The 115038-nt window shown below is 51.9% G+C and carries 113 protein-coding genes, 5 tRNA genes and 3 rRNA genes (2 of these 121 cut by a window edge); 75 read left to right on the top strand and 46 right to left on the bottom strand.

Annotation, left to right across the window (positions count from 1 at the left end):
- The 3 genes in view from G163CM_RS13710 to mtnN are tightly spaced (at most 16 nt apart) and all read right to left on the bottom strand, a layout consistent with a single transcriptional unit that may run on beyond the window.
- Positions 1-519 carry the 5' portion of a TRIC cation channel family protein gene (locus tag G163CM_RS13710; RefSeq protein ID WP_231825339.1) on the bottom strand. The gene continues 105 nt to the left of window position 1, outside the view, so 519 of the gene's 624 nt are visible here — the first part of the coding sequence; its start codon is at positions 517-519; its stop codon lies beyond the left edge, outside the window.
- 16 nt (positions 520-535) lie between these two features.
- Positions 536-1336 carry a vitamin B12 ABC transporter substrate-binding protein BtuF gene (btuF, locus tag G163CM_RS13705; RefSeq protein WP_231825338.1) on the bottom strand — a complete coding sequence of 267 codons (801 nt, stop codon included), beginning with the start codon at positions 1334-1336 and terminating at the stop codon, positions 536-538.
- Complete coding sequence (gene mtnN, locus G163CM_RS13700; protein WP_231825337.1) at positions 1329-2027, bottom strand: 5'-methylthioadenosine/S-adenosylhomocysteine nucleosidase; 699 nt, start codon at positions 2025-2027, stop codon at positions 1329-1331. The genes btuF and mtnN overlap by 8 nt, the downstream gene beginning before the upstream one ends.
- 83 nt (positions 2028-2110) lie before the next feature.
- Here mtnN and dgt point away from each other — a divergent pair, with 83 nt between their 5' ends.
- The 3 genes from dgt to cdaR all read left to right on the top strand — a co-directional run bounded on the left by dgt (position 2111) and on the right by cdaR (position 6511).
- Positions 2111-3625, top strand: a complete 1515-nt coding sequence (gene dgt, locus G163CM_RS13695; protein WP_015965854.1) for a dGTPase — start codon at positions 2111-2113, stop codon at positions 3623-3625.
- Between the two features lie 135 nt (positions 3626-3760).
- Positions 3761-5194 (top strand): serine endoprotease DegP, encoded by a 1434-nt coding sequence (degP, locus tag G163CM_RS13690; protein WP_231825336.1) that lies wholly within the window; start codon positions 3761-3763, stop codon positions 5192-5194.
- Positions 5195-5353: 159 nt separating this feature from the next.
- Positions 5354-6511, top strand: coding sequence for a DNA-binding transcriptional regulator CdaR (cdaR, locus tag G163CM_RS13685; RefSeq protein WP_015965852.1), 1158 nt, complete (start codon positions 5354-5356; stop codon positions 6509-6511).
- 146 nt (positions 6512-6657) lie between these two features.
- On the opposite strand, the gene G163CM_RS13680 is transcribed toward cdaR, so the two are convergent.
- From G163CM_RS13680 to map, 4 genes are all read right to left on the bottom strand, one after another.
- Complete coding sequence (locus G163CM_RS13680; RefSeq protein ID WP_015965851.1) at positions 6658-7047, bottom strand: DUF3461 family protein; 390 nt, start codon at positions 7045-7047, stop codon at positions 6658-6660.
- Between the two features lie 108 nt (positions 7048-7155).
- Positions 7156-7980 carry a 2,3,4,5-tetrahydropyridine-2,6-dicarboxylate N-succinyltransferase gene (gene dapD, locus G163CM_RS13675; RefSeq protein ID WP_231825335.1) on the bottom strand — a complete coding sequence of 275 codons (825 nt, stop codon included), beginning with the start codon at positions 7978-7980 and terminating at the stop codon, positions 7156-7158.
- Positions 7981-8012: 32 nt separating this feature from the next.
- Complete coding sequence (gene glnD / locus G163CM_RS13670; RefSeq protein ID WP_231825334.1) at positions 8013-10685, bottom strand: bifunctional uridylyltransferase/uridylyl-removing protein GlnD; 2673 nt, start codon at positions 10683-10685, stop codon at positions 8013-8015.
- A 120-nt stretch (positions 10686-10805) separates the two neighbouring features.
- Entirely contained in the window at positions 10806-11600 is a 795-nt protein-coding gene (gene map, locus G163CM_RS13665; protein ID WP_015965848.1) for a type I methionyl aminopeptidase, read from the bottom strand.
- Between the two features lie 321 nt (positions 11601-11921).
- Between map and rpsB the strand changes: the two genes are divergently transcribed.
- From rpsB to tilS, 20 genes are all read left to right on the top strand, one after another.
- Positions 11922-12647, top strand: coding sequence for a 30S ribosomal protein S2 (rpsB, locus tag G163CM_RS13660; protein ID WP_015965847.1), 726 nt, complete (start codon positions 11922-11924; stop codon positions 12645-12647).
- Between the two features lie 138 nt (positions 12648-12785).
- Positions 12786-13637: a translation elongation factor Ts gene (tsf, locus tag G163CM_RS13655; protein WP_015965846.1), complete on the top strand. Its 852-nt coding sequence runs from the start codon at positions 12786-12788 to the stop codon at positions 13635-13637.
- A 146-nt stretch (positions 13638-13783) separates the two neighbouring features.
- Positions 13784-14509: a UMP kinase gene (gene pyrH / locus G163CM_RS13650; protein WP_015965845.1), complete on the top strand. Its 726-nt coding sequence runs from the start codon at positions 13784-13786 to the stop codon at positions 14507-14509.
- A gap of 143 nt (positions 14510-14652) precedes the next feature.
- Entirely contained in the window at positions 14653-15210 is a 558-nt protein-coding gene (gene frr, locus G163CM_RS13645) for a ribosome recycling factor (protein ID WP_231825333.1), read from the top strand.
- Positions 15211-15316: 106 nt separating this feature from the next.
- On the top strand, positions 15317-16513 hold the full coding sequence (gene ispC, locus G163CM_RS13640; protein WP_231825332.1) for a 1-deoxy-D-xylulose-5-phosphate reductoisomerase: 1197 nt from the start codon (positions 15317-15319) through the stop codon (positions 16511-16513).
- Positions 16514-16702: 189 nt separating this feature from the next.
- A complete protein-coding gene (ispU, locus tag G163CM_RS13635) occupies positions 16703-17461 on the top strand; it encodes a (2E,6E)-farnesyl-diphosphate-specific ditrans,polycis-undecaprenyl-diphosphate synthase (protein ID WP_231825331.1) in 759 nt (252 codons plus the stop codon).
- Between the two features lie 12 nt (positions 17462-17473).
- A complete protein-coding gene (gene cdsA, locus G163CM_RS13630; RefSeq protein ID WP_231825330.1) occupies positions 17474-18331 on the top strand; it encodes a phosphatidate cytidylyltransferase in 858 nt (285 codons plus the stop codon).
- A gap of 11 nt (positions 18332-18342) precedes the next feature.
- The gene (gene rseP, locus G163CM_RS13625; RefSeq protein WP_015965840.1) at positions 18343-19695 is read left to right on the top strand and encodes a sigma E protease regulator RseP; all 1353 of its coding nucleotides are present in this window, start codon (positions 18343-18345) and stop codon (positions 19693-19695) included.
- 29 nt (positions 19696-19724) lie between these two features.
- A complete protein-coding gene (gene bamA / locus G163CM_RS13620) occupies positions 19725-22145 on the top strand; it encodes an outer membrane protein assembly factor BamA (protein WP_231825329.1) in 2421 nt (806 codons plus the stop codon).
- Positions 22146-22269: 124 nt separating this feature from the next.
- Positions 22270-22755, top strand: a complete 486-nt coding sequence (gene skp, locus G163CM_RS13615) for a molecular chaperone Skp (protein WP_041686314.1) — start codon at positions 22270-22272, stop codon at positions 22753-22755.
- Positions 22756-22758: 3 nt separating this feature from the next.
- Entirely contained in the window at positions 22759-23784 is a 1026-nt protein-coding gene (gene lpxD, locus G163CM_RS13610; protein WP_231825328.1) for a UDP-3-O-(3-hydroxymyristoyl)glucosamine N-acyltransferase, read from the top strand.
- Positions 23785-23929: 145 nt separating this feature from the next.
- A complete protein-coding gene (fabZ, locus tag G163CM_RS13605; protein ID WP_015965836.1) occupies positions 23930-24385 on the top strand; it encodes a 3-hydroxyacyl-ACP dehydratase FabZ in 456 nt (151 codons plus the stop codon).
- A gap of 3 nt (positions 24386-24388) precedes the next feature.
- A complete protein-coding gene (lpxA, locus tag G163CM_RS13600) occupies positions 24389-25177 on the top strand; it encodes an acyl-ACP--UDP-N-acetylglucosamine O-acyltransferase (protein WP_231825327.1) in 789 nt (262 codons plus the stop codon).
- On the top strand, positions 25177-26325 hold the full coding sequence (lpxB, locus tag G163CM_RS13595; protein ID WP_015965834.1) for a lipid-A-disaccharide synthase: 1149 nt from the start codon (positions 25177-25179) through the stop codon (positions 26323-26325). Before lpxA ends, lpxB begins: the two co-directional genes overlap by 1 nt.
- Positions 26322-26918, top strand: a complete 597-nt coding sequence (gene rnhB / locus G163CM_RS13590; RefSeq protein ID WP_108476959.1) for a ribonuclease HII — start codon at positions 26322-26324, stop codon at positions 26916-26918. The genes lpxB and rnhB overlap by 4 nt, the downstream gene beginning before the upstream one ends.
- 39 nt (positions 26919-26957) lie before the next feature.
- The gene (dnaE, locus tag G163CM_RS13585) at positions 26958-30440 is read left to right on the top strand and encodes a DNA polymerase III subunit alpha (protein ID WP_231825326.1); all 3483 of its coding nucleotides are present in this window, start codon (positions 26958-26960) and stop codon (positions 30438-30440) included.
- 12 nt (positions 30441-30452) lie between these two features.
- Entirely contained in the window at positions 30453-31412 is a 960-nt protein-coding gene (gene accA, locus G163CM_RS13580; protein WP_015965831.1) for an acetyl-CoA carboxylase carboxyl transferase subunit alpha, read from the top strand.
- Between the two features lie 103 nt (positions 31413-31515).
- Positions 31516-33669, top strand: a complete 2154-nt coding sequence (gene ldcC / locus G163CM_RS13575; RefSeq protein ID WP_231825325.1) for a lysine decarboxylase LdcC — start codon at positions 31516-31518, stop codon at positions 33667-33669.
- Between the two features lie 45 nt (positions 33670-33714).
- Positions 33715-34104 carry a VOC family protein gene (locus G163CM_RS13570; protein ID WP_231825324.1) on the top strand — a complete coding sequence of 130 codons (390 nt, stop codon included), beginning with the start codon at positions 33715-33717 and terminating at the stop codon, positions 34102-34104.
- A gap of 61 nt (positions 34105-34165) precedes the next feature.
- Complete coding sequence (gene tilS / locus G163CM_RS13565) at positions 34166-35461, top strand: tRNA lysidine(34) synthetase TilS (protein ID WP_231825323.1); 1296 nt, start codon at positions 34166-34168, stop codon at positions 35459-35461.
- A 16-nt stretch (positions 35462-35477) separates the two neighbouring features.
- On the opposite strand, the gene rof is transcribed toward tilS, so the two are convergent.
- Positions 35478-35738, bottom strand: a complete 261-nt coding sequence (gene rof / locus G163CM_RS13560) for a Rho-binding antiterminator (RefSeq protein ID WP_015965827.1) — start codon at positions 35736-35738, stop codon at positions 35478-35480.
- On the bottom strand, positions 35725-35925 hold the full coding sequence (locus G163CM_RS13555; protein WP_015965826.1) for a YaeP family protein: 201 nt from the start codon (positions 35923-35925) through the stop codon (positions 35725-35727). Before G163CM_RS13555 ends, rof begins: the two co-directional genes overlap by 14 nt.
- A 194-nt stretch (positions 35926-36119) precedes the next feature.
- Between G163CM_RS13555 and G163CM_RS13550 the strand changes: the two genes are divergently transcribed.
- Genes G163CM_RS13550 through nlpE form a run of 3 tightly spaced genes read left to right on the top strand, consistent with a single transcriptional unit; the run spans position 36120 to position 37811 of the window.
- Positions 36120-36665 (top strand): YaeQ family protein, encoded by a 546-nt coding sequence (locus G163CM_RS13550; protein WP_231825322.1) that lies wholly within the window; start codon positions 36120-36122, stop codon positions 36663-36665.
- Positions 36662-37075 carry an alternative ribosome rescue aminoacyl-tRNA hydrolase ArfB gene (gene arfB, locus G163CM_RS13545; protein WP_231825321.1) on the top strand — a complete coding sequence of 138 codons (414 nt, stop codon included), beginning with the start codon at positions 36662-36664 and terminating at the stop codon, positions 37073-37075. The genes G163CM_RS13550 and arfB overlap by 4 nt, the downstream gene beginning before the upstream one ends.
- Before the next feature lie 40 nt (positions 37076-37115).
- Complete coding sequence (gene nlpE, locus G163CM_RS13540) at positions 37116-37811, top strand: envelope stress response activation lipoprotein NlpE (protein WP_231825320.1); 696 nt, start codon at positions 37116-37118, stop codon at positions 37809-37811.
- An 86-nt stretch (positions 37812-37897) separates the two neighbouring features.
- Here the strand turns inward: nlpE and proS are convergent, their stop codons facing one another.
- The 6 genes from proS to metN form a co-directional block, all read right to left on the bottom strand.
- On the bottom strand, positions 37898-39616 hold the full coding sequence (gene proS, locus G163CM_RS13535) for a proline--tRNA ligase (RefSeq protein WP_015965822.1): 1719 nt from the start codon (positions 39614-39616) through the stop codon (positions 37898-37900).
- Positions 39617-39726: 110 nt separating this feature from the next.
- Positions 39727-40434, bottom strand: a complete 708-nt coding sequence (tsaA, locus tag G163CM_RS13530) for a tRNA (N6-threonylcarbamoyladenosine(37)-N6)-methyltransferase TrmO (RefSeq protein WP_015965821.1) — start codon at positions 40432-40434, stop codon at positions 39727-39729.
- Complete coding sequence (gene rcsF / locus G163CM_RS13525; RefSeq protein WP_015965820.1) at positions 40431-40835, bottom strand: Rcs stress response system protein RcsF; 405 nt, start codon at positions 40833-40835, stop codon at positions 40431-40433. The genes tsaA and rcsF overlap by 4 nt, the downstream gene beginning before the upstream one ends.
- A gap of 108 nt (positions 40836-40943) precedes the next feature.
- Positions 40944-41759, bottom strand: coding sequence for a methionine ABC transporter substrate-binding lipoprotein MetQ (metQ, locus tag G163CM_RS13520; RefSeq protein ID WP_015965819.1), 816 nt, complete (start codon positions 41757-41759; stop codon positions 40944-40946).
- A 39-nt stretch (positions 41760-41798) separates the two neighbouring features.
- A complete protein-coding gene (locus tag G163CM_RS13515; protein WP_015965818.1) occupies positions 41799-42452 on the bottom strand; it encodes a methionine ABC transporter permease MetI in 654 nt (217 codons plus the stop codon).
- Positions 42445-43476 (bottom strand): methionine ABC transporter ATP-binding protein MetN, encoded by a 1032-nt coding sequence (gene metN / locus G163CM_RS13510; RefSeq protein WP_231825319.1) that lies wholly within the window; start codon positions 43474-43476, stop codon positions 42445-42447. The genes G163CM_RS13515 and metN overlap by 8 nt, the downstream gene beginning before the upstream one ends.
- 189 nt (positions 43477-43665) lie before the next feature.
- On the opposite strand from metN, the gene gmhB reads away from it, so the two are divergent.
- The 8 genes from gmhB to dkgB all read left to right on the top strand — a co-directional run bounded on the left by gmhB (position 43666) and on the right by dkgB (position 51052).
- Entirely contained in the window at positions 43666-44229 is a 564-nt protein-coding gene (gene gmhB / locus G163CM_RS13505) for a D-glycero-beta-D-manno-heptose 1,7-bisphosphate 7-phosphatase (protein WP_231825318.1), read from the top strand.
- A gap of 422 nt (positions 44230-44651) precedes the next feature.
- A 16S ribosomal RNA gene (locus G163CM_RS13500) occupies positions 44652-46193 on the top strand.
- A gap of 70 nt (positions 46194-46263) precedes the next feature.
- A tRNA-Ile gene (locus G163CM_RS13495) sits at positions 46264-46340 on the top strand.
- A gap of 103 nt (positions 46341-46443) precedes the next feature.
- Positions 46444-46519 (top strand) — tRNA-Ala (locus G163CM_RS13490).
- A gap of 178 nt (positions 46520-46697) precedes the next feature.
- A 23S ribosomal RNA gene (locus G163CM_RS13485) occupies positions 46698-49604 on the top strand.
- 96 nt (positions 49605-49700) lie between these two features.
- Positions 49701-49816, top strand: a 5S ribosomal RNA gene (gene rrf, locus G163CM_RS13480).
- The 16S, 23S and 5S rRNA genes sit together here with 3 tRNA genes alongside, the layout of an rRNA operon.
- A 193-nt stretch (positions 49817-50009) precedes the next feature.
- Positions 50010-50086: transfer RNA gene (locus G163CM_RS13475), tRNA-Asp, on the top strand.
- A gap of 162 nt (positions 50087-50248) precedes the next feature.
- Positions 50249-51052, top strand: coding sequence for a 2,5-didehydrogluconate reductase DkgB (gene dkgB, locus G163CM_RS13470; protein WP_231825317.1), 804 nt, complete (start codon positions 50249-50251; stop codon positions 51050-51052).
- Here the strand turns inward: dkgB and yafC are convergent.
- Positions 51049-51960, bottom strand: coding sequence for a DNA-binding transcriptional regulator YafC (yafC, locus tag G163CM_RS13465; protein WP_231825316.1), 912 nt, complete (start codon positions 51958-51960; stop codon positions 51049-51051). The genes dkgB and yafC overlap by 4 nt on opposite strands.
- 105 nt (positions 51961-52065) lie before the next feature.
- On the opposite strand from yafC, the gene G163CM_RS13460 reads away from it, so the two are divergent.
- The 3 genes from G163CM_RS13460 to G163CM_RS13450 all read left to right on the top strand — a co-directional run bounded on the left by G163CM_RS13460 (position 52066) and on the right by G163CM_RS13450 (position 55037).
- Positions 52066-53241, top strand: a complete 1176-nt coding sequence (locus tag G163CM_RS13460; protein ID WP_231825315.1) for an MFS transporter — start codon at positions 52066-52068, stop codon at positions 53239-53241.
- Positions 53242-53384: 143 nt separating this feature from the next.
- Positions 53385-54188, top strand: a complete 804-nt coding sequence (locus G163CM_RS13455; protein WP_041686313.1) for an endonuclease/exonuclease/phosphatase family protein — start codon at positions 53385-53387, stop codon at positions 54186-54188.
- A gap of 78 nt (positions 54189-54266) precedes the next feature.
- Complete coding sequence (locus G163CM_RS13450) at positions 54267-55037, top strand: class I SAM-dependent methyltransferase (RefSeq protein ID WP_231825314.1); 771 nt, start codon at positions 54267-54269, stop codon at positions 55035-55037.
- Between the two features lie 47 nt (positions 55038-55084).
- Here G163CM_RS13450 and mltD read toward each other — a convergent pair whose 3' ends face one another.
- Complete coding sequence (gene mltD / locus G163CM_RS13445; protein ID WP_231825313.1) at positions 55085-56452, bottom strand: murein transglycosylase D; 1368 nt, start codon at positions 56450-56452, stop codon at positions 55085-55087.
- 71 nt (positions 56453-56523) lie between these two features.
- A complete protein-coding gene (gene gloB / locus G163CM_RS13440; RefSeq protein WP_231825312.1) occupies positions 56524-57279 on the bottom strand; it encodes a hydroxyacylglutathione hydrolase in 756 nt (251 codons plus the stop codon).
- Positions 57280-57311: 32 nt separating this feature from the next.
- Here gloB and G163CM_RS13435 point away from each other — a divergent pair, with 32 nt between their 5' ends.
- Positions 57312-58034 (top strand): class I SAM-dependent methyltransferase, encoded by a 723-nt coding sequence (locus tag G163CM_RS13435; RefSeq protein ID WP_015965808.1) that lies wholly within the window; start codon positions 57312-57314, stop codon positions 58032-58034.
- On the opposite strand, the gene rnhA is transcribed toward G163CM_RS13435, so the two are convergent.
- Complete coding sequence (gene rnhA / locus G163CM_RS13430) at positions 58031-58498, bottom strand: ribonuclease HI (protein ID WP_231825311.1); 468 nt, start codon at positions 58496-58498, stop codon at positions 58031-58033. The genes G163CM_RS13435 and rnhA overlap by 4 nt on opposite strands.
- A gap of 63 nt (positions 58499-58561) precedes the next feature.
- Here rnhA and dnaQ point away from each other — a divergent pair, with 63 nt between their 5' ends.
- Positions 58562-59293 (top strand): DNA polymerase III subunit epsilon, encoded by a 732-nt coding sequence (gene dnaQ, locus G163CM_RS13425; RefSeq protein WP_231825310.1) that lies wholly within the window; start codon positions 58562-58564, stop codon positions 59291-59293.
- Between the two features lie 130 nt (positions 59294-59423).
- Positions 59424-59500 (top strand) — tRNA-Asp (locus G163CM_RS13420).
- 69 nt (positions 59501-59569) lie between these two features.
- Here the strand turns inward: G163CM_RS13420 and G163CM_RS13415 are convergent.
- Positions 59570-60340, bottom strand: coding sequence for an amidohydrolase (locus G163CM_RS13415; protein ID WP_231825309.1), 771 nt, complete (start codon positions 60338-60340; stop codon positions 59570-59572).
- 183 nt (positions 60341-60523) lie between these two features.
- On the opposite strand from G163CM_RS13415, the gene ivy reads away from it, so the two are divergent.
- Positions 60524-60970, top strand: a complete 447-nt coding sequence (ivy, locus tag G163CM_RS13410; RefSeq protein ID WP_015965780.1) for an Ivy family C-type lysozyme inhibitor — start codon at positions 60524-60526, stop codon at positions 60968-60970.
- Positions 60971-61070: 100 nt separating this feature from the next.
- Here ivy and fadE read toward each other — a convergent pair whose 3' ends face one another.
- On the bottom strand, positions 61071-63515 hold the full coding sequence (gene fadE, locus G163CM_RS13405; protein ID WP_231825308.1) for an acyl-CoA dehydrogenase FadE: 2445 nt from the start codon (positions 63513-63515) through the stop codon (positions 61071-61073).
- A gap of 240 nt (positions 63516-63755) precedes the next feature.
- Between fadE and lpcA the strand changes: the two genes are divergently transcribed.
- Both lpcA and G163CM_RS13395 read left to right on the top strand, forming a co-directional pair.
- Positions 63756-64337, top strand: a complete 582-nt coding sequence (gene lpcA / locus G163CM_RS13400; protein ID WP_015965778.1) for a D-sedoheptulose 7-phosphate isomerase — start codon at positions 63756-63758, stop codon at positions 64335-64337.
- Positions 64338-64379: 42 nt separating this feature from the next.
- Positions 64380-65147 carry a class II glutamine amidotransferase gene (locus tag G163CM_RS13395; protein ID WP_231825307.1) on the top strand — a complete coding sequence of 256 codons (768 nt, stop codon included), beginning with the start codon at positions 64380-64382 and terminating at the stop codon, positions 65145-65147.
- On the opposite strand, the gene dpaA is transcribed toward G163CM_RS13395, so the two are convergent.
- Positions 65118-65858, bottom strand: coding sequence for a peptidoglycan meso-diaminopimelic acid protein amidase (dpaA, locus tag G163CM_RS13390; protein ID WP_231825306.1), 741 nt, complete (start codon positions 65856-65858; stop codon positions 65118-65120). The two genes, G163CM_RS13395 and dpaA, sit on opposite strands and share 30 nt — an antisense overlap.
- 547 nt (positions 65859-66405) lie before the next feature.
- Between dpaA and G163CM_RS13385 the strand changes: the two genes are divergently transcribed.
- The 11 genes from G163CM_RS13385 to G163CM_RS13335 all read left to right on the top strand — a co-directional run bounded on the left by G163CM_RS13385 (position 66406) and on the right by G163CM_RS13335 (position 74902).
- The gene (locus G163CM_RS13385) at positions 66406-67749 is read left to right on the top strand and encodes a Na(+)-translocating NADH-quinone reductase subunit A (protein ID WP_231825305.1); all 1344 of its coding nucleotides are present in this window, start codon (positions 66406-66408) and stop codon (positions 67747-67749) included.
- 3 nt (positions 67750-67752) lie between these two features.
- Positions 67753-68991: an NADH:ubiquinone reductase (Na(+)-transporting) subunit B gene (locus G163CM_RS13380; RefSeq protein ID WP_231825304.1), complete on the top strand. Its 1239-nt coding sequence runs from the start codon at positions 67753-67755 to the stop codon at positions 68989-68991.
- On the top strand, positions 68984-69778 hold the full coding sequence (locus tag G163CM_RS13375; protein ID WP_231825303.1) for a Na(+)-translocating NADH-quinone reductase subunit C: 795 nt from the start codon (positions 68984-68986) through the stop codon (positions 69776-69778). The genes G163CM_RS13380 and G163CM_RS13375 overlap by 8 nt, the downstream gene beginning before the upstream one ends.
- Positions 69771-70409 carry an NADH:ubiquinone reductase (Na(+)-transporting) subunit D gene (locus G163CM_RS13370; RefSeq protein WP_015965772.1) on the top strand — a complete coding sequence of 213 codons (639 nt, stop codon included), beginning with the start codon at positions 69771-69773 and terminating at the stop codon, positions 70407-70409. Before G163CM_RS13375 ends, G163CM_RS13370 begins: the two co-directional genes overlap by 8 nt.
- Positions 70410-70412: 3 nt before the next feature.
- Positions 70413-71009 (top strand): NADH:ubiquinone reductase (Na(+)-transporting) subunit E, encoded by a 597-nt coding sequence (nqrE, locus tag G163CM_RS13365; protein ID WP_015965771.1) that lies wholly within the window; start codon positions 70413-70415, stop codon positions 71007-71009.
- 12 nt (positions 71010-71021) lie between these two features.
- A complete protein-coding gene (gene nqrF / locus G163CM_RS13360; protein ID WP_015965770.1) occupies positions 71022-72245 on the top strand; it encodes an NADH:ubiquinone reductase (Na(+)-transporting) subunit F in 1224 nt (407 codons plus the stop codon).
- Positions 72246-72247: 2 nt separating this feature from the next.
- Positions 72248-72463: a (Na+)-NQR maturation NqrM gene (nqrM, locus tag G163CM_RS13355; protein WP_188016906.1), complete on the top strand. Its 216-nt coding sequence runs from the start codon at positions 72248-72250 to the stop codon at positions 72461-72463.
- Positions 72464-72640: 177 nt separating this feature from the next.
- Positions 72641-73696 carry a DNA polymerase IV gene (dinB, locus tag G163CM_RS13350; protein WP_231825302.1) on the top strand — a complete coding sequence of 352 codons (1056 nt, stop codon included), beginning with the start codon at positions 72641-72643 and terminating at the stop codon, positions 73694-73696.
- 52 nt (positions 73697-73748) lie between these two features.
- Positions 73749-74042 (top strand): type I toxin-antitoxin system antitoxin YafN, encoded by a 294-nt coding sequence (yafN, locus tag G163CM_RS13345; RefSeq protein WP_015965767.1) that lies wholly within the window; start codon positions 73749-73751, stop codon positions 74040-74042.
- Positions 74043-74044: 2 nt separating this feature from the next.
- Positions 74045-74443 carry a type II toxin-antitoxin system YafO family toxin gene (locus G163CM_RS13340; RefSeq protein WP_231825301.1) on the top strand — a complete coding sequence of 133 codons (399 nt, stop codon included), beginning with the start codon at positions 74045-74047 and terminating at the stop codon, positions 74441-74443.
- Positions 74444-74458: 15 nt separating this feature from the next.
- A complete protein-coding gene (locus G163CM_RS13335; RefSeq protein WP_231825300.1) occupies positions 74459-74902 on the top strand; it encodes a GNAT family N-acetyltransferase in 444 nt (147 codons plus the stop codon).
- A 38-nt stretch (positions 74903-74940) separates the two neighbouring features.
- On the opposite strand, the gene pepD is transcribed toward G163CM_RS13335, so the two are convergent.
- On the bottom strand, positions 74941-76398 hold the full coding sequence (gene pepD, locus G163CM_RS13330; RefSeq protein WP_231825299.1) for a cytosol nonspecific dipeptidase: 1458 nt from the start codon (positions 76396-76398) through the stop codon (positions 74941-74943).
- Between the two features lie 253 nt (positions 76399-76651).
- Here pepD and gpt point away from each other — a divergent pair, with 253 nt between their 5' ends.
- The 3 genes from gpt to crl all read left to right on the top strand — a co-directional run bounded on the left by gpt (position 76652) and on the right by crl (position 78920).
- Positions 76652-77110 carry a xanthine phosphoribosyltransferase gene (gpt, locus tag G163CM_RS13325; protein WP_015965764.1) on the top strand — a complete coding sequence of 153 codons (459 nt, stop codon included), beginning with the start codon at positions 76652-76654 and terminating at the stop codon, positions 77108-77110.
- Between the two features lie 106 nt (positions 77111-77216).
- On the top strand, positions 77217-78461 hold the full coding sequence (gene frsA / locus G163CM_RS13320; RefSeq protein WP_231825298.1) for an esterase FrsA: 1245 nt from the start codon (positions 77217-77219) through the stop codon (positions 78459-78461).
- A 57-nt stretch (positions 78462-78518) separates the two neighbouring features.
- Positions 78519-78920 (top strand): sigma factor-binding protein Crl, encoded by a 402-nt coding sequence (gene crl / locus G163CM_RS13315; protein ID WP_231825297.1) that lies wholly within the window; start codon positions 78519-78521, stop codon positions 78918-78920.
- A 102-nt stretch (positions 78921-79022) separates the two neighbouring features.
- Here crl and phoE read toward each other — a convergent pair whose 3' ends face one another.
- Positions 79023-80087 (bottom strand): phosphoporin PhoE, encoded by a 1065-nt coding sequence (gene phoE / locus G163CM_RS13310; protein WP_015965761.1) that lies wholly within the window; start codon positions 80085-80087, stop codon positions 79023-79025.
- Positions 80088-80385: 298 nt separating this feature from the next.
- Between phoE and proB the strand changes: the two genes are divergently transcribed.
- The 4 genes from proB (at position 80386) to G163CM_RS13290 (ending at position 84348) form a co-directional block, all read left to right on the top strand.
- Entirely contained in the window at positions 80386-81489 is a 1104-nt protein-coding gene (gene proB / locus G163CM_RS13305; RefSeq protein ID WP_107193098.1) for a glutamate 5-kinase, read from the top strand.
- A 10-nt stretch (positions 81490-81499) separates the two neighbouring features.
- Complete coding sequence (proA, locus tag G163CM_RS13300) at positions 81500-82753, top strand: glutamate-5-semialdehyde dehydrogenase (protein ID WP_231825296.1); 1254 nt, start codon at positions 81500-81502, stop codon at positions 82751-82753.
- A 116-nt stretch (positions 82754-82869) separates the two neighbouring features.
- A tRNA-Thr gene (locus G163CM_RS13295) sits at positions 82870-82942 on the top strand.
- Between the two features lie 722 nt (positions 82943-83664).
- Positions 83665-84348, top strand: a complete 684-nt coding sequence (locus G163CM_RS13290; protein ID WP_040078591.1) for a hypothetical protein — start codon at positions 83665-83667, stop codon at positions 84346-84348.
- Positions 84349-84387: 39 nt separating this feature from the next.
- On the opposite strand, the gene G163CM_RS13285 is transcribed toward G163CM_RS13290, so the two are convergent.
- The gene (locus tag G163CM_RS13285; RefSeq protein ID WP_040077018.1) at positions 84388-84597 is read right to left on the bottom strand and encodes a hypothetical protein; all 210 of its coding nucleotides are present in this window, start codon (positions 84595-84597) and stop codon (positions 84388-84390) included.
- Positions 84598-84652: 55 nt separating this feature from the next.
- A complete protein-coding gene (locus G163CM_RS13280; RefSeq protein WP_040077016.1) occupies positions 84653-85213 on the bottom strand; it encodes a tyrosine-type recombinase/integrase in 561 nt (186 codons plus the stop codon).
- A 1942-nt stretch (positions 85214-87155) separates the two neighbouring features.
- Here G163CM_RS13280 and G163CM_RS13275 point away from each other — a divergent pair.
- From G163CM_RS13275 to G163CM_RS13255, 5 genes are all read left to right on the top strand, one after another.
- Entirely contained in the window at positions 87156-87602 is a 447-nt protein-coding gene (locus G163CM_RS13275) for a hypothetical protein (RefSeq protein WP_209417910.1), read from the top strand.
- Positions 87603-87689: 87 nt separating this feature from the next.
- Complete coding sequence (locus G163CM_RS13270) at positions 87690-87893, top strand: hypothetical protein (protein ID WP_209417911.1); 204 nt, start codon at positions 87690-87692, stop codon at positions 87891-87893.
- The gene (locus G163CM_RS13265; RefSeq protein ID WP_231825295.1) at positions 87868-88557 is read left to right on the top strand and encodes a hypothetical protein; all 690 of its coding nucleotides are present in this window, start codon (positions 87868-87870) and stop codon (positions 88555-88557) included. Before G163CM_RS13270 ends, G163CM_RS13265 begins: the two co-directional genes overlap by 26 nt.
- 15 nt (positions 88558-88572) lie before the next feature.
- Complete coding sequence (locus G163CM_RS13260; protein ID WP_231825294.1) at positions 88573-89055, top strand: hypothetical protein; 483 nt, start codon at positions 88573-88575, stop codon at positions 89053-89055.
- Positions 89056-89222: 167 nt separating this feature from the next.
- Positions 89223-89558 (top strand): hypothetical protein, encoded by a 336-nt coding sequence (locus G163CM_RS13255; protein ID WP_231825293.1) that lies wholly within the window; start codon positions 89223-89225, stop codon positions 89556-89558.
- Between the two features lie 62 nt (positions 89559-89620).
- On the opposite strand, the gene G163CM_RS13250 is transcribed toward G163CM_RS13255, so the two are convergent.
- Together G163CM_RS13250 and G163CM_RS13245 are read right to left on the bottom strand one after the other, a co-directional pair.
- Positions 89621-90733, bottom strand: a complete 1113-nt coding sequence (locus G163CM_RS13250) for a helix-turn-helix domain-containing protein (protein WP_209417914.1) — start codon at positions 90731-90733, stop codon at positions 89621-89623.
- Positions 90734-90742: 9 nt separating this feature from the next.
- Entirely contained in the window at positions 90743-91462 is a 720-nt protein-coding gene (locus tag G163CM_RS13245; RefSeq protein ID WP_231825292.1) for a hypothetical protein, read from the bottom strand.
- Positions 91463-92221: 759 nt separating this feature from the next.
- Between G163CM_RS13245 and G163CM_RS13240 the strand changes: the two genes are divergently transcribed.
- From G163CM_RS13240 to G163CM_RS13230, 3 genes are all read left to right on the top strand, one after another.
- A complete protein-coding gene (locus tag G163CM_RS13240) occupies positions 92222-92572 on the top strand; it encodes a hypothetical protein (RefSeq protein ID WP_040077009.1) in 351 nt (116 codons plus the stop codon).
- A 23-nt stretch (positions 92573-92595) separates the two neighbouring features.
- Positions 92596-93636 (top strand): major capsid protein, encoded by a 1041-nt coding sequence (locus G163CM_RS13235; RefSeq protein WP_231825291.1) that lies wholly within the window; start codon positions 92596-92598, stop codon positions 93634-93636.
- A 64-nt stretch (positions 93637-93700) separates the two neighbouring features.
- Complete coding sequence (locus tag G163CM_RS13230) at positions 93701-93907, top strand: hypothetical protein (RefSeq protein ID WP_032102841.1); 207 nt, start codon at positions 93701-93703, stop codon at positions 93905-93907.
- A gap of 20 nt (positions 93908-93927) precedes the next feature.
- On the opposite strand, the gene G163CM_RS13225 is transcribed toward G163CM_RS13230, so the two are convergent.
- From G163CM_RS13225 to G163CM_RS13215, 3 genes are all read right to left on the bottom strand, one after another.
- Entirely contained in the window at positions 93928-94692 is a 765-nt protein-coding gene (locus tag G163CM_RS13225) for a DarT1-associated NADAR antitoxin family protein (RefSeq protein ID WP_223866203.1), read from the bottom strand.
- Positions 94640-95281 (bottom strand): DarT ssDNA thymidine ADP-ribosyltransferase family protein, encoded by a 642-nt coding sequence (locus G163CM_RS13220; protein WP_032102845.1) that lies wholly within the window; start codon positions 95279-95281, stop codon positions 94640-94642. Before G163CM_RS13220 ends, G163CM_RS13225 begins: the two co-directional genes overlap by 53 nt.
- Before the next feature lie 146 nt (positions 95282-95427).
- The gene (locus G163CM_RS13215) at positions 95428-96630 is read right to left on the bottom strand and encodes a site-specific integrase (RefSeq protein WP_231825290.1); all 1203 of its coding nucleotides are present in this window, start codon (positions 96628-96630) and stop codon (positions 95428-95430) included.
- Positions 96631-96944: 314 nt separating this feature from the next.
- On the opposite strand from G163CM_RS13215, the gene G163CM_RS13210 reads away from it, so the two are divergent.
- The 4 genes from G163CM_RS13210 (at position 96945) to G163CM_RS13195 (ending at position 101234) form a co-directional block, all read left to right on the top strand.
- On the top strand, positions 96945-98129 hold the full coding sequence (locus tag G163CM_RS13210; protein ID WP_231825289.1) for a tyrosine-type recombinase/integrase: 1185 nt from the start codon (positions 96945-96947) through the stop codon (positions 98127-98129).
- 224 nt (positions 98130-98353) lie between these two features.
- Positions 98354-98911 (top strand): dsDNA nuclease domain-containing protein, encoded by a 558-nt coding sequence (locus tag G163CM_RS13205; protein ID WP_231825288.1) that lies wholly within the window; start codon positions 98354-98356, stop codon positions 98909-98911.
- Between the two features lie 62 nt (positions 98912-98973).
- Positions 98974-99462 (top strand): hypothetical protein, encoded by a 489-nt coding sequence (locus tag G163CM_RS13200; protein ID WP_231825287.1) that lies wholly within the window; start codon positions 98974-98976, stop codon positions 99460-99462.
- Between the two features lie 8 nt (positions 99463-99470).
- Positions 99471-101234 carry a hypothetical protein gene (locus G163CM_RS13195; protein WP_231825286.1) on the top strand — a complete coding sequence of 588 codons (1764 nt, stop codon included), beginning with the start codon at positions 99471-99473 and terminating at the stop codon, positions 101232-101234.
- 119 nt (positions 101235-101353) lie between these two features.
- On the opposite strand, the gene G163CM_RS13190 is transcribed toward G163CM_RS13195, so the two are convergent.
- The 3 genes from G163CM_RS13190 to G163CM_RS13180 all read right to left on the bottom strand — a co-directional run bounded on the left by G163CM_RS13190 (position 101354) and on the right by G163CM_RS13180 (position 102912).
- Positions 101354-101689 carry a helix-turn-helix domain-containing protein gene (locus G163CM_RS13190; protein WP_231825285.1) on the bottom strand — a complete coding sequence of 112 codons (336 nt, stop codon included), beginning with the start codon at positions 101687-101689 and terminating at the stop codon, positions 101354-101356.
- Positions 101690-101745: 56 nt separating this feature from the next.
- Positions 101746-101997, bottom strand: coding sequence for a YdgH/BhsA/McbA family protein (locus tag G163CM_RS13185; RefSeq protein WP_231825284.1), 252 nt, complete (start codon positions 101995-101997; stop codon positions 101746-101748).
- 141 nt (positions 101998-102138) lie between these two features.
- Positions 102139-102912 (bottom strand): SDR family oxidoreductase, encoded by a 774-nt coding sequence (locus tag G163CM_RS13180; RefSeq protein WP_231825283.1) that lies wholly within the window; start codon positions 102910-102912, stop codon positions 102139-102141.
- A 148-nt stretch (positions 102913-103060) separates the two neighbouring features.
- On the opposite strand from G163CM_RS13180, the gene G163CM_RS13175 reads away from it, so the two are divergent.
- Positions 103061-103954: a LysR family transcriptional regulator gene (locus G163CM_RS13175; protein ID WP_231825282.1), complete on the top strand. Its 894-nt coding sequence runs from the start codon at positions 103061-103063 to the stop codon at positions 103952-103954.
- 34 nt (positions 103955-103988) lie between these two features.
- Here G163CM_RS13175 and G163CM_RS13170 read toward each other — a convergent pair whose 3' ends face one another.
- The 5 genes from G163CM_RS13170 to G163CM_RS13150 all read right to left on the bottom strand — a co-directional run bounded on the left by G163CM_RS13170 (position 103989) and on the right by G163CM_RS13150 (position 107997).
- Complete coding sequence (locus G163CM_RS13170) at positions 103989-104978, bottom strand: aldo/keto reductase (protein WP_231825281.1); 990 nt, start codon at positions 104976-104978, stop codon at positions 103989-103991.
- Positions 104979-105004: 26 nt separating this feature from the next.
- Positions 105005-105856: an aldo/keto reductase gene (locus G163CM_RS13165; RefSeq protein WP_231825280.1), complete on the bottom strand. Its 852-nt coding sequence runs from the start codon at positions 105854-105856 to the stop codon at positions 105005-105007.
- A gap of 223 nt (positions 105857-106079) precedes the next feature.
- Entirely contained in the window at positions 106080-106481 is a 402-nt protein-coding gene (locus G163CM_RS13160; protein WP_231825279.1) for an Imm63 family immunity protein, read from the bottom strand.
- Between the two features lie 145 nt (positions 106482-106626).
- A complete protein-coding gene (locus G163CM_RS13155) occupies positions 106627-107337 on the bottom strand; it encodes an alpha/beta fold hydrolase (RefSeq protein ID WP_231825278.1) in 711 nt (236 codons plus the stop codon).
- Between the two features lie 153 nt (positions 107338-107490).
- Entirely contained in the window at positions 107491-107997 is a 507-nt protein-coding gene (locus G163CM_RS13150; protein ID WP_231825277.1) for an Lrp/AsnC family transcriptional regulator, read from the bottom strand.
- 84 nt (positions 107998-108081) lie between these two features.
- Between G163CM_RS13150 and G163CM_RS13145 the strand changes: the two genes are divergently transcribed.
- Complete coding sequence (locus tag G163CM_RS13145; protein ID WP_231825276.1) at positions 108082-109254, top strand: MFS transporter; 1173 nt, start codon at positions 108082-108084, stop codon at positions 109252-109254.
- A gap of 72 nt (positions 109255-109326) precedes the next feature.
- Here the strand turns inward: G163CM_RS13145 and G163CM_RS13140 are convergent, their stop codons facing one another.
- The 7 genes from G163CM_RS13140 to G163CM_RS13110 all read right to left on the bottom strand — a co-directional run.
- Positions 109327-110391: an alpha/beta hydrolase gene (locus G163CM_RS13140; RefSeq protein WP_231825275.1), complete on the bottom strand. Its 1065-nt coding sequence runs from the start codon at positions 110389-110391 to the stop codon at positions 109327-109329.
- Positions 110392-110499: 108 nt separating this feature from the next.
- Positions 110500-111084 (bottom strand): flavodoxin, encoded by a 585-nt coding sequence (locus G163CM_RS13135; protein WP_231825274.1) that lies wholly within the window; start codon positions 111082-111084, stop codon positions 110500-110502.
- A 9-nt stretch (positions 111085-111093) separates the two neighbouring features.
- Positions 111094-111855, bottom strand: a complete 762-nt coding sequence (locus tag G163CM_RS13130) for a carboxymuconolactone decarboxylase family protein (protein ID WP_231825273.1) — start codon at positions 111853-111855, stop codon at positions 111094-111096.
- A complete protein-coding gene (locus tag G163CM_RS13125; protein WP_231825272.1) occupies positions 111833-112312 on the bottom strand; it encodes a (R)-mandelonitrile lyase in 480 nt (159 codons plus the stop codon). Before G163CM_RS13125 ends, G163CM_RS13130 begins: the two co-directional genes overlap by 23 nt.
- A 104-nt stretch (positions 112313-112416) precedes the next feature.
- Positions 112417-113067 (bottom strand): DUF4405 domain-containing protein, encoded by a 651-nt coding sequence (locus tag G163CM_RS13120; protein WP_231825271.1) that lies wholly within the window; start codon positions 113065-113067, stop codon positions 112417-112419.
- Positions 113068-113118: 51 nt separating this feature from the next.
- The gene (locus tag G163CM_RS13115; RefSeq protein WP_420851084.1) at positions 113119-113775 is read right to left on the bottom strand and encodes a flavodoxin; all 657 of its coding nucleotides are present in this window, start codon (positions 113773-113775) and stop codon (positions 113119-113121) included.
- A 64-nt stretch (positions 113776-113839) separates the two neighbouring features.
- A protein-coding gene (locus tag G163CM_RS13110; RefSeq protein ID WP_231825270.1) for a heavy metal sensor histidine kinase crosses the window boundary here: on the bottom strand, positions 113840-115038 show its 3' portion. 259 nt of this gene lie beyond the right edge of the window; 1199 of the gene's 1458 nt are visible here — the last part of the coding sequence; the start codon falls outside the window, past its right edge — the gene reads right to left on this strand; its stop codon occupies positions 113840-113842.

The following is a 115038-nucleotide window of genomic DNA, read 5'->3' as shown; positions in this document are numbered from 1 at the left end:
CTCCAGTGGAACGTTGAAGGTATAAAACGCCGTGGCGTGGACGATGCCGCCGATGATACAGGCGGTGGCGTATATTTCCGTTCGCAGGATCATCGGCACTTCGCGCGCCAGCACATCCCGGATAATCCCGCCCCCGACGCCCGTAATCACCCCCATGCAAACGGCGACCAGCGGCCCGGTTTCGGCAAGAAACGCTTTATTCACACCGATACCGACAAACACCGCGAGGCCGACGGCATCCAGCACCGGTAATACCCACTTTGGCAGGCGGCGCGGTTGACGCACCAGCACGATAGTGAGCATACAGGTGACCATCGCCACCACCAGGTCTGTAGGATCTTTTACCCAAAAGACCGGGCCGTGATCGAGCGCCATGTCGCGGATTGTTCCGCCGCCGACGGCGGTGACCACGCCCAGCACCAGTACGCCAAACGGGTCCATACGCAGCTTTCCGGCGAGTAGAACGCCGGAAACGGCAAATACCATTGTGCCAAGAATATCCAGCCAGTAGACGAGCATATCCTGAGTTAACCTATCAATTAACCTGCGCCAGGGCAGTACAGAGTTGTTTCGCGGCGAGGATAATACGTGGGCTTGCACGTTCAAACCAGTCGCTATTGAGAGGAATCACCGGGATTGTGAGCTGACTGCCCCAATACTGCTCGATTTTCGGAATTTGACTCGCGCCACCGGCCACCACAATCGCCTGTGGCTGGCGGGTGAGTACCTGTTCGCGGCTCACCTGTGGCCAGGGAACGCGGCTGTCGGCGAAGATATTTTCACCGCCGCAAATCTCCAGCACCTGGTTCTGAATGGCTGCTTTGTTGCTGGTAAAGATAGGATTGAAACCGAACTGCAGGAATACCCGTTTTTTGGGCTGATTTGCATAGCGGGCTTTCAGTTCAGCGTAGTCGCGCAGCAGCTGGCTGGCGGCCTGTTCGGCTTTTTCGGGGTGTGGGCTCCACCGGGCGATTTTGCGCAGCGTAGCGGCAATGCTTTCCACCGTATGGTTGTCTATCCATACGACTTTAATGCCCAATGAACTCAACTGGTTAACCTGTCGCTCGGCGTTACCTTCTCGCCAGGCAAGCACCACGTCGGGCTTTAGCGCCACGATGCGTTCGAGGTTAATTCCCTGCCACGAGGCGACCTGTTCAATACTTTTCGCCGCGTCCGGGTAGTCGGAATAGCTGCTGACGCCAATTGGGGTGATCCCGGCAGCAAAGGCCAGTTCGGTATTAGCAGGAGAGAGAGTAATCACCCGCGGCGCGGCGCAAAGCCACGCCGGGGCAACAAGTGCGAGGGCGAGAAGCCCTTTAAGCAGCGACTTAACCACGCGCCAGCTTCTGCACCAGGGTTTCCACCATCAGGGTGGATTGTTTTGCTGCAACCGCCAGGAACTCGTCAAAGCTCAGGTGAGACTGCTGGTCAGCGACGTCAGAGATCGCGCGAACCACCACGAACGGGACGTTAAAGTTGTGGCAGACGTGCGCGATGGCAGTCGCTTCCATCTCAACGGCCACTGCCTGCGGGAAGTTGTGACGGATCTTCGCCAGGCCTACGGAGCCGTTGATGAAGGCGTCGCCGCTGACGATCAGGCCACGTACCGCATTCAGATTTAATGCTTTAATGCACTCTTGCGCCGCAGAGATCAGTTTTTCGTCAGCCTTAAAACCTGCCGGGCAGCCCGGAAGCTGACCAAATTCGTAGCCAAACGCCGTGACGTCTGCATCGTGATAGCGCGCTTCATCAGAAACCACGATATCGCCCACTTTCAGTGTCGGCGCCAGGCCACCCGCAGAACCGGTATTGATAATCACGTCCGGCTGGCAACGTTCCAGCAGCAGGGTTGCACCCATCGCGGCAGCGACTTTACCGATACCGGATTTCAGTAACGCGACATCCACCCCGTTAAGCTGACCAGTATAAATTTCACTTCCGCCGATGGAGAGAGTTTCACGTTTTTCGATTTTGTCACGCAGCAGCGTAACTTCTTCTTCCATTGCGCCAATGATGCCGATTTTCATAGATTTACTCGCGATATGCCCTATTTGGATGCATAGTCTACCATGGGGTTCAGGGGAAGCGCATTTCTCGCGATGGAGAGGCTATGGCTAAGATTGATTTTCGCAACAAGATTAACTGGGGCCGGCGTTATCGCTCGCCAGAAGGCGTCAGCTCTGAGCATGAAATTCTGCAAATATTCGAAAGCGATCGCGGGCGCATTATTAACTCCCCGGCGATTCGTCGTTTGCAGCAGAAAACCCAGGTTTTCCCGCTGGAGCGTAACGCGGCCGTGCGCACGCGTCTGACCCACTCGCTGGAAGTGCAGCAGGTGGGGCGTTACATCGCAAAAGAAGTACTCAGCCGTCTGAAAGAGAAAAAGCTGTTAGCCGCTTATGGGCTGGATGAGCTGACCGGGCCGTTCGAAAGCATCGTGGAGATGGCATGCCTGATGCACGACATTGGTAACCCGCCGTTTGGTCATTTTGGCGAAGCGGCAATCAACGACTGGTTCCGCCAACGACTGGTTCCGGCGGATGCCACCCAGCAGCCGCTGAGTCACGATCGCTGCGTGGTCGCCACGCTGCGTTTGCAAGAAGGCGATGAGGCGCTAAACGAATTGCGTCGCAAAGTGCGCCAGGATCTTTGCCATTTTGAGGGCAATGCGCAGGGAATTCGCATGGTGCATACCTTAATGCGTATGAATCTTACGTGGGCACAGGTCGGTTGTATTCTGAAATATACTCGCCCCGCCTGGTGGGCCAGCGATGTTCCCGCAAGCCACAGCTATTTAATGAAAAAACCTGGCTATTATTTGTCCGAAGAACACTATATTGCGCGCTTACGTAAAGAACTGGATTTAGCCCCTTACAATCGTTTCCCCTTAACCTGGATTATGGAGGCGGCGGATGATATCTCCTATTGCGTGGCGGATCTTGAAGACGCGGTAGAAAAACGTATCTTTAGCGTCGAGCAGCTTTATCAACATTTACATGATGCCTGGCCTGAACATGGGAAAGGTTCTCTGTTCGCGCAGGTGGTCGAAAATGCCTGGGATAAATCGCGTTCCAATTCATTAAGTCGCAGCACGGTCGATCAGTTCTTTATGTATTTGCGCGTCAATACGTTAAATAAACTGGTGCCGTTTGCCGCCCAGCGCTTTATTGATAATCTGCCGGATATCTATCGTGGTGACTTTAACCATGCGCTGCTGGAAGATGAAAGTGATTATAGCCAGTTGTTAGATCTCTATAAAAAAGTTGCTATAAAACATGTGTTTAGTCATTCAGATGTCGAGATGCTTGAGCTTCAGGGTTACCGGGTGATTAGCGGATTGCTGGAAATCTATTCTCCGCTGTTGAAATTATCGCAAACTGACTTCACGTTGTTGGTTGAGAAAGAGCGCATCGTGTCGCTGCCGATTGAATCACGCCTGTTCCAGAAACTCTCGCGTAACCATCGACTGGCGTATATCGAGGCCGTAAATAAAGTCTCGCGTGACACAGCAGAATTCCCGGTGATGGAATACTATTATCGCTGTCGCCTGATTCAGGACTATATCAGCGGGATGACCGATCTATATGCATGGGATGAATATCGTCGTCTGATGGCGGTGGAATAATCACGAGTTTTGTAAAGATGGACAATAAATTTTTACTTTTTCCAGCGCCTTAAGCGCGGAACTTCGCGTCAGAATATGACTCTGATAGTCACGTACACAGCAACTTTGCATAATCTGAAATTGAGATTGAAACACATGAAAAAAACCACGTTAGCAATGAGTGCACTGGCTCTTAGTTTAAGTTTGGCATTGTCTCCGTTGTCCGCTAGCGCGGCTGAGACGGCTTCATCCGCCACGACCGCACAGCAAATGCCAAGCCTGGCGCCAATGCTGGAAAAAGTGATGCCGTCCGTAGTCAGTATCAACGTTGAAGGCAGCACGACCGTGAACACCCCGCGCATGGGGCGTAACTTCCAGCAGTTCTTCGGCGATAACTCGCCGTTCTGCCAGGACGGTTCCCCGTTCCAGAACTCTCCGTTCTGCCAGGGCGGTGGGGCTGACGGCGGCCAGGGCGGCGGTCAGCAGCAAAAATTCCAGGCGCTGGGTTCTGGCGTCGTGATTGACGCGGCGAAAGGCTACGTCGTTACCAACAACCACGTGGTGGATAACGCCACCACCATTAAAGTACAGCTCAGCGATGGGCGTAAATTTGATGCCAAAGTGGTCGGCAAAGATCCGCGTTCCGATATTGCGCTGATCCAGATTCAGGATCCGAAAAACCTGACCGCAATTAAGATGGCAGACTCCGACGCACTGCGCGTGGGTGACTATACCGTCGCTATCGGTAACCCGTTCGGCCTGGGTGAAACCGTAACCTCGGGTATCGTTTCTGCGCTGGGTCGTAGCGGCCTGAACGTTGAAAACTATGAAAACTTTATCCAGACCGATGCGGCGATTAACCGGGGTAACTCCGGCGGCGCGCTGGTGAACCTGAACGGTGAACTGATCGGTATCAACACCGCGATTCTGGCACCGGACGGCGGTAACATCGGTATCGGCTTCGCTATCCCGAGCAACATGGTGAAAAACCTGACCTCGCAGATGGTGGAATTCGGTCAGGTGAAACGCGGTGAGCTGGGTATTATGGGGACCGAGCTGAACTCCGAACTGGCGAAAGCGATGAAGGTTGACGCACAACGCGGCGCGTTTGTAAGCCAGGTGATGCCGAACTCTTCCGCCGCGAAAGCGGGGATTAAAGCCGGTGATGTGATTACCTCCCTGAACGGTAAACAAATTAGCAGCTTCGCGGCGCTGCGTGCGCAGGTTGGCACCATGCCAATCGGCAGCAAAATCAGCCTCGGCCTGCTGCGTGACGGCAAACCGGTGACCGTGAGCCTGGAATTGCAACAGAGCAGCCAGAATCAGGTTGATTCCAGCTCCATCTTCAGCGGCATCGAAGGGGCGGAAATGAGCAATAAAGGCCAGGATAAAGGCGTGGTGGTGAATACGGTGAAAGCCGGTTCCCCTGCTGCACAGATTGGCCTGAAAAAAGGTGACGTGATTGTGGGCGCGAACCAGCAGGCGGTGAAAAACATCGCTGAGCTGCGTAAAATCCTCGACAGCAAACCGTCCGTACTGGCGCTGAACATTCAGCGTGGCGATAGCTCTATCTACCTGTTGATGCAGTAATCCTCTCAACCAACCCTTTCCCTGTCCTGGGGAAAGGGTTTTCTCATTGTTCTGTGAAGCCTTCCACAACTCCATATTTCTCACCCTGGCTTTGTGCATTTGCACAGTGCGACGGTTAGCCATCTTCCTTATGCTGTAACCTGCTCACAGGAGGATTACATGGCTGGCTGGCATCTTGATACCAAAATGGCGCAGGATATCGTGGCGCGAACCATGCGCATTATCGACACCAACATTAACGTCATGGACGCCCGTGGTCGCATCATCGGCAGCGGCGATCGCGAGCGTATTGGTGAATTGCACGAAGGCGCGCTGTTGGTGCTTTCTCAGGGCAGGGTGGTGGACATTGATGATGCGGTCGCCAGGCATCTGCACGGCGTGCGCCAGGGGATCAACCTGCCGCTGCGACTGGAGGGCGAGATTGTTGGCGTCATCGGCCTTACCGGTGAACCGGAGACGCTGCGTAAATATGGCGAACTGGTCTGTATGACCGCCGAAATGATGCTCGAGCAGTCGCGTCTGATGCATCTTTTGGCGCAGGATAGCCGCCTGCGTGAAGAGCTGGTCATGAACCTGATTCAGGCGGAAGAGAATACGCCAGCATTAACCGAATGGGCGCAACGTCTGGGTATCGATTTAAACCAGCCGCGCGTGGTGGCGGTGGTGGAAGTGGACAGCGGGCAGCTTGGCGTGGATAGCGCGATGGCCGAACTTCAACAGCTGCAAAATGCGCTGACGACGCCCGAGCGCAACAACCTGATTGCGATCGTTTCGCTGACTGAAATGGTGGTGCTGAAACCGGCGCTGAACCAGTTTGGTCGCTGGGATGCAGAAGATCATCGTAAACGCGTCGAGCAGCTTATCGCGCGGATGAAAGAGAATGGACAGCTGCGTTTTCGCGTCTCGCTGGGGAACTATTTCACCGGGCCGGGCAGCATTGCGCGTTCTTACCGTACGGCGCGCACTACCATGATGGTGGGAAAACAGCGCATGCCGGAAAGCCGCAGCTACTTTTATCAGGATCTCATGCTGCCGGTACTGCTCGACAGCCTGCGCGGCGGCTGGCAGGCGAATGAGCTGGCCCGCCCGTTAACGCGGTTGAAAGCGATGGATAACAACGGATTACTCCGGCGTACGCTGGCGGCGTGGTTCCGCCATAACGTGCAGCCGCTCGCGACATCCAAGGCGCTGTTTATTCACCGTAATACGCTGGAGTATCGTCTGAACCGCATCTCGGAATTAACGGGGCTGGATTTGAGTAATTTTGACGATAGGTTGTTGCTGTATGTGGCGTTGCAGCTGGATGAGCAGCCGTAGCTGTAGCCATTGCCTGATGGCGCTTCGCTTATCAGGCCTACGATCCGTCCCGTATGCCGGATAAGGCGCAGCCGCCACCCGGCATAAATCCGCATTCTCACCGTAGGCCGGGTAAGGCGAAGCCGCCACCCGGCACGTTCAGCGGATTATTTATTCCGCGTCAGTTTTTCCAGATCCGCTTCAATCTCGCTGATCTTATTGGTCACCACCGACTCAAGATGACGCAGATCGTCCAGGATCTTACGCTTCAGATCCACCTCGGTGCGATCGCGCTGGCAAATCTGGTCCAGCTCATCAATCACATAGCGCAGGTTAGGGCTGATCTCCTGCACCTCTTTATAACCCTGCCCAACGCCGTCAGCAGCAACGGTTTTGCGCTGGCGTGGATACTTAAACTTCACGCTCTTGGCGAAAAACTCACCTTTATCCTTCTGAAAGTAGATTTTCAGGATATCGTTGTTGGCTTCCTGCCGGAGGCTGTAACGATCGATTTCATCAGGATTGGTAATGCCCAAACTTTTCAGATTATCGTACATAGCGGTACCCTTGCTGTAATTTACCTATTGAATAATCAGTGAAAAAATCGTTTTTCGCCAGTTTGGAACGAAAAAAAAGCGGGGTCGCCCCCGCTTTTTCTCTCTGCCTTAGTCGATAGTCCGCAGCAGTTCGTTGATGCCCACTTTACCGCGAGTTTTGGCGTCCACTTTCTTCACGATGACCGCGCAGTACAGGCTGTATTTGCCATCTTTAGACGGCAGGTTGCCGGAGACGACAACGGAGCCCGCCGGAACGCGACCATAGAAGACTTCGCCGGTTTCGCGGTCGTAGATTTTGGTGCTCTGGCCCAGGTATACGCCCATGGAGATAACAGAGCCTTCTTCAACAATCACGCCTTCAACCACTTCAGAGCGTGCGCCGATGAAGCAGTTGTCTTCGATGATGGTCGGGTTGGCCTGCAGCGGTTCCAGGACGCCGCCGATGCCGACGCCGCCGGACAGGTGGACGTTTTTACCGATTTGCGCGCAGGAGCCAACGGTTGCCCAGGTGTCAACCATGGAGCCTTCGTCAACGTAGGCACCGATGTTAACGTAAGACGGCATCAGTACGGTGTTACGCGCGATGTACGCGCCCTGACGAACGGCCGCTGGCGGAACCACGCGGAAGCCTTCTTTCTGGAAACGCGCTTCGTCGTAGTCGGCGAATTTCATCGGCACTTTATCGAAGTAGCGGCTTTCCGCACCATCGATAACCTGGTTATCGTTAATACGGAAAGAGAGCAGAACCGCTTTCTTCAACCACTGGTGAGTGACCCACTGGCCGTCAATTTTTTCAGCGACACGCAGCGCGCCGGAATCCAGTAAGGCGATAACCTGGTTTACCGCTTCGCGGGTTACGGTGTCGACATTGTTTGGGGTAATGTCGGCGCGACGCTCGAAAGCGGACTCAATAACGTTCTGTAATTGCTGCATTGTTACTCTTTCCATCTGTGTAAAAAAAATGATTACCCTTTATCGTTTGGATTGAGGGCTGCTGTCAACCGTTGTTGTACCTCTAATTGCAGCGCATTATTAAGCGCACGCCGGTCGGCGGTGGCGATTATAAATAAATCTTCTACTCGTTCACCAATTGTCGTAATTCTGGCCCCGTGAAGGGAAATTCCGAGGTCGGCGAAGACTTTCCCGACGCGCGCCAAAAGCCCTGGCTGATCGAGCGCAATCAGTTCGAGGAACGATTTTCGGTCCGTATGGGTCGGCAGGAAATTCACCTCGGTATCGACGGAGAAGTGACGCAATTTTGCCGGTTGACGACGCGGTTGCGGCACCTGCCAGCTGCGTTGGCTAATCGCCTGTTCCAGCCCAAAACGGATAGCCTCATGGCGATCGGATGAGAGCGGGCTACCGTCGGGTTCCAGCACGATAAATGTATCCATCGCCATGCCATCGCGGGTGGTGAAAATTTGCGCGTCGTGCACGCTGAGGTTACGCCTGTCCAGCTCCGCACAGACCGCCGCAAACAGGTAAGGGCGATCCGGGCTCCAGATGAAAATCTCGGTGCCGCCGCGGGTGGCCTGCGGGCTTAACAGGATCATCGGTTCCGCGAGATCGTGCTGTAACAGATGTCGGGCATGCCAGGCGAGCTGATTTGGCGTATGGCGTACAAAGTAGTTGGCGCGACAGCGGTTCCAGATTTGATGCAGCTTCTCTTCGTCGATGTTATCCATGCGTAGCAGGGCCAGCGCCTGCATCTGGTGATGACGCACGCGTTCGCGCATGTCCGGCGTATTATCCATTCCCCGGCGCAGCTGTTTTTCGGTGGCGAAATAGAGTTCGCGCAACAGGCTCTGCTTCCAGCTGTTCCACAGGGTTTCATTGGTAGCGCAAATATCAGCAACTGTCAGACACACCAGATAGCGCAGACGGTTTTCCGTTTGCACAATTTCAGCGAACTGTTTAATCACTTCCGGATCCTGAATATCACGCCGCTGGGCGGTGACGGACATTAACAGGTGATGACGAACCAGCCAGGCAACCAGCTGTGTTTCGCGGGAGTTCAGACCGTGTAGTTCGGCGAATTTCAGCACGTCTTCCGCGCCAAGAATCGAGTGATCACCCCCGCGTCCTTTGGCGATATCGTGGAACAGCGCAGCCATCAGAATCAGTTCGGGATGGGTAAGGCGCGGCCAGAGATCGACGCACAAAGGGTGGCGCGGGCGCGTCTCTTCTTCGGCAAAGCTTTCCAGTTTGAGCAGCACGCGGATGGTGTGTTCATCCACCGTGTAGGCGTGGAACAGGTCAAACTGCATCTGACCGACGATGTGCGACCACTGCGGCATATAGGCCCACAGCACGCTGTGGCGATGCATCGGCAGCAGGCCGCGTTTCACCGCGCCGGGGTGGCGCAGCATGCTGAGGAAAATCGAGCGGGCTTCCGGGATATAGCACAACGGCTGCGCCAGATGACGACGCGCATGGCGCAGGTGGCGCAGGGTCGTGGAGTAAATTCCGGTAATGCTGCTGTTGCGCACCATAATAGAGAACATGCGCAGAATCGCCTGCGGCTCGCGCATAAACAGCGTGTCATCGCGCAGGTCGATAAGCGTGCCGCGAAGCTGGAAATCATCGTCAATCGGACGCGGTTTTTCATCTTCCGTCAGGGCAAGAATCGCTTCATCAAACAGCTGAAGCAGCATGTGATTAAGCTCGCCGACGCGGCGCGTCACGCGGTAGAAATCTTTCATCATGTGCTCGACCGGCTGATTGCCTTCGCCGCCGTAGTTCAGGCGCTGGGCGACGCTAAGCTGACGGTCGAACAGCAGGCGGTTGTCGTAGCGGTTGAGTTCCAGATGCAGGGCAAAGCGGATGCGCCAGAGCAGATGCAGACACTCATTGAGTTCGTTGCGCTCGGCCTCGGTCAAAAAGCCAAAGCCGACCATTTCATCCAGCGACGTGGCGCCAAAGTGGCGGCGGGCGACCCACTGTAAGGTGTGGATATCGCGCAGACCGCCGGGGCTGCTTTTAATATCCGGCTCAAGATTATAGCTGGTGCCGTGATAACGCTGGTGGCGTGCGTTTTGTTCTTCCACTTTCGCCGGGAAGAATTTTTCTGACGGCCAGAAACCTTCGCTGAAAATGTGTTTTTGCAGTTCCAGGAACAGGGCGACATCGCCAATCAGCAGACGGGATTCAATCAGGTTGGTGGCGACGGTCAGGTCTGAAAGACCTTCCAGCAGGCACTCTTCCAGCGTTCGCACGCTATGGCCTACTTCCAGCTTGAGATCCCAGAGAAGCGTTAACAGTTCGCCGATTTTCTGCGCCTGCTCGTCGGGCAGTTTCTTACGGCTTAAAATCAGCAGGTCGATGTCCGAGAGCGGGTGAAGCTCACCGCGTCCGTAGCCGCCAACGGCAACCAGTGCCGCGTCTTCTACTTCGCCAAAACCGTACTGAATCCACAGGCGTTGCAGGAGCTGGTCGATGAATTCGGTGCGCGCTTCGATGAGTTGTTCGGCGGAAATTCCGCTATCAAAGGCTTCACCCAGCCAGCGCTGGAAAACATCAAGATGGGATTTGATTGTGGCAATGTTCAGCGCATCCGCAGGCCAGGCCCCGGGATTTTGCGGCTGATTGGGAAGGGTGGGGAGTGCGGTATTTGCGAGCTGTTCAGGAAGAGTTTTCATTTATGTTTGCGCCACCCATGTAAAAAGCCGGATGACGGCGCAAGCGCCTTATCCGGCCTACTGGATAGTGCAATTTGTAGGCCTGATAAGATGCGTGAGCATCGCCATCAGGCAAATCAATTATTCGTCGTGCGAGATGACAGCCGGGATGGTGTCATCCTTACGCAGCGTCAGAATTTCGCAGCCGTTTGCCGTTACCACAATAGTATGCTCGTACTGAGCAGACAAGCTGCGGTCTTTGGTTTTTACCGTCCAGCCATCTTTCATGGTGCGGATGCGGTAATCACCGGCGTTCAGCATCGGTTCGATGGTGAAGGTCATGCCTTCTTTAAGCACCACGCCGCCGTCATCTGCATCATAGTGCAGCACCTGCGGTTCTTCGTGGAAGCCGCGACCGATACCGTGACCGCAGTATTCGCGTACCACAGAGAAACCTTCCGCTTCGGCGTACTTCTGAATAGCCGCGCCGATGGTGCGCAGGCGAATGCCCGGTTTGACCATTTTGATGCCCAGATAGAGGCTTTCCTGGGTGACGCGGCACAGGCGCTCGCCCAGAATGGTCGGTTTGCCGACGATGAACATTTTTGAGGTGTCGCCGTGGAACTCGTCTTTAATCACGGTCACGTCGATGTTGACGATATCGCCATCTTTCAGATGCTTAGCATCGTCCGGGATGCCGTGGCAGACCACTTCGTTAATCGAGATGCAGACTGATTTAGGATAACCGTGGTAGCCGAGGCAGGCGGAGATCGCCTGCTGGTGGTTGACGATCCAGTCATCGCAGATGCGATCCAGCTCGCCGGTGCTGACGCCCGGTTTGATGTGCTGCTCGATCATCTCCAGCACTTCGGCTGCCAGACGACCCGCGACGCGCATCTTTTCGATTTCTTCAGGTGTTTTAATAGAAATAGCCATGGAGTTTGTCCATCAGGGTCGAATTTATCGACAATAATTGTGTAAGTGCTATCAATGTTAACAGTCTGAAGCATCCACTACCAGATTGAGAATCAGTTACAGCATAGAGTGCCAACAATTATTGGTGTCTGCGGCGTATTTGTGGTATAAAGCGCGCCGGACTTCCGTTCCATTTGATATACACAGAATGGACTGAAGCGACAATCTCACTTTGTGTAACAACACACACGTATCGACACATGTTCCGGGGTGCCCTTTGGGGTCGGTAATATGGGATACGTGGAGGCATAACCCCAACTTAATCTATAGAGGTTTTAAATCATGGCAACTGTTTCCATGCGCGACATGCTCAAGGCTGGTGTTCACTTTGGTCACCAGACCCGTTACTGGAACCCGAAAATGAAGCCTTTCATCTTCGGCGCGCGTAACAAAGTTCACATCATCAACCTTGAGAAAACTGTACCGATGTTCAACGAAGCTCTGGCTGAACTGAACAAGATCTCTGCTCGTAAAGGTAAAATCCTTTTCGTTGGTACTAAACGCGCTGCAAGCGAAGCGGTGAAAGAAGCTGCTAACAGCTGCGACCAGTTCTTCGTGAACCATCGCTGGTTGGGCGGCATGCTGACTAACTGGAAAACCGTTCGTCAGTCCATCAAACGTCTGAAAGACCTGGAAACTCAGTCTCAGGACGGTACTTTCGACAAGCTGACCAAGAAAGAAGCGCTGATGCGTACTCGTGAGCTTGAGAAACTGGAAAACAGCCTGGGCGGTATCAAAGACATGGGCGGCCTGCCGGACGCACTGTTCGTAATCGATGCTGACCACGAGCACATCGCTATCAAAGAAGCGAACAACCTGGGTATCCCAGTGTTCTCTATCGTTGATACCAACTCCGATCCAGACGGCGTTGATTTCGTTATCCCGGGTAACGACGATGCAATCCGTGCTGTAACCCTGTACCTGAGCGCTGTAGCTGCTACCGTTCGTGAAGGCCGTTCTTCTGACCTGGCTTCCCAGGCTGAAGAAAGCTTCGTAGAAGCTGAATAATAAGGAACGCTCGTTAGAGCCCCCTTATAGACCAGGTAGTATCAAGTTTGGTTAAGGGGCCCTTTATGGCCCCTTTTTCACTTTTTTAAATCCGTTCGGTTATCAGGCCGGGCGGATCACTCTTCCGAGGATTTTAGAATGGCTGAAATTACCGCATCCCTGGTAAAAGAGCTGCGTGAACGTACCGGCGCAGGCATGATGGATTGCAAAAAAGCACTGACTGAAGCTAATGGCGACATCGAGCTGGCAATCGAAAACATGCGTAAATCTGGCGCGATCAAAGCGGCTAAAAAAGCAGGCAACGTTGCTGCTGACGGCGTGATCAAAACCAAAATCGAAGGCAACTTCGGCGTGATTCTGGAAGTTAACTGCCAGACTGACTTCGTTGCTAAAGACGGTGGTTTCCAGGCGTTCGCAGACAAAGTTCTGGACGCAGCTGTTGCTGGCAAAGTGACTGACGTTGAAGTCCTGAAAGCACAGTTCGAAGAAGAGCGTGTTGCACTGGTTGCTAAAATCGGTGAAAACATCAACATCCGTCGCGTTGCAATCCTGGAAGGCGACGTTCTGGGTAGCTACCAGCACGGTGCGCGCATCGGTGTTCTGGTTGCAGCTAAAGGCGCTGATGAAGAGCTGGTTAAACACCTGGCGATGCACGTTGCTGCAAGCAAACCAGAATTCGTTAAACCAGAAGACGTGTCTGCTGAAGTGGTAGAGAAAGAATACCAGGTACAGCTGGATATCGCGATGCAGTCTGGTAAGCCGAAAGAAATCGCAGAGAAAATGGTTGAAGGCCGCATGAAGAAATTCACCGGCGAAGTTTCTCTGACTGGTCAGCCTTTCGTAATGGACCCGAGCAAAAACGTTGGCCAGCTGCTGAAAGAGCACAACGCTGACGTGACTGGCTTCATCCGCTTTGAAGTGGGCGAAGGCATCGAGAAAGTTGAAGCTGACTTCGCAGCAGAAGTTGCTGCAATGTCTAAACAGTCTTAATTGTACTGTTCGGAGCCGCCTCAGGGCGGCTCCTTTTTGTACCCGTCATGTGAAAATCAGCCAGCTCTTATAGGGGCGAATCGGCAGGAAGCGCATGATGTCACCTGATTTAAATCATCCCATTCGTGACATTCGCAGGAAAGAAAATGGCTACCAACGCAAAACCCGTCTACAAACGCATTCTGCTTAAACTGAGCGGCGAAGCATTGCAGGGGACTGAAGGTTTCGGTATTGACGCAAGCATCCTTGACCGTATGGCGCAAGAGATTAAAGAACTTGTTGAGCTGGGCATTCAGGTTGGCGTAGTGATTGGCGGCGGTAACCTGTTCCGCGGTGCAGGTCTGGCGAAAGCGGGTATGAACCGCGTTGTGGGCGACCACATGGGCATGCTGGCCACGGTAATGAACGGCCTGGCAATGCGTGACGCACTGCATCGCGCCTATGTGAACGCTCGCCTGATGTCTGCCATTCCGCTGAACGGCGTGTGCGACAACTACAGCTGGGCAGAGGCGATTAGCCTGCTGCGCAACAACCGCGTAGTGATCCTCTCCGCAGGTACCGGTAACCCGTTCTTCACGACCGATTCCGCAGCGTGCCTGCGCGGTATTGAAATTGAAGCCGACGTGGTGCTGAAAGCGACCAAAGTCGATGGCGTGTTTACCGCTGACCCGGCGAAAGATCCTACGGCGACCATGTACGAACAGCTGACCTACAGCGAAGTACTGGATAAAGAACTGAAAGTCATGGATCTGGCGGCGTTTACGCTGGCTCGTGACCACAAATTGCCAATTCGCGTCTTCAACATGAACAAACCAGGCGCACTGCGTCGCGTGGTCATGGGCGAAAAAGAAGGCACTTTAATCACGGAATAATTTCCGTCGAGGCCAAATACGGGTAAGATTCCGCTTTAATCATGCGGGTCACTTACCCGGTGGCATATTTTAAACAGGACTATACTTAGCGCATCTGTGCTACCGTCTGGTCTGACTGAGACAAGTTTTCAAGGATTCGTAACGTGATTAGCGATATCAGAAAAGATGCTGAAGTGCGCATGGAAAAATGCGTAGAAGCGTTCAAAACCCAAATCAGCAAAATACGCACGGGTCGTGCTTCTCCCAGCCTGCTGGACGGCATCGTCGTTGAGTATTACGGCACCCCAACTCCGCTGCGTCAGCTGGCAAGTGTAACGGTAGAAGATACCCGCACGCTGAAAATCAACGTGTTTGACCGTTCTATGGGCCCGGCTGTCGAAAAAGCGATTATGGCGTCTGACCTCGGTCTGAACCCAAGTTCTGCGGGTACTGATATCCGCGTTCCGCTGCCGGCACTGACGGAAGAGCGTCGTAAAGACCTGATCAAAGTGGTGCGCGGTGAAGCTGAGCAGGGGCGTGTCTCTGTGCGTAACGTCCGTCGCGACGCGAACGACAAAGTGAAAGCGCTGCTGAAAGATAAAGAGATCAGCGAAGATGACGATCGCCGTTCTCAGGACGACGTGCAGAAACTGACCGACGCGGCTATCAAGAAAATTGATGCGGCGCTGGCAGATAAAGAAGCGGAACTGATGCAGTTCTAATCTGCATTCGTTTGCAGAAAAAACGCCGTACAGGAAGCGTATCGCTTTGCTGGCGGCGTTTTGCATTTATACTCTTCACCCTTCAAGTCGCTAAGCTGGACCTTTCATGAAGCAAATAACCGTTCTTGGCTCAACAGGCTCAATTGGCTGTAGCACGCTGGACGTTGTGCGCCATAACGCTGAGCATTTCTCCGTTGCCGCGCTGGTAGCCGGTAAAAACGTCGATCGCATGGTCGAGCAGTGTCTGGAGTTTTCTCCGCGTTTCGCGGTGATGGATGACGCCCATAGCGCCGAAGCTGTGAAAATCGCGCTGCGTGAACACGGTAGCCGCACTGAAGTGATGTGCGGGCAACAGGCGGCGTGTGAAGTGGCCGCGCTGGACGACGTTGATCAGGTGATGGCCGCCATCGTTGGCGCGGCGGGCCTGGTACCGACGCTTGCCGCTATTCATGCCGGCAAAACGGTTTTACTGGCGAACAAAGAGTCATTGGTGACCTGCGGACGCCTGTTCCTTGAAGCGGTGAAAGCCAGCGGCGCGCAACTTTTACCGGTCGATAGCGAACATAACGCCATCTTTCAGAGTTTGCCGCAAACTTTTCAGCAAGACCTGGGGTACGCTGATCTCGGGCAGCATGGCGTCACGTCCATTCTGCTTACCGGGTCTGGTGGCCCGTTCCGTGAGACGCCAATCAGTGAACTGCGCGCAATGACGCCGGATCAGGCTTGCCGTCATCCGAACTGGTCGATGGGGCGTAAAATATCCGTCGACTCTGCCACCATGATGAATAAAGGTCTCGAATACATTGAAGCCCGCTGGCTGTTTAACGCCTCCGCCGCGCAAATGGAAGTGGTGATTCATCCGCAGTCGGTGATCCACTCGATGGTGCGCTATAAAGATGGCAGCGTCATTGCGCAACTCGGCGAGCCGGATATGCGTACGCCTATCGCCAATGCGATGGCCTGGCCTGGACGTGCGGAATCAGGCGTTAAGCCGCTCGATTTCTGCAAACTGGGCGCACTGACGTTTAGCGAACCGGATTACGATCGTTACCCTTGCCTTAAGCTGGCGATGGACGCGTTCGAGCAGGGGCAGGCGGCGACAACCGCACTGAATGCGGCGAACGAAATTACCGTTGCTGCATTCCTGGACTCGCAGATTCGCTTCACCGATATCGCGGCGGCGAACCAGGCAGTGCTCGAAGCCATGTCGCTTGCTGAGCCGCAGTCCGTCGATGAGGTGCTGGTGATTGACGCGCATGCGCGTGATGTGGCGCGAAAACAAGTGACGCGTTTCGCAAGCTGAGGATTATCAGCCTGGGAACCGTCATGGTATTTGTTAGCGTCTGGCTTCAGTGATATAGTCTGCGCCACCGATTGCGCCTCTATTTTCAGGGGCAATCGTGAAAGCCGTGCTTCAACACGGCTTTTTTGCGACAGAAATATCAGTATTCCGGGGTACCGCTCATTCCTTTTCATGGACTAAAAACGCGTTATGTTGTCTGCTAATCAACCAATCAGCGAAAATGTGCCTGCCCACGGGTGTCGCCATGTGGCTATCATCATGGACGGCAATGGTCGCTGGGCGAAGAGACAAGGGAAGATTCGCGCCTTTGGACATAAAGCCGGGGCGAAGTCTGTTCGCCGCGCCGTGTCGTATGCGGCGAATAATGGCATTGAAGCATTAACCCTTTATGCGTTCAGCAGTGAAAACTGGAACCGCCCCGAGCAAGAAGTAAGCGCATTGATGGAGCTTTTCGTGTGGGCGCTTGATAGCGAAGTAAAAAGCCTGCATCGCCACAATGTACGGTTGCGTATCATCGGTGATACCAGCCGGTTCAACGCCCGCCTACAGGAGCGCATCCGTAAAGCGGAAGCGTTAACCGAAAATAATACCGGGCTGACGTTAAATATCGCCGCTAATTATGGTGGGCGTTGGGATATTATTCAGGGAGTTCAGCGACTGGCTGAGCAGGTTCAGGAAGGGTTACTCCGTCCCGACAACATCAGTGAAGATCTGCTGAGTCAGCAAATCTGCATGCATGAACTGGCTCCCGTGGATTTAGTAATTAGGACAGGGGGAGAACATCGCATCAGTAATTTTCTTATCTGGCAAATCGCCTATGCTGAACTTTACTTTACCGATGTTCTTTGGCCCGATTTCGATGAACAAGACTTTGAGGGTGCGCTGCATGCTTTTGCAAATCGCGAGCGTCGTTTCGGCGGCACCGAGCCTGGTGGCGAAAAGGCCTGATGGGGGTAGCTTTTGCTGAAGTATCGCCTGATTTCTGCATTAATTTTAATACCCGTTGTTATTGCGGCGCTGTTTTTGCTGCCGCCGGTGGGGTTCGCCATTGTTACGCTGGTCGTCTGTATGCTGGCGGCGTGGGAATGGGGACAGCTGAGCGGGTTTAGCTCGCGTACGCAGCGGGTGTGGCTGGCGGTACTTTGCGGCCTGTTGTTGGCGGTGATGCTCTTCTTGCTTCCTGAGTATCATCATAACCTCCATCAACCGGTTGTTGAGATTTCGCTCTGGGCCTCACTGGCCTGGTGGGTCGTGGCGCTATTACTGGTGCTGACCTACCCGGGTTCAGCGTCGTCATGGCGTCACTCTAAAACGCTGCGTCTGTTGTTTGGCCTGCTGACTATCGTGCCGTTCTTCTGGGGCATGGTGGCGTTGCGCGCCTGGCACTATGACGACAACCAGTACAGCGGCGCGCTGTGGCTGCTGTATGTCATGATCCTCGTATGGGGTGCGGATTCCGGCGCGTATATGTTTGGCAAGCTGTTTGGCAAACATAAGCTGGCGCCTAAAGTTTCACCGGGGAAAACCTGGCAAGGATTCATCGGTGGCCTGTTAACGGCTGCGGTTATTTCCTGGGCCTATGGATTGTGGGCAAATCTGGACGTAGCCCCCTCAACCCTATTAATATGCTCCATTGTCGCTGCGCTGGCTTCTGTGCTCGGCGATCTGACCGAGAGCATGTTTAAACGTGAAGCCGGCATCAAGGACAGTGGACATTTGATCCCCGGTCACGGCGGAATTCTGGACCGTATTGACAGCCTGACGGCGGCGGTTCCTGTATTCGCGTGCTTGCTGTTGTTAGTTTTCAGGACGATTTAACGGATGGGTCTATGCTGAGCATACTCTGGAATCTGGCGGCATTTATTGTTGCCCTGGGTGTATTGATCACCGTCCATGAATTTGGTCACTTCTGGGTTGCTCGCCGCTGTGGCGTTCGCGTAGAGCGTTTTTCAATTGGTTTTGGGAAATCACTCTGGCGTCGCGTTGATAAACACGGCACCGAATTTGTTATCGCCCTTATCCCCCTGGGCGGCTACGTTAAAATGCTGGATGAGCGCGTCGAGCCGGTTGCACCGGAGATGCGCCACTTCGCATTCAACAATAAAACGGTTGGCCAGCGCGCCGCCGTTATTGCTGCCGGCCCTGTCGCCAACTTCCTTTTTGCCATCTTCGCTTACTGGCTGGTGTTTATCATCGGCGTCCCTGGCGTGCGTCCGGTTGTCGGTGAAATAACCCCCAATTCGATTGCGGCAGAGGCACAAATTGCACCAGGTACGGAACTAAAAGCCGTAGATGGTATCGAAACGCCTGATTGGGATGCAGTGCGTTTGGCGATGGTCGCTAAAATTGGTGACGAGCGCGCCACTCTCACTGTTGCCCCTTTCGGGAGTGAACAGCGTCAGGATAAAATCCTGAATTTGCAGCACTGGGCGTTCGAACCGGATAAAGAAGATCCTATCGCTTCACTCGGTATTCGCCCGCGCGGTGCGCAGATTGAACCTGTCCTCGCCGAGATTCAGGCCGACTCTGCTGCCAGCAAAGCCGGTTTGCAAGCTGGCGACAGGATCGTTAAAGTCGATGGTCAGCCGCTGGAAAACTGGATGATGTTTGTCACGCTGGTGCGTGATAACCCCGGTAAAGGACTGCGGTTAGATATCGAAAGGCAGGGGAGTCCCTTGTCTTTGACGCTGATACCGGATACAAAACACGGTAACGGAAAGGCGGAAGGTTTTGCGGGTGTGGTACCAAAAGTTATCCCGCTGCCTGACGAATACAAAACAGTGCGCCAGTATGGGCCGTTTAGCGCCATCGCCCAGGCCACGGATAAAACGTGGCAGTTGATGAAGCTGACGGTTAGCATGCTGGGAAAATTGATCACCGGTGACGTCAAACTGAACAACCTCAGTGGGCCGATTTCGATCGCTCAGGGGGCTGGGATGTCAGCGGAGTACGGGTTGATTTACTATCTGATGTTTCTTGCGCTCATCAGTGTAAATCTCGGCATCATCAACCTGTTCCCGCTCCCCGTGTTAGATGGGGGCCATCTGCTGTTTTTGGCGATTGAAAAGCTGAAGGGCGGTCCGGTATCCGAGCGAGTTCAAGACTTTAGTTATCGCATTGGCTCAATATTGCTGGTGTTGTTAATGGGGCTTGCACTTTTCAATGATTTCTCTCGGTTATGAGAGTTAGTTAGGAAGAACGCATAATAACGATGGCGATGAAAAAGTTGCTTATAGCGTCGCTGCTGTTTAGCAGCGCGACCGTATACGGTGCTGACGGGTTCGTAGTGAAGGACATTCATTTCGAAGGCTTGCAGCGAGTCGCTGTTGGTGCGGCCCTCCTCAGTATGCCAGTACGTCCTGGTGATACCATAACTGATGACGATATCAGTAATACCATTCGCGCACTGTTTGCCACTGGCAACTTTGAGGACGTTCGCGTCCTGAGAGACGGCGATACGTTACTGGTTCAGGTTAAAGAGCGTCCAACGATTGCCAGCATCACCTTCTCCGGCAACAAGTCGGTGAAAGATGACATGCTCAAGCAGAACCTTGAGGCATCTGGCGTTCGCGTGGGTGAATCTCTTGACCGCACCACGCTTTCGGATATCGAAAAAGGGCTCGAAGACTTCTACTACAGCGTGGGTAAATACAGCGCGAGCGTAAAAGCCGTTGTCACCCCGCTGCCGCGTAACCGTGTCGACCTGAAACTGGTCTTCCAGGAAGGCGTTTCCGCGCAAATCCAGCAGATCAACATCGTGGGCAACCACGCGTTCAGCACGGAAGATCTCATCTCGAACTTCCAGCTGCGCGATGAAGTGCCGTGGTGGAACGTGGTGGGCGATCGCAAATACCAGAAACAGAAACTGGCGGGCGACCTTGAAACCCTGCGCAGCTACTATCTGGATCGCGGTTACGCACGTTTCAACATCGACTCCACGCAGGTGAGCCTGACGCCTGATAAAAAAGGCATCTACATCACCGTTAACGTGACGGAAGGCGATCAGTACAAACTCGATAGCGTACAGGTGAGCGGCAATCTGGCCGGACACTCCGCTGAAATCGAAGCGCTGACCAAAATCGAGCCGGGCGAGCTGTATAACGGCACCAAAGTGACCAAAATGGAAGATGACATTAAAAAGCTTCTGGGTCGCTATGGTTACGCCTATCCGCGCGTTCAGTCTCAGCCGGAAATCAACGATGCGGATAAAACCGTTAAGCTGCATGTGAACGTTGACGCGGGTAACCGTTTCTACGTGCGCAAAATCCGCTTTGAAGGTAACGACACCTCAAAAGATGCCGTTCTGCGTCGCGAAATGCGCCAGATGGAAGGGGCATGGCTGGGCAGCGATTTAGTTGACCAGGGTAAAGAGCGTCTGAACCGTCTGGGTTACTTCGAAACCGTCGATACCGACACCCAACGCGTACCGGGCAGCCCGGACCAGGTGGATGTGGTTTACAAGGTTAAAGAGCGTAACACCGGTAGCTTTAACTTCGGTATCGGTTACGGTACGGAAAGCGGCGTCAGCTTCCAGGTTGGCGTACAGCAGGATAACTGGTTAGGAACGGGCTATTCCGTTGGTATCAACGGCACCAAGAACGACTACCAGACCTATTCTGAGTTTTCTGTGACCAACCCGTACTTTACGGTCGATGGTGTGAGCCTCGGCGGTCGTATCTTCTACAATGACTTTAAAGCAGATGATGCAGACCTCTCCTCCTATACCAACAAAAGTTATGGTGTAGATGGCACGCTGGGCTTCCCGATCAACGAATACAACACGCTGCGTGCGGGTCTGGGCTATGTCCATAACGACCTGTCTAACATGCAGCCGCAGGTAGCGATGAACCGTTATCTGGATTCAATTGGTCAGAATGCCAGCACGACGTCCGATGATAATAACTTCTCGGCGGATGACTTCACCTTCAACTATGGTTGGACGTATAACAAACTGGACCGCGGTTACTTCCCGACGGACGGTTCGCGCGTTAACCTGAACGGTAAGGTCACGATTCCGGGCTCTGATAACGAGTTCTATAAAGTCACGCTGGATACCGCGTCCTACTTCCCAATTGATGACGACCACAAGTGGGTTGTTCTGGGTCGTACACGTTGGGGTTACGGTGATGGCCTGGGCGGCAAAGAACTGCCGTTCTATGAAAACTTCTATGCCGGTGGTTCCAGCACCGTGCGTGGCTTCCAGTCGAACAACATCGGTCCTAAAGCGGCTTACTATGGTCCGGGCACCGATAACTGTGAAACCACTAAAGACGGCAAACCTGGCATCTGTAATTCAGATGATGCAGTCGGCGGTAACGCCATGGCTGTTGCCAGCATGGAACTGATTGTACCTACGCCGTTCGTGAGCGATAAATACGCGAACTCTATTCGTACTTCTGTCTTCTGGGATGCGGGTACCGTGTGGGATACTAACTGGAAAGACACTGCAGAGACGCGTGCTGCGGGGATCCCTGACTACAGCGATCCAAGCAACATCCGTATGTCTGCGGGTATCGCATTACAATGGATGTCCCCATTGGGGCCGTTGGTCTTCTCCTACGCCCAGCCGTTCAAGAAATACGATGGAGACAAAGCCGAGCAGTTCCAGTTTAACATTGGTAAAACCTGGTAATTGCTCACTTGCAAAGGAATGCAGTGCAGTGTAGTGACGCTGTATAGGCATAGCGTTAAGTGGCCTTCGGGCCACACAAAAAACGGTACCTTCGGGTACGCATGGGATGGTAAGGAGTTTTATTGTGAAAAAGTGGTTAGTAGCTGCAGGTTTAGGTTTAGCAATGGCTGCGTCTGCTCAGGCAGCAGATAAAATCGCAATTGTTAACATGGGCAACCTGTTCCAACAAGTTGCACAGAAAACCGGTGTTTCCAGCACGCTGGAAAATGAGTTCAAAGGCCGTGCCAGCGAACTTCAGCGTATGGAAGGCGACCTGCAGTCTAAAATGCAGCGTCTGCAATCCATGAAAGCAGGTGCAGACCGCACCAAGCTGGAAAAAGACATCACTTCTCAGCGCCAGACTTTCGCACAGAAAGCTCAGGCATTTGAGCAGGATCGCCAGCGTCGTACCAACGAAGAGCGCGGCAAACTGGTTACCCGTATCCAGACTGCTGTGAAATCTGTTGCAAGCAGCCAGAGCATCGACCTGGTTGTTGACGCTAACGCCGTTGCATTCAACAGCAGCGATGTTAAAGACATCACCGCTGATGTACTGAAACAGGTTAAATAAGTAATGCCTTCAATTCGACTGGCTGATCTCGCGCAGCAGTTGGATGCGGAATTACACGGTGATGGCGATATCGTCATCACCGCTGTCGCGTCCATGCAATCCGCGACCACAGGCCATATTACGTTCATGGTGAATCCTAAATACCGTGAGCACCTGGCCGCTTGCCAGGCCTCTGCCGTTGTCATGACCGCAGACGATCTTCCTTTTGCCAAAAGCGCGGCGCTGGTAGTGAAGAATCCCTACCTGACTTACGCCCGTATGGCCCAAATTTTAGATACCACGCCGCAACCGGCGCAGGATATCGCTCCCAGCGCAGTTATCGATCCTACGGCGACGCTCGGCAAAAACGTCTCTATCGGCGCCAACGCGGTGATAGAATCGGACGTTGTGCTTGGCGATAACGTGGTGATTGGCGCAGGCTGTTTCGTCGGTAAAAAGACGAAAATCGGCGCAGGCTCACGTCTGTGGGCAAACGTCAGTATTTACCACGACATCGAGATCGGTGAGAATTGCCTGATCCAGTCCAGCACCGTGATCGGTGCGGATGGTTTTGGTTACGCTAACGATCGCGGTAACTGGGTGAAGATCCCACAATTAGGTCGCGTGATTATTGGCGATCGTGTGGAGATCGGCGCCTGTACCACCATTGACCGTGGCGCACTTGACGATACGGTGATCGGCAACGGTGTTATCATTGATAACCAGTGCCAGATTGCGCACAACGTGGTGATTGGCGACAATACCGCCGTTGCCGGCGGCGTCATTATGGCCGGTAGCCTGAAAATTGGCCGTTACTGCATGATTGGCGGTGCCAGCGTCATTAACGGACACATGGAAATTTGCGACAAGGTGACAGTAACCGGCATGGGCATGGTGATGCGCCCGATTACTGAGCCTGGCGTCTATTCTTCTGGTATTCCGCTTCAGCCGAATAAGGCGTGGCGTAAGACAGCAGCACTGGTGATGAATATTGATGATATGAGCAAGCGCCTGAAGGCTATAGAGCGCAAGATCAATCAACAAGACTAAACAGTCACCCACATTGGATTGTCGCCGAATTGACTGGGCTAAGCCCTGTGATGACGGAGCGACATTTATCGGCCTGTCGGCTTTCTGAAAATCCGGCAGGCCGTGTTATTATTGCCATTCAGTATATTTTGACAGGAAGAGTATTTTGACTACCGACACTCATACTCTGCACATTGAAGAGATTTTAGAACTTCTGCCGCACCGTTACCCGTTCTTACTGGTTGATCGCGTGCTGGATTTTGAAGAAGGTCGTTTTCTGCGCGCAGTGAAAAACATTTCCGTAAATGAGCCGTTTTTCCAGGGTCACTTCCCTGGTAAGCCGATTTTACCTGGCGTGCTGATTCTGGAAGCGATGGCGCAGGCGACCGGTATTCTGGCGTTCAAAAGCGTGGGTAAACTGGAACCAGGCGAACTTTACTACTTCGCAGGTATCGACGAAGCGCGCTTCAAGCGCCCGGTTGTGCCTGGCGATCAGATGATTATGGAAGTCACCTTCGAGAAAACCCGTCGCGGCCTGACTCGCTTTAAAGGCGTTGCGCTGGTTGACGGCAAGGTTGTTTGCGAAGCGACTATGATGTGTGCGCGTAGCCGGGAGGCCTGATCCGTGATTGATAAAACCGCCTTTATCCATCCTACCGCCATTGTTGAAGAAGGTGCCGTTATCGGTGCTAACGTTCACATTGGCCCGTTTTGTATTGTGGGGGCCGACGTCGAAATCGGCGAAGGTACCGTACTGAAGTCTCACGTTGTAGTTAACGGCATCACCAAAATTGGCCGTGATAACGAGATTTATCAGTTCGCCTCCATCGGTGAAGTGAACCAGGATCTGAAATATGCTGGCGAACCCACCCGTGTGGAGATTGGCGATCGCAACCGCATTCGCGAAAGCGTCACCATTCATCGTGGCACAGTACAGGGCGGTGGATTGACGAAGGTGGGTAGCGATAACCTGCTGATGATCAACGCGCACGTCGCGCATGATTGCCAGCTTGGCGATCGCTGTATCCTTGCCAACAACGCCACGTTGGCAGGCCACGTGACGCTCGACGACTACGTAATTATCGGCGGTATGACTGCTGTCCATCAGTTCTGCATCATTGGTGCGCACGTGATGGTTGGCGGTTGTTCCGGCGTTGCGCAGGACGTTCCACCGTTCGTGATCGCGCAGGGCAACCATGCCACGCCGTTTGGGGTGAACATCGAAGGTCTGAAACGCCGCGGCTTTAGCCGTGAGGCGATTACTGCTATCCGTAATGCGTACAAGGCGTTGTACCGTAACGGTAAAACGCTGGATGAAGCGAAAGCTGAAATCGCTGAACTGGCTGAGCAGTACCCGGAAGTTAAAGCGTTTACGGAATTCTTCGCGCGTTCAACTCGCGGTCTGATTCGTTAATGACTGAGCAGCGTCCATTAACGATTGCCCTGGTCGCCGGAGAAACTTCCGGCGATATTCTTGGCGCTGGCCTGATCCGTGCCCTCAAGGCGCGGGTTCCCAATGCGCGGTTTGTCGGCGTTGCCGGCCCGCGTATGCAGGCTGAAGGCTGTGAAGCCTGGTATGAGATGGAAGAACTGGCGGTGATGGGGATTGTCGAAGTCCTCGGGCGCCTGCGTCGTCTTCTACACATTCGTGCCGATCTCACAAAGCGTTTTACTGAGCTGCAACCCGATGTTTTCGTTGGCATTGATGCCCCGGATTTCAACATCACGCTTGAGGGCAACCTGAAGAAGCAGGGCATTAAAACCATTCACTATGTCAGCCCGTCCGTCTGGGCCTGGCGCCAGAAACGCGTTTTCAAAATAGGCAGAGCCACTGACCTGGTGCTCGCATTTCTGCCTTTCGAAAAAGCGTTTTATGACAAATTTAACGTTCCCTGCCGCTTTATCGGACACACCATGGCCGACGCCATGCCGCTGGATCCCGATAAAAACGCGGCGCGGGATGTGCTGGGTATTCCGCACGATGCGCACTGTCTGGCCCTGCTGCCGGGCAGCCGTGGCGCGGAAGTGGAAATGCTCAGCGCTGATTTTCTGAAAACGGCGCAAATCCTGCGTCATCACTATCCGGATCTGGAAGTGGTGGTCCCGCTGGTAAATGCCAAACGCCGTGAACAGTTCGAACGCATTAAGGCCGAGGTTGCGCCGGATCTCCACGTTCACCTGCTGGATGGCATGGGGCGTGAAGCGATGGTTGCCAGCGATGCGGCACTGCTGGCCTCCGGTACGGCGGCGCTGGAATGCATGCTGGCAAAATGCCCGATGGTGGTGGGTTATCGTATGAAACCGTTCACTTTCTGGCTGGCGGAACGATTGGTTAAAACGGATTATGTGTCGCTGCCTAACCTGCTCGCCGGGCGCGAGCTGGTGAAAGAGCTGTTGCAGGACGAATGCCAGCCGCAGGCGCTGGCTGATGCGTTACTGCCGCTGCTGGCGAATGGCAAAACCAGCCACGCTATGCACGACACTTTCCGCGAGCTGCATTTGCAAATCCGCTGTAATGCCGATGAGCAGGCAGCTGACGCGGTTCTGGAGTTAGCACGATGATTGAATTTGTGTATCCGCACACCCATTTAGTGGCTGGTGTGGATGAAGTTGGCCGTGGCCCGCTGGTCGGCGCTGTGGTGACGGCGGCGGTGATCCTCGATCCAGCCCGCCCGATTGTAGGGTTGAATGATTCCAAAAAGCTGAGCGAAAAACGCCGTCTGGCGCTGTTTGATGAAATCAAAGAGAAAGCGCTCTGCTGGAGCCTGGGCCGCGCAGAACCCCATGAAATCGACGAGCTGAACATTTTGCATGCCACGATGCTGGCGATGCAGCGTGCCGTTGCCGGGTTAAGCATCGCGCCGGAATATGTACTCATCGATGGCAACCGCTGCCCTGCGTTACCGATGCCTTCAATGGCGGTGGTGAAGGGCGACAGCCGGGTGGCGGAAATCAGCGCCGCGTCTATCATTGCGAAAGTGACGCGCGACGCCGAAATGGCAGCCCTCGATGGTATATTTCCGCAGTACGGCTTTGCCCAGCACAAAGGCTACCCAACCGCTTTTCATCTGGAAAAGCTGGCAGAATACGGTGCCACCGAGCACCACCGACGCAGTTTTGGCCCGGTCAAACGGGCGCTGGGTCTGGTATCCTGACTCTATCTACGCCCTCAGTAAGCAACGCGGGATCTAACAATGGCTGAACCACGTTTCGTACACCTTCGGGTGCACAGTGACTACTCCATGATCGATGGCCTGGCGAAAACGGCGCCGCTGGTGAAAAAGGCGGCGGCGTTAGGCCAGCCTGCACTGGCGATCACCGATTTCACCAACATGTGCGGTCTGGTGAAGTTCTATGGTGCAGGCCATGGTGCGGGGATCAAACCGATCGCCGGCGCAGATTTCCACGTGCAGTGCGATCTGCTTGGCGATGAAATGACGCAGCTCACCGTGCTGGCGGCCAACAATACGGGCTACCAGAACCTGACGCTGCTGATTTCACGCGCCTATCAGCGCGGCTACGGTGCTGCTGGCCCGTGGATCGATCGCGACTGGCTGGTCGAACTGAAAGAGGGGCTAATTCTGCTTTCAGGCGGTCGGATGGGTGACGTCGGGCGCTGCCTGCTGCGTGGCAATATGCAACTGGTGGAAGAGTGCGTCTCATTCTATGAAGAGCACTTCCCGGACTGCTATTTCCTCGAACTGATTCGTACCGGTCGCCCGGACGAAGAGTCTTATCTGCATGCCGCCGTTGAGCTGGCGGAAGCGCGCGGTCTGCCGGTTGTGGCAACCAATGACGTCCGTTTCCTGGAAACCGGCGACTTTGACGCGCACGAAATTCGCGTCGCCATCCACGATGGCTTTACGCTTGATGATCCAAAACGCCCGCGCAACTATTCGCCGCAGCAGTACATGCGCAGCGAAGAGGAGATGTGCGAGCTGTTTGCTGATATCCCGGAAGCGCTGCAAAACAGCGTCGAGATTGCAAAGCGCTGTAACGTCACGGTACGTCTGGGTGAATACTTCCTGCCGCAGTTCCCGACCGGGGATATGAGCACCGAAGACTTCCTGGTTGCCAAATCCCATGAGGGCCTGGAAGAGCGTCTGGCGTTTCTGTTCCCGGACGAGGAAGAGCGTAAAAAACGCCGTCCGCCGTATGATGAACGTCTGGAAACAGAACTTAAAGTAATCAACCAGATGGGCTTCCCTGGTTACTTCTTGATCGTTATGGAGTTTATCCAGTGGTCGAAAGATAACGGCGTGCCGGTAGGGCCGGGGCGTGGTTCCGGTGCGGGTTCGCTGGTGGCGTATGCGCTGAAAATTACCGACCTCGATCCGCTGGAATTTGACCTGCTGTTCGAACGTTTCCTTAACCCGGAACGTGTCTCAATGCCTGACTTCGACGTTGACTTCTGTATGGAGAAACGCGACCGGGTTATCGATCACGTGGCGGAAATGTACGGTCGTGACGCGGTATCGCAGATCATCACCTTTGGTACCATGGCGGCAAAAGCGGTTATTCGCGACGTAGGGCGCGTGCTCGGTCATCCGTACGGCTTCGTCGATCGCATCTCTAAGCTGGTGCCGCCCGATCCGGGGATGACGCTGGCGAAAGCGTTTGAAGCGGAACCGCAGCTGCCGGAAATCTACGAAGCGGACGAAGAGGTCAGGGCGCTGATCGACATGGCGCGTAAGCTGGAAGGGGTTACCCGAAACGCCGGGAAGCACGCCGGTGGTGTAGTGATCTCGCCGACAAAAATCACCGATTTTGCGCCACTTTACTGTGATGAAGCGGGTCAGCACCCGGTTACCCAGTTCGATAAAAGCGACGTGGAATACGCCGGGCTGGTGAAGTTCGACTTCCTTGGCCTGCGTACGCTGACTATCATCAACTGGGCGCTGGAGATGATCAACGCCCGCCGCGAGAAGCACGGTGAGCCGCCGCTGGACATCGCCGCCATTCCGCTGGATGACAAGAAAAGCTTCGACATGCTGCAACGCTCGGAAACCACGGCGGTATTCCAGCTTGAATCGCGCGGCATGAAAGATCTGATTAAACGTCTTCAGCCTGACTGCTTCGAAGATATGATTGCACTGGTGGCCCTGTTCCGTCCGGGTCCGTTGCAATCAGGGATGGTAGATAACTTTATCGACCGTAAGCATGGTCGCGAAGAAATTTCCTACCCGGACGTTCAGTGGCAGCACGAATGTCTGAAACCGGTACTGGAGCCGACCTACGGTATCATCCTGTATCAGGAACAGGTGATGCAGATTGCCCAGGAACTCTCTGGCTACACCCTCGGCGGCGCGGATATGCTGCGTCGTGCAATGGGTAAGAAGAAGCCCGAAGAGATGGCCAAGCAGCGCGGCGCGTTTGAAGAAGGCGCGAAAAAACGCGGTGTTGATGGCGAACTGGCGATGAAAATCTTTGACCTGGTGGAGAAATTCGCCGGGTACGGGTTTAACAAATCGCACTCCGCCGCTTATGCACTGGTCTCCTACCAGACGCTGTGGCTGAAAGCGCACTACCCGGCAGAGTTTATGGCGGCGGTAATGACCGCGGATATGGACAACACCGAGAAGGTGGTCGGGCTGGTGGATGAGTGCTGGCGCATGGGGCTGAAAATCCTGCCGCCTGACATTAACTCCGGTTTATATCATTTCCACGTTAATGATGACGGGGAAATCGTGTATGGTATCGGCGCGATTAAGGGCGTCGGTGAAGGGCCGATTGAGGCTATCATCGAAGCGCGTAACAATGGCGGCTATTTCCGCGAACTGTTCGACCTGTGCGCGCGCACTGATACCAAAAAACTGAACCGTCGCGTGCTGGAAAAACTGATCATGTCCGGGGCGTTCGACCGGCTTGGCCCGCACCGCGCGGCGTTGATGAACTCGCTTGGCGATGCGCTGAAAGCAGCGGATCAACACGCGAAGGCAGAAGCCATCGGGCAGGCCGATATGTTTGGCGTGCTGGCGGAAGAGCCGGAGCAAATTGAACAGTCCTACGCCAACTGCCAGCCGTGGCCGGAACAGGTGGTGCTGGATGGTGAACGGGAAACGTTAGGTCTGTACCTGACGGGCCACCCGATTAACCAGTATTTAAAAGAAATTGAGCGCTATGTCGGAGGCTACAGGCTAAAAGACATGCATCCGACAGAACGTGGTAAAGTGACCACGGCTGCGGGGCTCGTCATTGCGGCGCGGGTAATGGTCACCAAGCGCGGCAATCGTATCGGCATCTGCACGCTGGATGACCGTTCCGGGCGTCTCGAAGTCATGTTGTTTACCGAGGCTCTGGATAAATACCAGCATTTGCTGGAAAAAGACCGCATACTTATCGTCAGCGGACAGGTCAGCTTTGATGACTTCAGCGGCGGGCTTAAAATGATGGCCCGCGAAGTTATGGATATTGACGAAGCCCGGGAAAAATACGCTCGCGGGCTTGCTATCTCGCTGACGGACAGGCAAATTGATGACCAGCTTTTAAACCGACTCCGTCAGTCTCTGGAACCCCACCGCTCTGGGACAATTCCAGTACATCTCTACTATCAGAGGGCGGATGCACGTGCGCGGTTGCGTTTCGGTGCAACGTGGCGTGTCTCTCCGAGCGATCGTTTACTCAACGATCTGCGTGGCCTTATTGGTTCGGAGCAGGTGGAACTGGAGTTTGACTAATACAGGAATACTATGAGTCTGAATTTCCTTGATTTTGAACAGCCGATCGCAGAGCTGGAAGCGAAAATCGATTCTCTGACTGCGGTTAGCCGTCAGGATGAGAAACTGGATATTAACATCGACGAAGAAGTGCATCGTCTGCGCGAAAAAAGCGTAGAGCTGACGCGCAAAATCTTTGCCGATCTCGGCGCATGGCAGGTAGCCCAACTGGCGCGCCATCCGCAGCGCCCGTACACCCTGGATTATGTCCGCCTGGCGTTTGATGAATTTGACGAACTGGCCGGCGACCGCGCTTATGCTGACGATAAAGCTATCGTGGGCGGGATCGCGCGTCTGGATGGACGTCCGGTGATGATCATTGGTCATCAGAAAGGCCGTGAAACCAAAGAAAAAATCCGTCGCAACTTCGGTATGCCAGCACCAGAAGGTTACCGTAAAGCCCTGCGTTTGATGGAGATGGCCGAGCGCTTCAACATGCCGATCATCACCTTCATCGACACCCCGGGTGCATACCCTGGCGTGGGCGCGGAAGAACGTGGTCAGTCTGAAGCGATTGCCCGCAACCTGCGTGAAATGTCACGTCTGAGCGTGCCGGTTATCTGTACCGTTATCGGTGAAGGTGGCTCCGGCGGCGCGCTGGCGATTGGCGTGGGTGATAAAGTGAATATGCTGCAGTACAGCACCTATTCGGTGATTTCACCGGAAGGCTGTGCGTCTATTCTGTGGAAAAGCGCGGATAAAGCCCCGCTGGCCGCAGAAGCGATGGGCATCATTGCCCCGCGTCTGAAAGAGCTGAAGCTGATTGACTCTATCATTCCAGAACCGCTGGGCGGCGCGCACCGTAATCCGGAAGCGATGGCAGCATCGCTGAAAGCGCAACTGCTGGAAGACCTGGCCGATCTCGACGTGCTGAGCACAGACGACCTTAAAAATCGTCGCTATCAGCGTCTGATGAGCTACGGCTACGCGTAAGCGGTTAATCAGATATTTGCTAAAAAGGGTCACATTGCGTGACCCTTTTTTTTATCTGTGATTTAGCTGGGCTATGATTAGCTAACATTTCCAGGAGGAGCGCATGAATATAATCGCCATTATGGGGCCGCACGGCGTCTACTACAAAGACGAGCCCATCAAGGAGCTGGAAAGCGCGTTACTCGCGCAGGGCTTCAAAATTATCTGGCCGCAAAACAGCGCTGACCTGCTGAAATTTATCGAACATAACCCGCGCATCTGCGGCGTTATCTTCGACTGGGACGAATACAACGTTGACCTGTGCAGCGAGATCAATCAGCTAAACGAATATCTCCCGCTCTACGCCTTCATCAACACCCATTCGACGATGGACGTCAGCGTCCACGATCTGCGGATGGCGCTGTGGTTCTTTGAATATGCGCTGGGGCAGTCTGGCGATATCGCCACCCGCATCCGCCAGTACACCGATGAGTACCTGGATAACATTACGCCGCCGTTCACCAAAGCGTTGTTTACCTATGTGAATGAGGGGAAATACACCTTCTGTACGCCCGGCCATATGGCGGGAACGGCGTATCAAAAAAGCCCGATTGGTTGCCTGTTCTATGATTTCTTTGGCGCCAATACGCTGAAGGCGGATGTCTCGATTTCCGTCACCGAGCTGGGTTCGCTGCTCGACCACACTGGCCCACATCTGGAGGCGGAAGAGTATATTGCCCGCACCTTTGGCGCTGAACAGAGTTATATGGTGACCAACGGGACCTCGACGTCGAACAAAATTGTCGGCATGTACGCCGCACCGGCGGGCAGCACGTTGTTGATTGACCGTAACTGCCATAAATCACTCGCCCATTTGCTGATGATGAGTGATGTAGTGCCATTGTGGCTGAAGCCAACCCGGAACGCGCTCGGTATTCTCGGGGGGATCCCGCGGCATGAATTTACCCGCGACAGCCTGCAACAGAAAGTTGATGCGACTAAAAACGCACAGTGGCCGGTGCATGCGGTGATCACGAATTCCACCTACGATGGCCTGCTGTATAACACCAACTGGATCAAGCAAACGCTGGATGTGCCCTCGATTCACTTCGACTCGGCATGGGTGCCGTATACCCACTTCCACCCGATTTATCAGGGCAAAAGCGGCATGAGCGGCGAGCGCGTGCCGGGGAAAGTGTTCTTCGAAACGCAGTCGACGCATAAAATGCTGGCCGCGCTGTCGCAGGCTTCGCTTATTCACATCAAAGGTGACTACGATGAAGATACCTTCAACGAAGCCTTTATGATGCACACCTCGACATCGCCGAGTTACCCGATTGTCGCTTCAATCGAAACGGCAGCGGCGATGCTGCGCGGCAATCCAGGGAAGCGCCTGATCACCCGCTCGGTGGAGCGTGCATTGCATTTCCGCAAAGAGGTTCAGCGACTGCGTGAAGAGTCGGATAGCTGGTTCTTTGACATCTGGCAGCCGAAAGAGATCGACGAAGCGGAATGCTGGCCGGTCTCGCCGGGCGCAGACTGGCATGGATTTGCCGATGCCGACCGCGATCATATGTTCCTCGATCCGGTCAAAGTGACCATCCTGACGCCAGGTATGGACGAACAGGGCAATATGAGCGACGAGGGTATCCCGGCGGCGCTGGTGGCGAAATATCTCGATGAGCACGGCGTGGTGGTAGAGAAAACCGGGCCCTATAATCTGCTGTTCCTGTTTAGCATCGGTATCGATAAAACCCGAGCAATGGGCCTGCTGCGCGGGTTAACGGAGTTTAAGCGCGCTTACGATCTGAATCTGCGGGTGAAAAACATGCTGCCGGATCTCTACGCGGAAGATCCGGATTTCTACCGCAATATGCGCATTCAGGATCTGGCACAGGGGATCCACAAACTGATCCGCCAGCACGATCTGCCGCGTTTAATGCTGCGTGCGTTTGACGTACTGCCGGAAATGAAGATGACGCCGCATCAGGCATGGCAGCGTCAGATTAAAGGTGATGTTGAAACGGTAGCGCTGGAAGAAGTCGTGGGGCGCGTTTCCGCTAATATGATCCTGCCGTATCCGCCGGGCGTGCCGCTGTTGATGCCGGGCGAGATGATCACCGAAGAGAGCCGCTCGGTGCTCGATTTCCTGCTGATGCTGTGCTCGGTCGGGCGTCACTATCCGGGCTTCGAGACGGATATTCACGGTGCGAAGCGTGATGAGAACGGCGTTTACCGGGTTCGAGTCTTAAAAAGCGGCGAAGGGGTTGCGCGTTAAGCCCCGGCACAGGTAACGTGCTGAAAACGATAAAGGAGAATAAGAATGCTGGGTTTAAAACAGATTCACCATATTGCCATTATTGCAACCGACTACGCGAAGAGTAAGGCGTTCTACTGCGACATTCTGGGGTTTACTCTGCAGAGCGAGTTTTATCGCGAAGAGCGCGATTCCTGGAAGGGCGATCTGGCGCTGAACGGGCAGTATGTGATTGAACTGTTTTCGTTCCCGTTTCCGCCTGCGCGTCCAAGCCGTCCGGAAGCCTGCGGCCTGCGTCATCTGGCCTTTAGCGTTGACGATCTCGATGCGGCGGTTGCGCATTTGCAGGCGCATGGCGTAACCTGCGAAGCGATTCGCGTTGATCCGTTTACGGATAAACGCTTTACCTTTTTTAATGACCCCGACGGCCTGCCGCTGGAACTGTACCAGCAGTAGGGCTTGCAACCCTGAGCCCGGCCCGGTAACGTGCCGGGCTTAGCCTTCTAATGACAACATCATGACGACGCCTGCTTTCACTTCATCCCTTGAGCCTTACCGCCAGTTTCTGGTGGCCTTCAGCGGTGGCCTGGACTCTACGGTATTGCTGCATCAGATGGTCTGCTGGCGGCGGGAGAATCCATCCGTTACGCTGCGGGCAATACATATTCACCACGGCCTGAGTCAGCACGCGGATGCCTGGGTTGCGCATTGCCAGCAGCAATGTTTAGCGTGGAACGTCCCGTTACAGGTTGTGTGCGTCACGCTGGCGCAGGATGGCCTGGGAATTGAAGCGCAGGCCCGGCAGGCGCGTTATCAGGCGTTCGGTGAAGCGTTACAGGATGGCGAGGCGCTGGTTACGGCGCAGCATCTGGACGATCAGTGTGAAACCGTCCTGCTGGCGCTCAAACGCGGAAGCGGCCCGGCGGGGCTTTCCGCCATGCCCGCCTGCATGCCGTTTGCGAGCGGGCATCTGCTTCGCCCTTTGCTGAAGGCATCGCGTGCTTCATTGCTGGCGTGGGCGCAAGCGCACCAGCTCTCGTGGATTGAAGATGAGAGCAATCAGGACGATGCCTACGATCGAAACTTCCTCCGTTTACGTGTCGTACCGCTGCTCAGCGAGCGCTGGCCTCATTTTGCGCAAGCCACGGCCCGTAGCGCAGCGCTCTGTGCTGAGCAGGAGCAACTGCTGGATGAACTGCTGGCCGATGAGCTGGCCAGCCTGATGACGCCGCAAGGCGCGCTGAATCTGCCGCCGATGCTGACCATGAGCGCCCCGCGCCGCGCCGCGCTGTTACGGCGCTGGCTGGCGTTGCATCATGCGGCTATGCCGTCGCGCGATATGCTGACGCGTATCTGGCAGGAAGTTGTCGAGGCGCGCGAGGATGCGGCCCCGTGTCTGCGTCATGGCGATCACGAAATTCGTCGCTATCAACAACAACTTTGGTGGGTGAAAACGAGCGTATCGCCGGGGAATAAAACGTTTCTCTGGCCTGATATTGCGCAGTGCCTGAATTTACCCGTTGGAGACGTACGTTTGGCTTCGGGGGGCGATATCCGTCCACCGCACGAAAATGAAACCGTCACCATTCGTTTTAAAGCCCCCGGCACGCTGCATATTGTGGGGCGTAACGGTGGCCGCAAGCTGAAAAAAATCTGGCAGGAACTGGGTGTCCCACCGTGGCTGCGCGACACCACGCCGCTGCTGTTTTATAACGATGTGTTGATTGCAGCGGCGGGGCGATTTGTGACGCAGGAAGCGGCGATAACGCCAGGAACCGGTTTACAGCTGGAATGGAAAAAAACGGGCAGCTAAGCTGCCCGTTGTTCACTCAGGATTCGCTCACCACGACGGTGCCGATTTGCGGATGGCTGAAGCTGGTAATGCGGTCGAGGCGCACTTCGCGGCTCTCTCCGCCAGCTTCAAGGACCAGATACTCTACGTTTTTGCGTGAGAGCAGGTCGCTGGCTTTCGCTTGCAGCACTTCGCCGTCTTTAAGTTCCAGCGTCAGCACGAGGTGATGCTGGCAGGCGAGCTCGAGATTGTCATAGTCATCGCAATTGATAGGTTGATAGGTCTCATTCATTGACATAATCGCTCACCAGTAAGTTTGCCGCCGCATAGGCCGCTTTTTCCCTGATCGACTCTGAAAGGGCGCTATCCGCCGCAACTTCGTTCAATACTTTCAGTACACAACCCAGCGCATCCGGGATGTACCCTAAATCTCCGCTGGCAATTTCCGCATAGCGTTGACGAATCAACTCACAATAATTGTCCACATGCCCTCCTGTCAGCGTTCTGACTCAACCGTGGATGCAAGTTAAGCCTACGAAGATAAACTCTGTTTAGCAAGGTGACTATATCATACTCATTTAAGCATTATCAGCAGGATGAATGTCGGCTCCTGTAAATCCCGACAGCCTTTTACCGTTGATTTCGTTACAATGAGCGCCATTTTTACAGGAGCTAATGTATGGCACTGAAAGCGACAATTTACAAGGCAGTGGTCAATGTGGCCGACATTGACCGCAACCAGTTTCTCGATGCATCCCTGACGCTGGCGCAGCATCCGTCCGAAACACAAGAACGCATGATGCTACGTCTGCTGGCGTGGATTAAATATGCTGATGAGCGTCTCCAGTTCACCCGTGGCCTGAGCGCCGATGATGAGCCGGAAATCTGGCTGCGTAACGACCATCTGGGTATCGATCTGTGGATTGAACTCGGCCTGCCGGACGAGCGCCGTATCAAGAAAGCGTGCAGCCTGGCGAAGGAGGTGGCGCTGTTTACCTATAACAGCCGCGCGGCTGAAATCTGGTGGCAACAAAACCAGAGCAAACTGGCGTCATTCGATAAACTGAGCGTCTGGTATCTGGATGACGAGCAACTGGCGAAGCTCAGCGCCTTTGCCTCGCGCACCATGACGCTTCAGGCGACGCTGCAGGAAGGCGCGATTTGGTTATCGGATGCTCAGAATAATCTGGAAATTCATTTTACGCCGTGGCAGCAACCGGCATGATTGTTCTCTCACGGGCGGTCAGTATCCCGGATGAAGAGATAACCATCACCGCCATCCGGGCGCAGGGGGCGGGGGGCCAGCACGTCAATAAGGCCTCGACGGCTATCCATTTGCGTTTCGATATCCGCGCTTCCAGCCTGCCGGACTATTATAAAGAGAAGCTGCTGGCAGCCAGTCACCACTTAATTTCTGCCGACGGTGTGTTTATCATTAAAGCGCAGGAGTATCGCAGTCAGGAGATGAACCGCGAAGCGGCGATTGCGCGGCTGGTGGCTGTCATTAAGGAATTAACGACAGAACAGAAAAGTCGTCGTGCAACCCGGCCAACGCGCGCGTCCAAAGAACGCAGGCTGAATGCCAAAGCGCAAAAATCGAATGTAAAAACATTGCGTGGCAAGGTGAACTACTAACGACTGCGGACGTAATAAGAAATCAAAGAGGGAATTGAGGGTGAAAAAAGCAATATTGACGATAGCTGCCGCCGGTATGCTGTTTGCACTGTTTGGGTGTAACAATCGTGCGGAAGTGGAAACGCTGGCCCCGGCCCAAATGGCTGAATTGAAACCGATGCAGCAAAGCTGGCGCGGTATTTTGCCTTGTGCCGATTGCGAAGGGATCGAAACTTCGCTGTTTCTCGCCAAAGATGGCACCTGGGTAATGAATGAACGCTATCAGGGCGTAATGAAAGAGCCGTCGTCGTTCGCCAGCTATGGTACCTGGGCGCGTACCGCCGGGAAGCTGGTGTTAACTGACAGTAAAGGTGAGAAGTCCTGGTATCGGGTGAAGGGCGATAACCTGGAAATGCTTGATCAGGAAGGAAACCCGATTGAGTCCACGCTTAACTATACGCTGGAGCCGGTTAAGGCGAGCCTGCCAACAACGCCTATGGCGATGCGCGGGATGTATTTCTATATGGCGGATGCGGCAATCTTTACCGATTGCGCCACGGGCAAGAAGATGGCGGTCGCCAGCAATGCGCAGCTAGAGCGTGATTATGCGGTTGCGCGCGGTGCGGAAACTAAGCCTGTACTGTTGGTGGTGGAGGGGCATTTCACCCTTGAAGCCAACCCGGATACGGGCGAGATGGTGAAAACGTTACAACCGGACAGCAACACGAAGTTTATTCCGGGGAAAGATTGTAATTAATCCGGCCTGTAGGTCGGGTACGCGCAGCGCCACCCGACACAAAAAAGCCTCGCAATCGCGAGGCTTTTTCATATCGTAAACCCGACTTAACCTTTAATGGCTTTCACCAGGTAATCGACGATATCGCCGGTTTTAATCAGCTGTTTCTCGCCGTTACGACGGTATTTGTATTCGATATCGTCGTTGTCGAGGTTGCGGTCGCCCAGCACGATAGTGTGTGGAATACCGATCAGTTCCATATCGGCGAACATCACGCCCGGACGCTCTTTACGGTCGTCCATCAACACTTCGATACCCTGCGCACGCAGCTCAGCGTACAGCTTCTCAGCCAGCTCCTGCACGCGGTAGGATTTGTGCATGTTCATCGGCAGAATCGCTACCTGGAACGGTGCGATAGCGTCTGGCCACAGAATGCCGCGATCGTCATAGTTTTGCTCAATAGCCGCAGCCACCACGCGGGTCACCCCGATACCGTAGCAGCCCATGGTCAGCGTCTGGTTACGACCATCTTCGCCCTGTACGGAGGCTTTCATCGCTTCGGAGTACTTGGTACCCAACTGGAAGATGTGACCGACTTCGATACCACGTTTAATCAGCAGCGTACCTTTACCGTCCGGGCTCGGGTCGCCAGCAACTACGTTACGGATATCCGCAACTTCAGGCGTTGCGACATCGCGATCCCAGTTGATACCGAAGTAGTGTTTACCATCGATGTTAGCACCAGCGCCGAAGTCGCTCATTACAGCAACGGTACGGTCGATAACCATCGGAATCGGCATGTTTACCGGGCCGAGGGAACCAGGGCCTGCTTTCACCACGGCGCGAATTTCTTCTTCAGTCGCGAAAGTCAGCGGGCTGGCAACCTGCGCCAGTTTCTCTGCTTTAACTTCGTTCAGTTCGTGGTCACCGCGAACCAGCAGAGCAACCAGCGGTGATTTGCTGCCTTCTGCTGCTTTCACCAGCAGTGTTTTAACCGTTTTTTCGATCGGCAGATTAAACTGCTCAACCAGCTCGGCGATAGTTTTTGCGTTTGGCGTATCAACCAGCGTCATTTCCTGAGTGGCGGCAGCGCGCGGTTCTTTCGGCGCAACGGCTTCAGCAAATTCGATGTTAGCTGCGTAATCGGATGAATCAGAGAAGATCACGTCATCTTCGCCGCTCTGCGCCAGCACCTGGAATTCGTGGGATGCACTACCGCCGATTGAACCGGTATCAGCTTGTACAGCACGGAAATCCAGCCCCATACGGCTGAAGATTTTGCTGTAAGCGGCGTACATCGCGTCGTAAGTTTCCTGCAGCGATTCCTGAGAGGTATGGAAAGAGTAAGCATCTTTCATCAGGAATTCGCGGGAGCGCATCACGCCAAAACGCGGGCGAACTTCGTCACGGAATTTCGTCTGGATCTGGTAGAAGTTCAGCGGCAGCTGTTTGTAAGAGCTGAGCTCATTACGAATCAGGTCGGTGATAACTTCTTCGTGAGTTGGGCCGAGTACAAACGGACGGTCGCCACGGTCAGCAATACGCAGCAGTTCCGGGCCATACTGTTCCCAACGACCACTCTCTTGCCACAGTTCAGATGGCTGAACTACCGGCATTAACACCTCGATAGCACCGGCGTTGTTCATCTCTTCACGCACGATGTTTTCGACTTTTTTCAGGACGCGCACGCCGGTCGGCAGCCAGGTGTATAACCCGGAGGCCAGCTTGCGGATCATCCCGGCGCGCAGCATCAGCTGGTGGCTGATAACCTCGGCGTCGGCAGGTGTCTCCTTCAGAGTGGAGAGCAGGTATTGGCTAGTACGCATGTTGTTACGGTTCCAGTTGGACGATCGAACAGGCTCAACGTGAGCCTGATGCAAAAAAAGTGATTTAGTTTACCAGCGAGAAGGGGATGTCAAAAGAGAGTGTAGCGAATTTACCTGGCTTCCAGCGCAAAGACTTCAAAGCCTGCGGGCGTTACGCGCCAGCGCACGTTGAAATCGAGCAGCCACACGGCGTAGGTTTTCCCTTCTTCTTCATTCTTACGGTAGGCCGGACGCGGGTCCTGCGCCAGTACTTCATGGATAAACTGCTGTAGTCGCGGGTAGCGTTTTTCCAGGGATAAAATTTGTTGCTGCACTTCACGGGTAAACGCGATATCGACAGCGGCCTGCGGCGCGTCCTGCGCATAGCTTGCGTTGGCGTCTGGTAATGCTTCGGCAAACGGCAGATAGGGTTTGATATCCACTACCGGCGTACCGTCCACTAAATCCAGGCTGCCCAGTTCGAGGATCACCTGGTCTTTGTGGGTACGTATCCCCCGCAGCTCAACCAGCGACATGCCGATGGGATTCGGGCGAAAGGTCGAACGCGTAGCGAAGACGCCCATGCGGGCATTGCCGCCCAGACGAGGGGGGCGAACCGTGGGGCGCCAGCCGCCTTCCATCGTCTGATGGAAAACAAACAGCACCCACAAATGGCTGAACCCTTCCAGGCCGCGAACGGCGTCGGCCTGGTTATAAGGCGCAATCAAGTGAAGTTCGCCGCCGCCGCTTTTCACCAGACCTGGCTGGCGCGGTACAGCGAACTTCTCTCTATACGGTGAGCGGATAATGCCTATCTGCTCGAACTGGAAGGTGCTCATTTCGCCGAGACGTTGAGCGCCGAACCGATACATACGGCCTGACGATAGCAGCCTGGCGTACCGCTGGTGACTTCGCAGCTGTGCAGCAGAACCGCATTCGCTTTCATTTTTGAGGCGTTGATCTGCATACGCTTGCGGGCGGTCGGGATGTTTGGCGGAGAGTCCTGATTGGTTGCCTGGCAGGAATCGCCGGAGACTTCACCTAAATCGCGGAAAGGTTTGCCGACCAAATCTTCCGCCTTGGTGTAGATTCTCACCGGGGTGGCGCGGACAGGTTTTGGTTTTACGGTTTCCGTTTTAGGCGTAGACGCGGTGCTTTGAACAGGTTCAACGGGAGATCTGTTTAGCATCGAACAGCCGCCTAACATCAGTGCTATTAAACAGATCGGTAAAGCACGCATAGTATTTCCTCAAATTATGATAGACCAGCGCTTATTGAATCAGGTGCTTGCAGAAATGACAAGACGGGCATGCGCCCGTCCTGAAAGATAGTGCTTAGCGGGGGTAACTTACCAGCCTTTTACCGCGCCACCGTTGAAGACTTTGTTAGCCGCTTCGTACACTTCGTCAGACTGGTAAGCCTCAACGAATTTCTTCACGTTTTCCGCGTCTTTGTTATCTTCGCGAGTCACGATCAGGTTAACGTACGGGGAGTCTTTGTCTTCAACAAAGATGCCGTCTTTTGCCGGGGTCAGGCCAATCTGGCTGGCATAAGTGGTGTTGATGACCGCCAGTGCGATTTGCGCGTCATCCAGAGAACGCGGCAGCTGCGGTGCTTCCAGTTCAACAATCTTCAGGTTTTTCGGGTTCTCGGTGATATCCAGAACGGTTGGCAGCAGGCCAATGCCGTCTTTCAGTTTAATCAGACCCACTTTTTGCAACAGCAGCAGGGTACGACCAAGGTTGGTTGGATCGTTAGGCACGGCAACCTGTGAACCTGGCTGCAGTTCATCCAGTGATTTGATTTTTTTCGAATAGCCCGCGATCGGGTAAACGAATGTGGAGCCTACAGAAACCAGTTTGTAGCCGCGGTCTTTAATCTGCTGATCCAGATAAGGTTTGTGCTGGAAGGCGTTCGCGTCGATGTCGCCTTTGCTCAGCGCTTCGTTAGGCAGCACGTAGTCGTTGAAGGTGACCAGTTCTACGTCCAGGCCGTATTTTTCTTTCGCCACTTTCTGAGCCACTTCAGCAACCTGCTGTTCCGCGCCGACAATCACGCCGACTTTGATGTGGTTGGGATCTTTCTCGTCCTGACCGCAACCCGCCAGTGCCAGAGTACCGATCAGAGCGCCGACCGCCGCAAAAGTTTTAAACTTAAACGCCATGTTATTTCCTTAACTCTTCGAGTTGTGTTGTTTAATACGTTATTTATGAGTCACAGTCCGAACGATGCGATCGCCAGATAGCTGAATTAAATAAACCAGAACGACCAGTAATACCAGTACTGTATTCATTACCGTCGCGTTATAACCGATATACCCGTACTGGTAGCCAATCTGACCCAGACCACCCGCGCCAACGGCACCGCCCATTGCGGAATAGCCAACCAGCGTAATCAGGGTGATGGTTGCGGCATTCACCAGGCCCGGCAGTGCTTCCGGCAACAGAACTTTACGGACGATCTGCATCGGCGTGGCGCCCATTGCGCGGGAGGCTTCAATCAACCCGGTCGGGATTTCCAGCAGGGCGTTTTCCACCATACGGGCGATAAACGGGGCAGCGCCCACGGTCAGCGGAACGATAGCCGCCTGCAAACCGATTGACGTGCCGACGATCACGCGGGTAAACGGAATCATCCACACCAGCAAGATAATAAAAGGAATAGAACGGAAGATGTTTACCAGCGCCGACAGAATGCGATACAGCTTGGCATTCTCAATAATTTGCCCCGGACGCGTAACGTAAAGCAGCACGCCTGCCGGTAAGCCGATTACAAAACCGAAAAAGCCGGACACAAAGGTCATCGCCAGCGTTTCCCAGACGCCGCGCGCCAGTAACCACATCATTGGCTCAGACATAACCCAGTACCTCTACTTTTACATGGTGTTGTTGCAGCCAGGCAATGGCGGCTTGTGTATCGTTTTGTTCGCCGTGCATTTCAGTCAGCATGATGCCGAACTTCACGCCACCGGCGTAATCCATCTGCGCGCTAATAATGTTGTTGTTGACGTTGAAGCGACGCGCGGTCTCGGAGAGCAGTGGCGCATCAACGGATTGACCGGTGAATTCCAGACGTAGCATCGGCACGCTGTCGGCGAACGGTTCGGCTTTCAGGCGCGCCTGATAGTCATCCGGAATGTCCAGATGCAGCGTGGACTGAATAAACTGCTGCGCCAACGGGGTTTTCGGATGGGAGAAGACTTCGCTCACCGTATCCTGTTCAATCAGTTCACCGTTGCTGATGACGGCCACGCAATCGCAGATGCGCTTCACCACATCCATTTCGTGGGTGATGAGCAGGATAGTCAGCCCCAGACGGCGGTTAATGTCTTTCAGCAGTTCGAGAATCGAGCGGGTGGTCGCCGGGTCCAGCGCGCTGGTGGCTTCATCGCACAGCAGCACTTTCGGGTTGCTCGCCAGCGCGCGGGCAATCGCGACGCGCTGTTTCTGTCCGCCGGAGAGATTTGCCGGGTAGCTGTCATGTTTATCGCCAAGACCGACCAGATCCAGCAACTCGGTGACGCGACGTTTCACTTCCTCTTTAGAGGTGTTGTCCAGCTCCAGCGGTAAGGCCACGTTGCCAAAAACGGTACGGGAAGAGAGCAGGTTAAAGTGCTGGAAAATCATGCCAATTTGACGGCGTGCTTTGGTCAGCTCACCTTCAGAAAGCGCGGTCAGCTCCTGGCCGCCTACTTCAACGCTTCCCTGGGTTGGGCGCTCAAGCAGGTTCACGCAGCGAATCAGCGTACTTTTACCCGCGCCGGATGCGCCAATGACGCCGTAAATCTGCCCGGCAGGAACATGCAGGCTAACGTTGTTCAACGCCTGTATGGTGCGGTTCCCCTGCTGGAACACTTTGGTGATATTCGAAAGTTTAATCATTAGACTATTTATTATCGCTTATGGGTTTGCCGTGGCATTTTCTTCTGCCAGAAACGGTCGATAGCCGTCAACTGAACGGATGTTAAGGCATCCAGACGTCTAAATCAATCCAGCTTTGTACGATCAGCACTTTATTGCCCGTCGAAACATGAGATACTAGCGCCACACGCCTTATTCAGGAGCAACACGGTGGCAAAGTCTGTACCCGCTATTTTTCTCGATCGTGATGGCACGATTAATGTCGATCATGGTTACGTCCATGAAATAGATGATTTCGAATTTATCGATGGCGTTATTGATGCCATGCGTAAATTAAAAGAAATGGGCTATGCGCTGGTGCTGGTGACTAACCAGTCCGGGATTGCGCGCGGCAAATTTACCGAAGCGCAGTTTGAAACCCTGACTGAGTGGATGGACTGGTCGCTGGCCGATCGCGGTGTTGACCTGGATGGCATCTATTATTGCCCGCATCACCCGCAGGGAACGGTTGAAGAGTATCGCCAGGTGTGTGATTGCCGTAAACCGCATCCGGGAATGTTCAAATCCGCCCAGGAGTATCTCCACATTGATATGGCTTCTTCTTATATGGTGGGCGATAAACTGGAAGACATGCAGGCCGCTGCGGCAGCCAATGTCGGCACGAAGGTTCTGGTTCGCACCGGCAAGCCGGTAACAGAGGAAGCAGAGCAGGCGGCAGATATTGTGATTAATAGCCTTGCAGACCTGCCCGCGCTCGTTAAACCGCATAACTAAGGCCGGTTAAAACGGCTTTTTGTGGATAACTCTGTGGGCAAGTGGGTATAAAGCGGGGTGTTGCTGTGGAATGCAGCAGTCAGTCGTTTTTCTGTCATTTTTCTATTGCGGCCTACAGATAACTCCCTATAATGCGCCTCCATCGACACGGCGGATGTGAAACACTTCACACAAACAGCCGGTTCGGTTGAAGAGAAAAATCCTTGAAAATAGGGTTGACTCTGAAAGAGGAAAACGTATTATACGGGACCTCGCAACGGTGAGCGTAAAGCCGCGTTGCACTGCTCTTTAACAATTTATCAGACAATCTGTGTGGGCACTCAATGATACGGATTCTTAACGTCGCAAGACGATAAATGAATACCAAGTCTCTGAGTGAACACGTAATTCATTACGAAGTTTAATTCACGAGCATCAAACTTAAATTGAAGAGTTTGATCATGGCTCAGATTGAACGCTGGCGGCAGGCCTAACACATGCAAGTCGAACGGTAACAGAAAGCAGCTTGCTGCTTTGCTGACGAGTGGCGGACGGGTGAGTAATGTCTGGGAAACTGCCTGATGGAGGGGGATAACTACTGGAAACGGTAGCTAATACCGCATAACGTCGCAAGACCAAAGAGGGGGACCTTCGGGCCTCTTGCCATCGGATGTGCCCAGATGGGATTAGCTAGTAGGTGGGGTAACGGCTCACCTAGGCGACGATCCCTAGCTGGTCTGAGAGGATGACCAGCCACACTGGAACTGAGACACGGTCCAGACTCCTACGGGAGGCAGCAGTGGGGAATATTGCACAATGGGCGCAAGCCTGATGCAGCCATGCCGCGTGTATGAAGAAGGCCTTCGGGTTGTAAAGTACTTTCAGCGAGGAGGAAGGTGTTGTGGTTAATAACCACAGCAATTGACGTTACTCGCAGAAGAAGCACCGGCTAACTCCGTGCCAGCAGCCGCGGTAATACGGAGGGTGCAAGCGTTAATCGGAATTACTGGGCGTAAAGCGCACGCAGGCGGTTTGTTAAGTCAGATGTGAAATCCCCGGGCTCAACCTGGGAACTGCATTTGAAACTGGCAAGCTTGAGTCTCGTAGAGGGGGGTAGAATTCCAGGTGTAGCGGTGAAATGCGTAGAGATCTGGAGGAATACCGGTGGCGAAGGCGGCCCCCTGGACGAAGACTGACGCTCAGGTGCGAAAGCGTGGGGAGCAAACAGGATTAGATACCCTGGTAGTCCACGCTGTAAACGATGTCGACTTGGAGGTTGTGCCCTTGAGGCGTGGCTTCCGGAGCTAACGCGTTAAGTCGACCGCCTGGGGAGTACGGCCGCAAGGTTAAAACTCAAATGAATTGACGGGGGCCCGCACAAGCGGTGGAGCATGTGGTTTAATTCGATGCAACGCGAAGAACCTTACCTACTCTTGACATCCACGGAACTTAGCAGAGATGCTTTGGTGCCTTCGGGAACCGTGAGACAGGTGCTGCATGGCTGTCGTCAGCTCGTGTTGTGAAATGTTGGGTTAAGTCCCGCAACGAGCGCAACCCTTATCCTTTGTTGCCAGCGGTTCGGCCGGGAACTCAAAGGAGACTGCCAGTGATAAACTGGAGGAAGGTGGGGATGACGTCAAGTCATCATGGCCCTTACGAGTAGGGCTACACACGTGCTACAATGGCATATACAAAGAGAAGCGACCTCGCGAGAGCAAGCGGACCTCATAAAGTATGTCGTAGTCCGGATTGGAGTCTGCAACTCGACTCCATGAAGTCGGAATCGCTAGTAATCGTAGATCAGAATGCTACGGTGAATACGTTCCCGGGCCTTGTACACACCGCCCGTCACACCATGGGAGTGGGTTGCAAAAGAAGTAGGTAGCTTAACCTTCGGGAGGGCGCTTACCACTTTGTGATTCATGACTGGGGTGAAGTCGTAACAAGGTAACCGTAGGGGAACCTGCGGTTGGATCACCTCCTTACCTTAAAGAACCGTTCCTTGAAGTGTCCACACAGATTGTCTGATGAAAATTAGCAGTAAAAAATCTCTGCAGGCTTGTAGCTCAGGTGGTTAGAGCGCACCCCTGATAAGGGTGAGGTCGGTGGTTCAAGTCCACTCAGGCCTACCAAATTTCTGCTGATGCTGCGTTGCGGCGACACTCACATACTTCAGTATGCTTCGTGTCACCACGCCTTGCCTCAACAGAAATTACGGTCAGAGATAAAAACGATGGGGCTATAGCTCAGCTGGGAGAGCGCCTGCTTTGCACGCAGGAGGTCTGCGGTTCGATCCCGCATAGCTCCACCATCTTTACTGCAAAAAACAAGAAAACTTCAGAGTACACTGAATAAGTGTGCTGCGAAGTTTTGCTCTTTAAAAATCTGGATCAAGCTGAAAATTGAAACGACACACTATTTAAGTGTGTTCGAGTCTCTCAAATTTTCGCAACACTGATGGTGTTTTACGAAACATCTTCGGGTTGTGAGGTTAAGCGACTAAGCGTACACGGTGGATGCCCTGGCAGTCAGAGGCGATGAAGGACGTGCTAATCTGCGATAAGCGTCGGTAAGGTGATATGAACCGTTATAACCGGCGATTTCCGAATGGGGAAACCCAGTGTGATTCGTCACACTATCATTACGTGAATACATAGCGTAATGAAGCGAACCGGGGGAACTGAAACATCTAAGTACCCCGAGGAAAAGAAATCAACCGAGATTCCCCCAGTAGCGGCGAGCGAACGGGGAGCAGCCCAGAGTCTGAATCAGCATGTGTGTTAGTGGAAGCGTCTGGAAAGTCGCACGATACAGGGTGAAAGTCCCGTACACCAAAATGCATATGTTGTGAACTCGAAGAGTAGGGCGGGACACGTGGTATCCTGTCTGAATATGGGGGGACCATCCTCCAAGGCTAAATACTCCTGACTGACCGATAGTGAACCAGTACCGTGAGGGAAAGGCGAAAAGAACCCCGGCGAGGGGAGTGAAAAAGAACCTGAAACCGTGTACGTACAAGCAGTGGGAGCCTACTTGTTAGGTGACTGCGTACCTTTTGTATAATGGGTCAGCGACTTATATTCTGTAGCAAGGTTAACCGAATAGGGGAGCCGAAGGGAAACCGAGTCTTAACTGGGCGTTAAGTTGCAGGGTATAGACCCGAAACCCGGTGATCTAGCCATGGGCAGGTTGAAGGTTGGGTAACACTAACTGGAGGACCGAACCGACTAATGTTGAAAAATTAGCGGATGACTTGTGGCTGGGGGTGAAAGGCCAATCAAACCGGGAGATAGCTGGTTCTCCCCGAAAGCTATTTAGGTAGCGCCTCGTGAATTCATCTTCGGGGGTAGAGCACTGTTTCGGCTAGGGGGTCATCCCGACTTACCAACCCGATGCAAACTGCGAATACCGAAGAATGTTATCACGGGAGACACACGGCGGGTGCTAACGTCCGTCGTGAAGAGGGAAACAACCCAGACCGCCAGCTAAGGTCCCAAAGTCACAGTTAAGTGGGAAACGATGTGGGAAGGCTCAGACAGCCAGGATGTTGGCTTAGAAGCAGCCATCATTTAAAGAAAGCGTAATAGCTCACTGGTCGAGTCGGCCTGCGCGGAAGATGTAACGGGGCTAAACTGTGCACCGAAGCTGCGGCAGCGACACTAAGTGTTGTTGGGTAGGGGAGCGTTCTGTAAGCCGTTGAAGGTGTGTCGTGAGGCATGCTGGAGGTATCAGAAGTGCGAATGCTGACATAAGTAACGATAAAGCGGGTGAAAAGCCCGCTCGCCGGAAGACCAAGGGTTCCTGTCCAACGTTAATCGGGGCAGGGTGAGTCGACCCCTAAGGCGAGGCCGAAAGGCGTAGTCGATGGGAAACAGGTTAATATTCCTGTACTTGGTGTTACTGCGAAGGGGGGACGGAGAAGGCTATGTTGGCCGGGCGACGGTTGTCCCGGTTTAAGCGTGTAGGTGGGAAGTTTAGGTAAATCCGGACTTCTGTTAACACTGAGACGTGATGACGAGGCACTACGGTGCTGAAGTAACAAATGCCCTGCTTCCAGGAAAAGCCTCTAAGCTATAGGTAACATTGAATCGTACCCCAAACCGACACAGGTGGTCAGGTAGAGAATACCAAGGCGCTTGAGAGAACTCGGGTGAAGGAACTAGGCAAAATGGTGCCGTAACTTCGGGAGAAGGCACGCTGATATGTAGGTGAAGTGATTTACTCATGGAGCTGAAATCAGTCGAAGATACCAGCTGGCTGCAACTGTTTATTAAAAACACAGCACTGTGCAAACACGAAAGTGGACGTATACGGTGTGACGCCTGCCCGGTGCCGGAAGGTTAATTGATGGGGTTAGCGGCAACGCGAAGCTCTTGATCGAAGCCCCGGTAAACGGCGGCCGTAACTATAACGGTCCTAAGGTAGCGAAATTCCTTGTCGGGTAAGTTCCGACCTGCACGAATGGCGTAATGATGGCCAGGCTGTCTCCACCCGAGACTCAGTGAAATTGAACTCGCTGTGAAGATGCAGTGTACCCGCGGCAAGACGGAAAGACCCCGTGAACCTTTACTATAGCTTGACACTGAACATTGAGCCTTGATGTGTAGGATAGGTGGGAGGCTTTGAAGTGTGGACGCCAGTCTGCATGGAGCCAACCTTGAAATACCACCCTTTAATGTTTGATGTTCTAACGTAGACCCGTGATCCGGGTTGCGGACAGTGTCTGGTGGGTAGTTTGACTGGGGCGGTCTCCTCCCAAAGAGTAACGGAGGAGCACGAAGGTTAGCTAATCCTGGTCGGACATCAGGAGGTTAGTGCAATGGCATAAGCTAGCTTGACTGCGAGCGTGACGGCGCGAGCAGGTGCGAAAGCAGGTCATAGTGATCCGGTGGTTCTGAATGGAAGGGCCATCGCTCAACGGATAAAAGGTACTCCGGGGATAACAGGCTGATACCGCCCAAGAGTTCATATCGACGGCGGTGTTTGGCACCTCGATGTCGGCTCATCACATCCTGGGGCTGAAGTAGGTCCCAAGGGTATGGCTGTTCGCCATTTAAAGTGGTACGCGAGCTGGGTTTAGAACGTCGTGAGACAGTTCGGTCCCTATCTGCCGTGGGCGCTGGAGAATTGAGGGGGGCTGCTCCTAGTACGAGAGGACCGGAGTGGACGCATCACTGGTGTTCGGGTTGTCATGCCAATGGCATTGCCCGGTAGCTACATGCGGAAGAGATAAGTGCTGAAAGCATCTAAGCACGAAACTTGCCCCGAGATGAGTTCTCCCTGACTCTATAAGAGTCCTGAAGGAACGTTGAAGACGACGACGTTGATAGGCTGGGTGTGTAAGTGCAGCGATGCATTGAGCTAACCAGTACTAATGAACCGTGAGGCTTAACCTTACAACGCCGAAGATGTTTTGGCGAAGAGACATCGATAAGTAAGCTTGATAACAGATTAGATTAACCGGCGATAAGCGGGTTAATAAACAGAATTTGCCTGGCGGCACTAGCGCGGTGGTCCCACCTGACCCCATGCCGAACTCAGAAGTGAAACGCCGTAGCGCCGATGGTAGTGTGGGGTCTCCCCATGCGAGAGTAGGGAACTGCCAGGCATCAAATTAAGAAGTATGGCACTGACCTTTGAGGCAGTTCACTACTCGATAAGAGAGTAGGACAAAAGCGAAAGCTTTTGAACGTTGCAAAGCAACGGCCCGAAGGGTGAATCACGAAGTGATTCATAAACTGCCAGGCATCAAATTGCAGTAAACCGGGATGAAAATCCGGGTAGTGACAAAGAAATTCGGTGGAGCGGTAGTTCAGTCGGTTAGAATACCTGCCTGTCACGCAGGGGGTCGCGGGTTCGAGTCCCGTCCGTTCCGCCACTTATTAAGAAGCCCTGAGTTAACGCTCAGGGCTTTTTTTCGTCTTCAATCCAATTATTGCGCTCTCAGCAAAAATCCTCTGCATTTTTCACTCTTTTTCTCCCCCATCCGCATCGCCATAATCCTCTTTACTATCAAAACAAAGGATTTAAGAGGAGCACTATGTCTATCCCTGCATTTGGTCTTGGTACTTTCCGCCTGAAAGATGACGTGGTCATTGCTTCGGTAAAAACCGCGCTGGAACTGGGTTATCGCGCTGTTGATACCGCACAAATCTACGATAATGAAGCCGCTGTAGGCCTGGCGATTGCTGAAAGCAGCGTACCGCGTGAAGAGATCTTTATCACCACCAAGATCTGGACCGAAAATCTGAGCAAAGAGAAGCTGATCCCAAGCCTCAAAGAGAGCCTGAAAAAGCTGCGCACCGATTATGTCGATTTAACGCTGGTCCACTGGCCATCGCCAAATAACGCCGTCTCTGTCGAAGAGTTCATGCATGCGCTACTGGAGGCCAAAAAACAGGGCCTGACGCGTGAAATCGGTATCTCTAATTTCACCATCCCGTTGATGGAGCAGGCGATAAGTGCGGTTGGTGCAGAGAATATCGCGACCAATCAGATTGAGCTTTCCCCGTACCTGCAAAACCGGAAAGTGGTGGATTGGGCGAGCGAGCACGGCATTCACATCACCTCTTATATGACGCTGGCTTATGGCAAGGCGCTGAAAGATGAAACCATTGTGCGTATTGCCACAAAATATAATGCTACGCCAGCACAGGTGATTCTGGCATGGGCGATGGGGGAAGGTTACTCGGTGATCCCTTCTTCTACCAAACGCGAAAACCTGGCAAGTAACCTGCTGGCGTTGAAACTGCAACTGGATGGCGAAGACAAAAAAGCGATCGCCGCACTGGATTGCAACGATCGCCTGGTAAGCCCGGAAGGCCTGGCGCCGAACTGGGATTAACTCTCCTGCGTGCGGGTAGCAAAGCTGCCCGCATGTTCACTCAGGAAATCAATGAATGCCCGGATACGCGGGCTCACCGCTTTATCACTGTAATACACTGCGCTAAACGGCATCTCGACCGGCACCCGATGCTCGGCGAGCAGCTCCACGAATTCTCCCCGCTCCAGCTCCTTCATAATCATATAATCCGACAGACACGCAATCCCATTTCCGTTCAGGCAGAGTTGTTTAATGGTTTCTCCACTATTGGACGACAGCCCGCTGGTAATTTCATGTAGCTGACCATCACAACAGGAAACTGGCCAGGTATTCAGCGTGGCGGGTTCGGTAAAGCCTAAGCACAGATGATCTTTAAGATCGGCGACGGTTTCAGGTTTACCATGACGGGCGATGTATTCCGGCGAGGCGACTATCTTGCGATAGCTGGTAAATAGCGGCCTGGCGCGCAGGCTGGAATCGCTTAACGCCCCCGCGCGAATGGCGACATCGACCTTTCTCTCAATCAGATTGATAAACGTCTCCGAGGAGACCAGAGAAAGCGTGATTTCCGGATAGCGTTCGCGAAAGGGCTTAATCAGCGGCGTCAGGAAATTGAGCGTCACGGGCGTTGCGGCATCCACTCGTAGCACTCCACGCGGTATGCGGCGCGTCTCCATGACTTCATCTTCAGCCGCCGCCATCTCCTGAAGAATTACCTGCACACGGCGGAAATAGCGCTCGCCTTCTTCTGTCAGACTGAGCTGGCGCGTCGTGCGGTTCAGCAGGCCGACGCCCAGCTTAGACTCCAGTTTTTTTACGGCCCGGCTGACCGCCGAGTTGGCCTGGCCGAGCTGCTCCGCCGCACGGCTGAAGCTGCCGCTTTCGACGACGGCAACGAAAATGGCAATTTCTTCTGAGGTTGCTTTCATTGTTGCACCTGATGCAAAATTCAATTGAGATTTTGGTGGTTTTTGTTATTAAAACATCCCGGCATACTTCGTGTCATCTTAATACTGAATGATGTGGAGTAAATTATGCCTCTGGCGTTACTTGCGTTGACTATCAGTGCCTTTGCGATAGGCACAACGGAATTTGTGATTGTTGGACTGGTGCCAACTATTGCTGACCAGTTATCCATCTCCCTGCCATCCGCCGGGCTGCTGGTTTCTATCTATGCATTAGGTGTCGCCATTGGCGCACCGGTTCTGACTGCTCTCACCGGTAAACTGCCGCGCAAACAGCTGTTGCTGGGGCTGATGGTGCTGTTTACGCTGGGTAACCTGCTGGCCTGGCAGGCTCCGAGCTATGCCACGCTAGTGTTGGCTCGCTTGATGACAGGCCTGGCGCATGGCGTATTCTTTTCAATCGGTTCCACTATCGCTACCAGTCTGGTGCCGAAAGAGAAAGCCGCATCCGCGATTGCCATTATGTTTGGCGGTCTGACCGTCGCGCTGGTCACCGGCGTGCCGTTAGGCACGTTTATCGGTCAGCACTTCGGCTGGCGTGAAACGTTCCTCGCGGTCTCTGTATTGGGCGTGATTGCCTTAATCGCCAGTGCGATTCTGGTACCGAATAACATTCCCAGCCGTGCGCCAGCGAGCCTGCGCGAACAGGTTAAGGTGCTGACGCATCCGCGTCTGCTGATGATTTATGCGGTGACCGCGCTCGGCTACGGTGGCGTATTTACGGCGTTCACTTTCCTTGCGCCGATGATGCAAAACCTGGCCGGTTTTACACCGAGTGCAGTGAGCTGGATCCTGCTGGGGTATGGTGTTTCAGTGGCGATTGGTAACATCTGGGGCGGTAAACTGGCGGATAAACATGGTGCGGTGCCTGCGCTGAAATTCATCTTTGCTGTGCTGATGGTTTTGCTGCTGGTCTTCCAGTTCACCGCCTCGATGCAGTATGCCGCGCTGGCGACGGTGCTGGTGATGGGGATATTTGCATTTGGTAACGTTCCGGGTCTGCAGGTCTATGTGGTACAGAAAGCGGAGCAGTACACGCCTTCAGCGGTTGACGTGGCTTCCGGGCTTAACATCGCCGCCTTTAACATTGGCATCGCATTGGGTTCAATTATCGGTGGCCAAACGGTAGAGCATTATGGCCTGGCGCAAACCCCGTGGATTGGCGCTGTGATTGTTCTGGTTGCTCTGTTGCTGATTGGCCTGAGCGGTCGTCTGGATAAGACGCCTCGCGTAGTATTAGGCTAATACAAAACGAGTAAGCACTTGCTTACAGAAGTTCACACAGCTTTATCGCGATTGGCGTTGAAACTGTAAGCAAAAATCCCTATAACTGAAGAACCACCCTGGAAACAGGTTGGTTCTTTGTTTATTGAGGTCAAAAAAAGAAAGTGCGAAAAAATACCTATGCTATGCGTTACATCGCCGGTCAGCCTGCGGAGCGAATTTTGCCTCCGCCTGGGATGTATGCAGGTATGGGGCAGGCACTGCCCGCGGGGACACCGTTAAGTACTGAAGAAAATATTCGCGTTCTGGTGTGGAACATCTTTAAGCAGCAGCGAGCCGAATGGTTGTCGGTGCTGAAAAATTTTGGCAAAGATGCCCACCTGATGCTGCTTCAGGAAGCGCAAACCACGCCCGAGCTGGTCAAGTTTGCGACCACCAACTATTTAGCCGCGGATCAGGTGCCTGCATTCGTCCTGCCACAGCATCCCTCTGGTGTGATGACGCTCTCCTCTGCGCAACCGGTCTATTGCTGCCCGCTGCGCGAGCGCGAACCTATTCTGCGCCTGGCAAAATCTGCGTTAGTGACTGTTTACCCACTTCCTGACTCGCGTCTGCTGATGGTGGTGAACATCCACGCGGTGAATTTCAGCCTCGGCGTCGATGTTTACAGTAAACAACTGCTGCCAATTGGCGATCAGATTGCGCACCACAGTGGCCCGGTGATTATGGCTGGTGATTTTAATGCCTGGAGCCGACCGCGCATGAACGCGCTCTATCGCTTTGCCCGCGAAATGTCGCTTCGCGAAGTGCGTTTTTCCGATGACCAGCGCCGTCGCGCGTTTGGTCGCCCACTCGATTTTGTCTTCTATCGCGGTTTGAATGTGCACGATGCATCGGTTCTGGTGACGCGTGCTTCCGATCATAACCCGCTACTCGTCGAATTCAGTCCCGGCATACCTGTCAAATAGAGGTGCGTCAGGTCTGCCATGGGCAGACCTGATCCTTCAGTGCTGCCCTTTATTTCAAACATAACCAAGGACAGCACAATGACAACACATTCCCACCATGACAATGTTGAAAAGCAGTTTGGCTCTCAGGCGAATGCCTATTTAACCAGCGCGGTACATGCCTCTGGCCGTGATTTACAGCGTCTGAAAGCGCGTCTGGCGGATTTCCCTGAGGCTCACCTGCTGGATTTAGGCTGCGGGGCGGGGCATGCCAGTTTTGTCGCGGCAGGTGAAGTAACCCAGGTCACGGCTTATGATTTATCCAGCCAGATGCTGGCGGTGGTTGTTCAGGCGGCGCGTGATAAGGGACTGAATAATGTCTCAACACGTCAGGGTTATGCCGAATCGTTGCCTTTTGACGCGGCGAGTTTTGATGTGGTGATTAGTCGCTATTCGGCGCACCACTGGCACGATGTGGGTCAGGCCCTGCGGGAAGTGAAGCGAGTACTGAAGCCGGGTGGTACGCTGATTATTATGGATGTGATGTCACCAGGTCATCCGGTACGCGATATCTGGCTGCAAACGGTTGAAGCGCTGCGCGATACTTCCCACGTTCGCAACTACTCCAGCGGCGAGTGGCTGGCGCTGGCGGCAGAAGCCGGGCTGGCGGTGGATAATCTGATTACCGACAGGTTGCCGTTGAATTTCGCTTCGTGGGTTGAGCGTATGCGCACGCCTGCGGCGCTGTGCGAGGCGATACGGCTCTATCAGGAGAGCGCGTCTGCGGAAGTGAAAACGTGGTTTGCATTACAGGAGGATGGCTCCTTTACCAGCGATACCATCATGTTTGAAGCGCATAAAGCACGCTAGAAACAAAAAAGGCACCGGGAAACGGTGCCTTTTTTCTTATTTGCCGATCAGGAATCCGGACGGTCGTTATTTTTCACAAACAACGTTAGCTGGTCGCCTGGTTTCAGGTTGTCAGTATCATCGTTCCAGCGCATCACATCTTTGATGTTCACGCCGTGACGTCTGGCAATACTGGACAGCGAGTCGCCTTTACGCACGCGATAGGTAATGCTATCGCTGTTTTTAGCAAGCTGCGCCGCACTGTTACCTGCGCCAACCGTTAAGCTCTGACCAATCTTCAGATTATTGCCGCGCAGGTTATTCCACTGTTTCAGGTCGCTTGCAGACACGCCGAGACGTGATGCGATACCTGACAGGGTGTCACCTGAGCGCACTTTATAGCTGCGGCTCTGCAATGGCGTATTGTCAGCAACCAGCGTTGGCTGGACAGCAGCAATATCACCTGATGCCAGCGATTCACGCAGCTGGTCAGCATGCTTTTGCGGCACCATCACGTACTTCGGGCCACTTGCGCCCAGCGTGGAGCCTTTTACGCCCGCGTTAAACGTCTTCAGCTTGTTGACTGAAATACCCGCCATATCGGCCAGTTGTTTCATTTCAACAGGACTATCGAGACGTACTCGCGCCAGTGCACGGCTTTCATCTGGTGTTGGCAGTCGCACACCGTAACGTTTACTGTTTTTGAGAATATCGCTCAAAGCCAGCATTTTCGGTACGTAAAGCTTGGTTTCCTGAGGCAGCGGCAGCGACCAGAAGTCGGTGGGTTTACCACGCGCTTTGTTCGCTTTCATTGCCTTCATTACACGGCCTTCACCGCTGTTGTACGCCGCCACGGTTAATAACCAGTCGCCGTCAAACATTTTGTTAAGACGCTGCATCATGTCCAGCGCTGCTGTTGTGGAGGCAACAACATCGCGGCGTGCGTCATAACTGCGGGTCTGTTTCAGACCGTAATTGCGCCCTGTGCTCGGAATGATCTGCCAAATGCCTGCGGCATTGGCGCCAGACGTTGCGTGCGGGTCAAAAGCGCTCTCCACTATGGGTAGTAATACCAGCTCCATAGGCATGTTACGTTTCTTAACTTGCCCGGCTATCCAGTACATATACGGCTCTGCCCGTAAAGTTACATCGTGGAGATAGCTCTTATTGCTTAAATACTTCTGTTTCTGTTCGCGAATCCGGGTATTTTCCGGAATTCCCATCTTTAGCTCGTCGCCAATGGAAGCCCACAAGTCCTGATCTTGCGCGTAGAATGTCCCATCGTCCATCCACCGCGCCTGACTTGCAAACTTACCCGCTTCTCCTTGACTAGCCGCAGAAAGGCTCTGTGCGTGCTGTTGGATATTGCCATCGTGCTTTGACGCCTGGCACCCCACGAGCAGGACAGAGGCGAGTAATATCGCTTTTGCCTTCATGTGTGTGTCAATAGTTGCTTAAAAGACGACCGATCATAACGGCGAACTTTTAAAAACGCAACCGTGAAGTATCAGAAGTTGTCTTTCTTTGCCCGTAACCATGCAAAACGCTCAGAAGGTTGTAGCAATTTTGTTTCTTTTGAAATTTCATCAATAAAATCAGCATCATCCGTTCTTAAAAAAATATTATTCCGACGCTCATTTTTCAGAGTAACGGGGAGTGTCTTTTGATTTTTAGCACGTAACCCCTTAACTTCTCGATAGTATTCATTTATGAACAAATCATGCGGTAGGATACTCAGGGCAAACTTCATATTTGATAAAGTGTACTCATGTGCACAACAAATTAACGTATCGTCCGGAAGTGCACTTATTTTCTTAAGTGATTGATACATTTGGGTTGCTGTGCCTTCAAAGAGCCGCCCACAGCCGCCAGAGAACATAGTATCGCCGCAAAATAGATAAGGCATGTTAAAGAAACAGATATGTCCTAAAGTGTGACCAGGGGTGGCGATAATACAAAATTCATGTCCTAAAACGGACACTTTATCCCCCTCAGCGACCACTCTTGTTGTTCCCTTATCTTGCGTTTCGGCGGGACCATAGACCTCTATATGTGGAAAGCGCTGACGCAGCTCGGCCACGCCGCCGACATGATCGGCATGGTGATGAGTCAGGAAAATGGCCTCCGGCTGCCAGTTGTTTTCTTCTATTGCGCGCAGAACCGGTGCGGCCTCGCCGGGATCGACAATCAAACAACGTTTTGCGTCGTCGCTCAGAACCCAGATGTAGTTGTCCTGAAATGCGGGAATACTGTTAAGATTCATAAATTACCTCTTAAAACGAACGGAAGGTTGTGATGAAACCGGCAAGGATACCTCAAACAGTCGCAGCACCCGGTCATTGGGCAGAAATGCCCTGGGGTGAGTATTATCGCGAGGCGCTGGAGCGTCAACTGAAACCCTGGCTTACGAAACTCTATGGTTTTCATTTGCTTAAAATTGGGAACCTGAGCGCAGAAATTAACACGGAGGCCTGCGCTATCTCCCATCAGGTTAACGTCTCGTTGACGGGTAACCCGATTCAGGTCAAAGCCGACCCTCTCTATTTACCCTTTGCCGAGAAATCGGTGGATGCCTGTCTGCTGGCGCATACGCTTCCCTGGTGTTCCGATCCTCACCGCATGCTGCGGGAAGCAGACCGGGTGCTGATTGACGACGGCTGGCTGATTATCACCAGCTTCAACCCCATCAGCCTGGTCGGTTTACGCAAGCTTGTACCGGTACTGCGCAATAAAATTCCGTACAACAGCCGCATGTTTACTCTCACGCGTCAGCTGGACTGGCTGGCATTGCTTAATTTTGAAGTACTGCATCAGGGAAGGGTACAGGTTTTGCCCTGGACGAAGCAGGGCGGAAAACTGTTAAGTACACATCTGCCGGCATTAGGTTGCGTGCAATATATTGTGGCGCGTAAGCGTACGATCCCTTTGACGCTAAACCCGATGAAGCAGAATAAAGCGAAAAGCCGTATCCCACAGGCAGTGGGCGCGACGCGGCAATATAAAAAGCCAAACGCTTAAGCGTCTGGCTGGTATCCGGTATCTTCCTGAGTAGGCGATGACGCCGCAGCGCGCGCCAGTTCATCACAGCGTTCGTTCTCCGGATGCCCGGCGTGGCCTTTTACCCACATCCAGCGAATTTCATGCTGACCAAGCGCCGCATCCAGACGTTTCCACAAATCGACATTCTTAACAGGTTTTTTATCTGCGGTTTTCCAGCCGCGCTTCTTCCAGTTGTGGATCCATTGTGTGATCCCCTGACGGACGTACTGGCTGTCAGTGCTGAGCACCACTTCACAGTGTTCTTTCAGCGCCTCGAGTGCGACAATTGCCGCCATCAGTTCCATGCGGTTGTTGGTTGTCAGAAAATAGCCTTCACTGAAGGTTTTCTCCCTCTGACGATAGCGTAAAATGGCGCCATAGCCGCCAGGCCCTGGATTACCGAGGCACGAACCATCGGTGAAAATTTCTACCTGTTTAAGCATCTCTGGTAGACTTCCTGTATTGAAATCGACACGTAAACGACAAGTCTGACATAAATGACCGATATGAGCACTGCAATTACACGACAGATCGTCCTCGATACGGAAACCACCGGTATGAACCAGATCGGGGCGCACTACGAAGGGCACAAGATCATCGAGATCGGTGCCGTCGAGGTGATCAACCGTCGTCTGACCGGAAATAACTTCCACTTTTATCTCAAGCCCGATCGGCTGGTGGACCCGGAAGCGTTTGGCGTTCACGGGATTGCCGATGAGTTCCTGCTGGATAAACCGACCTTTGGCGAGATTGCCGACGAGTTTATGGATTACATCCGTGGGTCCGAACTGGTTATCCATAACGCATCGTTCGATATCGGCTTTATGGACTACGAGTTTGGCAAGCTGAATCGCGGCATCCCGAAGACTAATACGTTCTGTAAGGTCACCGATAGCCTGGCGCTGGCGAGGAAAATGTTCCCCGGCAAGCGTAACAGCCTTGATGCGTTGTGCTCACGTTATGAAATAGATAACAGCAAGCGTACGCTACACGGGGCATTACTCGATGCCCAAATCCTGGCCGATGTTTATCTGTTGATGACCGGCGGCCAGACATCGATGGCTTTTTCGATAGAAGGCGAAGGGCAGCAGCAGGCCGGCGATGTCGGAATTCAGCGCGTTACCCGCGCAGGAAGCAAATTGCGTGTTGTTTTGGCTTCTGACGAAGAGCTGGCAGCGCACGAATCCCGCCTCGATCTGGTGCAAAAGAAGGGCGGAAGCTGTCTCTGGCGGGCGTAAAACGCCTGTTTTTGCTGTGAAAATAGTCATGTGGGTGATTTTTGCAGCAAACGATTCAAAACGTCATAAAAAGCGTTGACGACTCCGAGGCTAACCCGTAATATTCGCCTCGTTCCCAAGGGAACGCAGTGGAGCGGTAGTTCAGTCGGTTAGAATACCTGCCTGTCACGCAGGGGGTCGCGGGTTCGAGTCCCGTCCGTTCCGCCACTATTCAAAAGGCCTGCATCAGCAATGATTCAGGCCTTTGTCGTTTTGTGATAACGGGATAATTTCCCCTCACCCCAGCCCAAACCCATCCGCATCCCGCCATGCCGGAAACTTCTCTCTGTATTCCTCTAATGCCGACATCGACAGCTCTGCATCAATGCGTGTCGCCTGGTGTGCGTCGGCGGTGGCGATAATCTCGCCCTGTGGGTTAATCACCCGGCTGTCGCCGCGGTAGTGGTGGCCGTTGCCATCGGTGCCGACACGGTTACAGCCTGCGACGTATGCCTGATTCTCAATTGCGCGGGCGACCAGCAGCGCCTGCCAGTGCAGGGAACGTGGTGCGGGCCAGTTGGCGACGTACAGGGCGAGGTCGTAATCGTTGCGATTACGCGACCACACCGGGAAACGCAGGTCGTAACACACCAACGGCAGAATGCGCCAGCCGCGCCATTCAAACACTACGCGTTCGTTGCCCGCTTCATAATGATGATGCTCATCCGCCATGCGGAACAGATGGCGCTTATCGTAAAAAAACACGTTGCCTTGCGGTTCGACCAGTAAAAAACGGTTCACCGGGCCGCGATCGGTTTGCAGCGCCGCGCTGCCTGCAATCAGGGCGTTGGTACGTTGTGCCTGCTTCTGCATCCACGAAATCACCTCCTCCTGAGAAGGCGACTGTTTCGCGGCTTCCATTGCAAAACCGGTGGTAAACATCTCCGGCAGGACGATGACATCGCGCCCGCTAATCTCTTCCAGTTGACGATCGAAATGGCGCAGGTTGGCAGGGCCATCCATCCACACCAGCGGTTGCTGCAAAAGCGTAATTTTCAAACCAGGCACGGCGGTCAACTCCTTTATTGCAGGGGGATTTTATAACTTTAACACCTTATCAGGCTGTTGCCGTGCTGCGGAATATTTCGTTAAAAAAAGCGGTTATTGGAAATATCTGATTTGCATTTGGCGGGCTTGCCGCTCACTCTTAAGGGGATGAACAACAAGGGCAGGATAAGCCCGGGAGGAATGATGTATAAGGCAATAACCGCTGTCGCTGCGCTGGTCTTTGCAACCAGCGCTATGGCGCAGGAAGACTTAACTATCAGCAGCCTGGCAAAAGGTGAAACGACCAAAGCGGCGTTCAACCAGATGGTGAAAGGGCATAAGCTGCCGGCATGGGTGGTGAAAGGGGGGACGTATACCCCTGCGCAAACCGTTACGCTGGGTGATGAATCTTATCAGGTGATGAGCGCATGTAAGCCGCACGATTGCGGGACCGAACGTGTGGCGGTGCTGTGGTCTGAAAAATCTAAGCAGATGACCGGCCTGTTCTCGACCGTTGATGAAAAAACGTCGCAGGAAAAATTAACTTGGCTGAACGTGAATGATGCGCTGTCTATTGACGGTAAAACGGTGCTGTTTGCAGCGTTGACCGGCAGCCTGGAAAATCACCCGGACGGGTTTAATTTTAAATAATCGGTTAGTTTGAGCCTGGAAAACATTGCCCGGTGGCGCTGCGCTTACCGGGCCTAAGGTTCAACAGATAACAAAACGGGGCTTTCGCCCCGTTTTTACATTACGCCGCTTCAATCTTACGCACTTTCTCCGGCAACTTTACCGGTTTAGTCGCCAGCGCGTCGGCGTCGAAATCATCCACGTTAATACTGCGCAGACGGCTCTCTTCAGCCTTAATCAGAATATTGGCTTCTTCCTGATCGATAAGCCCTTTCGCCAGCGCATTACGCGCCAGTTCATCCAGACGTGTAAACGGCAGGTTCTTGCCAATCTCTTTGCAGATCCGCTGGTGGATAGGGTCCGCCGCCATCACGTCGATCAACGCTTCTTCCAGCAAACCGACCGGGTTATGTTTGCTCGGCGTCAGGTACTGACCACGGCCAATACGGGAGCGCGTGGCACATGGCGTTTGCAGGATCTTCGCCACCTGATGGTCCAGCTTATCCGACGGCGCAAGATAGTGGCGACCGGTGGGGAAAATAACCACGCTCAACGCACCGGCGACAAAGCGATTCGGGAAGTTTTTCAGCAAATCATCAATCGCCTGTTCCGCTTTATACAGCGCATCCTGCACGCCCCAGTGAACCAGCGGTAAATCGGCTTCGTTACGCCCTTCATCGTCATAGCGTTTCAGTACCGCAGAGGCGAGATAGAGCTGACTCAGCACATCGCCCAGACGCGCGGAGATACGTTCGCGGCGTTTCAGGCTGCCGCCCAGTACCGCCATTGACACGTCAGAGAGCAGCGCGAGGTTGGCGCTCAAACGGTTCAGATGCTGATAGTAACGGCGCGTCTGGTCATGCGTCGGCGTGGCGCTGGTTAAGCCGCGCGTCAGGCCAAGCCAGAAGCTGCGTACCTTGTTGCTGCCCACGTGGCCGATGTGTTTAAACAGCAGGTTATCAAACGCTTTCACGTCTTTATTCTGCGCGGCGGCCATTTCATCGAGCACATACGGATGGCAGCGAATCGCGCCCTGGCCGAAGATCATCATGCTACGGGTCAGGATATTCGCGCCCTCAACGGTGATAGCAATCGGCGCGCCCTGATAAGCACGGGCGAGGAAGTTGCCTTCGCCGAGCATAATGCCTTTACCGCCTGCGATATCCATTGCATCAATAATTGACTGCTGACCACGGTGGGTACAGTGATATTTCACAATCGCCGACAGCACCGCCGGTTTTTCGCCGAGCATAATACCGTAGGTAATTAACGATGCAGCCGCGTCCATTACGTAGGCGTTGCCGCCAATACGCGCCAGTGGCTCTTCAATCCCTTCCATCTTGCCGATCGAGACTTTGAACTGACGGCGGATATGCGCATACGCCCCGGTCGCCAGTGCCACGGATTTCACGCCGCCCGTCGAGTTCGACGGCAGAGTGATGCCACGGCCAACCGACAGACACTCAACCAGCATACGCCAGCCCTGGCCGGCCATTTTCGGGCCGCCAATGATGTAGTCGATAGGCACGAAGATATCCTGACCACGGGTCGGGCCGTTCTGGAACGGCACGTTCAGCGGGAAGTGGCGACGGCCAATTTCCACGCCCGGCGTGCTGGTCGGAATCAACGCACAGGTAATGCCCAGATTCTCTTCGCCACCCAGCAGTTTATCCGGGTCGGTGAGTTTAAATGCCAGCCCCAGCACGGTGGCGATAGGCGCCAGCGTAATGTAGCGTTTGTTCCAGGTCAGGCGCATGCCCAGCACCTGCTCGCCCTGCCATTCGCCCATGCAAACGACGCCGGTATCCGGAATGGCGCCCGCATCGGAACCCGCTTCCGGGCTGGTCAGCGCAAAGCAAGGGATCTCCTGCCCACGCGCCAGGCGCGGCAGATAGTGGTTTTTCTGCTCTTCAGTACCGTAATGCTGTAACAGCTCACCCGGCCCTAATGAGTTCGGTACGCCCACGGTGATCGCCAGAATACCCGACACGCCGGAGAGTTTTTGCAGCACACGCGCCTGAGCATAAGCGGAGAACTCCAGCCCGCCGTACTCTTTCTTAATGATCATCGCAAAGAAGCGATGCTCTTTCAGATACGCCCACAGTTCCGGCGGCAGATCCGCCATTTCATGGGTAATTTCGAAGTCGTTTGCCATACGGCAGGCTTCTTCTACCGGGCCGTCGATAAACGCTTGTTCTTCCGCCGTCAGGCGCGGCTGCGGATAGTTATGCAGCTTTTTCCAGTCCGGGTTACCACGGAACAGGTCGCCTTCCCACCAGGTGGTACCGGCATCAATCGCTTCTTTCTCCGTGCGCGACATCGGTGGCATCACCTTACAGAAGGTGCGGAACACCGGCGCAGAGATCATCGCGCGGCGCATGGAAGGCACGTTGAATGGCACCAGAATAATCGCCAGCGGCACCAGCAGCCAAATATTCCACAGCCCTGCCGCGCCAAGTGCAGCGGTCCAGGCCAGTAAAATCAGGCTGCTCAGCGTTAAGCTGACGCGGTGATAGAAGAGCACACCGAGTAAAGCAATGGTTGCAACAATACTCAAAATCATCATAGAGAAATGCTCCCTGTCTTGTAGGAGGTCTGACCACTTGTGATAGTATTGTTCTAGTTGATGTCATTTCTTTTAGCAATGTGATTACAAAATAATTACAACTCAGCTCACATTGTTGCCGCTTTCATAGGCACCAAAAATCAAAAGCCATCGGGAAGTGGTGGGCTTTAGCTTCTCGCTGCTGATGCTATCCGGTACACTGTGAAAAAGTTATTTCACCCATACTGAAGGATTATCCTCATGTACCAGGATCTTATTCGTAACGAACTGAACGAAGCGGCAGAAACGCTGGCTAACTTCCTGAAAGATGAAGCCAATATCCACGCGATTCAGCGTGCAGCGGTGCTGCTGGCCGACAGCTTCAAAGCGGGTGGTAAAGTGTTATCTTGCGGTAACGGTGGTTCCCACTGTGATGCGATGCACTTTGCTGAAGAGTTAACGGGCCGCTATCGCGAGAACCGTCCGGGCTATCCGGCGATTGCGATTTCCGATGTCAGCCACCTCTCTTGCGTGAGCAATGATTTCGGCTATGAATATGTCTTCTCTCGTTACGTCGAATCCGTAGGCCGCGCAGGCGACGTGCTGCTGGGGATCTCCACGTCGGGTAACTCCGGCAACGTGATCAAAGCGATTGAAGCGGCGCGCGCGCAGGGGATGAAAGTGATCACCCTGACCGGTAAAGACGGTGGCAAAATGGCGGGCTCTGCGGATATCGAAATTCGTGTGCCGCACTTTGGCTATGCCGATCGCGTTCAGGAAATTCACATCAAAGTGATCCATATCCTGATCATGCTGATCGAAAAAGAGATGGTTAAAGCGTAAGAACGACGGGGCTTCGGCCCCGATTAGCGGTGGGGGTGTAGAATGTGTGAACTGCTCGGGATGAGCGCCAATGTGCCAACCGATATCTGCTTCAGTTTTACCGGGCTTGTTCAGCGCGGTGGCGGCACCGGCCCGCATAAAGATGGCTGGGGAATCACCTTTTACGAAGGCAAAGGGTGTCGCACATTCAAAGATCCCCACCCAAGCTACCAGTCACCTATCGCCAAACTGGTGCAGGAATACCCGATAAAATCCTGCTCGGTGGTGGCGCATATCCGTCAGGCCAACCGTGGCAACGTGGCGCTGGAAAACACCCATCCGTTTACCCGCGAATTGTGGGGACGCAACTGGACCTACGCCCACAACGGCCAGCTTGACGGTTATAAATCGCTGGAAACCGGCAACTTCCGCCCGGTCGGCGAAACCGACAGCGAAAAAGCCTTTTGCTGGTTGCTGCACAAGCTCGCCGAGCGTTATCCGCGTACGCCAGGCAATATGCCTGCGGTATTTAAATACATTGCGACGCTCGCCGCACAACTGCGCGAAAAAGGCGTGTTCAACATGCTGTTGTCCGATGGGCGCTACGTGATGGCGTTCTGCTCCACCAACCTGTTCTGGATCACCCGTCGGGCGCCGTTTGGCGTAGCGACGCTGTTGGATCAGGACGTGGAAATTGATTTTCAGCAGGAGACGACCGCCAACGACGTGGTCACAGTGATTGCGACACAGCCGCTGACGGGTAATGAAACCTGGCAAAAGATTATGCCAGGCGAATGGCGCTTATTTTGTCTCGGGGAGCGTGTAATTTGACGCCAGTTGCGGCTGCACCACTTCGTGGCTCAGCGGCTTGCTGACGACATAGCGCCCGTCAACCACAGAAACGATAGGCGGCTTATGCGTCTGCTGGAAGTAGTCGTACCCCGGCTTTAGCTGCTGCCAGAAATCTTTATAGGTTGAGTATTTATGACGTTCCATATTGGCATCGTTCATGCGGAACGGATAAATGCTCACCTGCACGCTCTGCTGGCCGAAGACTAACGCCCCGGTCACAAACTGGAAGATTTCATCAATGCCGGAATCGGTCATCGCATAGCAACCCACCGACACACACGCGCCGTGGATCATCAAATATTTCCCTTCATAACCGTGTGCGCGGTCATAAGCATTAGGGAAACCGATGTTAATGGCTTTGTAGAAGCGGCTGTCAGGCTTGAGCTGGCTGCGCTGTACGGAGTAAAACCCTTCCGGACTTTTGAAGTCACCCTGGCGACGTTTCGGGCCCAGGCCGCCGGAGTAATTACAGATGCGGTAGCTATCAAGGAGCTGATACGTCTCGCCCATCTTGACGTACAGGTCAAGGGCGCGCTCTTCTTTGAAGATCTGAACGTAAACCGGTGAACCCATTAACTGTTGCTTATATTCTTTACTGACCGGCGTCATCGGGCTGTTGCTGCTCAGCAACCCGGCAAATGACATGCACGGCATTAGAAGCATCGCAATGAAAAATGCGATTTTGCGCATACTACGTGTTCCTTGATAAACAAAAACCACATGCCAGGAAGGCAAGAGAGAGACAAAATCAGAGTTATCTGTCTTTAGAGCGCTCACATTAGCATCACAGCATTTTTTCGCAAGAGGGTGATTATTGTGTTTACAATTAAGTTTTCACCCGCCAGTAAAAATCACTCCATAACCCGCCTCAATATCAATAAATTGCGTACTGAAGCCACGCCGGACAAGTCATGCGCTCTCCGGCAAAAATGTCGATGCTTTGCGTAATAGCTCGCATTTTAGCGCCGAATTCAGCGGAACTGCTGCGAGCCGCAGAAATATAGTGTTAAGATTCACTAACGTTATCATTCTGGGGAAAATATGCCTTTTCTATATGGCTATCCTGTCTGATTCGTTCCTCAACGTCTGACAGACACCCTCAGGTGGTGGAAGTGTAAGAAAGGATGCGTTTCTCTCCTCATCGCCCATCATGGAATGATTCGGGGTTAATACCGCCACTCCTTTCTTTATGTATCGTTAATCACAACGCTGGCCTTAACGGATACCTGCTAACAGTATGATTAAAATAACAAAGGGTCTCGATATTCCCCTTGCGGGCGTACCCGAACAACAACGCATCGATAATGTCCCGGTGACGCGCGTCGCGGTTAAAGGCGACGATTATGTCGGCCTGCGTCCGTCAATGGCGGTTCAGGAAGGCGATCGCGTACAGAAAGGGCAACTGCTTTTCGACGATAAAAAAATCCCCGGCGTGCGCTTTACTGCGCCCGCCAGCGGCATTGTCAGCGCTATTCATCGCGGTGAGCGCCGAGTACTTCAGTCTGTCGTCATTGATATCGACGGCGATGACGCTGTTGAATTTCCCCATTTTGCCGCCGATGAGCTGGCAACGCTGCCGCGCGAAACCGTTGAAGCACAACTGATTGAGTCCGGTTTATGGACTGCAATGCGTACCCGTCCTTTCAGCAAATCGCCAGCGCCGGGCACGCAGCCAGCGGCGATTTTTGTTACCGCGATGGACACCAATCCGCTGGCCGCCGATCCGCAGCCGATTATTCTCGCCCAGCGCGAAGCGTTTGACGCGGGCCTGACGCTGCTCACGCGCCTCACCGACGGAAAAGTGCACGTCTGTCAGGCGAGCGGCGGCAAGCTCGGTGGTCATCCGTGTGGGCAGGTAACGTTTAATCAGTTCACCGGGCCGCATCCGGCGGGGTTAGTGGGTACGCACATTCACTTCCTTGAGCCGGTAAGCCTCGAAAAACAGGTCTGGCACCTGAACTATCAGGATGTGATCGCTATCGGCAAACTGTTCCTCGACGGTGAGTTGTGGGTAGAGCGTGTGATTGCGCTTGGCGGGCCGCAGGTGAAACAGCCGCGCCTGCTGCGCACGCGTCTGGGCGCCTCGCTGGAGGAGCTCACGCAGGGGGAATTGCTGGAAGGCGAGAACCGCGTGTTGTCCGGTTCCGTACTCAACGGCAGCCAGGCGGTTGGCCCGCAGGCATTCCTGGGGCGTTTTCATTTGCAGGTGAGCGTGCTGAAAGAAGGGCGCGAAAAAGAGCTGCTCGGCTGGGTTGCGCCGGGCCGTGACAAATTCTCCATCACCCGCACCACGATTGGCCACTTCCTGAAGCGCAAACTCTTTAACCTCTCCACCGACACTCACGGCGGCGCACGCGCGATGGTGCCGATTGGCAGCTATGAGCGCGTCATGCCGCTGGATATTTTGCCGACGATGCTGCTGCGCGACCTGCTGGCGGGCGATTCCGACAGCGCGCAGGCGCTGGGGTGCCTGGAGCTGGATGAAGAAGATCTGGCGCTTTGTACCTACGTTTGCCCAGGGAAATATGAGTACGGCCCGGTGCTGCGCAGCGTGTTAACCCAAATTGAGCAGGAAGGATAAGTGATGGGCTTAAAGCATCTGGTCGAAAAACTTGAGCCGCACTTTACCCACGGCGGCAAGCTGGAAAAATATTATCCCCTGTATGAGGCGGCAGCGACGCTGCTGTATACGCCGGGGCAGGTAACGAAAGGTGCGGCGCACGTGCGTGACGCCATCGACCTCAAACGCATGATGATTCTGGTCTGGTTTGCGGTCTTCCCGGCGATGTTCTGGGGAATGTACAGCGTCGGTCTGCAAACCATCCCGGCGCTGCATAAACTGTACGGCGCGGAACAGCTTCAACAGGTGATTGCCGCAAACTGGCACTACAGCCTGGCGCAGGCGCTGGGCGTAAGTTTCGCCCCCGACGCCGGCTGGCTCAGCATGATGACGCTGGGCGCGGTCTTCTTTGTGCCGATTTACGCTACCGTATTCCTGGTGGGTGGATTCTGGGAAGTGCTGTTCGCGATTATTCGCAAGCATGAAGTCAACGAAGGCTTCTTCGTCACCTCCATTCTGTTCGCGCTGATTGTTCCGCCCACCCTGCCGCTCTGGCAGGCGGCGTTGGGCATCTCTTTCGGCGTGGTGATCGCCAAAGAGATCTTCGGTGGCACCGGGCGCAACTTCCTCAACCCGGCGCTGGCCGGGCGCGCGTTTCTGTTCTTTGCTTATCCGGCGCAAATCTCCGGCGACCTGGTATGGACGGCAGCGGACGGTTTCTCCGGCGCGACGCCGCTTTCCCAGTGGGCGAGCCACGGCGGTGAAACGCTGGTCAACGTCGCGACCGGGCAGCCGGTCACGTGGATGGACGCTTTCCTCGGCAACATTCCCGGTTCAATTGGTGAAGTCTCGACGCTGATGATTTTGCTCGGTGGAGCCATCATCATCTACGGGCGTGTGGCTTCCTGGCGCATTGTCGCCGGGGTGATGCTCGGCATGATCGCCAGCGCCACGCTGTTCAACGTTATGGGTTCCGACACCAACCCGATGTTCGCCATGCCGTGGTACTGGCATCTGGTGCTCGGCGGTTTCGCGTTCGGCATGATGTTTATGGCGACCGATCCCGTCTCGGCGTCGTTTACCGATAAAGGGAAGTGGTGCTACGGCGCGTTGATTGGCGTGATGTGCGTGCTTATTCGCGTGGTAAACCCGGCCTATCCGGAAGGGATGATGCTGGCGATTCTGTTCGCCAACCTCTTTGCGCCGCTGTTTGACTACCTGGTGGTGCAGGCCAACATTAAGCGGAGGAAGTCGCGTGGCTGAAGTTAAAAGTAACGATAGCATCGGTAAAACGCTGCTGGTGGTACTGGTGCTCTGCCTGGTGTGTTCCATCGTGGTGGCGGGCTCAGCGGTTGGGTTGAAATCGCGCCAGCAGGAACAGCGCGCGCTCGATAAACAGCGCAATATTCTCGCCGTCGCCGGGCTGATGCAGCAGGGCATGTCCACCGACGATGTGGCCGATATCTTCCGCGAACGCATCACCCCGCGTCTGCTGGATTTGAAAACCGGCAACCTGCTCGACAGCGACCCGGCGTCCTTTAACCAGGCGCTGGCGCTGAAGGACCCGGAGCAAAGCGTTCAGCTCGACGCCCATGACGATCCGGCGGGCATTAAACGTCGCAGCAACGTGGTGGAAATCTATCTGGTCAAAGACGCTCAGCAAAAGGTACAGGAAATTGTGCTGCCGGTTTACGGTAACGGCCTGTGGTCGATGATGTACGCCTTTGTGGCGCTGGATACGGATGGCCGCACGGTGAAGGGCATCACCTATTACGACCAGGGCGAAACCCCGGGGCTGGGCGGTGAAATTGAAAACCCGAACTGGCGCGCGCAGTTTATCGGCAAAAAAGTGCTCGATGATAATGGCCGACCGGCGTTGAGAGTGGTGAAAGGCGGGGCCCGTCAGGGTGATGAATACGCGGTGGATGGCCTCTCTGGCGCCACGTTAACCGCTAATGGCGTACAGCATAGTTTTGATTTCTGGATGGGCGACCTCGGTTTTGGTCCGTTCCTGAAACAGGTTCGTGAAGGAGTGCTGAATAATGGCTGAACAGGGCGATATGAAAGAAGTGAAGCGCGTGCTGGTGGGGCCGTTGATTGCCAACAACCCGATTGCGCTTCAGGTCCTCGGCGTCTGCTCGGCGCTGGCGGTGACCACGAAACTGGAAACTGCATTTGTGATGACTATCGCGGTAACGCTGGTCACGGCGTTTTCGAGCATGTTTATCTCGATGATCCGCCACCATATTCCAAACAGCGTACGCATCATCGTGCAGATGGCGATCATCGCTTCGCTGGTGATCGTCGTCGATCAGCTGCTGCGCGCCTTCGCTTATGAGATCTCAAAACAGCTCTCGGTCTTCGTCGGCCTGATCATCACCAACTGCATTGTGATGGGGCGCGCGGAAGCCTACGCCATGAAAGCGCCACCGCTGGCGAGCTTTATGGACGGCATCGGCAACGGCCTGGGCTACGGTGCGATCCTGATGATTGTCGGCTTCCTGCGCGAGCTTATCGGCAGCGGAAAACTGTTTGGCATTACGATTCTGCAAACGGTGCAAAACGGCGGCTGGTACCAGCCAAATGGCCTGTTCCTGTTAGCACCGAGCGCCTTTTTCATCATCGGCCTGCTGATCTGGGCGCTTCGCACCTGGAAGCCAGAACAGCAGGAGAAGGAGTAACCGATGGCTCACTATATCAGCCTCTTTGTCCGCGCCGTCTTTATTGAAAACATGGCGCTGGCGTTCTTCCTGGGGATGTGTACGTTCCTTGCGGTATCGAAAAAAGTCTCGACCGCGTTTGGTCTTGGCGTTGCCGTTACGCTGGTACTGGGTATTTCTGTCCCGGCGAACAACCTCGTCTACAACCTGGTGCTGCGCGACGGCGCGTTGATGGACGGTGTGGATCTCAGCTTCCTGAGTTTTATCACCTTTATCGGCGTGATAGCCGCGCTGGTGCAAATCCTCGAGATGATCCTCGATAAATACTTCCCGGCGCTGTATACCGCGTTGGGGATCTTCCTGCCGCTTATCACCGTGAACTGCGCCATCTTCGGCGGCGTGTCGTTTATGGTTCAGCGCGACTATAACTTTGGCGAATCCATCGTCTACGGTTTTGGCTCCGGCATCGGCTGGATGCTGGCGATTGTCGCCATGGCTGGTCTTCGCGAAAAAATGAAATACTCAAACGTGCCTGCGGGGCTACAGGGCTTAGGGATCACCTTTATCACCACCGGTTTGATGGCGCTTGGCTTTATGTCGTTCTCCGGCGTGCAGCTATAAGGGGCGAAGAAAATGGAAATTATACTTGGCGTGGCCATGTTCACCCTCATCGTACTGGCGCTGTCGGTGCTGATCCTGTTTGCCAAATCGAAGCTGGTGAACTCGGGCGATGTGGTGATTGAAATCAACAACGAAGCCGACCGACAGATCCGCACGCCGGCGGGCGACAAGCTGCTGAATACGCTCTCCAGCAACGGGATTTTCGTCTCTTCCGCCTGCGGTGGCGGCGGTTCCTGCGGCCAGTGCCGCGTGAAAATTAAAGAAGGTGGCGGTGACATCCTGCCGACCGAACTGGCGCATATCACCAAACGCGAAGCCAAAGAGGGCTGCCGTCTGGCGTGTCAGGTCGCGGTGAAGCAGGACATGAAAATTGAACTGCCGGAAGAGATCTTTGGCGTCAAAAAATGGGAATGCGAGGTTATCTCAAATGATAACAAAGCGACGTTTATCAAAGAGCTGAAGCTGGCGATCCCGGAAGGTGAGGTCGTACCGTTCCGCGCGGGGGGCTATATTCAGATTGAATGTCCATCGCATAAGGTTGCATACGCCGATTTTGACGTGCCTGATGAGTACCGTTCCGACTGGGATAAATTCAATCTTTTCCGTTACGTTTCCGAGGTTAAAGAACCGACGGTGCGCGCCTATTCCATGGCGAACTATCCGGAAGAGAAGGGCATCATCATGCTCAACGTGCGTATTGCCACGCCGCCGCCGAGCGTGCCGGATGCGCCGCCAGGGATTATGTCTTCCTACATCTGGTCGCTGAAAGCGGGCGATAAAGTGACGATTTCCGGGCCGTTTGGTGAGTTCTTTGCCAAAGACACGGACGCCGAAATGGTCTTTATCGGTGGCGGTGCGGGGATGGCACCGATGCGCTCGCATATTTTTGACCAGCTTAAACGCCTGCACAGCAAGCGGAAAATCAGCTTCTGGTACGGTGCGCGTTCGCTGCGCGAAATGTTCTATCAGGACGAATTCGAACAGCTGGCGCGTGACAACCCGAACTTCACCTTCCACATCGCGCTATCGGACGCGCTGCCGGAAGACAACTGGACGGGTTACACGGGCTTTATCCATAATGTTCTGTATGAAAACTATCTGCGCGACCATCCGGCCCCGGAAGATTGTGAGTTCTATATGTGCGGGCCGCCGATGATGAACGCGGCTGTCATCAAAATGCTCAAAGACCTGGGCGTGGAAGATGAAAACATCATGCTCGATGATTTTGGAGGCTGATGATGCTCACGGTATTTCTGGCGACATTTGCGATTTTTGCGCTGGTGATCCTCGGGATGTCGCTGGGGTATATCATTAAGCGCAAAAGTATCCAGGGCAGCTGCGGCGGGATTACCTCGCTGGGGCTGGAAAAAGTCTGCGACTGCCCGGAGCCCTGTGATGCGCGCAAAAAGCGCATGGCGCGCGAAGCGTTGCAACAGCAGAAGAGGATTTTGTAAACCCTCGTAAGCTGCGTGCAATAATGCCCGGTGGCGCTTTGCTTACCGGGCCTACAGTTTGCGTGGCATGTAGGCTGGATAAGGCGTAGCCACCATCCGGCAATACGGACCATTTTCTCTCTTCTCACGCCCTCTAATTATACTGTATACTTGTCCAGTAACATCCGGGGGCTATGTATGCGCAAAATTATCCACGTCGATATGGACTGCTTCTTCGCAGCGGTAGAGATGCGCGATAATCCTGCGCTGCGCGACATCCCTATAGCCATTGGCGGCAGCCGCGAACGACGTGGCGTCATCAGCACCGCCAACTACCCGGCGCGTAAATTCGGCGTGCGTAGCGCAATGCCCACCGGCATGGCGCTTAAGCTTTGCCCGCACCTCACGCTTTTACCTGGCCGTTTTGACGCCTACAAAGAAGCTTCTGAGCACATCCGTGAAATCTTCTCTCGCTACACCTCGCTGATTGAACCCTTGTCGCTGGATGAAGCCTATCTCGACGTCAGCGACAGCGTGCACTGCCATGGTTCTGCCACGCTTATTGCGCAGGAAATTCGGCAGACTATCTTCAACGAATTACAGCTCACGGCCTCCGCAGGCATCGCCCCGGTAAAGTTTCTCGCCAAAATCGCCTCCGATCTCAACAAACCCAACGGCCAGTTTGTGCTCACGCCCGCCGACGTTCCCGCGTTCCTGAAAACATTGCCGCTGGAAAAAATCCCCGGCGTCGGCAAAGTCTCTGCCGCGAAGCTCGAAAGTATGGGGCTGAAAACCTGCGAAGACGTGCAGAAAAGCGACCTCGCTATGCTGCTGAAACGCTTTGGTAAATTTGGCCGCATACTGTGGGAACGCAGCCAGGGCATTGATGAGCGCGCCATCAATAACGAACGGCTGCGAAAATCGATCGGCGTGGAACGCACGCTGGCGGAAGATATTCACGACTGGTCAGCGTGTGAAGCGATTATCGAACGTCTCTACCCGGAGCTGGAGCGGCGGCTGGCGAAGGTCAAACCCGACCTGCTGATTGCCCGCCAGGGCGTGAAACTCAAATTTAATGACTTCCAGCTTACGACTCAGGAACACGTCTGGCCGCGTCTGAACAAAGAGGACCTCATCGCCACCGCGTACAAAACCTGGCATGAACGCCGCGCCGGGCGCGGTGTCCGGCTGGTGGGGCTGCACGTTACGCTGCTGGATCCACAACTTGAAAGACAACTCGTTTTAGGATTGTGATGTATACTACAATGTACATTGTAAAGTGCATTATTTTATGGAGAGTAATAGTATGCATCGAATTCTTGCGGAAAAATCTGTCAATATCACGGAGTTACGAAAAAATCCGGCCAGATACTTTATCGATCAACCTGTTGCGGTTCTGTCGAATAACAAACCCGCAGGCTATTTGTTAAGCGCCAGCGTATTTGAGGCGTTAATGGATTTACTCGCTGAGCATCAGGACGTAAAAAATGTCACCGCCCAGTTTCGCCCCAGCGCCGCAAGGTTAGAGGAAATGACGCGCCGTGCAGAACGCTACCTCAATGATGTAACGGATGATGATTTAAATGACTTTAAGGAATAGGAATGCGGGTGTTCAAAACGAAGCTGATTCGCCTTCAGCTTACCGAGAAGGAACTTGCGGCACTAACGGCGGATTTCATCTCCTATAAACGAGATGGAATATTACCTGACATTTCTGGACGTGATGCTGCATACGACAGCCCGTACACCTGGCCGTTGGTTAAATCAGAGCGCGTAGCGCACATTCACCTGGCGTCAGCAGAGAAGCCTTTCCCACCGCAGTTGCGGCAATTCAACAGAACGAATGACGAAGCGCATCTGGTCTATTGTCAGGGCGCATTTGATGAACAGGCGTGGCTGTTGATCGCCATTCTGAAACCGCAGCCTCATCAGCAGGCGCGTGATAATAATCAAATGCAGAAAATTGGCAAAATGGCAGAAGCATTCCGCATGCGTTTTTAAAGAGAACGACAAATCATGAACATTCGCTCCTGGCAGCAGCATGAACTGCCGCAACTGAGTCACATCTTCCTTCGCGCGGTCCACGAAACCGCCAGCCAACACTATTCCCCCGCGCAAATCGCCGCCTGGGGTCAGGTGGATGATGCGCAGTGGCGGCAGAAATTAGCCTCTTCCGTGGTGCTGGTAGCAGAGGTTGACGGCAAGGTTGTCGGTTTTATCACCGCCGTTGGGCATTACATCGACCTGCTTTTTGTCTCGCCTGATTACGCGCGGCAGGGGATTGCCGGGGCGCTGTTACGAGCATTGCTGGCGAAAATGTTGCCGGGAAAAGTGACCGTCGCGGCGAGCATTACGGCAAAACCGTTCTTTGAACGTCAGGGATTTGTGCTGGTGCGCGAACAAAACGTCGAGGCGAGGGGAGAGCGGTTTATTAATTACCTGATGGCGCGAGAGGTATAAAAAAGCCGGGCAGTGATAACCGCCCGGCTTAACGGATATTACTTCGCCGGAATGGCTTTCAGCAGTTCAGTCAGCAGCGTCCAGTAGTGGCCCACGCTTTCGATATGAACCTGCTCATCCGGGGAGTGCGGGCCCGTAATGGTTGGCCCGATGGAGACCATGTCCATTTCCGGATACGGTTTTTTGAACAGACCGCACTCCAGACCTGCGTGGATAACCTGAATGTTCGGCGTCTTGTTGAACAGACGCTGATAGGTTTCACGCACCAGATGCATCACCGGAGAGTTTGCGTCCGGCTGCCAGCCTGGGTAGCTGCCTTTGGCTTCGGTTTTCGCGCCAGCCAGTTTACCCAGTGAATCCAGCATGCTGACCACGTACTCTTTACCGGTGTCGATAAGCGAACGAATCAGGCAGTGGATTTCCACGTTGTCGTCAGTCATGGTCACAACGCCGACGTTCAGGGAGGTTTCAACCACGCCTTTTGCCACGTCAGAGTTGCGGATCACCCCGTTCGGCGTGGCGTTCAGCAGGCGAACGAAAGCATCGCGAGACTGTGCGGTCAGCGCGGCTTTATCATTGCTGACGGACTCCAGCAGCACGGTCAGGTTCTTCTCTTTCTCAGCCAGTTCGTTTTTCAGGATATCCTGATACTGGCCTACCAGCGCCTTCAGCGATTCTACTTTATCCGCCGCCACAGCAACGGTAGAGAACGCTTCACGCGGAATGGCGTTACGCAGCGTACCGCCGTTGAAGTCTACCAGTCGTAGATCCAGCTCTTCCGCGTGCCCTGCCAGGAAACGTACCAGCAGTTTGTTGGCGTTGCCCAGGCCGACGTGGATTTCGCCACCGGAGTGGCCGCCTTTCAGGCCTTTCAGCGTCAGCTTAAAGCTCTGGAAGCCCGCCGGAATGGCTTCGCGATCGAGGTGCAGATTGGACGTAAAATCGATACCGCCCGCGCAACCCATATAGATTTCACCCTCTTCTTCAGAGTCGGTGTTAATCAGGATATCCGCCTGCAGCCAGTTGGCTTTCAGGCCGAACGCACCGTCCATGCCCGCTTCTTCGGTCATGGTCAGCAGCACTTCCAGCGGGCCGTGCTCAACGTTATCGTCAGCCAGTACCGCCAGCGCGGAAGCCATACCGATACCGTTGTCGGCGCCCAGCGTGGTGCCGCGTGCTTTTACCCACTCGCCATCGATATACGGCTGGATAGGATCTTTGGTGAAGTCATGAACGGTATCGTTATTTTTCTGCGGCACCATATCGAGGTGCGCCTGCAGAACGACCGGTTTGCGGTTTTCCATTCCGGCGGTTGCGCCTTTACGAATCAGAATGTTACCGACTTCGTCGCGTTCCGTATGGAAACCTTTTTCTTTCGCCCAGCCGATGATGTGTTCAGCCAGTTGCTCTTCGTGATAAGACGGGTGAGGAATAGAACAAATTTTGGCAAAAATATCCCACAGCGGTTGCGGGGAGAGTTGAGACAGTTCCGACACGATGAGTCTCCTTACGGCGTTATGCATCTGGAATTAGAGTAATAAATAGCGAAACAGACACCACAAGCTGCGCTTGCGAGATAGGGTCGAGAATACCACTTTCTGTCTTCTCTGGTAGAACAAACCACGGAAAAAGAGGGGCAGAGTGCCCTTAAGGCTGGTTTTTAGTGCGTCAGATCTCTATAATCTCGCGCAACCTATTTCCCCCTTGAACACTTTTTAAGCCGTATAACACAGGCTGGGATATTTTCACATGAGCGAAAAATACGTCGTCACCTGGGACATGTTGCAGATTCACGCCCGCAAACTGGCAAGCCGTCTGTTACCTGTTGAACAGTGGAAAGGCATCATTGCCGTTAGCCGTGGGGGTCTGGTACCAGGCGCTTTGCTGGCACGTGAACTGGGCATTCGTCATGTTGATACCGTTTGCATCTCCAGCTACGACCACGACAACCAGCGTGAGCTGACCGTCCTGAAACGCGCTGAAGGCGACGGTGAAGGCTTTATCGTGATCGACGATCTGGTTGATACCGGCGGCACCGCAGTGGCTATCCGCGAAATGTATCCTAAAGCTCACTTCGTCACTATCTTCGCAAAACCGGCTGGTCGCCCGCTGGTTGACGATTATGTGATTGATATCCCGCAGGATACCTGGATTGAACAGCCGTGGGATATGGGCGTGGTCTTCGTACCGCCTATCGCTGGCCGTTAATTCCCGCAATAAATGCGATTCCAGCGCCCGGCAATGCCGGGCGTTGTTTTTTTTGCTGTCCGGCGCGTTACAATAGTCTAAAGCTCGTATTCATGGAGATCATGCGATGTCAGAGGCGAATCTTAGCGAAACCCTGTTCAAACCGCGTTTCAAACACCCTGAAACCTCCACGCTGGTGCGTCGATTTAACCCGGGGAGCGATCCTGCGGTGCAGTCTGCGCTTGACGGTAAAACCGTCCCGCACTGGTATCGTATGATTAACCGTCTGATGTGGATCTGGCGCGGTATCTCGCCGCAGGAAATTCTGGATGTGCAGGCGCGTATCGTGATGAGCCAGGCCGAGCGCACCGACGAAGGCATGCTCGACACGGTGGTCGGCTATCGCGGCGGCAACTGGATCTACGAGTGGTCAACTCAGGCGATGCAGTGGCAGCAAAAAGCGACACAGGAAGATGACCCGCTGCTCAGCGGCCGCCACTGGCTGCATGCGTCCAATCTCTACAGCATTGCGGCTTATCCGCATCTGAAAGGCGACGATCTCGCTGAACAGGCGCAGGTGCTGGCGAATCGCGCTTACGCCGAAGCGGCTAAACGTCTGCCGGGTGAAATGCGTGAGCTGGAAATTCCTATTCCGGGCGGATCGCCGGTCAGCGCATTCCTGCACATGCCAAAAGGCGACGGCCCGTTCCCGACGGTGCTGATGTGCGGCGGGCTCGACGGCCTGCAAATTGATTACTACAGCTTATATGAACACTACTTCGCACCGCTGGGTATTGCCATGCTCACCCTGGATATGCCGTCGATTGGCGGTTCATCGAAGTGGAAACTCACCCAGGACTCCAGCTATCTGCATCAGCACGTGCTGCGCGAACTGCCGAACATTCCCTGGGTTGATCACACGCGCGTTGCGGCGTTTGGTTTCCGCTTCGGCGCGAACGTGGCGGTGCGCCTGGCGTATCTCGAATCTCAGCGCCTGCGCGGCGTGGCCTGCCTTGGCCCCATCGTGCACTGCCTGTTGAACGACCCGCTGCGTCAGGGCCGGGTGCCGGAAATGTATCTTGATGTGCTGGCTTCGCGTCTCGGTATGCATGACGCCTCCGATGAAGCGCTGCGTATCGAACTCAATCGTTACTCACTGAAAACGCAGGGTTTACTGGGCCGCCGTTGCCCCACACCGATGCTCTCCGGCTACTGGAACAACGATCCGTTCAGCCCGGAAGAGGAGTCACGCCTTATCGTTTCCTCCTCGTCAGAGGGTAAACTTCTGAACGTGCCGTTCAACCCGGTGTACCGTAATTTCGACAAAGCACTGAAAGAAATTGCAGGGTGGATCAATAATAGATTTAGTTAATAGATTGCTAAATTTTATTGATTTGGTAAAACAGTTGCATCACCAAAGGAGATCGCAATGACGTTACCAAGTGGACACCCGAAGAGCAGACTGATTAAAAAACTCACTGCGTTAGGCCCTTACATCCGTGAGGAGCAGTGTGAAGAGAACCGCTTCTTTTTCGATTGCCTTGCTGTATGTGTGAACGTTAAGCCAGCGCCTGAAAGCCGAGAATTCTGGGGATGGTGGATGGAAATGGAAGCGGAAGAAGACCGTTTCACCTACAGCTACCAGTTTGGTCTGTTCAATAAAGATGGCAAATGGCAGGCAACGCCGATTAACGATCCTGAAATTAATGAGCGCGTAGAGCAAACGTTACGCGGGTTTCACGAGCGCGCCCGTGAGTTACTGGCAACATTAGACCTGAAGCTGGAACCGGCAGACGGTTTTGACGACGAGCCGATGCGTTTATCTGCTTAACGCGATGAGATTATGCCGGATAAGGCATTTATGCCGCATCCGGCAATAACAAAGCGCACGTTGTCAGCAATTTGAGCCCACCTTACCAGGCGGGCCTTTTTATCAGAACTGGTAAGTCATCCCCAGCGCGACGATATCATCGTCGTTAATACCGAGTTTATTATCGCTTTTCAGCTGGTTGATGCGGTAATCAACAAACGCGGACATATTCTTGTTGAAGTAATAGGTCGCACCCACGTCAATATAATTCACCAGGTCTTCGCTACCGATGTTCTCAATATCTTTGCCTTTAGATAAGACATAGCCCAGCGATGGGCGGAAACCGTTATCGAACTGATACTGTGCGACGACCTCAAAGTTTTGTGCTTTATTAGCAAAACCACCTGAAATTGGCGTCATGTTGCGGGTTTCAGAATAGAACGTCGCCAGATAAATATTATTGGCGTCATATTTCAAGCCTGTAGCCCAGGCTTCCGCTTTATTACCTTGACCACGCGGGGCAAGGGCTGCATTTTGCTGATCCGCCGTACGGTCAGAAGAGGTATATGCGCCGCTGATGGCGAAATCGCTGCCGCCAAAGTCATAGGCAAGTGAAGTGCCAAAACCGTCGCCATTTTGTTTCTTCACATCGCGGTTTTCGTTTTTCCCCTGATATTGCAGGGTTAAATCAAGACCGTCCACCACGCCGAAGAAATCGGTATTGCGATAGGTCGCCAGGCCACTGGCGCGTTTGGTCATAAAGTTATCGGTTTGCGCGGAGGAGTCACCGCCGAACTCCGGGAACATATCGGTCCAGGCTTCAACGTCATACAGCGCGCCCAGGTTACGACCATAATCGAAAGAACCGAAATTCTTCAATTTCAGACCGGCAAAGGCCAGACGTGTTTTTTGTGTTGAATCGCTTTCGGTTTTATTGCCGGAGAATTCAGATTCCCAGCGGCCATAGCCGGTTAAATCTTCATTAATCTGCGTTTCGCCTTTAATACCGAAACGCACGTAAGTCTGGTCACCGTCTTTGCTATCATAATCACTGATATAATGCATGGCCTTTACTTTGCCGTACACATCCAGTTTATTGCCATTCTTGTTATACACCTCAGCCGCCTGTACTGCGGAAGTGGTGGTTAACGCGCTAATCATCATTAATGCCAGAGTGCTTTTTTTCATTTTCCTTTCCTGATTTTTTAATAAGACAAAATTTATAAAAATGTATCCAGATGAAAAAACAGGAAGGGTTGTAACGTTTCTCAATGAAAGATTTATGACAATGTCAGGGGAATGTCAGAATTATATTAAAAAAGTGCCGTTAATTAGATTTGTCATAAAAGCGTCAAAACGTGCGGTTAAGCTTACTGATCGCGCGCAATAAAATCCCTCGCTTTCCGCGCTGCCTGTTGGCAAGCGGGCTGACTCCTGATAAAACGTGAGTTTGGTTTCATTTTTTCACTTTTAACGGCAGAGAATCATGAGTGATAGTCAGACGCTGGTGGTCAAACTGGGCACCAGTGTTTTAACGGGCGGATCGCGCCGCCTGAATCGCGCGCATATCGTTGAACTGGTTCGCCAGTGTGCTCAGCTTCACGCGGCCGGGCATCGAATTGTCATTGTAACGTCAGGGGCAATTGCCGCCGGGCGCGAGCATCTGGGTTACCCTGAACTGCCCGCGACTATCGCTTCAAAACAACTGTTGGCCGCTGTTGGCCAGAGCCGCCTCATTCAATTGTGGGAACAACTGTTCTCTATTTACGGCATTCACGTCGGGCAGATGCTGCTCACCCGCGCGGATATGGAAGACCGGGAACGCTTCCTTAACGCGCGTGACACCCTGCGCGCGCTGCTCGATAACAATATCGTACCGGTGATTAACGAGAACGATGCGGTCGCCACTGCTGAAATTAAAGTCGGCGATAACGACAACCTGTCTGCGCTGGCGGCGATTCTGGCCGGTGCCGACAAACTGCTGCTGCTGACCGATCAACAGGGCCTCTTCACCGCCGACCCGCGCAGCAATCCGGATGCCAAACTGATTACCGACGTGCACGGCATCGATGATGCGCTGCGCGCCGTCGCGGGCGACAGCGTCTCTGGCCTCGGCACGGGCGGGATGGGCACCAAATTGCAGGCCGCCGATGTCGCCTGCCGCGCCGGTATCGAAACCATTATCGCCGCAGGCAGTCGCCAGGGCGTGATTGGCGACGTAATGGCGGAAGTCTCCGTCGGTACGCGCTTCCACGCGCAGGACACGCCGCTGGAGAACCGCAAACGCTGGATCTTCGGCGCACCGCCGGCAGGCGAAATTACCGTCGATGAAGGCGCAACCTCCGCTATTCTGGAACGCGGAAGTTCATTACTTCCAAAAGGCATTAAAAACGTGACCGGTAACTTCTCTCGTGGTGAAGTGATCCGTATTCGCAGTCTTGAAGGACGGGATATCGCGCACGGCGTTAGCCGCTACAACAGCGACGCGCTGCGTCTTATTGCCGGACACCACTCACAGCAAATCGATGCTATTCTCGGCTATGAGTACGGCCCGGTTGCCGTCCATCGTGACGATATGATCACCCGCTAAGGAGTTCACCATGCTCGAACAAATGGGCATTGCTGCCAAACAGGCTTCTTATAGGCTGGCGCAGCTATCGAGCCGTGAAAAGAATCAGGCTCTGGAAAAAATTGCTGATTATATGGAAACATACAGCGCAGAGATCCTCGACGCTAACCAGCAGGATCTGGCTGACGCGCGCGCCAACGGCCTGAGCGACGCGATGCTCGACAGGCTGGCACTTACCCCGGCGCGTCTCTCCGCCATCGCCAGCGATGTGCGCCAGGTTTGCACGCTTGCCGATCCGGTAGGGCAGGTGATTGACGGCGGGCTGCTCGACAGCGGCCTGCGCATCGAGCGTCGCCGCGTCCCGCTCGGCGTGATTGGCGTGATTTATGAAGCGCGCCCGAACGTCACCGTTGACGTCGCCAGCCTGTGCCTGAAAACCGGCAACGCGGCGATTCTGCGCGGTGGAAAAGAGACGCATCGCACCAACGCCGCCACGGTGAAGGTCATCCAAAAAGCATTGCAGGAGTGCGGCTTACCGGCGGGCGCTGTTCAGGCGATCGACAACCCGGATCGCGCGCTGGTCAGCGAAATGCTGCGCATGGATAAATACATCGATATGCTGATCCCACGCGGCGGCGCGGGTCTGCATAAACTGTGCCGCGAACAATCGACGATCCCGGTGATCACCGGCGGGATTGGCGTGTGTCATATCTATGTGGATGACACGGCTGAAATTGAACCAGCGCTGAAAATCATCGTTAACGCTAAAACCCAGCGTCCGAGCACCTGTAACACGGTGGAAACGCTGCTGGTGAATCAGAATATCGCGGAACGTTTTCTGCCCGCGCTGAGCAAGCAGATGGCGCAGAGCGGTGTGACGCTACACGCGGCAGACAACGCTATGGCGCTGTTAAAAGCGGGCCCGGCACAGGTAGTGGCGGTAAAAGCGGAAGAGTTCGATAACGAATTTCTGTCGCTGGATCTTAACGTGAAGGTAGTGGCTGGCCTGGACGACGCCATCGCCCACATCCGCGAGCATGGCACTCAGCACTCCGACGCCATCCTGACGCGCACCCTGAGCAACGCCAACCGCTTCGTCAACGAGGTCGACTCCTCGGCAGTCTACGTGAACGCCTCCACGCGCTTCACCGACGGCGGTCAGTTCGGCCTGGGCGCAGAAGTGGCCGTCAGCACGCAAAAACTGCACGCGCGCGGCCCAATGGGCCTCGAAGCGCTGACCACCTATAAGTGGGTTGGCTTCGGTGACGATACCATTCGTGCCTAATTAACGCCGGGTGATGCAAAAGTAGCCATTTGATTCTCAAGGCCATTGACGCATCGCCCGGTTAGTTTTAACCTTGTCCACCGTGATTCGCACTCGTGAACACGTCCTGTTTCAGGGCCGATATAGCTCAGTTGGTAGAGCAGCGCATTCGTAATGCGAAGGTCGTAGGTTCGACTCCTATTATCGGCACTCACACAACAAAATCCTTTAAAAACAATAACTTAAGACGATTTTCGCTCTCAAGGTACAACCTTTTTTTAAGGGATTCTATGACCAACAGTTGCCGCTATGGTTAACAGTGGCTATTAAGGGATGTTAGCACGTAGCGGCCTGTAGTTGTAAAGCTCGAACAGGTACAAAGCGTGAACAGTCCACACGAACCGCTATCAACTCGAAGCTGACGACGCTGCCAACGTCTCTAAATCCTCCCGAAACAGATTGATCACACGCATTTAAGCCCGATGTGTGGCCGTATGAGCCACGTAAACAGGTGAATAGTGGTAAACGTACCTGCACACGACATGCAGGCTCTGCCAGCGCTTCGCTCACGCTCCGAAAGGTACACGAGCACCCTGATAAGGTGTGATCTCTCTGACAATCTGATTTGGTCACTGGTGACTTTCGCAAAGCGAAACCAACTAGGTTGTCCTGATGAAGTCGCTACGCTCCGCTTGTTGCTTGTACCACTAACGGGGCTTTATGGCTTCTATTGCATTTTATTTCTTAGGCGGTATAGTGAACTTAGGCACCCGCCTAAGTTTTGGGCAGCTTAAAAAAGGTAGCAGTACCCCCACATTGATTTTAAACCTTCTTCATAGTGTCGGATCTGGCAAATGGTTGAGGGTAACAAAATGTCCAATACCAAACCTTAAATGATTGCCAAGAGATCTGATACGCCGGAGTGGTTTATCATGAATGCTGCTATCCAATCTATCTGCTACAACATTTCCCAACATCCTGAAGTCAGTAATACCACGTTGAAACGTTCTCACCTTCACGAGGTGATTGCTGCTCTTTTAGGGTATGCCAGTCATGCGGCACTCATCCAGGAAGGAAAAGACGCCTCACAAGAATATGAATTCTCTGATGCTGAATTTGTGGTGCTGAATCTACCGATGGGTACAGAAAGAGCGAGTAAGTTTCTTCTCACCAATGAAATTTTCCGCATTTGTGTCTTGGAACTAAAGTCAGGGATGCCTGTACCCGTATTTGAGTCCGTAGAGGATTTTTATGATGATAAGGTTCGGGAACTGCTCGAAGAAGCAATATATCAAGAAGCAGGAGAATCAGGGGCGATGGATGAGAGTAACGCTTACTTCGACTACCTCCCTGACATGGATTATAAGCTTGAAACCAGTGGCAATCTCTGGACTTCAGTTGATGAATGGTCAATTGCAGATACTGGTACGCTCTCAGGCGAATACGATCCTGAGGGGGATCGGATGTATAACGGACATACCTTAAATGTTAAAGGTAAGTTCATTTTTGCAAAGGCAGGTCGTGCTGGCCTAGTGTTATTAGATGATAGCACTGAATGTTTTATATGGCCTGATGAGTCTTGGCGCGATTATGAACCGTTAGAGGCAGAAGGTTAACTTTCTGTAGATAGTCCAGCCAGTCATATTATTGACTGGCTACTTTTCGTTGTCCCAGGTTGAGAACGTCTTCGAATACGGGCAGGACTGCGAATGCGTCACCAGCGTGAACAAGTAAATGCTGTTTTCGTAAGTACAAAGCCGTTTTCCGCCCTGTAACTCTTGTTCGTCGGGGTTGCTCATGGTGATTTTTCCTGCTTGAGCCGCCAACGGCAGCAGTGCCACAACACATAGTAAAACTTTCTTCATAGTTGCACCCTCAATGGTCGCCTTGCGATTTGCGAAGCAAAACCGTAAACGGTCGTTAATAATCGATTGCCTGGAATACGTCTTCAACATCCTTATCCATGATCCCACAATACGCCAGCGTGACCGCCTGCGATGAATGCCCGTACAGCTTCGTGAGCGTCGGCAGACTTACCCCACGTTTTATGGCGTGATAGCCAAGGTTCTTGCGTGGACTGTGCGCCGCAATGTGCAAATTGAGCATATCCCCGGCTTCTTTGAATTTGGCTGAGACCGTCACCCGGCTGATCGGTTTTCCTTTGGCCCGGTTGCTGTCCACTTCGAACAGGTATTCATGACCAGGATTATCAGCACGGCGTTGTGCTACCAGTTCAAGCGCTTTGGCAGTCAGCATGATCGAGCGGATTTTCCCTGTCTTCTGTTCCTTCAGGTTCAACACGTTTCCTTCGATGTGTTTAAAGTCGGTATAACGCAACTTGAGAGCGTCACCAATACGCGCCGCAGTCTGATTCAGGAACACCCACAAATCACCGTAGATAGCGTTGCTGTTATTCTGACGCAGTAGTCTTTCAACCTCTGCGATCTTCTCTTTGTCTCTGACTGGTTCGACCTTCTTCATTACGTCCCTCTCCGATGTTCAATATGTAAGTTAGGATGCAAATATTGATCATAACATGATCATTGTAAAGGATTTTTTATATGTTACTACACCCACTCCGGCGCTGTGGGAAACGAAAGTGGGGGCCACTCTTCAGATATTAGTGTCGGAAAATATCCGGTCTCACTTGGGGATTTGCTAGGCCGTCTCTCCGGTGGTTCAATAAAAATGAAACATCTTTTTGAAATATCTAAGGGCAGTCCTCTGCACACCACACATGCTGGCTCTGCCAGTGAATAATCCTTGCCTGATTCTGCATAAATTCTGCATAAGACGACCCTTGGAGTGTTCATTCACAACACAATCCTTAAGAATCAATAGTTTGCTAAATTACACATGTGCATTGTGTAAGTTAGAGGTGAGTTCTAATACCTGCCAGCAGTCCACTACGTCAGCCATCACCTGGTGATATTCACCGAGCCAGGCCGCCACTGTTTCGTACCATTTCCCACAACAATGTAAACAGCCACATCAATAGCCCAGCATACGCTCTCAGCGCTGCTCTACGGCGTTATTTCCACTGACACACCCATAGCACAGCGCCACGCTGAGAGGCTCTCACAGGCCTAGGAGTGGAAGGTTTTCAGTTGTTTTTTCGAAGAAAATTAATTTTTTCGGTATGGAAGGGCGGATCGGTGATTGTGTTTAGCCACACCACGACTGGCAAATCTGCCTAGGCCGTGCCATTACTGGCTTCACTGCATGCACCACACCATAACGCCCATAGGTACAGACTTGTTATTTGTACGTTTAGTGACCACTTTGGCATGATTAACTACGGATTACAGGCTATTTGAGGTGCATTTAATCTACTTTGTTCGCAGGATAGCCAATGATAAAGATCATCCACCAAATTTTCACAGAAAACTAGTATAGGGTTGCCAATCTTCAGCCAGCGCGGAGAATGGTCGGTACTTTCAGATGAAAGCGGGGGAGGGAGATGATCAATTCTCGGAGCGGATCAGGTGTCTGGACCGCCTCAGGTGTTGCCGTTGATTGTGCCATTGAAGCATGATCAAACCAGAAGTTTTCATCAGTGCGTTGGTCGCGTGGATGACTTGGAAAATTCTCACCCGGTGATACCTGCACGATTTTCGTGTACCCACCCCCTCGATTTTCGAGCACCTACCTGCACGATTTTCGAGTAGGGGGTAGTCGATTTTCGAGCACAATAATAATAAATAACAATCTCCATAAAAGAACTGATAAGAAAAGTACCTCCAGGTCGAGAGCACGGAATGACGGTTGGTCATTCTGTTAGTTTTAATAGTGATGCTTCTGCATCGCTCCGCTCAACAATGGCTGGTCAGCCACTTCAGATATGTTTGTGGTAAGAAGCTCACCTTCGCTGACGTGAAACAGCCACGCCATCTCGTGACCTTCTAACCCTCGTTAACACATCGCTCCGCTCTGTGACTCGGGTAACCCGACAGGCTACGCTCTCACTCTGTGTGGAAGCTGCGAACTTGTTCGCCATATGTGGATCGGAGCACGGCGTAGAGGACTGCTTTGCATCTGTCCGGTTCACTCCGGGGCGGGGCGGGTTAACTAACAGACCTCCTCAACGCCTCTCTACGGCGTTTAAACGGTGGTGGTGATACGTATGTACTCCTATGGTGACAAGTCCCCGCATGAAGCGATACAGAGCGACTTAGCCCTATTGGCAAAGATTTATTTGGATGATAATGTGATGATGGTTATTATATATTATAAAAACATAAATGATAATGATTGCTATTTACAAAGTGATCTGATACAATAGATCTTAGTAGGGTGATGATTTACCTACGAATCCTCGAATAATTTTGCCGTCATCACGACATCCCTTGTCAATCTCACGGCAATACAAAATGGGTACAAAAGACCTCCGCTAATAATTCTTTTAACAGAAACGGAGAACCCAATGAATAAACCAAAATCCCAACGTCTCGACCTGACCACTATGACAGGCGAGCAGATCGCTGATCTCATCCTGAACGGCAAATACACCAAATCAGCCTTGTGGGCCTTCATTAGTAGAAACGGCGGGGCAGACGCTGTGCATGCTCGACTTCCTCAGATTGCCGTCTGCCTGCATATCCTGAAGCAGGAGCGCAAAAAGGCAAAGCAGGCGCGAGCGTTTAAAACCATCCTTAAGCCGCTGAGTAATCAACGCGCTGCCGGAATGCCGTTGACCGAGATACTTCGCCCAATCCTGGAAGGTCATCGCCAGCTTTATCTGAACAAATTCAATCTTGCACTGACTCATGAGCAGATCATTATGCTGCTTGTGGCTGTCAGCGGTGCAGAAGAACTTGAAGCCTACGGTTATCCACTGGCTGGCGAATTCCCAACAGCAACCGCAGCCTAACAACACTGAACAAAACCTGATCCGGTTCGCCTTCTTGGTTACCACTGGAGAGGTTTCTTTTGTACCCAGAACGAGGAGGACACTTGAATGCACATCAAATTCCAGCAGCACATTTATCAAGCTCTACTGACTGAAGCTAACAGGCAGGATAAGCCCCTGGCACGGCTCTGTAATGAAATCTTGGAGACTGCCGCGAACATTTTCGACAACACACCAGACATCAAACCAGCATTAGCCAGCAAGGCGACACTTTACGGAGAACAGAATGAGCAAACAGAACCGGGACAGTAAGGATTTTGTAAAACTTGAATACAGCATTCTCGACCTTACCGAGTACAACGGCCTGACCATTAATGGCAACATGAAAATTTTGCTATCTCTGGTTTACAGCTATGACAAAACAGGCAGAACTTATTACGAGTCTGTTGGCATGATTGGTAAACGTTGCGGCTGCAAGCCCGAAGCCGTTCGTAATTTCAGGAACAAGCTTCGTGAAGCGGGAATGATCACTTTTGAGGAAGAGCAAGGGAGAACACACAAAATTTCTCCGGTCGAACTCGATCCATCGTTGATGGTTTTTCTTGACGATCATAATTCCACGCAGGTGAGTAATAGAAAAGTGGAAACCGAGGAGAGCGGTAAGAATGAGCAAAAACCTGTTATGGAATCTTTCGTGGTGGAATCTGCCGCGCCTGTTGTTGAACAAACCGGATCTTTACCTCCTGTGGATGTTCCTGTCGATGCTGATTTACCCGGTGGTGATGATTCATTACTGAGTGGGCCAGCCGGTGAGAATGTTGTTGAATTCCCTCGCCAGAAAGCCAGTTTTAAATCTGTAGCCCCAGATGATGAAGAGCCTGAGGAGAATTATCAGGAGTATGCGGGGTACATGGGGCAAGGCACTTACTATGAGCCACCCCAGACAGCCCAAGGCTGGAGCGAAGCCCCATTTTAACATTTGGAGGAATAATTGTGTGAGAACGTAACTGGCAACAGCCACTCTCTGGCTGACCAGAAAAAACCAGATTTAGAGCGTCTTTTTAAAAAGCGCCGCCGTGATGAGGATATTGTTAAAACCGCTAAGGCACTCCTTGTGCATGGCATGACCCCCGGCAAAGTTGCCTTGTTATTACGTCTTGATCCTGAGTTTGTAGCTGAACTGGCTAAGACATGGAATCCCAAGTTTCGAAAGGTGAAATACACCAGTCAGTACGCAACTAAGCGAACTGTACGCCAATATTTCGACTCGGGTGCAATGCTCGGAAAAATCTGTGCTGACCTCCAGTTACCTCTATTTTCTGTGATCGCGTTTCTTCAACGTGACGGAGTGAGCGATCAGGAAATGGCATCCCGAATGCCTGTTAGTGACGATCCGTTGTTCATTGAGTACCGGAAGACTATTTCACGCAAGCAGGCAGCGCCCCAACGCCGATCACCACGCCTGCATTACTAAAACCCTGAAAGGGTTAACAGCAATTGCTGTTAATCGCCTTGCGATGCACTGACCCAACCCCAGCCGGGGAAACTTGACCCTATTTGAATATTTATCCTTTCTGCCGTTAGCGGTAGCCGTATTTCTATGGCTTCGTGACGGCCTGGACCTCTACAGGAAACATAAAAATGAAAAACGTAAACGACATCCGCGCCGATATTCTCGCCGCAATGCAGGCCGCTGCCGAACCGGAGAGCGGAGATCTGAATAAAAGCGCCCACCAGGTGTTGGCTGATGCTATCGAGGGATATCTGACCGCTTCGACTGCAACAGCCAGCAAATCAGCCCCGAAAGGTGGCAAGGCTATCAAAAGCAAAGGCATAGCTTTAACCGCTGCCGTTCAGGGTGGACCCGCTAACCTCCGTCCGGTCAGTCTCATGATGAAGAGCAAGATCGAAGATCTGACTAATGAACAGTGGTTAGCGCTAAAGTATTTAGGCTACCAGATCAACAGGTTAGCTTAATATGAGATTAACGGACTCGAGCTAAATACGGCGGAGTAAACCGCCGATTGTCGCATATAGGATTATTTGACAAGACTTAAATGAGGTGGTCGTTTGTGTTTGATCGACGACGAAAGGCCGTCCCCAGCTATGGCCTCCATGAAGAAGCGATTGTTAAATGTGAGCGCGCCTATTTCATCAGCGGGGAAGCGCAGCTGTTTAAGTATTTCGACACGCTTTACTCCCTGAGAGTGCAACGATGTAAAGACTTTTTCCAAAATCAACGACTTCTCTCGTTCTGGCATGCCCTGGGGTTCCCCAGTACGGTAACCACGGCGGTTGAGTTCTATCGCCAGTTGTCTGTAATGCCATTCAGAAGACAAACCGACATCAAAGGTACGTCGAACTAGAGCCGCTAGGGACACTTTCCAATTTTTCTTCAATAAAACAAGCTGGTCTAGGCTAGGCATCCTTGGTACTGAGGCTAAGATACTACGCTCAGGCATCAATAACGCCGAAGCAAAGCGATCTGCATCCTGTTCAGCTTGGCGACCATTGTTGCTGGAGTGTTTGTGCAGAACCAAATGACCAAGCTCATGAGCAGCGTCAAAGCGGCTGCGTTCTGGAGTTTTCATTGTATTCAGCAGAACAAAGGGTTTTTCGTCCATCCAAAATGAAAAAGCATCTACTTCAACGCAATTTTCAGCAAGTGAGAATACCCTGACGCCATTAGCTTCAAGCAAATGAATTATGTTCGAAATTGATAGTTCACCAATACCCCAGGCTTCTCTAACTGCTCTAGCAGCACGCTCCGGCTCAGAATATCCGTCGAAACTACAATCAGGGATGTTGGGCTTCGGTAACTTGAATTGCCCATCAATCCATGCCGATAATTCTTGTGCTAGTTTGCCAGCGCCGAGTGCCGAATCACGTTTTTGGGCGCTTAACTTTGTCATTGCACGAAAACTGACGGCTTCGGGCGTCAATGAAGGAACATCCCGATCGAGGAAAAATTCGATAGGATATTCCAAAACAGAAGCGATTCTTTCCATACTATCGCTGGCAATTGGCTCGAAGATACCTGCTTTTTCATAGTTAGAAATGGTCTTGCTGGTTAATCCAGCAGCTTCAGCTAGCGCTCTTTGAGTCAGGCCTCTCCGTTCTCTTGCTATACGTAAACGCTCTGAATTAAACATGGTGCATCTTTAGCCTGTTTTCAAAATATCAAGATCAATATCTGGTGTAAACTGAGGAGTCTCACCACCCTGAACCATTGGATCTGGCTGATGGGCATTAAGAATCAAACGAGTAGAAAAACTGTTAACAACATTTTTGTCATTGTAGGAAACAGGTCGGGACAGCTCCGCGCGAATACCTACACGGTTGAATTCATCCAGTTCATCAAAATCGTAAAGTAAGAACCATAAGTCCCGTCCGATTTTGTTCGGGAGTAATGGGACAACCTCACCTTCTGGCAGGTCTAAATCTAATTTGAGCTGGTTATCATCCAGCATTAGTTTCCCCTGACCAGGGTGGTTATTATGGATTAGCCCCATGAGTTCACGAGTAAAGTCTCCTTTCTTCATACGTGACTCAGGATAGCCATGAACCAAACCCGTTTGATCGCAGCCACGGCAGAGATAAATCGCCACCGTTTTACTAATAGTCAATTCAACGTTTCGTAGAGACAATCGCTTGAACCCCTTCGGAGCAAGGATATCTCTGGCAGCGCTTACCCCTTCACCGTAAAAGTACTGTCCGCGAGACGTTACGGGGTGATTTTGTGTAGTGGAATAGCGACCAGACAAACCACGCTCAAGAATGCGTATAAGGTCGTTTTGACTGAGATTCAGAGGTTGCAAGTAAGATTCGATATCATTCGGATCAGCCAATACTACGGTTTTTTCGAGATTATGAGAGTACATCGGTATAGGCCTCATGATTATTTTCTGTTTTTTATACCTCAATTGAGGGAGGAAAACAAGAAAATAACTGGATGAATAGACAGATGTGACTTCTTTACTCCACTTAAATTTGCTAACTCTTCTGATGCTGTTGGAAGTGGATACCGGTATAGCTTCATAGAACTTTATAGCTCTTACACATAGTAATGATGTAACCTTTTGATTGTAAAATTAATAATTAAATGATAAAATAGTTTATATTGGTTATTATTATCATTGAATCCTTTCCTGCTGTGATTGCTCTCTAGATTATCGGCCTGAAAAGGCTATGCCATGGCGGCAACCCAATAAAAGATTAAGATTCGCCTTTAGCATCTGTGGACGGGTTTAAAACTATGTTTTAAATCGCGTTGCGATGTCATAGGGCGTACAAAGTCCGGGCCACTGGTCTGGATTTGCCATTAAATCCGGCGCTCTCCTCGTCGGTCATCTTGCCATGATGCAAACTGGCATTGAGTGCGGCAGCGAAGATATGAGGTCTCCCGCTGCTGCGCTCCCTCATTCCTGAAGCGTGACTCACCGATCATGCTTTCCATATCTCTCCATCAGAAAACTACTGACCTACACCAGGCGGGATATTCTCGCCTTGGTCTTTTTCTGTATGGAAAACGAAGTGAACGAAGTCGCTGATAGCGGCTTTCTTTTCGCCCCTCAATGGCAAATTTGCCAGAGAAATAATAACGCCATCATTGGCGATGACCTGAATGGAGATTCAAGACTATGAAACTGGAAGATTATCCAAAAACGTATAACAACGTGGTGAAAAATTCGGCATATGCCAATTTTGACCGCAGAACGATTGTATTCGCGACACTCGCACAGGCTGTGGAACCAGGTTCCGTGGTGACCTCTACCGGAACGCTTTACACCTCTGGGACTGATGCGCTTCTGTGCCTCTCCTACGCTGAGGCAGGTTCTGATGTTCCTGTCATCGTGGCTGACCGCCTGATTTATGTGTACCCAGAAGCAATCCGCGCCGTAATGGGTTCAGCAACAAATGCAGCACTAGCAGCATTGACCGCCAACGGAAACATTCGCCTGACCTCTGACGATGCTGTCATCGCAGAATAACAAACAAGAAAAGGACTTCAAAAATGGCTATTAAATCATTCGATTATGTTAATTACAGCAAGGTCTTCCGTACTCAGGTTCCGCAGAGCAATTTACTGCTGACTCACCTTGATGTATTTGCAGACCGTCAGATCGCAGATTCCCACAAAGTTAGTATGGATCGTATCCAAGAGGCATCTATTGGTGTGGATGCGCCATTGATGCGTTTCAGTTCGGAGTGGGGGACTATCGAGAAGCCGACAGCAGGCTCGTATTTATACGAATTGCCTTGGTCTGGTGTGACTGACCGTGTGACTTCGGCAGATCTCAAAGGTTACCGTAAACCTGGCAGCACTATGGAGCAGTCTCTTGATGAGATTGAGGCCAATAAGTTTATTCAGATGCGTGCCAAGTTTGAGCGCTCACGTGAATATGCCTATTGGCAGGCTTTGATTTTCAATAAAGTTAACGCTTGGGGTACTCAGCAAAATGAGATCGATTGGGCTGTAGAATTCTCCCTGAACCAGCGAACCGCTGATTTGCACCAAGGTGTGAATGATGACCCGATGCGCGACATTGACGATCAGGTTAGCGCCACTAAAGCGCTGATGGGTGGACTAACTCAATATCTGCGTGGTTGGGTTCTGCTGTGCGGATCTGATGCCTACCGTGCTGTGAGATATTCTCCTCAGATTCGTGAATTGCTAGTTTATTCAAACGGGCTGGTTGGTTCTGATGTGCTGTTCCCGTCTGATGTTCTGCCAGGCTTTAGTTCGTTTATGCTGGGTTCTGTGCGTCTGATCGAAGTCAGCGATTCAGCATTCAGCGGTATCAAGTCAAACGAGGCTTTCCTTGTTCCGGTCTTTGGAAATGCTCCGGTTGAGCAGAGTTCCCCTATGGGACGCTTCATTGGTCCATGTGCTCGCCATCTTGAAATCTCCGCTTCTGGTGATGTTGAAGATTGGTACGCATACAGAGCTTTCGACGAGTTACGAAATCGGAATTTATATAGTGAATACAGCCTCATGGCATACAACTTCAGGCCGGATCTGGTCTGTAAGATGACGCTATTACCAACAGCATAAAAAGCGGTTTGCGGGAGCGCATTGCTCCCGCTGCCAGGCGAGGCAAAGGAAAGGAGATACACACATGCACATGAAACTGTTCAATTCTAAAGGTCTGCCACTTCTGGCAATGAGTCTTGATAATCGATCCGATAACTGGTTGAATCTGTCAGCCATTGCGAGATATTTCGACGTTCCACGCAGCACTTTTTTGCAGCGGGTGAATGATTACGGTTGGGAATCAGCACTTGCTCATTATGAGCAGCATCGAAAGATTAAACTGAAACATTGAGGCCGGGTTAATCCCGGCTTTCAAAACCCAAAGCCCGATTGAGTTGTTTCATCTTGAAGAGCATTACTTATTGATGCACTTTTGATCGTTTCTAGGAAACTCTCTTTAGATGCAATGGCATCATCAAGAATGCCTTGTTTGTATAATGAAACATATAATGCCGCAGAATATGCTTGGCAATTTATCGAGCGCTCAGGATTGAACTCTATGTCAGTAAATGCTGAATATTCAATTAGTTGCTCTGCTAGCTCGGTACTTTTTTTCAATGCACTTATATACAGCCAATCATAAAATGCAGTACGTGGCTCCAGTTCCCATTCTTTACCAAAAAATTTGAATCCGGTCAGTCTGCCAGAGGTCAATAAACGCTTGTCCTTTTTGGCTTCGCGAGGAGTCATGTCGAACATGTCGGTATATGGACCCCCACGTTGGAACACTTTGCTACCTTGAAACGCACTTTCGATAGTTAATGTACGTTGCTGTTTCAGGGTCGTGAAAGAAAGGTTGAAAGCACTCAGTGCAACACCGAGGGTTTCACGGGACTTGCTGGAAATCTCAAGGATTTTGTCCACATTAGGCAGGCTTGTCTTTGCTGCTTCATGGAGCGAGTCAATTGATTTCTGCTTTTGTGAGACTGACATTCCCGGGAACCACGTAAAATCTACAAGCTCAGTTTTTACGAAGAGTGATTTTTCTTTAACAGGTATATATACGGGCCTTTGTGCCATTGTTTTACCACTTACGCTTAAATGAACGAGAACCAAATAAACCATTGGTTTTGTCATTAAGTATAATCTTTTTTTCTCCGAAGAGATTTTGGTAAAGTGTGTTTGCGGTTCTGCTATTGAAGGCCGCCCCTAAGATCAGTTCAGGTTCAATTACATCAAAAACTAACACTTCTGCTTGTTCGTCTGTTGGATCGGATGTTAAAAGTTTTTGACCATCTCGTGTTTCATACCCGTCTATCTCGCTAAACATTCCCGCAAGTGATTCAGGAAGCCTCAAATCATCCAATGCCTTGACGCTTATTCGAGCATCCGCAGCATTGTGGCGACAAAACGCGCAATCCTTTGTCCATAGAATAGATGGTTTGATACCTAACACCACCCAATCAACCCCTTGATTTTCCAGCCTATATTTGTAGAACATTCTGTGATTAGGAAAGGTGATAGAAAGAGACGTACCATCTAAATGACCATCAAGGCGAAGTTGATCATTAGTGGCAGGCGTGATACCAAACTCTCCAATCCGAGAAATCGGGACTATCCCATGTTCCATTATACTTGGAAGATTTTCGGCCTTAGTGAAATGTACCAGTTGAGTGATTCCTTGCTGTTCCACGATACGTTGGATCTGCTGAATTCGCTGAGTCATAGTCAATCCGTCCTTTTTTGTATCAATATATTTCCAAGTAAATAAAAAATGAAGCGAGATGATAATGATTTGAATTAATTAGCATTAAATTTTATTAAGTTATAACTATTGTTTTTTTTTGGCTGTTTTTATGGTGTGTTTTACTTTTATATGCTATGTGAGACAATGTCTACATAATCCGCCAACTCCTTCATGCTAGCCCCTTGGCTATAGGTGCGGAATGATTCGGTTTTCCCGCGCTCATGACCCACAATCAATGCGATCCTGTCCTCTGGGACTCCACCACGATCAAGCTGGCTGATGAACATTCCCCGCAGACTATGAAACACCTTCCGCTCAGTGCCTTTCTCACCCAACGCTTTACGTTTAGCCCGTGTAAATCGCTGTGTATGCCACGTTGAGCGCTTGCCGTCTGCACGTTCTGTGATGCTGGCATGGTAGAATAAGAAGCCATTGTGGTTGTTCTGGATGAGGTCTTTAACGAGTGTCGTCAATCGGCTATGAATTGGAACCAGGCGAGCCGCATTGCGTGTCTTACCCTCCGTCACCTCGAAACACCATACCCCCTCAACGGTTTTGATATTGCTGATTTGCAGAGAGCAGATTTCGTTAAGGCGCATACCGCTATACATTCCCACCATCGCAACGGCTTTCATCTCTTCATCAAGCACCGCATACACCTTAGCTAGTTCATCCCCGCTAAAGGGTTCGTAGCTTTCTCGATCATGGCGCACGTCCAGTTTGTGGCCCGCGAATACATTCTCTTTCGGCGCATCGTGATAACGGTTCTGAGCCAGTGCCACTAGTTGGGACAGACAGCCAAGATAATTCGCCAGTGTCTGGCTGGTTTTCTCCTGCTTGGCGCTGTCTAACCAATCGGTGACCATAGTCCTGTTGATTTCCTGCAACTGGAAATCCTTACGCCGGAAATGAGCCGTGAAGACCTCCACCGCCTTGATGTACTTGCTCAAGGTAGACAGCTTGCGCCTGTCACTGTGTTGGACAATAAATTCATCCCGCAGTTGGACAAGGGAAGGGCAAACACGAGCCGTGGCGAAGTCTATCCCATCATTTTGGCTTACATGCTGGTTGATAGAGCGCAGTTCCACCAGGACGCGATCAACACTGTTACGTTGTGGTTTTGGCTTGAGCCTGTCTCTGATAGCAAAAAATTCGTGCATGACTTTGTCACGAATGATTCGGGCTTCCCTGATATCTGCCGTGCCAGTTGTACGCATGAACGCTGTTCGATTCCCAAACAGGGAGCGCATATAAGGCGGGATGGTGACTTTAACGGAGTACACCGTAGAGTTTTCTTTAACAAGGTACGCATTAGGCTTGTATTTCATCTTTCCCCCGATCTAATATTCAGGGGCAACTGTGATCAGTTGTGTTAGCTTTGCCTTTCAGGAGCAGCGCATTCGGTTCGAAGAATCAATGACTTGTGAAACACGTCATTGGAATCGAAGGTCGTAGGTTCGACTCCTATTATCGGCACCATTTCAAACTCTTCCCAAGTCTACCGAAATCAACTAAAAGCCCGTATACTGCGGTTTCTGGCCCGTATCTTATCTCCTGTTATCAACTGGACTCAACCGAAATCAAGTCGCAGTTGGGGGCATAAGTGGGGGCATTCTGTGTTCGGTCCAGGGAGATGCCCCCAATGAAGCTTAATGCACGACAGGTAGATGCTGCTAAACCCAGAGAGAAAGCCTACAAGCTGGCTGATGGCGCTGGTTTGTATCTTGAAGTCGTTCCCTCTGGTTCTCGATACTGGCGAATGAAATATCGCTTCAATGGAAAAGAGAAGCGTATGGCTTTTGGTGTTTATCCAGCAGTGTCTCTCGCACAAGCGAGGGCACTACGTGATGAAGCCAAGAAAAAGCTGGCCGAGGGTATCGATCCGTCTTTCGCAAAGAAAGAAGAAAAGCTGGTTCGCGATGTGCAGCTCAATAATACGTTCCAGTCTGTGGCGCTTGAGTGGCACGGTACGAAGGTGAGCCGGTGGTCAGAAGGGTATGCTTCTGACATTCTGGAGGCCTTTAATAAAGATATTTTCCCCTATATCGGCCAACTGCCGGTGAATGAAATCAAACCGCTGGTTCTGCTTAATGTGCTACGTCGAATAGAAAGCCGTGGCGCGACAGAGAAGGCCAAAAAGGTCCGCCAGCGCTGCAGCGAAGTCTTTCGTTATGCCATAGTTACCGGTCGTACGGAATACAATCCTGCTGCGGATCTTACCAGCGCGATGTCAGGGCATGAATCGAAACATTATCCCTTCCTGACAGTTGAAGAGTTACCAGACTTCTTTAAAGCCCTATCCACCTATACAGGCAGCCCGCTAGTTGTTCTTGCCGCTCGGCTGCTGATCCTTACGGGAGTTCGCACCGGTGAGCTTCGAGGTGCTTTCTGGAGTGAGTTTGATCTTGAGAAAGCGGTGTGGGAAATACCTGAAGAGCGTATGAAGATGAAACGGCCTCATCTTGTACCCCTCTCTACCCAAGCGCTGGAAATCGTACAGCAGCTCAAAGTAATGTCTGGGCAATATCCACTGGTATTCCCAGGGCGAAATGATCCCCGCAAAACGATGAGCGAAGCGAGTATTAATCAGGTGTTTAAGCGGATTGGATATACGGGGAAGGTTACTGGACATGGTTTTAGGCACACGATGAGTACAATTTTGCATGAGGAAGGGTTTAATACGGCATGGATTGAAACCCAGCTGGCTCACGTTGATAAGAATGCGATTCGTGGGACATACAACCATGCATTGTATTTGGAAGGCAGAAGAGAGATGATGCAGTGGTATGCGGATTATATTGAAGCATCTCTAACTAAGGTTATATAAGCCTGTAAATAGGGAAAACGAGTTTTTAAAGTTTTCCCTAGAGGTGCCATCTTTCAACTGTATAAAAAAACAGTACATAAAACAGTGCATTAGATCACTAAAAATGATCTTACAAATTTATTTTTTTTGATTTTCGTGATACACATCGCTTTAAATGGTTTAATTTGCATCCACATCCATCACTGGATGACGATGGAAATTTTTAGCTGTTGTAGGAGAGCAGGGTGGCTAAAAATAAAGCGGCAAACGCTGGGGTTGATGCGTTAACAGGTTTTGAGTTTCAAAGAAACTGTGCGTTGTATCTTTTGTTAGATAATTACAATTCTTTTATCAATAAAGAGTTCTTTATTTGTATCGAACATCACGATGATTTTCTATTTTGTTATAAAACTGATTGTTTGAGTTATATAAACGAGATACATGCCTATCAAGCAAAGAAACTTAGCGGGAAAATATGGACTATCGATTCTAGGTTTTCTGAGATGGTATCTAAAATACTATTGGTAGGCGAAAACTTAAGAAATGATGCTTTTGAAAAAAGTGAAGATTATAAACACCAGCTAACATTTATATCAAATACAGAAATAGAATTAAAATACTCACCGTCAAAGTTGTTAAAAAAACAAGGTGTTACTGAGCAGGTATTAAGGGTTAATGAGCAAAACTCTATCTGTGTTTATGATGAATTGCATAAAAACATTCAGAATAAAATTGAAGAGAAAGTTACAGATATTTGTAATGAAGAATCTACTTTTTTTATCGTAAAGAACTACGTAACCTAAAAATTCAGTGGGTAGATTTCCCAAGAACTGCTGCAAAACAAAAAGAATCGCTTATTGGACTTATGTCTAGAAAATTTTCTCATATAGCTGACTCGAAAGCAGCCATTGAGGTAATACTTGCTCTATTTAGGAATGTGGAAACTGTATATAATCAAGGGCAGGAAATATGTCTACTCGATCCAACAAAAAGGGTTGAAGGCGAAGAAGTTAAGAAAGTTATGAATATAATTGATTCACAGCAAAAGGCATTCGATTATTGGCGTACCTCTGCACAGCAGTTCTCAATACAATTTAGAATACCCGTTAATATACAGAAAAATCATGAGGCTTATATAATTAATTCTTTTGAGCTGCTCAAGGATATGAGTAATTTTGACTTCCAGCTTATTAAAAATTTCGTTAGAAATAATGATTACACGGCTCAATATTACTCTCTTCAAGACATATTAACTGCATACATTGATGGTGTTAGAAAGTCTCACTCTATAAATTTGACTAACGTCGATATGTTTTTTGCAGTTCTGTGTTCGTACGTTGAGTGCTATGATTAAGGTAAGTCATGAAGACCATTATAAAGTTTGATAGATTGTTTGTCGTCTCTGAAAGTCATAATGTATATTTTGACCAGAGGTTTTCGAATGGGGTAAATATAATCAGTGGATGTAATACCTCAGGTAAAAGCACTCTGTTGCAGAGTATTTTATTCACCTTTGGAATTAATGATGTTAAAGATGGATTAAACGAAATAATTCGATACAATCCTATATTTAGATTGGATTTTAGTATCACAAAAAAAAGTGTAGAGAAGAAGTATGTAATATTGAGAGAGGCAGGGGTTATATATTTAAAAGAGGACGGTGGGAGTATTGTAAGTTTTAATGGAATAGATGCTGATAGTCGATTTGAACATGTGAAACTTAAAGATAAATTATCTCAGTTGTTTGGTTTTGGTATGCTTCTTGAACAGAAAGGTGAACTAAAAACAGCATCAATAGAATGTATTTTTCTTCCCTATTATATTTCCCAATCAGTCGGTTGGGTTTATTTAAGGGAGTCGTTCTCTAATCTCGGATTTTATAAGGACTTCAAAGATACATATCTTGATTACTATCTTGGTATAGAGAATTCCTTTGATAAAGAGTCTTTTTATCAACTAACAAAAGAGCGACTTCAACTTCAATCGAAAATCTCTTCATTAAATAAATATAGTAATGAACCTCGCTTGGTTATTTCTAAATTGTTGGATGAGGAGTTCGGTGAAGAAGCTCAAAGATACATTGATAGCTATATACATTTGGTGGCACTCTTAGATGAAGAACGTGATATTTATACTAATCTGAGTAATAAGTTATCATTAACAAAAAATCATATCAAGATCCTTAAAAGAACTAAAAGAAACATTAAACATCAAAATTATAATAATGTTGATCGTTGCCCTGCATGTACGCAAATATTGCCATATTCTTTAGAAGGCTTATATGGTTTTCATCAAAACATAAATGATACAGATAAATTATTAGAGCAGTTAAATATTAAGATTCAAAGTACGCAGTCCGACATTAACTCCTCTCTTACAAAAATTAAAAAACTAGAAATTGAAATATCGTCAAAGTACTCCTATTTTCTTGAGAAAAAATCACAAACAGTATCCGTTAATGAATGGATCGATAATAAGGCAAATGTACGCTTATTGAATAACATTCACAACGAGATAGAGGAACACACGAAGAGATCTGATGAGATTAAAGAGTTGATAGGTGAGATGGGTGAGGAGCAGTCTCTTTTTGTAGAGCGATCCCACAAAGAAAAAGATTTCAAAGATATTTTTCAAAAATATCTCAATGAGATGCAATTGTTTAATGTAAAAGAAGAAAGATATACTAACCTTTATAAAATTAATTCATTCCCTTTTCAAGGGGTTGAGCTTCACAAAACAGTAATGTCTTATCATTTTGCATTAAATGATTTGATAAGCAAAAGTGAGAATATACATCGACTTCCATTTATGTTAGACGCAATTCTTAAGGAGGACATCGATGATAGGAACTTTGACCTTATACTTTCCTTTGTAGGAAAGAACCTTCCAAAGGATACTCAATCATTTATATCAATTTCTGAATATTCTGAAGATAAACTCTTGAAAGATGGTAAAGAGGTTAGTGCATTTCGACGGGCTAGAGTTAAAAATATCAAGGACAGATATTTTCCAGATGATACGAACTTATTCTTTATTGGTGATGGGAAACACGAGAGAACATTTTTATCCAAACCGTTGGATCTGAATCTTGATATCTATGTTGATACTTGTCAGCTTACTGAATAAATCCCTGAAAAATATGAAGCGCGAAAATGTTCGCGTTTCATATTTATTTTTTTATTCATGTGTTTTTTTTGCGAATAACTTTATTTTGAGGGCTGTAAATACAATTAAGAAGTATTTATTTATCTTGTCTTTTCAGCGTTCCTATATCTCAATGGTGGCAATTTATATTTTTTAGAGAAAACCCGAGTAAAAGTCTGTTGTGAATCGAATCCATATTTAAAGGCGATAACCATCACTGGCTCATTAGTCTCGATAAGATCTTTTGCTGCAAGCCTAAGTTTCGTATCTCTTATGTACTTCCCAAGGCTAACTTCTCTCACCTGCACAAAAATCCGCTGAAGATGCCACTTGGAGTATCCTGCTCGTGCGGCAACATCCTCTATCTTCAGCGGTTTATGTATGTTTGAATCAATCCATTGAATTATCTCATCGATGATGTCTTCTGTTCTGAACATAAATCGACGCTCGCTATAAGAGGGCTGAAACACATCCTGCTCAGGATGCTAATGATTTACTTATAGATTTCAGCAACCCCGTGCAGCCGGTTATTCCCCGTGGTTGACAGAATTTTGAACGACGTTGCTCCTTGCTCATCAGCCTTACGAGAGAGCGCATTCGATAAATCATCAAGCGTATAGGCATTGCTGGCTGAGACTACACCGATCTTTTCTTTCCCATCTGCATGGTTAATTTCCTGAGCGGCAGATGCGGCATTCACTGTAATAAATCCCATGACCAATGAAGTAATAAGTAGTGATTTCATATCTAATACCTTTTTTAAAATTTGTGTTTGAAACTGGGCTCGTATCAGGGGAACTATCTCCCTCTGTACATTCAAATATACAGACTTAAGCTGTCATGAGGCTGACTGCTATATGACAAAATTGTCAGGGTTGTAGATTGTTTAATTTTTTGAATACAGGTTCAGCTCTTTGATAATGCACTCAGGTTCTTCACGCAGAGACATATTGTCTATGTCCAAAACCCCATCATTTTTCTGTGGATCATCAGTCTTCAGGTCTGCAAACAGTGGGGTAAGATCCTGCTGTGCTTCGCCTCGCTCAGCCACTAGCTCGAACGTTTTATTTTTTGCCTCATCGTTGGTCAGGGCATTGACCAGAACCTGGGCGATTTGCTCCCGGGAAATCACACCATCTTCCGGTGTCCCTGCGTGGCGACGATCCCCCTGAAGCATAACAATTCTGTGTTCATCATCATTGTTGTAATCAAACCAGCCGGGCCTGACGATGGTATAGGGATGACCACTTGCCCTGACCAGACGTTCGGCACGTCTTTTCCAGTCATGAACCTCAGTACGTTGATTCCAGGTGCTTAGTCGTTCAGTCACGCCAATCGTCGTCATCAGGCTGATACGAACAGGCGTATCCTTGAAAATTCGTAAAATATTACGCACTCCGCCGTAATCGATCGCCCTGGCACCAATACGACCCTGACCATCAGAACCGAGCGTGAAGATGATGGCATCAATATCTTTCGGCAATTCGGTGAGTGTTTCCGGCATTGAAACATCGCCATAAAAAACATCAGTTCCACGAGGAAGCAATTTTACTTTGCGTTTATTTCTGACCAGTGCCACGGGCTGATGGCCCATTTCAATAGCGGTATTCACGACATGAAGACCAATACTTCCTGTCGCGCCAGCAATGAGTATTTTCATGTTAAACCTTCTGATAATTCGGACTTATTTTCGATACGGTCAGAATATCAATTATCATTATTGTCAGTAATAGGGCTAAAATGATTGTGTCTATGAATACCCTTCATGAGTGTGCGATGAAGGGAATGCCTCCATAAGGGAATCGCCGATGCTCAAAGAAAACTTCAACGAACTGCAAATCTTTCTTGTGGTAGCCAGGGAGCGAAGTTTTACCAAAGCGGCGGGCAAACTCGGTGTTTCGCAGTCCGCCCTTAGCCATGCGATGAAGGCGCTGGAGGAAAGGCTGAATATCCGCCTTCTGACCCGTACAACCCGAAGCGTAGCCCCTACAGAGGCCGGTGAGAGAATTATTGCCTGCCTTGAACCTCGCATTGCCGATCTTGAACAGGAACTGGAATCGCTGGTTCAGCTGAACGGCACTGCCTCCGGTAATATCCGTTTATCTGCCGGGGAGCATGCCGTGCGAAGTCTGGTATGGCCGAAGCTAAAACCCTTCCTCAGAGAATACCCGGAAATCAATGTTGAACTGGTCGTTGATAACGGCTTTGTCGATATTGTTGAGGGGCGTTTTGATGCCGGGATCCGTCTGGGTGAAAGCGTGGATAAAGACATGATTGCGGTAAGAATTGGGCCGGATATGAGAATGGCCGTCGTAGGAGCGCCGTCTTATTTCGCGACAAATCCTGCACCTGAAACACCGCACCAGCTACAAAACCATCGGTGTATCAATATGCGCCTGCCGACAGCCGGTGGGCTTTACCACTGGGAGTTTGAGAAGGATGGGAAACCGTTACGGGTCAGAGTGGAAGGGCAGGTCACGTTTAATCTGCAGGCAGAAAGGATTGATGCGGCGTTATCAGGTTTTGGCATTGCCTGTATACCTGAAGACAGGGTGCAGGATTATATAAAGTCAGGAGAGCTTATTCAGATTCTGCAGGACTGGTGCCCATCTTTCCCCGGATATTACCTCTACTACCCGAGCCGCAAGCAGCATCCGCCCGCTTTTGCGCTGATGATCGATGCACTTCGCTATCAGGAATAACGGGTCCGCCACTTGCAGAGGACCCGTCCGGGTATTAACGGCCTACGCGAGCCTGGTGCTCAGGAGAGTAACGTTCGCCGACGATTTTAATCGTTTCAAGCGCCTGGGTTATCTGACGTGAGTCATCCTGAGAAAGGATGATGTTGGCGGCCCCCAGGTTTTCCTCCAGCCGGTGCAGTTTCGTGGTACCAGGGATAGGAACAATCCACGGCTTTTGTGCCAGCAGCCATGCCAGCGCAATTTGTGCAGACGTCACGCCTTTCTCTGCCGCCAGTTCACCCAGCAATGAGACCAGCTTTTCATTGGCTTCAATCGCCTGCTCGGCGAAACGCGGCACGGTGCTGCGGTAATCATCCTTCCCAAAAGTGGTTCCTGGCTTAATCGATCCTGTCAGGAAACCTTTGCCTAATGGGCTGAAGGGCACAAAACCAATACCCAGTTCCTCCAGTAACGGCAGGATCTCCCGCTCTGGTTCGCGCCACCACATTGAGTATTCGCTTTGCAGGGCAGTGACCGGTTGTACGGCATGTGCACGCCGGATAGTTTGCGCACCCGCTTCGGACAGACCGAAATGTTTAACTTTGCCTTCAGCGATTAGGTCTTTCACTGTTCCCGCAACATCTTCAATTGGCACATTCGGATCGACACGGTGTTGATACAGCAAATCAATAACATCAGTCTTAAGACGACGCAGTGATCCTTCCACCGCTTCACGGATATGTTCCGGACGGCTGTTTAAAATCTGCTGCTTGTTGTCGTCGCCAAAAGTAAAACCAAACTTAGTGGCGATGACCACGCGGTCACGAAATGGTTTTAAGGCTTCACCGACAACCTCTTCATTAAGAAAGGGGCCATACACTTCAGCGGTATCGAAGAAGGTGACGCCACGTTCAACCGCTGCGCGAATGAGCTCGATAGCCTGACGAGTATCGGTCGCCGGGCCATAGCCGTGGCTTAAGCCCATGCAGCCGAGCCCAAGCGCAGAGACTTCGAGTCGGGATTTGCCCAGATAACGTTTTTGCATTGAATAAATACCTCTTTTATCGCGACTTAAACATCAAGTTTGCGGCCAGTCAGCCATTCCACCATCGCCGGGTCGCGGTGAGAGAAGAAGGCGCTGGTTGCGGTGTCGAGGGCGGCAATCTGCAGCATATCTTCAGAGCTGAGTTCAAAATCGAGAATGTTGATGTTCTCTTCCATGCGTTCTTTGCGCACCGATTTCGCCAGTGAAACGATGCCTCGCTGGAAGATCCAACGCAGCACAACCTGACCCACGCTTTTGCCGTACTTCTGGCCAATTGCTGTTAGCACGGGATGCTGGAACAGACCATTTTTACCCTCTGCAAACGGTGCCCAGGCTTCCGGCTGAATGCCACGGCTTTGATTCCATGGAACGGCATGCAGCTGCTGATTGAAGGGGTTAACTTCAATCTGGTTCACCGCAGGGGCCACGTTGTTAAAGGCGATAAGGTCGGCCAGTCGGTCAGGATGGAAGTTGCTGACACCAATGGCGCGAATTTTGCCTGCCTGTTGCAGTTCTTCCATAGCACGCCATGCTCCATGGACATCGCCATAAGGCTGGTGAATCAGGTACAGGTCAACGTAATCAAGTTGCAGTCTATTCAAGGAGCGTTCGAACTGTGCTTTAGCGCCTTCGTAATTGGTATCCTGCAGCCACAGTTTGGTCGTCACAAAGAGCTCGTTACGGGCGATACCGCTTTGTTTCAGTGCGTTCCCGACCTGGGTTTCATTCTGGTAAGAAGCTGCGGTATCGATCAGGCGGTATCCCGTATCGATGGCATCAATAACTGCTCTTTCGCATTCAGCGGCATCAGACATCTGAAACACACCAAAGCCCAACAGGGGCATTTCAATACCGTTGTTCAGTTTTACAGTTTGCATGACGTTATCCTTCAGCTGTTGTGTTGGAAAAGCATAACGCAAACTGATTTATTCGATTAGATGGGGTAATTAGCTAGGGTTTATTAGATGTGTTCATTAATTTTTAGGGAGGGCTGAAGGTCGGCTTTATGCCAGGAGCGGACGTTGGATGCTGAGTTGTGGGAGCATTGATGCTTGAATCAAACTGATGATCACGACGTTTCTGAGAAATTCTGTGACCTTTTTAAACCTGTCTGCTAAGGATTTCTGTAAATTCTCTGCGCTTCCTTGTTGCCCATTCAGGTTTGATGGAGAGCATTAAACTATATTGTTTACGAAAATAAACATACCTGAATTCCATTTCAGGTGAGCTATTCATGGCTGCATACTCTGTAGCCAGACCAGCCACACCACACTCAACAAACCAATAAAGAATCTCATCATCACTAAGGGTCACTTTACGAGCTATTTCGGCACCTCTTTCATTGACAATGAAATGATATTCTTTGCCATGAATTTCCAGGTATGGAGTCGCCATACCGTCAGGTATATCAGGGATGGTGAAGTAATAATTGGGTCTTATTCCACCTCCAATTCTTTCACCGATTTTGACAAGTTCTGCACGTAACTCTTCGATATTTTTCATGATTTATGATTTATGATTTATGAGGGTTAACCATTCGTTCCAGACCGCATTTCGCTCACAGCAGACATTCAGTTGCATTCGTTCGTTCGCTCCGTGCCAGGAGCGGACATTTAAAAAAACGCGACCAGGTGCTTAGTTCGCAGTTTCAAAGGTCTTTTTTATTGAGCCATACGTACATGAGTTGGGCCAATTCATACGGTTTCTCCAGAGGAATAAGATGCCCACAGCCGTCAATATAAACAGCACGGGTGCCGGTTAGCTTGGCCAGTTCTTCTGCCTCCTCTTTTGAACGCAGCCGGTCATGTTCAGCTGCAATGACATAGGTCGGGCATGAAACTGGTTTTAACGTTATTCGCTCACGGTTTAGCCCTGACTGGACACTGAATGCATGTGCTCCCAGCCTTTTTCCCATGTCACGGATTTTATCAATAAGGGGCGTATTATCGGCAAGATCAGCGTGAAGCGACTTTCTAATTGCCATGGTGCTCAGTCCACTGAATGCTCTGGAGGAATGAGTAACCGCAGTCGCTATGCGTGTTTTTTTCTGCTCTGGTGAATCTTCTCTGAGAGAGGTAGCAATGAGAATCATAGCCGCTGTCCGTTCCGGAAAAGCTTCATAAATAGCTCTGGCTACGTAGCCACCCAACGAAAAACCTGCCAGAACAAAACGCTCAGGTAGTTTCTGGGCTATGTTGGCGGCAATATCCTGGATTGTTGTTCCCCCATTCAGGCTCACAGGAATAAAGCGTCTACTATCGGGAAATGCAGCGATAAAATCGTCCCATAATGTTTCATCAAGCATAAATCCTGGAATGAGTACAACAGGGAGGTTCTCTAGGTTATCCGGCAAGCTCATTTCTTGACTGAGGCTCCATTGCTATGGTTTCAGAATTGATAAACATAGCCTATTGCGGAGCATGAATACATTGCCACCTCGTTGAAGTCCGCTTCTCGCTCACAGCAGACCTTTTTTAAGAGAGCAGAGTTATCCTTGGCAATAATGCATTTATCAAGCTGAATCAGGAGATGGGCCACGCTCCAGGAACGTTGAAAGCGCGATATAGCTGCGAACAGAGCGAACACCTTCAAGGCTCTGAATCTCCATCAGGAAATTCTCCAGCGATTCGGTATCGGCAGCGCGTACTTTAATAAAGACACAGCCGTCCCCGGCAACGGTGTGCAATTCTTCCACTTCCTTGCGGCTGGTGAACTGCAAAAGGGCGCGCGTCGCCTGATAGCTACTGGTATCAATGACCAAGAACGTTAACAGCGTCCTTCCCAGCTTGCAGCCGTCCAGGACCGCCACGGTACCCTTGATCACTCCATCACGCTTCAGTCGTTTTACGCGATCGTGAACTGCCGGAGCCGATAAATTCACAATCTCGCTCAATTCCGTGTAGCTGCGACTTGCGTCCTCTGCCAGGGCACTTAATATTTTTCGGTCAATGGCATCCAGTTCCGCCGGTTTATGTCTCGTCTGCCGAATACCATCTTTTTCTTTATCAAATGCGCTCATAGGGCTTCTCAATCTGAATGAAAGTATGAATATACTTAATTCTACCTAATATTATTAAGCCACAAAACGAATAATGGAGTTGCAATGCCTATCGCACTTTTCGCCCTCGCCGTGGGCGCATTTGGTATCGGCCTGACGGAATTTGTCATCGCCGGGATCCTCCCACAAATCGCCGCAGAATTTAGCGTCAGTATCCCGAAAGCGGGAATGATGGCGACGTCATACGCGCTGGGCGTATTTATTGGTGCACCGCTGTTAACGATTGTCGGCGCGAAGATCCCCCGCAAGGCCATGCTGATTGCGCTGGCGGGTATCTTTACGATCGGTAATATCATTACGGCCATAGCGCCGACAATGGAGATAGCGATTATCGGCCGTATTATCACCTCATTTAATCACGGGGCCTTTTTTGGTATCGGCTCGATTATAGCCGCATCGCTGGTGGCACCAGGACGTCAGGCAAGCGCCATTGCCTTTATGTTTTCGGGGCTGACATTAGCCAATCTGCTTGGCGTTCCGGCGGGTACCTGGCTTGCGCAAACTTTTAGCTGGCGGCTGGTATTCTGGATCATTGCCGGTATCGGAGTGCTGACGATGGCAAGCATAGCCGTGCTGGTTCCGCATATTGCGAAAGGCAAAGCGATTGCTTTACGTAACGAACTTAGAGCGTTTGTTGACCCGCAGGTGCTGTTGGTCATGGGGATCACGATTTTCGGCCCGGCCGCCTTTTTCACCTCAATTACCTACATTGCGCCAATGATGGTGCAGGAGGCCGGTTTCTCTGCAGGCGGCGTGGCGGGGTTAATGGTGCTGTTTGGTCTGGGGCTTGCCGTTGGCAACTGGATTGGTGGGCGCTTTGCTGACCGCTCTCTGTTTGGCACGCTGTTCGTCACCCTCGCGGCTCAGGGACTGGTGCTGCTGGTATTCTGGGCTGGTGTTGAAAGCCAGTGGGTTGCCGGCATCTCAGTATTCCTGATGGCGGCATTCGGCTTCGCAACAGTCTCACCGATTCAGAAACTGGTGATGGAGCGCGCCAGCCATGCGGGAGCCCCAACAATGGCGGCCTCGGTCAATATCGGCATGTTTAATCTGGGAAATGCACTGGGGGCATGGGCCGGTGGGGTAACCATTGCCGCCGGGTTTGGACTGGCCTCACCGAACTGGGCGGGCGCGATTCTGTCCTTCATTGCGTTGGGCCTCGCTGTTCTTGCGTGGCAAAGTGCGCGTAAAGATTATATTTTGCCGGTACTTGAATAAGTTACCCAAGGCGATGAGCGCCCACTATGGGTTGGGCGCTCTTTTAAACGATTTAGGTGATTTCTAAAACGGCTACTGCAGATTTTTCTCTTTCAAAAACTGACTCACCAGGTCAGCAATCTGCACATTATTGAGATCAGAGAACGGGAAGTGGGTATTCCCTTTGATTCCCACTTCAGGCAGATGCGTCACAGTGACATCCCCGCCATGCTTGTTCACCACGTCACGCCACTCACGTGCCATCGCCAGACGTACGCGCCAGCTGTCCTGCGCGGGCATGGCGACGGGCTTATCCGGTATGTTATCGCCGTAAATAATCAGAATCGGGATTTTGGTCAGTGCCATAAACTGCTCCATCGGCACTGGCTCACCCTTCAGCGTGTCAAACGCGCTTGGCATAGGGGCAGGGAGTTCTTTTTTCGGGAAGACAAAGCTGCTGCCGGGCTCAAAGGCGACAATGGCTTTGACCTTGTCGTTTTTCATCGCCGTGTACCAGCCCGGTCCGCCACCCTGAGAGTGGGTGAAGAGGATTGCTGGGCCGGAATTGTCCACGACGGCGGACATCGCATCAGAGATAACATTGATATCAAACGGCCCGGTATTCGGGGTCATTTGACGGAAATACTGATTCAACGCCTCTTTGTCGTGAGAGAACTGAACGCCTTTAAAATACTCAGGCCACACGCCAACGCGGAACTGGTTGAACCATAGCTGTTCATCCGGTTTAGGCGTAACCGTACCTTCTACCGTTGTGCGTCCGGCGCTGCCCCGGCGTGGCTGATCGACAAGATAGGTTGAGAACCCGCGACGCAGGAATATGTTCTGGAACCCTTCGCGACCATCCGGGGTGCTTTCCCAGGTGCGCGAGAACTGACCTGCGCCGTGCAGCATGACGATAGGATATTTATGCGGATTTTCCGGAATCTGGTAGAACACAGACGCATGATCGCCATGATAGGTTTGGCCAGCAGAATCCAGAGGCTTTTTCGCGTCAAACGTTCCTGGCGCGGTAATGATGGTGCCACCCGCAGAAAAGCTTCCCTGTTCCTGAATGACCAGCGGTTCGGCGTATACCGACTGAGCTACCAGACCACCCGCCATTACGCAGATGGCCAGCGTTTTTAAGATTGTCTTCAAGATTACATCCTCTGTTATGTTTTGCTGTTCAATCATATCTGAGTAGTCAGCGTTAATTATTTAGCACCCCTGATTGCCCTTATTTGGCAGACTCATGAATGCGAACGATTAACTGCGTATTGTCTCTAACCAACTTGTTACCGTTTCAGTGGTTCTTCGCTCCTGGTCGCATTCAATGACCAGCGGTTTTTCCCGACGCGCAGTTGGGGCGAGACTGGCAAGGATGTCGTCGCTGTCTCCTTTACCGTAGCCACCGTGAGTAATAAAGGGGATGAGTAATTTGCCCGCAAGGTTGTGGCTGCTGAGAAATGCTTGCACTACAGGCGGCACGCTGGTCCCCCAGATCGGAAAGCCTAAATACACGGTCTCGTAGCGTGAGATATCTGCAACGCTATTTTTTAATGCCGGTTTTACGCCTCGCTCACGCTCTTTTTTCGCCTGTTCAACGGTCTGAAAATAGTCTTCCGGATAAGGCGTAGCCGGTTCGATTTCAAACAGATCGGTATTCAGGCTGCGGTGAATGACGCCCGCAATCACCCGTGTATTTCCGCTGCGGGAAAAGTACGCCACCAGAACACGGCTTTTACCCTGCACGTTTGCGGTTCCGGTTGCAGCTGAGGGAAAAGAAACGTTCGCCAGCGTCAGCCCGGCAAGTGCGGTGATTAACATTCTGCGGTTGGGATCATGCTCCATAATCCACTCCTAATTGTTTGCGAGCGCCTGCTGCAGCGCTTTTTCAGCTCGAATTGCTGCATCATTTTCGCCATGTTCACGCAGAACCTGTGCCAGCTGGCGTAGCTGCGCTACCGTCAGGCCGACCCGCATGCTGGCTCGCGTATGCGATAACAGCTGGGATTCCACGCCTGGTGTTGCCGCTAATGCGCCAACCGTTGCCAGCTCGCGGCTTTGCCAGTCGAGGTTATCGCGGGCGAAAATGTCGCCGAAAAGGTGCGTTTGCAGGAACTGGTTAATGACCGGGGCAAAATCAAACAGCGGGCCCTGGACGGGAGCGCCTGAGATTTTCGTCTGGTTTGCGGTACCGACACGGCGAAGCTCATCCCCGACAGGGATCGGGGCAACCGGCTCTTTACCCTCAACGTCTTTGATACCACGTTGTTTACGTGCTTCGACGACCTTCATCAGTTCATTAAGCGCATTCAGGCTACGGGGGAAGCCCGTATAGGCATAAAGCTGGACGAGAATCTCTTTGGTTTCGTTTATTGTGAGCCCGGCGTCAAGACCCTGATTCAGGGCTGCATTCAGCTTATCCATCTGACTGCTGGCCATTGATGCCGCAATCAACGGGATAGCCTGTTGGCTGGCTGACAGCGTATCTGAAACCTTTTTTTCGTGGTTCATTTCTGAGGATCCTTTATTGACGGGCGCAGCATGTGCCGCGAGACCAAAACCAAAGGTCAGCAGTACCGTTGCCGCTAATGCTTTAATGGGCGTGGTATTGTTCATCTGTCACTTTCTCCATCCAGTTAACGCTTTTGCCATCCACAATCCCGGTTATCGCCAGATGCGTCATCGAGCTGCCGGGTGCCGCGCCGTGCCAGTGTTTGACCCCCGCCGGGCAAGAGACTACGTCGCCTGCGCGAATGACCTGCACCGGCTGGCCTTCTTGTTGGGTGAGCCCCACACCAGAGGTCACAACCAGCCGCTGACCTGCCGGATGCGTATGCCAGGCGGAACGGGCCCCAGGTTCAAAGGTGACATAAGCCCCGGAAACACTGATGTCGTTATCAGGCCTGAAGAGGGGATCAACCCGGACGCGACCGGTAAAGTTTTCGGCTGGCCCATATACCGCGTTCTGACTTCCTGCGGGGACGATATGGACAGCGGGATTTTGCTCCGCTGCCAAGGATGAACATGTGAAGAAAGGCAGTAACAGCCCGAGGTAACGTAAATGTCTGATCATGCAAAGCGTCCTTATCTACGATGATGGAGAGGGTCTGCAATGATTCTAATCAGGGTGACATGTCGTCAGACTGACGGCAGCCTGACAATTCTGTCAGTTAACCCCTATTGTGGTGACATCGCTTTGCATTTTCTAAATATAAAAAGCCAAAGCAGAAAGCGCGTCATTAATGCAAATAAAACAATCATGGCCAGGTTGCGGAAATAAAAAAGAAGGGCCGATTCATCGTAATCGAAAAAGGAGAAATCGACCTTTATCAGCAAATAATCGAGATAGTCCGTGCTTAGTAACTCGTATAAACCCACAAGTGCGATGAGCGAAAAAACGCCCGGCGTAATGATATTGGCAACGTGTGAGTTGCCGGAGATGTTCAGGACTCGGCAGAAAAACGTGGCCAGCATTTTCCAGTGCAAGCCGATATGCAGTGCCAGAATGAGCATTCCCCAATGGACCGAGGTCATGTGTACTTTTCTGACCCAGTTCGCCGGGTTGTGGAACGGTAGCCCCAGAAGAATATGTCGGGACAGCATAATGCCAGAGACAATCGCAGTCAGAATAACAACGAATGTCAAGGCATTAACGGCTCTGTTCACGACCCGCATTGTTAACGGAATATTCGGCGACAATGACCATAATCGATGCCGATTTAGGTATAAATGCAACATGATGAGCAGCGTAAAAATAATCCCTGCCCATTCATGTATGATTTCACCGTGCAGGTGAAACCCCATCAGCACCAGTAGAAGTAACGTCATCAGCGTATCCTGCATGACCTGGAAAATATAAATTTTCTTCATGTCGAGGAATTAACGCTGTGGCTGAACTTGTTTTACCCATTGCTCAACCTGCGCGGGGATGTCAGGGCCTGAAACATCATTGCGCGAGACAGAGAGTGCACGAGTGACTAACCTGGCCTGCGGCTGTATGCGGGCAATTTGCCGCAGAGAGTCGGCTAACCGGCTGCCGCCATGGGTGGTAAAGGGAATGACCGTTTTACCGGCAAAGTCATTTTGCTCAAAAAGGCTATATATCACCATGGGCATGGTATACCACCAGATGGGATAGCCAACGTAAATGGTGTCGTAATCGCTAAGATCGGGGAGTGGCGTTTTGAGTGATGGTCTGGCGCTAGTTTGCTGTTCCTTTTCGGCAACGCGTAACAGTGCATCATGCTGACGAGGGTAGGGGGTAGCGGTTTCAATACGAAACAGGTCACCGTCAGTCTGCTTCTGAATCAGCTGCGCAACAAACTGCGTGCTGCCGGTCTCCGGCGTATTTTTTTGCAATACGCTGGCCCCGGAAAAACCGTCCACGGCATCGGGCTTCATTTCCTCGGGCTGGGAAAAATAGATTATCAGCGTGCGGGACGGTGTGGATGAGTCCTCTGCGGCGAACGCGGGTTGCCCTAAAAACCCCATAACTATCATCGCCAGAAACCCGCTAAATACCTTTCTTATTCTCACTGTTTCCTTCCTTTAATCAGCAGTGGTGAGTCTTAGCAGTGATTCTGGCGCAGATAGCCTGACATCAGACTGACGGCTCTCTGACAATTTTGTCAGCAGGCATAGAGGGAAGAGGCTCTGACATGGGGTCCTTTGTGCGGATAGGATCAGGCTGTTTAGCAAACGTCAGCCCAAAGGTATTGATACCGTTCTCGCTCCGGGCAAAGACATCTCCCCTGTGCATAATGGCGACGGCACGTACGATCGACAGGCCCAGCCCATGGTGGGTATCACTTCTCGCCCGTGAGGTGTCAACGCGATAGAACCGCTCGAAAAGCCGGTGTAAGTGTTCTGGTGCTATTGGTTCGCCCGGATTTGACACTTCAACACAGGCGTGATGACCTTTTTCGCTTAACCGCACCGTAACCGTGCTATTGGACGGCGAATGCCTTGCGCTGTTTTCCAGTAAATTAGCCAGTGAACGGTGGAACAGCCGCCGATCGATGTGGGCGGTGACGTCTCCTTCCACATCCAGAGAAAGCTGTTTTTCAGCAAAAGAAGGTTCCACATACTCCGCTGTTTTCAGGGTTTCTTCTCGCAAGGACACCTGGGTCAACTGGGACGCATGTTCACCCGCGTGGGCATGGGACAGGAACAGCATATCGTTAACGATAGACGTCATGCGTTCAAGTTCTTCCAGATTGGAACCCAATAATTCTTCCAGTTCATCATGCGAACGTCGGCGTGAGAGTCCCAGTTGCGTCTGGCCGATAAGGTTTGTCAGCGGGGTACGGAGTTCATGAGCAACATCGGCGTTAAAGCTGTCGAGCTGACGCCAGGCGATTTCCTGACGTTCTAACACACCATTAAATGATGACGCTAGTTGCTGCAGTTCTTCGGGCAAAGCGCGGGTGTTCAGGCGCTGGCCATGGTCTCCCGGTGCAAGATGCTCGGCCTCTTTACTGAGTGCTTGAACGGGACGAAGACCGATCCTTGATACGATGTATCCCAGCAAGGCGACAATCACGACGCCCAGTGCGGCTATGATGATCAGCGTCCTGGTGAAGGCGTTCAGTGTGCCCATGTACGGCGTGGAGTCGATGGCAACAATATAACGCAGCTCAGGCCTTTCTCCGTTGGCGGGAATTGTTTTCACTAGCAGAAAAAGTGAGCATGCGCCTTCCGATGCGCCGGGTACTTTATTAAAGCCTTCCTGTAAAGAAGACCACTGAACGCCCACCGGCGGTATCCCCCCCATGCTAAAGCGTGGGTTATCGCTTACTA

Origin of the sequence: Pseudocitrobacter corydidari (genome assembly GCF_021172065.1) — a bacterium.
GTDB lineage: Bacteria > Pseudomonadota > Gammaproteobacteria > Enterobacterales > Enterobacteriaceae > Pseudocitrobacter > Pseudocitrobacter corydidari.
The sequence above is the reverse complement of the archived record's forward strand: the minus strand, read 5'-3'. Positions and strand labels throughout refer to the sequence as shown.

Coding starts and splice junctions, on each gene's coding strand:
- G163CM_RS13460 (WP_231825315.1), top strand. CDS start 52,066: ATGCCTCTGGCGTTACTTGCGTTGACTATCAGTGCCTTTGCGATAGGC.
- G163CM_RS13270 (WP_209417911.1), top strand. CDS start 87,690: ATGCACATCAAATTCCAGCAGCACATTTATCAAGCTCTACTGACTGAA.
- G163CM_RS13230 (WP_032102841.1), top strand. CDS start 93,701: ATGCACATGAAACTGTTCAATTCTAAAGGTCTGCCACTTCTGGCAATG.
- yafC (WP_231825316.1), bottom strand. CDS start 51,960: ATGAAAGCAACCTCAGAAGAAATTGCCATTTTCGTTGCCGTCGTCGAA.
- G163CM_RS13335 (WP_231825300.1), top strand. CDS start 74,459: ATGAACATTCGCTCCTGGCAGCAGCATGAACTGCCGCAACTGAGTCAC.
- G163CM_RS13680 (WP_015965851.1), bottom strand. CDS start 7,047: ATGTACGATAATCTGAAAAGTTTGGGCATTACCAATCCTGATGAAATC.
- G163CM_RS13195 (WP_231825286.1), top strand. CDS start 99,471: ATGAAGACCATTATAAAGTTTGATAGATTGTTTGTCGTCTCTGAAAGT.
- G163CM_RS13275 (WP_209417910.1), top strand. CDS start 87,156: ATGAATAAACCAAAATCCCAACGTCTCGACCTGACCACTATGACAGGC.
- rcsF (WP_015965820.1), bottom strand. CDS start 40,835: ATGCGTGCTTTACCGATCTGTTTAATAGCACTGATGTTAGGCGGCTGT.
- G163CM_RS13450 (WP_231825314.1), top strand. CDS start 54,267: ATGACAACACATTCCCACCATGACAATGTTGAAAAGCAGTTTGGCTCT.
- tsf (WP_015965846.1), top strand. CDS start 12,786: ATGGCTGAAATTACCGCATCCCTGGTAAAAGAGCTGCGTGAACGTACC.
- rof (WP_015965827.1), bottom strand. CDS start 35,738: ATGTCAATGAATGAGACCTATCAACCTATCAATTGCGATGACTATGAC.
- G163CM_RS13255 (WP_231825293.1), top strand. CDS start 89,223: ATGAAAAACGTAAACGACATCCGCGCCGATATTCTCGCCGCAATGCAG.
- G163CM_RS13210 (WP_231825289.1), top strand. CDS start 96,945: ATGAAGCTTAATGCACGACAGGTAGATGCTGCTAAACCCAGAGAGAAA.
- ispC (WP_231825332.1), top strand. CDS start 15,317: ATGAAGCAAATAACCGTTCTTGGCTCAACAGGCTCAATTGGCTGTAGC.
- proA (WP_231825296.1), top strand. CDS start 81,500: ATGCTCGAACAAATGGGCATTGCTGCCAAACAGGCTTCTTATAGGCTG.
- G163CM_RS13515 (WP_015965818.1), bottom strand. CDS start 42,452: ATGTCTGAGCCAATGATGTGGTTACTGGCGCGCGGCGTCTGGGAAACG.
- G163CM_RS13380 (WP_231825304.1), top strand. CDS start 67,753: ATGGGCTTAAAGCATCTGGTCGAAAAACTTGAGCCGCACTTTACCCAC.
- tilS (WP_231825323.1), top strand. CDS start 34,166: ATGACGACGCCTGCTTTCACTTCATCCCTTGAGCCTTACCGCCAGTTT.
- proS (WP_015965822.1), bottom strand. CDS start 39,616: ATGCGTACTAGCCAATACCTGCTCTCCACTCTGAAGGAGACACCTGCC.
- G163CM_RS13120 (WP_231825271.1), bottom strand. CDS start 113,067: ATGACGTTACTTCTACTGGTGCTGATGGGGTTTCACCTGCACGGTGAA.
- arfB (WP_231825321.1), top strand. CDS start 36,662: ATGATTGTTCTCTCACGGGCGGTCAGTATCCCGGATGAAGAGATAACC.
- G163CM_RS13290 (WP_040078591.1), top strand. CDS start 83,665: ATGAATGCTGCTATCCAATCTATCTGCTACAACATTTCCCAACATCCT.
- G163CM_RS13130 (WP_231825273.1), bottom strand. CDS start 111,855: ATGAACAATACCACGCCCATTAAAGCATTAGCGGCAACGGTACTGCTG.
- dinB (WP_231825302.1), top strand. CDS start 72,641: ATGCGCAAAATTATCCACGTCGATATGGACTGCTTCTTCGCAGCGGTA.
- G163CM_RS13165 (WP_231825280.1), bottom strand. CDS start 105,856: ATGCAAACTGTAAAACTGAACAACGGTATTGAAATGCCCCTGTTGGGC.
- G163CM_RS13135 (WP_231825274.1), bottom strand. CDS start 111,084: ATGGAGCATGATCCCAACCGCAGAATGTTAATCACCGCACTTGCCGGG.
- G163CM_RS13550 (WP_231825322.1), top strand. CDS start 36,120: ATGGCACTGAAAGCGACAATTTACAAGGCAGTGGTCAATGTGGCCGAC.
- bamA (WP_231825329.1), top strand. CDS start 19,725: ATGGCGATGAAAAAGTTGCTTATAGCGTCGCTGCTGTTTAGCAGCGCG.
- G163CM_RS13240 (WP_040077009.1), top strand. CDS start 92,222: ATGAAACTGGAAGATTATCCAAAAACGTATAACAACGTGGTGAAAAAT.
- degP (WP_231825336.1), top strand. CDS start 3,761: ATGAAAAAAACCACGTTAGCAATGAGTGCACTGGCTCTTAGTTTAAGT.
- glnD (WP_231825334.1), bottom strand. CDS start 10,685: ATGAAAACTCTTCCTGAACAGCTCGCAAATACCGCACTCCCCACCCTT.
- G163CM_RS13250 (WP_209417914.1), bottom strand. CDS start 90,733: ATGTTTAATTCAGAGCGTTTACGTATAGCAAGAGAACGGAGAGGCCTG.
- crl (WP_231825297.1), top strand. CDS start 78,519: ATGACGTTACCAAGTGGACACCCGAAGAGCAGACTGATTAAAAAACTC.
- fadE (WP_231825308.1), bottom strand. CDS start 63,515: ATGATGATTTTGAGTATTGTTGCAACCATTGCTTTACTCGGTGTGCTC.
- nqrF (WP_015965770.1), top strand. CDS start 71,022: ATGGAAATTATACTTGGCGTGGCCATGTTCACCCTCATCGTACTGGCG.
- G163CM_RS13245 (WP_231825292.1), bottom strand. CDS start 91,462: ATGTACTCTCATAATCTCGAAAAAACCGTAGTATTGGCTGATCCGAAT.
- map (WP_015965848.1), bottom strand. CDS start 11,600: ATGGCTATTTCTATTAAAACACCTGAAGAAATCGAAAAGATGCGCGTC.
- ispU (WP_231825331.1), top strand. CDS start 16,703: ATGTTGTCTGCTAATCAACCAATCAGCGAAAATGTGCCTGCCCACGGG.
- frsA (WP_231825298.1), top strand. CDS start 77,217: ATGTCAGAGGCGAATCTTAGCGAAACCCTGTTCAAACCGCGTTTCAAA.
- G163CM_RS13265 (WP_231825295.1), top strand. CDS start 87,868: ATGAGCAAACAGAACCGGGACAGTAAGGATTTTGTAAAACTTGAATAC.
- G163CM_RS13180 (WP_231825283.1), bottom strand. CDS start 102,912: ATGAAAATACTCATTGCTGGCGCGACAGGAAGTATTGGTCTTCATGTC.
- G163CM_RS13395 (WP_231825307.1), top strand. CDS start 64,380: ATGTGTGAACTGCTCGGGATGAGCGCCAATGTGCCAACCGATATCTGC.
- gloB (WP_231825312.1), bottom strand. CDS start 57,279: ATGAATCTTAACAGTATTCCCGCATTTCAGGACAACTACATCTGGGTT.
- G163CM_RS13235 (WP_231825291.1), top strand. CDS start 92,596: ATGGCTATTAAATCATTCGATTATGTTAATTACAGCAAGGTCTTCCGT.
- G163CM_RS13185 (WP_231825284.1), bottom strand. CDS start 101,997: ATGAAATCACTACTTATTACTTCATTGGTCATGGGATTTATTACAGTG.
- proB (WP_107193098.1), top strand. CDS start 80,386: ATGAGTGATAGTCAGACGCTGGTGGTCAAACTGGGCACCAGTGTTTTA.
- G163CM_RS13570 (WP_231825324.1), top strand. CDS start 33,715: ATGCTGGGTTTAAAACAGATTCACCATATTGCCATTATTGCAACCGAC.
- metQ (WP_015965819.1), bottom strand. CDS start 41,759: ATGGCGTTTAAGTTTAAAACTTTTGCGGCGGTCGGCGCTCTGATCGGT.
- G163CM_RS13200 (WP_231825287.1), top strand. CDS start 98,974: ATGTCTAGAAAATTTTCTCATATAGCTGACTCGAAAGCAGCCATTGAG.
- nqrM (WP_188016906.1), top strand. CDS start 72,248: ATGCTCACGGTATTTCTGGCGACATTTGCGATTTTTGCGCTGGTGATC.
- G163CM_RS13190 (WP_231825285.1), bottom strand. CDS start 101,689: ATGTTCAGAACAGAAGACATCATCGATGAGATAATTCAATGGATTGAT.
- dnaE (WP_231825326.1), top strand. CDS start 26,958: ATGGCTGAACCACGTTTCGTACACCTTCGGGTGCACAGTGACTACTCC.
- lpxD (WP_231825328.1), top strand. CDS start 22,759: ATGCCTTCAATTCGACTGGCTGATCTCGCGCAGCAGTTGGATGCGGAA.
- yafN (WP_015965767.1), top strand. CDS start 73,749: ATGCATCGAATTCTTGCGGAAAAATCTGTCAATATCACGGAGTTACGA.
- rnhB (WP_108476959.1), top strand. CDS start 26,322: ATGATTGAATTTGTGTATCCGCACACCCATTTAGTGGCTGGTGTGGAT.
- nqrE (WP_015965771.1), top strand. CDS start 70,413: ATGGCTCACTATATCAGCCTCTTTGTCCGCGCCGTCTTTATTGAAAAC.
- lpxB (WP_015965834.1), top strand. CDS start 25,177: ATGACTGAGCAGCGTCCATTAACGATTGCCCTGGTCGCCGGAGAAACT.
- cdaR (WP_015965852.1), top strand. CDS start 5,354: ATGGCTGGCTGGCATCTTGATACCAAAATGGCGCAGGATATCGTGGCG.
- pyrH (WP_015965845.1), top strand. CDS start 13,784: ATGGCTACCAACGCAAAACCCGTCTACAAACGCATTCTGCTTAAACTG.
- accA (WP_015965831.1), top strand. CDS start 30,453: ATGAGTCTGAATTTCCTTGATTTTGAACAGCCGATCGCAGAGCTGGAA.
- mltD (WP_231825313.1), bottom strand. CDS start 56,452: ATGAAGGCAAAAGCGATATTACTCGCCTCTGTCCTGCTCGTGGGGTGC.
- G163CM_RS13170 (WP_231825281.1), bottom strand. CDS start 104,978: ATGCAAAAACGTTATCTGGGCAAATCCCGACTCGAAGTCTCTGCGCTT.
- G163CM_RS13340 (WP_231825301.1), top strand. CDS start 74,045: ATGCGGGTGTTCAAAACGAAGCTGATTCGCCTTCAGCTTACCGAGAAG.
- G163CM_RS13145 (WP_231825276.1), top strand. CDS start 108,082: ATGCCTATCGCACTTTTCGCCCTCGCCGTGGGCGCATTTGGTATCGGC.
- G163CM_RS13280 (WP_040077016.1), bottom strand. CDS start 85,213: ATGAAGAAGGTCGAACCAGTCAGAGACAAAGAGAAGATCGCAGAGGTT.
- rnhA (WP_231825311.1), bottom strand. CDS start 58,498: ATGCTTAAACAGGTAGAAATTTTCACCGATGGTTCGTGCCTCGGTAAT.
- rpsB (WP_015965847.1), top strand. CDS start 11,922: ATGGCAACTGTTTCCATGCGCGACATGCTCAAGGCTGGTGTTCACTTT.
- G163CM_RS13155 (WP_231825278.1), bottom strand. CDS start 107,337: ATGAGCTTGCCGGATAACCTAGAGAACCTCCCTGTTGTACTCATTCCA.
- G163CM_RS13285 (WP_040077018.1), bottom strand. CDS start 84,597: ATGAAGAAAGTTTTACTATGTGTTGTGGCACTGCTGCCGTTGGCGGCT.
- G163CM_RS13225 (WP_223866203.1), bottom strand. CDS start 94,692: ATGACAAAACCAATGGTTTATTTGGTTCTCGTTCATTTAAGCGTAAGT.
- lpcA (WP_015965778.1), top strand. CDS start 63,756: ATGTACCAGGATCTTATTCGTAACGAACTGAACGAAGCGGCAGAAACG.
- ivy (WP_015965780.1), top strand. CDS start 60,524: ATGTATAAGGCAATAACCGCTGTCGCTGCGCTGGTCTTTGCAACCAGC.
- G163CM_RS13370 (WP_015965772.1), top strand. CDS start 69,771: ATGGCTGAACAGGGCGATATGAAAGAAGTGAAGCGCGTGCTGGTGGGG.
- G163CM_RS13150 (WP_231825277.1), bottom strand. CDS start 107,997: ATGAGCGCATTTGATAAAGAAAAAGATGGTATTCGGCAGACGAGACAT.
- ldcC (WP_231825325.1), top strand. CDS start 31,516: ATGAATATAATCGCCATTATGGGGCCGCACGGCGTCTACTACAAAGAC.
- dkgB (WP_231825317.1), top strand. CDS start 50,249: ATGTCTATCCCTGCATTTGGTCTTGGTACTTTCCGCCTGAAAGATGAC.
- G163CM_RS13160 (WP_231825279.1), bottom strand. CDS start 106,481: ATGAAAAATATCGAAGAGTTACGTGCAGAACTTGTCAAAATCGGTGAA.
- G163CM_RS13125 (WP_231825272.1), bottom strand. CDS start 112,312: ATGATCAGACATTTACGTTACCTCGGGCTGTTACTGCCTTTCTTCACA.
- gpt (WP_015965764.1), top strand. CDS start 76,652: ATGAGCGAAAAATACGTCGTCACCTGGGACATGTTGCAGATTCACGCC.
- dgt (WP_015965854.1), top strand. CDS start 2,111: ATGGCTAAGATTGATTTTCGCAACAAGATTAACTGGGGCCGGCGTTAT.
- tsaA (WP_015965821.1), bottom strand. CDS start 40,434: ATGAGCACCTTCCAGTTCGAGCAGATAGGCATTATCCGCTCACCGTAT.
- G163CM_RS13435 (WP_015965808.1), top strand. CDS start 57,312: ATGAAACCGGCAAGGATACCTCAAACAGTCGCAGCACCCGGTCATTGG.
- dapD (WP_231825335.1), bottom strand. CDS start 7,980: ATGCAGCAATTACAGAACGTTATTGAGTCCGCTTTCGAGCGTCGCGCC.
- dnaQ (WP_231825310.1), top strand. CDS start 58,562: ATGAGCACTGCAATTACACGACAGATCGTCCTCGATACGGAAACCACC.
- dpaA (WP_231825306.1), bottom strand. CDS start 65,858: ATGCGCAAAATCGCATTTTTCATTGCGATGCTTCTAATGCCGTGCATG.
- G163CM_RS13175 (WP_231825282.1), top strand. CDS start 103,061: ATGCTCAAAGAAAACTTCAACGAACTGCAAATCTTTCTTGTGGTAGCC.
- G163CM_RS13215 (WP_231825290.1), bottom strand. CDS start 96,630: ATGAAATACAAGCCTAATGCGTACCTTGTTAAAGAAAACTCTACGGTG.
- G163CM_RS13385 (WP_231825305.1), top strand. CDS start 66,406: ATGATTAAAATAACAAAGGGTCTCGATATTCCCCTTGCGGGCGTACCC.
- phoE (WP_015965761.1), bottom strand. CDS start 80,087: ATGAAAAAAAGCACTCTGGCATTAATGATGATTAGCGCGTTAACCACC.
- G163CM_RS13220 (WP_032102845.1), bottom strand. CDS start 95,281: ATGACTCAGCGAATTCAGCAGATCCAACGTATCGTGGAACAGCAAGGA.
- metN (WP_231825319.1), bottom strand. CDS start 43,476: ATGATTAAACTTTCGAATATCACCAAAGTGTTCCAGCAGGGGAACCGC.
- rseP (WP_015965840.1), top strand. CDS start 18,343: ATGCTGAGCATACTCTGGAATCTGGCGGCATTTATTGTTGCCCTGGGT.
- mtnN (WP_231825337.1), bottom strand. CDS start 2,027: ATGAAAATCGGCATCATTGGCGCAATGGAAGAAGAAGTTACGCTGCTG.